Raw genomic sequence first — 113040 nt, 5'->3', positions numbered from 1 at the left:
GTCAACGGCACCGACGCCGACGACTGGACCTCCGCCGGTGTGGTCTCCGACGGTTCGTACGGGGTGCCGGAGGGTCTGATCTCCTCGTTCCCGGTCACCGCGAAGAACGGGAAGTTCGAGATCGTCCAGGGCCTGGACATCAACGAGTTCTCGCGGTCCCGCATTGACGCGTCGGTGAAGGAGCTCGAGGACGAGCGCGACGCCGTGCGGAACCTCGGCCTGATCTGACGCGCCCCGGCCCGATCTGACGCACCCGGGCCTGATCTGACGCGCACCGGCCCGCCCCGGCGCGGTTGTTTCCGAAGGGTCACATTCCGGTATTCACTCCGGAGTGTGACCCTTCGGCCATGCACTGTAATCGCGGGCCATCTTCCCCTACCGTGGAGGCAGTTGCTACGGCCTCGGGGGGAAACATGGCCAATACGCGCGGTGATCATTCTTCTGCCGGTGCTGATTCTTCTGGTGGTGCTGGTCCTTCTGCCGGTGCTGGTCCTTTGGTAGGGGGTCACTCCGCTCGTCTGCCGCGGTCGCGGGCGGAGCCGCCACCGCCCGTCCCTTCTTCGCGTACTGCCGCTGACGCCTCTCCTCACGCCACCAGCGAGGCCACCCGGCTGTTATGCGCGGGCGCCTATCTGGACGACGACTTCCGGGACGCGGTCGTGGACGAGCTGTATGTCCACGAGGAGCGCGCCGTGGCGCCCTCACTGGGCATCGACGCGGTCCGGGTGCTGGCGCACGCGCTGCGCGCGCGCCGTCTGGAGGCGTGCTGGACCGCGCTGCTGGTGTCCTTATGGGTGCTGGACTTCCTGCTGGCCCAGGGCTTCTTCTATCTCTTCCTGCTCTCCTGCGCGCTGCTCCTGCTGGCAGCCTGGGCCAGGGGCGGCGCCATGGGCGCCTTCCGTGCCGACTACCCCGGAGCCGACCGGGTCACCCTCACCCGGCGGCGGGCGGCCGCGGTGCTGCGGGCGCTGGGCTGTCTGACCCTGCTGTCCTATGTGTTCTCCGCCCTGACGCAGGCGCTCACGGACGGGCAGTCCGATCCGGGCGTGTTGCAGGACCTCGCACCGATCCTGATCACCGGGGCGGACACCACGGCTGCCTGGTTCGCGCTGGTGATCCCGGCCGCGATGGCCGCCGCGGTCGCCCTGCACCGTGAGCATGTGGCCCGGGTGCTGGCCACCGACTTGGAGCCGGAGACCTTCGCCGACCCCGCCGCGGACCCCGCGGAGCGGTTCGAGGGCGGGCGCTTCCAGCGGGTGCGGGCCCTGATCCGCCGTGAGCAGTACTCACCGGTGATCCTCTACCACGATCGGCACCCCTTCCTCGGCGCGGGCACCGCCCATGACACCTGGACCCTCGCCGTGGAGCTGCGGCCGCGCGAGGGCGGCGATCCGGTGCCGCTGGACAACCGCGTGATCCTGGAGCGGATCCGACCGCTGGTCGAGAAGTTGCGCACTCCGTCCGCCCAGGGCATCTCCTTCGTCCAGGGCACCGCCCCCGCGCAGGGCGCCGTCCCCGCGCAGGGCACCGCTCGCGCCGTCGCCGAGAGCCGTGACCGGCTGCGCGGCCTGGAGCTCGACGAATGCGTCTTCCTCAAGGTCACCGGATTACGGAGCCGCTCCTTCGTGCCGTACGGCGAGGCGGACTTCGCACGGGAGCGGGCGGAGGCCGTCGAGGAGGGCGGTGAGATCCGTCGGCACTTCCTGCGGATCCGCGTCGGCGCATGGCGGGAAGAGGTCGTCATCACGGTCTTCGTGCGGGTGCATACGCAGGGCGGCATGCTGATGCTGGAGTTTGCCCCGCATGTGCTGCGCCCGATCCGCCCGGACTTCCGGGCGGTCGACCGGCTCTCCGACTCCCACCGCCGCGGCGGGCTGCCGGGCAAGGCGATCTGGGCGCTGGGGCGGATGCCCACGGCGGCGGGCCGGGCGATCATCTATGCCTTCCGCTCGGCCGCCTTCCTCTGGCGGATGTACGCGGGGGGCTATGAGGCGGCCATCCCCGACGGACCCTGGGTATCGGTGCGGGAGTTGGGCAGCGACGCCGGCGCATCGCTCTTCCAGGAGATGGATGTCAGCCGCTATCTGAAGAGCGTCGAGGACCGGGTGGCCAACGGCGTGCGAAGGGCGCTCGACGAAGCCGGCTGGGAGACCGGTGAGTTCGAGCAGAAGGTCATCAATGTGAGCGGCGGCGGAGTCTTCATCGAGTCCGCGGAGCACAGCGCCTTCGGCTTCGGTGACCACAACACCATCAGCAACACCACCGGGAGCAATGGAGCGGGAGGCGGCCATGGCGATGGCTGACACGGAGGACGGTAGCGACATGGGCGGCGGCGCGGACCACGCGGCGGACGCGGGCGGTGGCGGCACGACCCCGGCGGCGGGCGGCGGGAGCACGTTCGGAAACATCCGGTTCGGCAAGGTGCAGGGCAGCGCCATCGGCTTCGGCGACCACAACCACATCGTGAACGGACGTCAGGCCGAGGCCCCCTGTGACCCCGCCTATCAGGAGCTGCTGGAGGCCGTTCGCCGGCTTGCCGAGGATCTGCGGCGGGTGGTCCCGAGCCCGGAGGTCGGCGCGCTCTCCGACGAGCTGGACCGGACCGAGGACGAGATCCAGCGCACCGGCCGGGCCGGGGCCGGCCGACTGGCCCGGATCCGGGTGATGTTGCAGGACGCGAGCGCCAGTGTCGGCATGCTCGCCTCGGGCGTCGCCGTCGGACAGGCGGTCGGCGCGCTGTTGGGCGGGTGAGATGAGCACGCCGGGCGGCGAGGGGGGCCGTCGATGGGACGAGGAGGCCCAGCGTTGGGTGGGAGCGGGCGCGGAGCCGCCGGCCCCGGGCCGAAGACCACCCAATCCGCATCTGGGCACGGTGCTGCTGGCGGTGCTCGCCGTGGTGCTGGTCGGCGGGATCGGTATCGGTGCCTGGAAGCTGGTGTCGGGCGGCGGGGACGACAACCCCCGGGCGGACGGCGGTTCGCCCTCGGCCTCGTCCTGGCCGCCGTCGGCCGAGCAGCCTTCGGCGTCGTCGGGGCCGTACACGGAGCCGACCTCGGCACCGCCCTCGGTGTCCGAGGACAGCACCCAGGGGCCGCCGGCGGGCTATGTGCGCACCACCGACCCGGAGGGGTTCCGGCTGGATGTGCCCACGGGCTGGCAGCGGGTCAAGCGCGACACCGGGGTGTTCTACGAGTCGTCCGACGGTGGCAGCCTGATCCAGGTCTTCGCGCTGACCGAGCCCGACATCACGCCGTACGAGGCGCTGCGCCAAGCCGAGACGGGGCTCAAGAAGAACCCCGGCTACAAGCGGTACGACCTCAAGCGGCTCGGGCCCGGCGATGACGCGGACGCGGAGCTGGAGTACGGCTACCGCAGCGCCAAGTACGGCCCGCGCCGGATACTCGACCGGGCCTTCACCGGCCCGGACCGGGTGCAGTACGCGGTGCTGGTCGCGGGTCCGGCCGACGACTGGCCGAAGCAGCGGGAGCGGCAGGGCATCGTGCTGGCGTCCTTCTGCCCCACGGCCTACTGCCCGGCCACCTGACCGGCGCCCGGCCACCTGACCGGCGGCCGGGCGACGGATCCGTATCGGTGCGGTGACAGGGGGTGGGGCGGCCCCCGAACCGGGTACATCGATGTGGGCCGACACGGCTTATCCGCATATGGGAGCAGAGATCCATCATCGGGGGGCATAGATGAGCATGCACAACGGGGGAGCGCCGGGGCAGGACGCCAGGCGGGTGCTACGGGCGCTGGCGGTGACGATCTTCCTGGTCGCGGGGATCGCGTTCTCCGGATGGGTGGCCTTCGGGGGCGACGGCACCTCCCGGAATCAGGCGGGTCCGCTGCCCTGGGACCGGGAGAGCCCCACGGCCACGCCGAGCGGGGACGCCTCCCAGCCGAGCGATCTCTACCCCTCGCCCGGCCCCGAGACCAGCGGGCCGACCGATCTCCCGACCGATCTCCCCACGGCCCCTCCGACCGGAGCGCCCTCCGGGTCCCCGTCCGCGACGCCGTTCGGCACCCCGTCCTCACCCTCCCTGACGGGCGCCGCCCCGCCCGCGGGCTACAGCACCCAGGCCGACCCGGCCGGGTACCACCTCGCGGTCCCGGACGGCTGGCGGCGGACGGCCGAGGGCCCCAGCGTCTACTACACCTCGCCCGACGACAGCACCGTGATCCAGATCTTTGAGCTGCACGGCCCCGAGTCGACGCCGTACGAGTCCGCCCAGGAGGCCGAGCGGATCGCCTCCACCCACCGTGACTACGAGCAGATCGCCCTCACCCGGCTGGGCTCGGCCGCCATGGACCCGGTCCAGCTGGAGTACACCTACGAGTCCAAGAGCGACGGCCACCGCCGGATGCTCGATCGCCGCTTCGCCGCCCCCAACGGCACCATGTACGCGGTGCTGGTGAACGGCCCCTCCGGGGCCGGGGACCGGGTGGAGGAGCGGAAGGTCCACCAGACGGCGGTGGACACCTTCTGCCCGACCGACTACTGCACCGCGTCGTGATCACACCCCGGCCCCGTTGTGACCCGAACCACTTCTTGACCGCACGGCCTCTTGACACACAGGCCGATCATGAGCCGAGGGGCCGGTTCCGCCTTCGGATCACGTGAGCCGGCCCACTTTCTCTTGCGAATCGCGCATAGCTTCCCGCCTTCCGGTTAGGGGTCCATGTTGCTGGCTTGGACCAGTGGCACAGCACGCGGAACCGGAAGGCAGAAATCACGTGGCGGCAGTCGAGACCATTCATGTGGACGGGGTGTGGCGGGCAGCCGCGTCCGGGGCGCAGCGGGAGGTCCTCGACCCCGCGGACGCCAAGACCCTCGCCGTCGTCGCGGAGGGTGGTGCCGAGGACACCGACGCGGCGATCGCTGCCGCGCGTCGCGCCTTCGACCAGGGCCCCTGGCCCGGGACGCCGGTGGCCGAGCGGGCGGCGCTGCTGCGCCGCGTCGCCGACCTGCTCCAGCGCGACCGCGAGGCGATCGCGCTCATCGAGAGCCGTGACACCGGCAAGACCCTGGAGGAGGGCCGGGTCGACGTCGACGACGTGACCAATGCCTTCCGCTACTTCGCCGATCTGGTCGCGGGCGAGCCGGCCGGGCGCGTGGTCGACGCGGGCACCCCCGATGTGCACAGCGTCGTGGTCCATGAGCCGGTCGGCGTCTGCGCGATGATCACCCCCTGGAACTATCCGCTGCTCCAGGCCAGCTGGAAGGTCGCCCCGGCGCTGGCCGCCGGGAACACCTTTGTGATCAAGCCGAGCGAAGTGACTCCGCTGTCCACCGTCCATCTGGTGAAGCTGCTGGCCGAGGCCGGACTGCCGGCCGGGGTGGCCAATGTGGTCACCGGCGCGGGCGACCCCGTGGGCGCCCGGCTGTCCGAGCACCCCGATGTGGATCTGGTCTCCTTCACCGGTGGCCTGGTCAGCGGCACCAAGGTCGCGCAGGCCGCCGCGCCGACGGTCAAGAAGGTCGCGCTGGAGCTCGGCGGCAAGAACCCCAATGTGGTCTTCGCCGATGCCTGCGCCACCGCCGAGGGCTTTGACACCGCCGTCGACCAGGCCCTGAACGCCGCCTTCATCCACAGCGGCCAGGTCTGCTCGGCCGGTGCCCGGCTGATCATCGAGGAGTCGGTGCGCGAGCGGTTCGTGGCCGAGCTCGCCCGCCGGGCGGAGAAGATCAAGCTGGGCCGCGGCACCGAGGACGGTGTCGAATGCGGTCCGCTGGTCTCGGCTCAGCAGCTGGACAAGACCGAGGCGTATGTGGCGTCCGCCCTCGAGGAGGGCGCGTTGCTGCGTTGCGGTGGCAAGCAGCCGGAGCCCAACGAGGTCCGCCCGGCCACCGGGTACTTCTACCTCCCGACCGTGCTCGACCAGTGCCACCGCGAGATGCGGGTGGTACGGGAGGAAACGTTTGGGCCGATTCTGACGGTCGAGTCCTTCCAAACCGAGGACGAGGCAGTCACACTCGCCAATGACACGGAGTACGGACTGGCCGGCGCCGTCTGGTCCGCCGACACCGCCCGGGCGCGGCGCGTCGCCGCCCGGCTGCGGCACGGCACCGTGTGGATCAACGACTACCACCCCTACCTTCCGCAGGCCGAATGGGGCGGTTTCGGAAAGTCCGGGGTCGGGCGCGAGCTCGGTCCCGCGGGCCTTGCCGAATACCGCGAGACCAAGCACGTCTACGAGAACCTGCGACCGAGCCCGGTGCGCTGGTTCGCCGGCTGACCCCCCGCCGCCGGCCCCGCCCGGGGCACGGCGGGGCCCGGACTCGTCCCCCGGGGCCCGGACCCGGCCGCGCCCGATCGCGGCGACCGGCGGCGAGCAGCCCGTAGGCACGTAAGGCACCCGGCAACACCCCCACCCCCAGGGGCGGCAGCAGCCCCCGGCCCGCACCGGCGCGAGCCATTTGGGTAAGACCGCGAGGAGTAACCCCACATGTCCGTACCTGTCGCATACGACTACGTCGTGATCGGCGGCGGCACCGCAGGCTCGGTGATCGCTTCCCGGCTCACCGAGGACCCGGACATCCGTGTCGCCGTCATCGAGGGCGGACCGTCGGATGTCGACCGGCCTGACGTGCTCACCCTGCGCCGCTGGCTCGGCCTCCTCGGCGGCGACTTGGACTACGACTACCCCACCACCGAGCAGCCACGCGGAAATTCGCATATCCGGCACAGCCGGGCGCGGGTGCTCGGAGGGTGCTCCTCGCACAACACCCTGATCTCCTTCAAGCCGCTGCCCGGTGACTGGGACGAGTGGGCCGAGGCCGGCGCCGAGGGCTGGGACGCGGAGTCCATGGACCCGTACTTCCAGCGGCTGCGCAACAACATCGTCCCGGTGGACGAGAAGGACCGGAACCCGATCGCGCGGGACTTCGTCGACGCCGCCCAGGCCGCCGCCGGGGTGCCGAGGGTCGAGGGGTTCAACAAGAAGCCGTTCCACGAGGGCGTCGGCTTCTTCGACCTCGCGTACCACCCGGAGAACAACAAGCGCTCCTCGGCGTCGGTCGCCTATCTGCACCCGTTCCTGGACCGGCCCAACCTCCATCTGATGCTGGAGACCTGGGCGTACAAGCTGGAGCTGGACGGCACCGGCCGGGTCACCGGCGTGCACGTGCGCGCCAAGGACGGCGAGGAGATCCTGGTCCGGGCCGAGACCGAGGTCCTGGTCTGCGCGGGCGCCGTGGACACCCCGAGGCTGCTGATGCACTCCGGTATCGGGCCCAAGGCCGATCTGGAGGCGCTGGGCATTCCCGCCGTCCACGATCTGCCGGGCGTCGGCGAGAACCTGCTCGACCACCCCGAGTCGGTCATCGTATGGGAGACGGACGGCCCGATTCCGGACAACTCCGCGATGGACTCCGACGCGGGGCTGTTCATCCGGCGCGACCCCGAATCCCGGGGCCCGGACTTGATGTTCCACTTCTACCAAATCCCGTTCACCGACAATCCGGAGCGGCTGGGCTACGAAAAGCCCGAGCACGGCGTGTCGATGACCCCCAACATCCCCAAGCCGCGCAGCCGCGGCCGGCTCTACCTCACCAGCGCCGACCCGTCCGTCAAGCCCGCCCTCGACTTCCGGTACTTCACGGACGAGGAGGACTACGACGGCCGCACGCTGGTCGACGGCATCCGTGTCGCGCGTGAGATCGCCAAGACCGAACCGCTGGCGAGCTGGCTCAAGCGCGAGGTGTGCCCGGGCCCGGAGATCACCTCGGACGAGGAGATCAGCGAGTACGCCCGCAAGGTCGCGCACACCGTGTACCACCCGGCGGGCACCTGTCGTATGGGTGCCACGTCGGACGAACTCGCCGTGGTCGGCCCCGATCTGCGGATCCGGGGCCTGAACGGCGTCCGTATCGCCGACGCGTCCGTCTTCCCGACGATGCCGGCCGTGAACCCGATGATCGGAGTCCTGATGGTGGGCGAGAAGTGCGCTGAGCTGCTGTTCGAGGAGCGCGATCGGGACCGGCACAGGCCCGATGACCGAGCCGCGACGCATCAGCCGGGAGGTGAGGCGTGATGGCTACGACCGTGGTCCCCGAGACGCCCGACACCCCCAAGAACCCCGAGACCGGCGAGCGCACCCCGGTGTTCTCGGTCCGCGACCTGTGGAAGGTCTTCGGCCCCAAGGCCGACCGGATCCCCGGCTCCGCCGAGGCGAAGCTGTCCGCCGGTGAGCTGCGTGCCCGCACCGGCTGCACCGCCGCCGTCCGCGAGGTCTCCTTCGACGTCCAGCCGGGCGAGGTGTTCGTGGTCATGGGGCTGTCCGGCTCCGGCAAGTCCACCCTCGTCCGCTGCCTCACCCGGCTGATAGAGCCCACCTCCGGCACTCTGAAGATCGACGGCGAGGACGTCCTGGCCATGGACAAGGCCCGGCTGCGCGATCTGCGCCGGCACCGCGCCGCCATGGTCTTCCAGCACTTCGGGCTGCTGCCGCACCGCTCCGTCCTGGACAACGTCGCCTACGGGCTGGAGATCCAGGGCATGGGCAAGGCCGAGCGCCGGGCCAAGGCCGCCGAGGTGGTGGAGAAGGTCGGCCTCACCGGCCTCGAGCGCCGCCGCCCCGGCCAGCTCTCCGGCGGTCAGCAGCAGCGGGTGGGCCTGGCCCGGGCGCTCGCCGTCGACCCCGAGGTGCTGCTCTTCGACGAGCCGTTCAGCGCGCTCGACCCGCTGATCCGCCGCGATATGCAGGAGGAGGTCATCCGGCTGCACCACGAGGAGGGCCGGACGATGGTCTTCATCACCCATGACCTCAGCGAGGCGCTGCGCCTCGGTGACCGCATCATGCTGATGCGCGACGGCGGGATCGTGCAGCTGGGCACCCCGGAGGAGATCGTCGGCTCCCCGGCGGACGACTACGTACGGGACTTCGTCCGCGATGTGCCGCGGGAGCAGGTGCTGACCGTGCGCCGCGCCATGCGCCCCGCGACCTCCGACGAGCAGGACGGCGGGCCCGCGCTGGCCCCGGGCACCACGGTCGCCGACGCGATCGAGGCCGTGGCCCGCACCGGCGGCCCCGCGCGCGTCGTGGACGGCGGCCGCTGCCTGGGCGTCGTCGACCACGCCTGTCTGCTGAGCGTCGTAGCGGGCCTGGACGGCAAGGAGGTGGCCGCGGCATGAGCCCCACCTCGACCCTCTCTCCGCCGGGCCGCACCGGGGGGCGCGTATGAGTGCCACCGCCACCCGGCCCTCCACCGACCCCGCCACCGAACCGGCGGCCACCGGTACGGCGGCCCACGAGACGCGCCCGACCCTGCTGAGCGCCGTCGTGCACAGCCGCGCCGCGCGCAAGCTGGCGGTGCTCGTGGTGATCGCCGCCGTGCTGGTGCCCCTCGCCCACGCCAAGTGGGCGAGCGGCAGCTGGCCGCACGCACTGACCGTCGATGTGTCCGGACCGCTCGGCGATGCCAGCGACTGGATCCTCGACAACCGCGACAGTCACTGGATCTTCCTCTACTTCTTCGGCCACATCAGCAACGTCATCATCATCGGCGTCCGCACCGTCTACGTCGCCCTGCTCGCCCTCGGCTGGGCCGGTGTCACCGCCGGCCTGACCTTGCTCGCCTGGCGGCTGGCCGGGGTGCGGATCGCGGTGACGACCCTGGTGTCCTTCGCCGTCTGTGGACTGCTGGGCATGTGGGTGCCGACGATGCAGACGCTCGCGCTGATGGTGATCGCCGTCACCGCCTCCGTCGTCATCGGCGGACTGCTGGGCCTGGCCGGCGGCCTCTCGGAATGGGCGTTCCGGGTGCAAAGGCCGGTGCTCGACACCATGCAGGTGCTGCCCGCGTTCGCGTATCTGCTGCCCGTTGTGATGATCTTCGGCAACGGCGTGCCCGGCGCGGTGCTGGCCACTGTGATCTACGCGGCTCCGCCCATGGCCCGGCTCACCGCCCTCGGTCTGCGCGGCGCGGACGCCGGGGTGCTGGAGGCCGTGACCTCGCTGGGCGCCACCTGGCGGCAGCGGCTGCTGTCCGCCCGGCTGCCGCTGGCCCGCAAGGAGCTGCTGCTGGGCGTCAACCAGACGATCATGATGGCGCTGTCCATGGCCGTGATCGCGTCCGTGATCGGCGGCGGTGGTCTCGGTGACCGCGTCTACCAGGCGCTGTCCAGTGTGGACGTCGGCAAGGCGCTCGCCGCGGGACTCCCGATCGTGCTCCTCGCCATCGTGATGGACCGCACCATCGGGTCGGCGGGCGAGCGGATCGGCCAGCCCCCGGCCGAGGGCGGGCCCCGGCTGCTGCGCGGCTGGCCCGCGTGGGCGGGGGCCGCGGTGATCACCGCGGTGATCACCGTCGTCGGACGGCTGACCGGCTCCCAGACCTGGCCGACCGGCTGGACCGTCGCCATCGAGGAGCCCGTCAACCAGTTCAAGGAGTGGATGGTCGACCACCTCTACACCGGAGTGCCCGTCGTCGGCGGCACCGCCGAATGGGCCGCGGACTACGTCAAGTGGATCCTCGACCCGCTGCGTGAGGGGCTCCAGGGCCTCCCGTGGTACGCGGCGCTGCTGATCGTCGCGGCGCTGGCCTGGCTGATCGGCACCTGGGCCACCGCCCTGACCGCCACCGCCGCCATGGCCGCGATCGGTGTGCTCGGGGTGTGGGAGCCGTCCATGGACACCCTCTCCCAGGTGCTGGCGGCCGTCTTCGTCACGCTGGTGCTCGGTTTCGCGATCGGTATCTGGGCCGCGCGCAGCACCCGGCTGGAGCGGATGATGCGACCGGTGCTGGACATGTTCCAGACCATGCCGCAGTTCGTGTATCTGATCCCGGTGGTCGCGCTGTTCGGTGTCGGCCGCGCCCCGGCGGCGGCCGCGGCCATCGTCTACGCGCTGCCCGCCGTCATCCGCATCACCACCCAGGGGCTGCGGAACGTGGATCCGGCGGCGCTGGAGTCGGCGCGTTCGCTCGGCGCCACCCAGGGGCAGCAGTTGCGCCAGGTCCAGTTGCCGCTGGCCCGTCCGGCGCTGCTGCTGGCCGTCAACCAGGGCGTGGTGCTGGTGCTGGCCGTGGTCGTCATCGGCGGTCTGGTCGGTTCGGGCGCGCTCGGCTACGACGTGCTGTTCGGCCTGGCGCAGGGTGATCTGGCGACCGGTCTGGTCGCCGGCGCGGCGATCGTCTGCCTGGGGCTGATGCTCGACCGGGTGACCCAGCCGACCTCGCGCCGCGAGAAGAAGGGGGCCTGAGATGGCTACGGCCCGTAATACGCATCGACGCCGGCGGCTGCTGATGGCCGCCGCCGGGGTCACGGCCCTGCTCACCGCGACCGGCTGCGGCGCGGCGGACATGACCAAACAGTCCTCGCCGTACGCCAATGTGGGCGGGGCGAAGAGCGTCACGCTCTCCGTCCAGTCGTGGGTGGGCGCCCAGTCCAATGTCGCGGTCGCCCAGTATCTGCTGGAGCACGAACTGGGCTATCGCGTCGATACCGTCCAGGTGGACGAGATTCCGGCGTGGGACGCGCTCAGCCAGGGCCGGGTGGACGCGATCCTGGAGGACTGGGGCCACCCCGAACAGGAGCAGCGCTACGTCAAGGACAAGAAGCTGATCGTGCCGGGCGGCGGGCTCGGCGTCACCGGCCATATCGGCTGGTGGGTGCCGAAGTACTTCGCCGAGAAACATCCGGACGTCCTGAACTGGAAGAACCTCAACAAGTACGCGAAGACCTTCAAGACCGCGGAGAGCGGCGGCAAGGGCCAGCTGCTGGACGGTTCACCGTCGTATGTCACCAATGACAAGGCGCTGGTGAAGAACCTGAAGCTGAACTACCAGATCGTCTTCTCGGGTTCGGAGGCGGCGCAGATCACCCAGATCAAGCAGTTCGCCAAGGCGAAGAAGCCGTTCCTGTCGTACTGGTACGAGCCGCAGTGGCTGTTCAACCAGGTGCCGATGGTCGAGGTCAAGCTGCCCAAGTACACGGACAAGTGCGCTGCTGAGGGCACCAAGGACCCCGAGTCCATCGACTGCGCCTACCCGACCACACCGCTCCAGAAGTACCTGAACGCGGACTTCTCGAAGGAGGGCGGCAAGGCCGCGGCATTCCTGAAGAAGTTCCACTGGACCAAGAAGGACCAGAACGAGGTGTCCGAGCTGATCGCCTCGAAGGGGATGTCGGCGCAGGACGCCGCGAAGAAGTGGGTCGAGGCGCATCCGGACGTCTGGAAGAAGTGGCTGCCCTGAGCCCTGTCGAGGGTGAGGCCGAGCGGTTCGGGGAGCGTCAGCGGCTCCCCGAACCCCGCTCGGTGCTTACGGCTTGTAGGCGCCGGGGGCCATGCGGGTGGTCACACCGATGCGGTTCCAGGCGTTGATGGTGAAGATCAGGGCGATGAGCTGGGCCAGCTCACGCTCCTCGAAGTGCTTGGCGGCGCGCTCGTAGACCTCGTCCGGGACGAAGCCGTCGGTCAGGACGGTGACGGCCTCGGTCAGGGCGAGGGCGGCCCGCTCCTTCTCGGTGTAGAGGTCGCCGCCCTCCTCCCAGGCGTTGAGCAGGTACAGGCGGTCCTCGGACTCGCCCGCCGCGCGGGCGTCCTTGGTGTGCATGTCGATGCAGAAGGCGCAGTGGTTGAGCTGTGAGGCACGGACCTTGACCAGATCGGCCAGCGTCGGGTCGACGCCCTTTCTGGCGGCCGCGTCCAGGGTGACCATGGCCTTGTAGACCTCGGGGGCGGCCTTGGCGAACTGCATCCGGGGGCCGTGTGCGTGAGATGTACCGGTCGTCATGGCTCCACGCTAGAGGCCGGGCGGCCCAGGGGTATGGTCCATTTCCATGGCGGATTCATGGGCCACTCCGAGAGGCGAACCCGGACGGCGGACAGACGGCCCCGGACAGCGGGCGGGCGGTCCCGGCCGACGGACAGACGGCCCCGGGCAGCGGGCGGACGGCCCCGGGCAGCGGGCGGACGGTCCGGCCGGGCCGGGGACCGACCTCCATCTGGATCTGCCGCGGGGCGGCGGGACCGGGGTGCGGGACGCGCTCATCCGGGCCCTGCGCGACGCCGTCCGCGGCGGGCGGCTCGCCCCGGGCACCCGGCTGCCCTCCTCCCGCTCCCTCGCCGCCGACCTCGGCATCGCCCGGAACACCGTGGCCGACGCCTATGGGGAACTGGTGGCCGAGGGCTGGCTGACGGCCCGGCAGGGCTCGGGCACCCGGGTCGCCCGGCGCGTCGTGCCGCCGGAGCCCGCGCCGCCGCGCACACCGCCGCCCGCCGCCGTGGCCGCCACCCGGCCCGCCTACGATCTGCGGGCCGGGCAGCCCGATGTCTCGGCCTTCCCCAGGTCCGCCTGGCTCTCCGCGGCCCGGCGCGCCCTGACCGCCGCGCCGAACGAGGCCTTCGGCTACGGCGACCCCGCCGGACGGCCCGAGCTGCGGCGGGTCCTGGCCGACTATCTGGCGCGCGCCCGCGGGGTGCGGGCCGCGCCCGAACGGATCGTGGTCTGCGCCGGGTTCGTCCAGGGGCTGGCCCTGCTCAGCAGGGTGCGGGCGAAGGCCGGACACCGTGAGGTGGGCGTGGAGTCCTACGGGCTCGACGTGCACTGGAACGTGATGCGCGGGGCCGGGCTGCGCACCGTGCCGCTGGCGGTCGATCAGCAGGGCGTGCGGACGGCGGAGCTGGACCGGTCGGCCGGGCTGCGGACCGTTCTGCTCACCCCGGCGCATCAGTTCCCCACCGGGGTTTCGCTGCACCCCGACCGGCGCGCCGCCGTGGTCGACTGGGCGTCGCGGGTGGGCGGGCTGATCCTGGAGGACGACTACGACGGGGAGTTCCGCTATGACCGTCACCCGGTCGGGGCACTCCAGGGGCTCGACCCCGAGCATGTGGTCTATCTGGGCACCGCCAGCAAGAGCCTGGCGCCCGCGCTGCGGCTCGCGTGGATGGTGGTGCCGGACCATCTGCTGGACGACGTCCTGGCGGTCAAGGGAACGGGGGAGTGGCAGTCGGGCGCGCTGGATCAGCTGACGCTCGCGGAGTTCATCGACTCCGGTGCGTACGACCGCCATGTGCGCGGTATGCGGATGCGCTACCGGCGGCGCCGCGACCAGTTGGTGGCGGCGCTCGCCGAACGCGCCCCGCGGGTGCGGGTCACGGGCATCGCGGCGGGGCTGCACGCTGTGCTCCAACTGCCGCCGGGTACCGAGCGGTCCGTGGTGCAGGGCGCGGCCTGGCAGAGCCTCGCTCTGGATGGGCTGTCCCGCTACCGCTACCGCTACCGCTATCGCGAGCAGCGGCAGCCGGACGAGCCCGGACCGGATCCGGACGGGCAGCCGGACGGGCAGCCGGACGCGCTGGTCTTCGCCTATGGCGCCCCGCCCGACCACGCCTTCACGGGCGCCCTGGAGGCACTGTGCCGGGTGCTGCCATGAAGGCCACACCGCCGTTGGCCTAAGGTGGGCGGTCGCGGTCCCGGGGGCCCGGGGAGAGGACGCCCGGGCGGGACGACTGCCTCGGAGGAGCTGACGGCCCCGGGGGAGAGGAACGGGGAGACGGGGATGGAACGGAAGACGACGCGGCGGCTGCGGTCGAGCACCGTGATACTGGGCGGTATGGGCGCGCTGGCGGCGGCGCTCACCTCCTGTGGTTCGGAACCGGACAAGCGCTGTGTGGACCGGAACAGCTATGACGCGGTGAACGGCTATCGGGTCGTCGACTCCAGCGCCTGCAAGGGCTCTTCGTCCACCACGGGCGGCAAGGGCAAGAAGAGCCGGGGCACATCGGGCGTCGACGGCGAGTGGTACTACGACTCCGACGTCAGCGGCCGGTGGGCGGACTACGGCACCTTCGACAAGAGCAAGGCGGCCGACCGGGGCGGCTTCGGCTGCTCGGGCTCCAGCGGCGGCTGAGCGGACCGGCCCACGATGAAGCGCCACACCATCGACCCCCGCCCCGACTGGCAGTCCACGGTGGAGGAGCAGGGGGTCATCTATCCGCTGACCCGCTACCCGGACGGCTCGCTGCGCCCCTACTGGGACGAGAGCGCCTACTACGCCTTCTCGCTGCCCGAGGTCGAGGCGCTGGAGGAGGTCGTCGAGGAGCTGCACCGGATGTCGCTGGCGGCGGCCGCCCATATCGTCGAGACCGGCCGCTTCGCCGACCTCGGCATCGACGATCCACGGCTGGCCGGGCTGATCGCCGAGTCCTGGCACCGCAGGGCCGAACAGCCCAGCGTCTACGGCAGGTTCGATCTGCGCTACGACGGTGAGTCGGGCCCGGCGAAGCTGCTGGAGTACAACGCCGACACACCCACCTCGCTGGTGGAGGCGGCCAGCGCCCAGTGGTTCTGGATGGAGGACCGCTTCCCCGGCGCCGACCAGTGGAACTCCCTCCATGAACGGCTGGTGGACGCCTGGCGCACCCAGGCGGCGCTGCTGCCGCCGGGGACGCCCCTGTACTTCGCCCATTCGGCCGGGGACGAGCTGGGCGAGGACCTGATGACGGTGGCCTACCTCCGGGAGACGGCCGAGCAGGCCGGGCTGAGCACCGAGGCGATCTCCATGGAGGACATCGGCTGGGAACGGCTGTCGGGCCGCTTCGTGGACAAGCGGTTCCGCTTCATCCGGAGCTGCTTCAAGCTCTACCCCTGGGAGTGGCTGGCCACCGACCGGTTCGGTCCGCATGTGCTGGACACGCTGGACAACGGGGGCGGCACCGGATCCACCCTGTGGATCGAACCGGCCTGGAAGATGCTGCTGTCCAACAAGGCGCTGCTGGCCGTGTTGTGGGAGCTCTTCCCGGGCCACCCTCATCTGCTGCCCGCCTACCTCGACGGCCCCCGGGAACTGGCCCGCACCACCGGCTATGTGGCCAAACCGCTGCTGGGCCGCGAGGGCGCGGGGGTCACCGTGCATCCGCCGGGCGAGGAGCCCGTCGTACGTGACGAGCCGTGCTGCTACCAGGAACTGGCGCCGCTGCCCGACTTCGACGGCAACCGCGTGGTGCTCGGCGCCTGGGTGGTCGAGGGCGAGTCGGCGGGGCTCGGCATCCGCGAGTCGGCCGGGCTGGTGACGGATGAGTACGCGCGCTTCATTCCCCATGTGATCCTCTGAGCCGCGCGGGGTCACGGAGCTGCACGGGGCCGCCGTGCCGTACGCGCTCACTCGGCCAGCACCGCCCTCAGCTGATCCAGCCCCCACTCCAGATCCTCCTCGCTGATCACCAGGGGCGGGGCGATCCGGATCGTGGCGCCATGGGTGTCCTTGACCAGCACTCCGCGGTCCATCAGCCGCTCGGAGATCTGCCGCCCGGTGCCCCGCGACGGATCGATGTCCACCCCCGCCCACAGCCCCCGGCCGCGCACCTCCTGGACCCCCTTTCCCCGCAGCAGCCCCAGCTCCCGGTGGAGCAGCTCGCCCAGCGCGGCCGAATGCCGCTGGAACTCCCCGGTCCGCACCATGGCGATGACCTCCAGGGCGACCGCGCAGGCGAGCGGGGAGCCGCCGAACGTCGAGCCGTGCTCCCCGGGGCGGTGCACCCCGAGGACCTCGCGGGAGGACACCACCGCCGACACCGGCACCACCCCGCCGCCCAGCGCCTTGCCCAGCACATAGGCGTCGGGGACCACGCCCTCGTGCTCGCAGGCGAAGGTGGTGCCGGTCCGGCCGAGGCCCGACTGGATCTCATCGGCGATGAACAGCACATTCCGCTCCCGGGTCAGCTCCCGGACCCCGGCCAGATAGCCGGGCGGCGGCACCACCACCCCCGCCTCGCCCTGGATCGGCTCCAGCAGCACGGCGACCGTCTCCTCGGGCGCGGTGTCGAGCGCCGCCGCCATCGCCGCCAGATCCCCGTACGGCACGATCGAGAACCCCGGGGTGAAGGGGCCGTGGTCGGCACGGGCCTCGGGATCGGTGGAGAAGCTGATGAGGGTGGTCGTCCGGCCGTGGAAGTTGTTCCCGGCGGCGATGATCCTGGCCCGGCCGTCCGGGACGCCCTTGATCCGATAGCCCCATTTGCGGGCGGTCTTGACGGCCGTCTCCACCGCCTCCGCGCCCGTGTTCATGGGCAGCACCATCTCCATGCCGCACAGCTCGGCCAGCTCGGAGCAGAAGGCGCCGAAGCGGTCGTGGTGGAAGGCGCGCGAGGTGAGGGTGACCCGGTCCAGCTGGGCCTTGGCGGCCTCGATCAGCCGGTGGTTGCGATGCCCGAAGTTGAGCGCCGAGTATCCGGCGAGGAGATCGAGATAGCGGCGGCCCTCGACATCGGTCATCCAGGCGCCCTCGGCGGACGCGACGACGACCGGCAGCGGGTGGTAGTTGTGCGCGCCGTGGGCCTCGGCGGCGGCGATGGCCCGCTCCGCGGAGCGTCCCGGTCCCATCTTGTCCTCCTTGTCTCACTAGCTAGAGTGGGGGTGCGCATCGTGACTGGCGAGCCGAGCGTGGAACCGACCACGAGGAAGCGATGCGCGGCCACAGCGCCACGAGGTGCCGCCCGCCTGGGCACCCCGGGACACGACCGGACCGTCACCGATCGCCCCGGAGGACTCGATGAGCCTGCCCCTGTCCCATCCCGCCCTTCTCGCCGCCGACCCCGAACTGGCCTCCCTCGTCGGCTCCGAGGAGCTGTTGCAGTCCGAGACCCTGCGCCTGATCCCGAGCGAGAACTATGTCTCCGCCGCCGTCCTGGAAGCCTCCGGGACGGTGCTCCAGAACAAGTACAGCGAGGGCTACGCGGGCCGCCGCTACTACGAGGGCCAGCAGGTCATCGACCAGGTGGAGACCCTGGCGATCAACCGGGCCAAGGCCGTCTTCGGCGCCGAGCACGCCAATGTCCAGCCCTACTCCGGCTCGCCCGCCAACCTCGCGGTCTATCTGGCCTTCGCCAAGCCCGGTGACACCGTGATGGGCATGTCACTGCCCATGGGCGGCCATCTCACCCATGGCTGGGGCGTCTCCGCCACCGGCGCCTGGTTCCGCGGCGTCCAGTACGGGGTGCGGCAGGACACCGGCGCGATCGACTTCGACCAGGTGCGCGAGCTGGCCCGCACGGAGCGGCCCAAGCTGATCTTCTGCGGTGGCACGGCGGTGCCCCGCACGATCGACTTCGCCGCCTTCGCGGAGATCGCCCGCGAGGTGGACGCGGTGCTCGTGGCCGATATCGCGCATATCGCCGGTCTGATCGCGGGCGGCGCCCATCCCTCGCCCGTCCCGTACGCCGATGTCATCTCCACCACCACCCATAAGACGCTCCGGGGTCCGCGCGGCGCGATGCTGATGTCGCGGGAGACCCATGCCAAGGCCATCGACAAGGCCGTCTTCCCCGGGCTCCAGGGCGGTCCGCACAACCAGACCACCGCCGCCATCGCGGTGGCCCTGCACGAGGCCGCCCAGCCCGCCTTCCGTGACTACGCCCAGGCTGTGGTCGCCAACGCCAAGGCGCTCGCCGAGGAACTGCTCGCCCGCGGCTTCGAGCTGGTCTCCGGCGGCACCGACAACCATCTGATCCTGATGGACCTGACGCCCAAGGAGGTGCCGGGCAAGGTCGCGGCCAAGGCCCTGGACCAGGCCGGGATCGTGGTGAACTACAACACCGTCCCGTACGACCCGCGCAAGCCCTTCGACCCCTCCGGTATCCGGATCGGCACCCCCTCCCTCACCTCGCGCGGTCTGTCCACCGAGCACATGCCCGCCGTGGCCGACTGGATCGACCGCGGGGTGACCGCCGCGGGGAGCGGTGACGAGGGCGCCCTCACCAAGATCAGGGCCGAGGTGTCCGAGCTGATGGCGGCCTACCCGGCGCCCGGTCTGCCGACCGGCTGACCCCCGGCGCGGGGCCCTGCCCGGCCTCCAGGCCGGGCAGCGGCCGCCACCACTGCTCCTCCCGGATCCGGTCGTCGTCGGCCACCGGCACCGGCAGGCCCACGATCCGGGCCAGCACCCGCTCGACCAGCGTCTCCCCGCCCCCCGGCGGGACACCGCCCTCCGATGCCCCCGGGGGCGCGCCGCCCTCCGGCTCCATGCCGTCCTCCGGCCCCACGCCGCCCGCCTGTGACACGCCGCGCCGCGACGGTCCGCCGGACGGCGGTATCCCCGGCCCCCGTCCGAGCGCCCGCAGCTCTCCGGGCAGCCCTTCCTCGGCCATCTCCGTCGCCTCCCCACTCCATCCCATCGGCCGTCTCCCTCTCGCTCTCCGGCGTCTCCGACGGCCCCAGCAGCAGCTCCAGCCGTCTCAGGGCGCGGCTCAGCCGCGATTTCACCGTGCCGCGAGGCCAGCCCAGCGCCTCCGCGGTCTCCCCCTCGTCCAGATCCAGCAGATAGCGGTGGACCACCACCCGCCGCTGTGGCTCGCTCAGCTCCTCCAGCGCGGCCAGCAGCCGCGCCCGCCGCTCGCCCGCCAGCGCCACGGCCGCCGGATCGGCCGACTCCGGTATCACCGGCTCGGCCCCGGCCAGCAGCGCCCCCTCCCGGTCCGCCGCCGTCCGTCTCCGGCGCGCCGAGCGCACCGCGTTACTCGTCTCATGGGCGACGATCCGCAGCAGCCAGGGGCGGAACGCCGCCTCGCTCTGGAACCGCCCGAGCGCGAGATACGCCTTCACAAAGGCGTCCTGCACCACATCCTCGGCATCCGCGCCCGCCCCGAGCAGCCGGGCGGTGCGGTGCGCGATCGGCGCATGGGCCCGCACCAGCTCGGCATACGCCTCGGCGTCGCCGGTCCGGACCCGCGCGATGATCTGTGCTTCACCAGTCCTCACACATCTCATACACCGGCGGACGGAGTCTGGTTCCACACCTGAGAGAATGGGTGCCATGGCCCTCGATCGTCCCCGTGCGCTCTCCGGTATCCAGCCCACCGCAGGTTCCTTCCACCTCGGCAACTACCTCGGCGCGATCCGGCAGTACGTCGCGTTGCAGGAGACCCACGACGCGTTCTACACCGTGGTGGACCTGCACGCGATCACCGTGCCGCAGGATCCGGCGGAGCTGCGCGCCAACAGCCGGCTCGCCGCAGCCCAGCTGCTCGCCTCCGGTCTGGACCCGGACCGCTGCACGCTCTTCATCCAGAGCCATGTGCCCGAGCACGCCCAGCTCGGCTGGGTGATGAACTGTCTCACCGGCTTCGGCGAGGCGTCCCGGATGACGCAGTTCAAGGACAAGTCGGCCAAGCACGGCGCCGACCGGGCCACCGTCGGCCTCTTCACCTACCCGATCCTCCAGGTCGCGGACATCCTGCTCTACCAGGCCAACCACGTCCCCGTCGGCGAGGACCAGCGCCAGCACATCGAGCTCACCCGCGATCTGGCCGACCGCTTCAACGGCCGCTTCGGCGAGATCTTCACCGTCCCCGAGCCGTATATCGTCAAGGAGACGGGCAAGATCTACGACCTCCAGGACCCGACGATCAAGATGAGCAAGTCGGCGTCCACACCGAAGGGCATCGTCAGCCTCCTCGACGAGCCCAAGGCCTCGGCGAAGAAGATCAAGAGCGCGGTGACCGACCTCGAGACGGAGATCCGCTTCGACGAGGAGAAGAAGCCGGGCGTCAGCAATCTGCTGACCATCTACTCGACCCTGACCGGCACCGCCATCGCGGAGTTGGAGCGCCGTTACGAGGGCAAGGGCTACGGCGCGCTCAAGACCGACCTCGCCGAGGTGCTGGTCGAGTGGGTCACCCCGTTCCGCGAGCGGACGCAGGAATACCTGGGCGACCCGGCGACGTTGGACGGAATCCTGGCCAAGGGCGCGGACAAGGCCCGAGCCGTCGCCGCCGAAACACTGGCCGCCACCTACGACAAGGTGGGCTTCCTGCCCGCGGCGCGCTGAGCGCCACGCCGAGCACCGTGCGCACCACCCGGTGAGCACGGCGCGCCCCGCGCACGTATTCATACGGACCCGCTTCATATGGACCCGCGCGGACAGCGGAACACACCGGTCCGGCCCCCTGGCCAGGGGGCCTTTGGACGGGTGTGCCGAAGGACCGAGGAATCTAGCCGCGAGGGCGGCGCAGCCGCCACACTGACACGGGTGCAGCGGCCAGAACCCAGCAGCCCGGGAGGGCCAGGAGGGAGAACGCAGTGGGGACCGTAACGCTCGGCGTTTCGATCGCGGTCCCGGAGCCGTACGGCAGCTTCCTCCAGGAGCGGCGCGCGGGCTTCGGGGACCCGGCCGCCCATGGCATCCCCACGCATGTGACCCTCCTGCCGCCGACCGAGGTCGACGTCTCGGCGCTGCCCGCCGTGGAGGACCATCTGGCGCGGGTCGCGGCCGAGGGGCGGCCGTTCCCGATGCGGCTGGAGGGCACCGGCACCTTCCGGCCGCTCTCGCCGGTGGTCTTCGTCAGGATCGTCGAGGGCGCGGAGGAGTGCGCGGTGCTCCAGGAGCGGATCCGGGCGGAGTCCGGGCCGTGCGCGCGTGAGCTCCAGTTCCCGTACCACCCGCATGTCACGGTCGCGCACGGCATCGACGAGGAGGCCATGGACCGGGCGTTCGCGGAGCTCAAGGACTACGAGGCCGCCTGGACGATCACCGGCTTCGCGCTGTACGAGCAGGGGGCGGACGGGGTCTGGCGGCTGGACCGCGAATATCCCTTCGGGGCGGATGAACAGCCGGGCGGTGTGCCGCCCGTGGTGCCCCGTCAGGTGGATCTCTCGCGCCCGGCGGCGCCCTCTCGTTAGCCGAGCGGCAGCCGGGAGACGGCGCGGGGCAGCAGGCGGCGTGCCGCCGTCACCAGCCGCAGCGCGCCCGGCGCCCAGACGACCCCGGCGCGCCGCCGAAGCCCCTCCTCGATGGCCTTCGCGACCGCCTGGGGTGAGGTGGCAAGCGGTGCGGGCCGCAGCCCGGCCGTGAGCTTCGTACGGACGAAGCCGGGGCGTACGACCATCACATGGACGCCCGTGCCGCGCAGCGCGTCCCCCAGCCCCCGGGCGAACGCGTCGAGCCCGGCCTTGGCGGAGGAGTGGACGAAGTCGGTGCGGCGGACCCGTCCGGCGGCGGCCGAGGTGAGCACCACCAGTGAGCCATGGCCCTGGCGGCGCATGGCGTTGGCGCAGATCAGGGCCGCGGAGACGGCGCCGGTGTAGTTGGTCCGGGCGATCCGGACCGCCGCCTGGGGATCGGTCTCGTCCCGCGCCTGGCCGCCCAGGACGCCGAAGGCCAGCAGCACCAGGTCGATGTCGCCCTCGGCGAAGACCTTGCCGAGCGTCACCTCGTGGGCCTCGGGGGCGAGCGCGTCGAAGGGCACCGTAAGGGTGTCGGCACCGAGGTCCCGCAGCTGCCGCGCGGCCGACTCCAGGGCGGGCGAGGGACGGCCGGCCAGCCAGACCGTACGGGCGCGCCGGGTGATCAGGCGGCGGACGGTCGCCAGGGCGATCTCGGAGGTGCCGCCCAGGACGAGCAGCGACTGCGGGGAACCGACGACGTCCTTCATGGAGGGAACTTATCCCCCCGATCCGGGGCATATGGAGTGATCGTGCGCCCGTATGTCCGCCCTCACCGAAAAGAGTGATGAGGGGAGCGCCGGTCCGGGGAACCCGGATATTCATACCGCGCGCCCGGCGCGCCGAGGAGTGACAACGCGCAGAAGGGTAATTGCTGATCATGGAATCGTTGACCCGGCTGCCTGTCGTCGGCCCCGCCCTGGCCTGGCTGATGCACACCCACGCCTGGCGCACCTACGAACGGCTCGACCGCGTCCACTGGACCCGGCTCGCCGCCGCGATCACGTTCACCAGCTTCATCGCCTTCTTCCCGCTCATCGCCGTCGGGGCGGCGATCGGCGCGGCGACGCTCAGCCGGTCGCAGATGGCGCAGCTCCAGAAGAAGCTCGCCCAGCAGATCCCCGGTATCTCCGGCCAGCTCGACCTGGGCGCACTCGTCCAGAACGCCGGCACGATCGGGGTCGTCGCGGGCGCCCTGCTGCTGTTCACCGGCATCAGCTGGGTGGGCTCGCTGCGCGAGTGCCTGCGCGCCGTATGGGAGCTGGAGGAGGACCCCGGCAATCCGCTGGTGCGCAAGGTCAAGGACGCGTACGTGCTGGTCGGGCTGGGCGGGGTGGCGCTCGTCTCGTTCGCCGTGTCCGCCCTGGCCGCCACCGCCGTGGGCCGGGTCGCCCGGCTCATCGGCATCCCCGAGAACGGGGTCGGCGGCTGGCTGCTGCGGATCGCCGCGTTCCTCATCGCCGTCGGCGCCGACTTCCTGCTGCTGTGCTACGTGCTGACCTGGCTCCCCGACGTGGAGCCGCCCCGCCGCACGGTCGCGGTCGCCGCGCTCATCGGGGCGATCGGCTTCGAACTGCTCAAGCTGCTGCTCAGCAGCTATCTGAAGGATGTCGCCGCCAAGAGCATGTACGGGGCGTTCGGGGTGCCCATCGCGCTGCTGCTGTGGATCAACTTCACCGCGAAACTCACGCTGTACTGCGCCGCCTGGACCGCCACCCCGCCCGCCGCCCAGGCCGGGCACGAGGAGGAGTGGGCGGCCGAGGCGGACAAGGCCCAGCCGTCCGAGCCCGAGGAGCCGTCCGGGCCGTCCGAACCGTCCGGGCCGCCCGAGCCGTCCGGGCCGTCCGGGCCGTCGGGGCGGCCCGAGCCGGAGGTCGAAAAGCACCGCGCCGGCAGGCCGGAAGGCCCGCCGGCGGCGGCGTGACAACGGACGGCGACGACCGTAAGGCGGCCACGGCGGCCGTAAGGCCGTAAGGCGCTACGGCGACCGTAAGGCGGCCACGGCGGCCGTAAGGCCGTAAGGCGCTACGGCGACCGTAAGGCGGCCACGGCGGCCGTAAGGGCTTCGCTCAGTCGCGCGAGCGGCGGCGCACCAGCTCCGGGAGCGGCCAGCGGCGGTGCACCCCGAAGGCCACCGCGCCCAGCAGCGCCAGGGAGCCGCCCGTGATGCCCATCGCGGTCCACATGCCGCCGGAGCCTCCGTTGTCCGTCGAGACGGACGCCTGGGCGTGCTCATGGCCGTCCTCGCCACCGGCCGAGGAGTGGTTCGCGCCCGCCGCGCCCGGTCGGACGAGGGTGCCGACCGGGTTCACCGAGCCCGACGCCTTGAACCCCCAGTCGAAGAGCTTCGCGGTCTCCTTGTAGACCTCGTTCGGCTGCTTCTCCTGCGGGTTCATGACGGTGACCAGCAGCACCCGGTTACCGCGCTGGGCGACCCCGGTGAAGGTGGCGCCCGCGTTCGTGGTGTTGCCGTTCTTGACCCCGGCGATGCCCTTGTAGGGCTCGACGCCGAGGCCGGTCAGCAGCCGGTTGGTGTTCTGGATGCCGAAGCTCGAGCGGGTCTTCTTGCCCTTCTTGTCCTTCTGGAACACACCGGGGAACTGCGCGGTCGCCGTCGAGCAGTACTCCCGGAAATCCGCCTTCTGAAGCCCCGAGCGGGCGAACAGGGTCAGGTCGTACGCGCTGCTGACCTGGCCCTTCTCGTCGTAGCCATCCGGGGTGACCACATGGGTGTCCCGGGCGTTCAGGTGCTTCGCGTGTGCCTGCATCTCCCTTACGGTCGCCGGGACCCCGCCGTTCATGGCCGACAGCACATGGACCGCGTCGTTGCCCGAGCGCAGGAAGACGCCGAGCCACAGGTCGTGGACCGAGTAGGTGTAGTTCTCCTTGACCCCGACCAGGCTGCTGCCCTCGCCCATGCCCTCCAGGTCGGACAGCTGCACCTTGTGGGTCTTCGTCTTCGGCATCTTCGGCAGCAGCGTGTCCGCGAACAGCATCTTCAGCGTGGACGCGGGCGGCAGCTGCCAGTGGGCGTTGTGCGAGGCGAGCACATCGCCCGACTCGGCGTCGGCCACCAGCCACGACTTCCCACTGAGCCCCTTGGGCAGCGCGGGCGCGCCCGGCTTCGGGTCCATCTGGGTGCCGGGGCGGCCGAGCCGCTTCCCGCCCACCGTGGACATGTGCGCGGGCGGCTTGACCGCGTCGGTGGAGCCGCCCGGCTGGTCGGCGGCGTGCGCCGGAGCGGCGGCGAGCGGACCGCACAGCAGGAGGGCGGCGGCGGTGGCGGCCAGCGGGGCCACGGCGCGGCGGGCGGGGGGTCGGCTCTTGCCGGAGATCTTGTCGGTACTCTCGCCGGTGCTCTTACGGGTGCTGCGTCGGACGTGAGTGCTGGTGAAGGAAGGTGTGGGCACGGAGGTGAACGTACCTGGCGTCGCTGAGGAGAGCGACAGCAGCGCCGACGTATTGACGGCAGACCCCCGCGTGGAGGTATGGGAGGCCTTGCCCATACTGGAGACCATGAAGCTCAGCCGCCCCGTGTCCTGGTTCCTGCTCGCCTTCGGGGTCTGGAGCTGGGTCATCTGGTTCACCTTTGTCAAAAATTTGTGGAAGGACGCCAGCGGACTCGCCTTCGACGACTCCGGTGACCCCACCGCGTACTTTTGGGTGCATCTGCTGCTCGCGATCACCTCGTTTCTCTTGGGGACGGCGATCGGGGTGATCGGGTTGCGTGGTGTGCGCGCCCTGCGCCGGAACGACGCCTCCGAGTAACCGTTTCGGGCAGCCGTGGCAGGCAGCCGTGGCAGGTAGTCGCGTAGTGGCTAGGGGAGGGGACCGGGGATGGTCGTGCTCTACGTCCTGATCGCACTGGTCGTCGTCGGTCTGCTGACCGGCGTCCACTGGTACGTATGGCGGCGGCTCGTCCGCGATACGACGGCGCGCGCGGGGTGGGCGCGCCGTACGGGCACGGCGGCGGCCTTCGCGCTGCCACTGATCAGCGTCGGCGCGCTGATCGCGGGCCGCGCGGGCGCGCCCTTCCCCCTCCAGCGCGCCCTCGCCTGGCCGGGCTACCTCTGGCTCGCGCTGCTCCTGTACCTGACCCTGGCCCTGCTGGTTGGCGAGGCGGTGCGGCCCTTGCTGCGCGCCTGGCTGGGGCGTAACGAGCCCGCTGATGTGCGGTTGACCGACGTTCCGGCCCCGGCCGTGGGCGGGTTGGTCGGCGTTGCGGCGGTGCCCGAGGGTGGGGGTGGGGTGGTGTGCGACGGCGCGGGCGCCGCTGTCGTGAGTGAGGCCGAGGTCGTCGTCGACGGGGCAGCCAAGACCGCTACGGACGCCGCCAAGGGCGGCGCCGCGGACCCCGCTCCCGCGTCCTCCTCTCGCCGTCTCTTCGTCGCGCGGGCCGTCGCCGTCGGGGCCACCGCCGTGGCGGCCGGGACGGTGGGGTACGGGGCGTACACCGTGTTGCGCGGGCCGCGGGTCAAGCGGATCACCGTGCCGCTCGCCAAGCTGCCGCGCCGGGCGCACGGCTTCCGGATCGCCGTCGTCAGCGATATCCACCTCGGGCCGATCCTGGGCCGTGACCACACCCGGCGGGTGGTCGAGGCGGTCAACCGCACCAACCCCGACCTCGTCGCCGTCGTCGGCGACCTCGTGGACGGCAGCGTGGCCGACCTCGGCTCGGCGGCCGAGCCGTTGCGCGGGCTGAGCGCCCGCCACGGCAGCTACTTCGTCACCGGCAACCACGAGTACTACTCGGGCGCGGCCGAATGGGTGGACCACGTCCGCGAGCTGGGCCTGCGGCCCCTGGAGAACGAGCGCACCGAGCTGCCCGGCTTCGATCTCGCCGGGGTGAACGACGTCGCGGGCGAGAGCGAGGGCCACGGCCCCGACTTCGGTAAGGCGCTCGGCGACCGCGACCGCTCACGTGCCTCCGTGCTGCTCGCCCATCAGCCGGTGGTGATCCACGACGCAGTGAAGGCGGGCGTGGATCTCCAGCTCTCCGGCCACACCCACGGCGGTCAGCTGTGGCCCGGCAACTATGTGGCCGAGCTCGCCAACCCGACCGCCGCCGGGCTCGACCGGTACGGCGACACCCAGCTCTATGTGACCCGCGGCGCGGGCGCCTGGGGCCCGCCGGTACGGGTCGGGGCGCCCCCGGACGTCACCGTCGTGGAGCTCGCCTCGACCCGCGCCTGAGCGACCGCCGTCACCTCAGCCCGCCGTCACCTCAGCCTGCCCCGAGTCGGCCTGCCCCGAGTCGGCCTGCCCCGAGTCGGCCTGCCCCGAGTCGGCCTGCCCCGAGTCGGCCCGCCCCGCGTCAGCGGGAGTTGGCGGCGGACCGCTGCGCCCCCGCCGGACCCGGGCCGGTGGTGACCAGGGTGGCCACGGGACGGCCGGGTGCGGCCGCCGGTGCCTCGGCGTCCACCCGCGCCACCGCGAGCGGGGCCTGGTCGGCAGCCCGCCCCGCACCCCGCGCCGCCGCCAGCACCGCCCGCCGGTGCGGCAGCGTCGCGTTGCGGATGCCCGAGAGGCGGTCGTGCGGGGCCAGCCGGTCCGGGTGGCGCAGCGTCTTCCGTACGCACACCGCCGTCAGCGTGAACCCGGCCATCACCGTCAGCAGTTGAACGGGGCTCAGCGCCATGAGAATCGCCGCCGCGCCCTGCGTGCCCGAGTCGCGGGCGCTGGCGTACAGGCGGGCCGGATACGGCTCGTCCAGCAGGGTCAGCACCGCCAGGAACAGCCCCGCCAGGAACGGCATCACCAGCGCCCCGAGCAGCAGCGCGCGCAGGGCCAGCCGCCAGGCCACCAGCGGGCCGCCGTCGTCCGCCACCAGCTTCAGCAGCAACAGCCGCTTTCCGGGGGTCGCCCCCGTCGCCAGCGGCAGCAGCACGAACCAGGCCACGAAGATTCCCACCAGCATCCCCGTCGGGGCCGACCCGCCCCGGTAGACCACGGCGGTGATGAACACCGAGACGACGACATATCCGGCCACATCCACGACCAGCGCCGTCAGCCGCCGCCCGAACGGAACCGGCCGCGCCGCCAGCGCCCGCCCGTCCAGCGTCTCCAGCGTCGGCAGCATCCGCGCGACCGGCCCGGCCAGCAGCCAGCCGGCCATCGCCCCGGCCGTGTTGACGATCAGGTCGTCCACGTCGAAGAGCCGGTACGGGCAGCTGTAGAGACCCCACACCCCGGTCCACTGCGTCAGCTCGAAGGAGAGCGAGACCGCGAAGCCGATCGCGGCGGTGGCGGGCAGCGAGCGCCGGAAGTGATAGCGCAGGAAGACACCGAGCGGCAGGAGCAGCAGCAGGTTGAAGACGGTTCCGGCGACGGCGGGGTTCTGGAGGACCAGCGCGTTGAGCCCGACCTTGTGGTCCGCTTCCTTCCAGATGTCTCTGAAGGTGTTCCCGGGCATCCACTGCGGATGGGCCACCATCGCGAACCGCCGGCACATATCGGGGGTCTGCTTCGGCAGCGGCACGATCGTCATGCAGAGGGCCGTGAGCGAGTAGTAGAGGAAGCCGTACAGCGACAGGGCCCGGCCCCGGGACATCACGCCGTGGCGGCGGTACAGGGCGACGGCTGTCGGCAGCAACAGTAAGAGCGCCAGCAGAGGGAAGAGCGCGGCAGCGGTCTTGATCGGGAGAACGTAGGCGGTGGCCATGAGCACGACTATACGCGATGTGTATACCCACTGTGCATAGTTCCTCAGCACCCACCGAAACGACGAAGCCGACACGGCGAAGGCCGGAATGACAAAGGCCGGAATGACGAAGGCCGGAATGACAAAGGCCGGAATGACGAAGGCCGGAACGACGAAGGCCGGAACGACGAAGGCCGGAACGACGAAGGCCCCGCCCCCGGAAACCCGGGAAGCGGGGCCCTCGCCCGTAGCCTTCCTAGAAGCGCCGCGTGATCAGCGCGCGCTTCACCTCCTGGATGGCCTTCGTGACCTCGATCCCTCGCGGGCACGCCTCCGTGCAGTTGAAGGTCGTACGGCAGCGCCAGACGCCGTCCTTGTCGTTCAGGACCTCCAGCCGCTGCTCACCGCCCTCGTCACGCGAGTCGAAGATGAAGCGGTGCGCGTTGACGATCGCCGCCGGGCCGAAGTACTGGCCGTCATTCCAGAACACCGGGCACGACGAGGTGCACGCGGCGCACAGGATGCACTTGGTGGTGTCGTCGAACCGCTCGCGGTCCTCCGCGGACTGGAGCCGCTCACGCGTCGGCTCGTTGCCCGTCGTGATCAGGAAGGGCATCACATCGCGGTACGCCTGGAAGAACGGCTCCATGTCCACGATCAGGTCCTTGAGGACCGCGAGCCCCTTGATCGGCTCGACAGTGATGGGCTTCTCCGGGCTGATGTCCTTGATCAGCGTCTTGCAGGCCAGCCGGTTGCGGCCGTTGATCCGCATCGCGTCGGACCCGCAGATGCCGTGGGCGCAGGAGCGGCGGAAGGTCAGGGTGCCGTCCAGCTCCCACTTGATCTTGTGGAGGCCGTCGAGGACGCGCTCCTTCGGATCCAGGTCGATCTGGAAGTCCTCCCAGACCGCCTGGTCCGAGACCTCCGGGTTGAAGCGCCGGATCCGGAAGGTGACGGTGATCAGGTGCGAGGCGGTGGCGGCGGCCGCCTCGGGGGCCTGGTCGGACTTCTCAAGCGTGGGGGTGCTCATCAGTACTTACGCTCCATCGGCTGGTAGCGGGTCTGCACGACCGGCTTGTAGTCGAGGCGGATGGACTCGGAGCCGTCCGCGCCCACCTCTCGGTACGCCATGGTGTGCCGCATGAAGTTGACGTCGTCGCGGTTCGGGTAGTCCTCGCGGTAGTGGCCGCCGCGCGACTCCTTGCGGGCCAGGGCGGAGATGGCCATGACCTCGGCGAGGTCGAGCAGGTTGCCCAGCTCGATGGCCTCCAGCAGATCGGTGTTGAACCGCTTGCCCTTGTCCTGGACGCTCACGTTCTTGAAGCGCTCGCGCAGGTGGCCGATCTCCTCGACGGCCTCCTTGAGTGTCTGCTCGGTGCGGAAGACCATGACGTTCTTGTCCATGGTCTCCTGGAGCGCCTTGCGGACCTCGGTGACCCGCTCGGTGCCGGTCGCGTCGCGCAGGTTCTCGACCTGGGCCTGGACGAATCCGGCCGGGTCCTCCGGGAGCTCGACGAAGTCGGCCGTGGCGGAGTACTCCGCGGCGGCGATGCCCGCCCGGCGGCCGAAGACGTTGATGTCGAGCAGCGAGTTGGTGCCCAGGCGGTTGGCGCCGTGCACCGAGACGCAGGCGACCTCGCCGGCCGCGTACAGACCGGGCACGACGGTGTCGTTGTCCGCCAGCACCTCGCCCTGGACGTTGGTCGGGATGCCGCCCATCGTGTAGTGCGCGGTGGGCTGGATCGGGATCGGGTCCGTGTACGGCTCGATGCCGAGGTAGGTCCGCGCGAACTCGGTGATGTCGGGCAGCTTGGCGTCCAGCTGCTCCGGCGGCAGGTGGGTGAGGTCCAGGTAGACGTGGTCGCCCTCGGGGCCGCAGCCGCGGCCCTCACGGATCTCGGTGTAGATCGACCGCGAGACGACGTCGCGCGAGGCGAGGTCCTTCATGACCGGCGCGTACTTCTCCATGAAGCGCTCGCCGTCCTTGTTGCGGAGGATGCCGCCCTCACCGCGGGCGCCCTCCGTCAGCAGGATGCCCATGCGCCAGATGCCGGTCGGGTGGAACTGGAAGAACTCCATGTCCTCCAGCGGCAGCCCGCGCCGGTAGGCGACCGCCTGGCCGTCACCGGTGAGGGTGTGGGCGTTGGAGGTCACCTTGAAGAACTTGCCGCAGCCGCCCGAGGCGAAGACGACGGCCTTCGCGTGGAAGACGTGCAGCTCGCCGGTGGCCAGCTCGTACGCCACCACACCGGCGGTGCGCTTGACCCCGTCGACCTCGGTCATCAGGAGGTCCAGGACGTAGAACTCGTTGTAGAACTCCACGCCCTCCTTGACGCAGTTCTGGTACAGCGTCTGGAGGATCATGTGGCCGGTGCGGTCCGAGGCGTAGCAGGACCTGCGGACCGGGGCCTCGCCGTGGTTGCGGCTGTGGCCGCCGAAGCGGCGCTGGTCGATGGTGCCGTTCGGGGTCCGGTTGAACGGCAGGCCCATCTTCTCGAGGTCCAGGACCGAGTCGATGGCCTCCTTCGCCAGGATCTCGGCGGCGTCCTGGTCGACCAGGTAGTCACCGCCCTTGATCGTGTCGAAGGTGTGCCACTCCCAGTTGTCCTCCTCGACGTTGGCGAGGGCGGCGGCCATGCCGCCCTGCGCGGCGCCGGTGTGGGACCGGGTCGGATAGAGCTTGGTGAGCACCGCGGTGCGGCTGCGCTTGGTCGACTCGATGGCCGCGCGCATCCCGGCCCCGCCGGCGCCGACGATGACGGTGTCGTACTTGTGGATCTTCATGAGTGGATACCTCAGCCCCGGGGCCTAGCGGATGTTCGGGTCGAAGGTGAAGATCACCAGAGTGCCGAGCACGATGGTGAATCCCGCCGCCGTGTAGAGCAGCGCCTTCAGCCACAGGCGGGTGTTGTCCCGCTCCGCGTAGTCGTTGATGATCGTGCGCAGGCCGTTCGCGCCGTGCAGCGTGGCGAGCCAGAGCATGATCAGATCCCATGCCTGCCAGAACGGCGAGGCCCAGCGGCCGGCCACGAAGGCGAAGCCGATCTTGGTGACACCGCCGTCCAGCACCAGCTGGATCAGCAGATGGCCCAGGACCAGGACGACCAGCAGGACGCCGGACAGGCGCATGAAGAGCCAGCCGTACATCTCGAAGTTCGTCCGGGTCGCCCTGGGCGTCTTACGGGTGCGGGCCCGCGGCGGCTCGATGACCGGGGCCGGGTGATCCACGTCGTACGCGCTGACCGCGTCGCTCGCGGGGGTGGTGGTCTCGGCGGACATGTGCGTCAGCTCCCGAACAGTTCGCGCAGCGTGTGCTGGAGGACCGGGTAGAAGGCACCGGCCATCAGCACGACCCAGATACCGACGACGCCCCAGAGCATCTGACGCTGGTACCTCGCGCCCTTGGACCAGAAGTCGACGGCGATGACGCGAAGGCCGTTGAGGGCGTGAAACAGGATGGCGGCCACCAGGCCGTACTCCATCAGGTTCACGACGGGATTCTTGTACGTGGCGACCACGTCGTCGTACGCCTCGGGCGAGACGCGGACCAGCGAGGTGTCCAGCACATGTACGAACAGGAAGAAGAAGATGAGGACGCCGGTGACTCGGTGAGCCACCCAGGACCACATGCCTTCCCGGCCGCGGTACAGCGTTCCAGCCGGCACGGAAAAACCCTCCGGAAGCGGGATTGGGGCCTGCCGGCTTCGGGGTCGGTCGGGCCCGGCCGGGTACGGTCCACCGGCCCTGGCCATCGTACCGACGTGTTGTCGGAGGGTTCCTCCGGGGGGCTCAAGTGTGATCGATCAAGCACGGACGGGCGATCATGCGATCCGGAACCCGGGCACTTCCGGCGAACGGGATCGATTTCCGGTCAGCCGGACCAGTCTGCCGCGGGCGATGCGCCGCAGCTCCTCGGCGGTGTTGTCCCGCTCCCGTTCCTGCTCGTTGCCCAGCCGGTCCCGGATCCCGGTCAGCAGCCGGTCCAGTCGCTCCTCGGGCCGCAGACCATCCAGACAGATGACGAAAACGTGACCGAATCGACGCTCGTACGCGTCGTGGGCGGCCTGGAGCGCGGTGTGCGCGGCCAGCGACCCCAGGCTGTCAGCGGGCGGCAGCTCATGGCCGACGACCGACTCGTCCGCGAGCGCCTCGTCCAGATCGGCGGGGGTGAGGTCATAGCTGGCCTCGTCCCCGGCGGCCAGCAGCGCCTCCAGATCCGGGTACGGGCGGTGGGCCGCGATCAGCCGGGCCCAGCGGCGGCTGCCGCAACAGGCGAGAAGCGCGGCCTCGGCCGCGTCGGCGGGGGCGGTGTTGAGCCGGTCGAGGCGGGAGGCGGCGGCGCGGGACCTGGACCTGGACAGCGTGGACTCCTCGGACACGCATGAGGCGCGCATGGGAACGGACGCCCGGGAGAAAGGGACCCGGGGGAGGCGTGGGACACATGGGCTGGGCGCGTGAGCAGTACACGCTAACGACGCGGGGAGGCGGGTGTGCCGGAGGGAACGCGATATCACCCGAACGGGGAGGTTTTATCGCATGCGGTGGACGGCATTCGGGGCGGAGGGCGTTTTTCGGCCATACGCGGCCGAACGCCCGAAGCGGGGAGGCCCGAGGAGGAGGTACACCGCCATGGGATTGCCGCTCAGAGCCACCAGGGCGACCTGTGTCCGCGGTCTCGTCGCGGGGGCCGTCGGCGCGCTCGTCCTGACCACCCTCGGCTGTCAGCAGACGGAGGGCGGGCAGGGTACGCCGGGCACCCGCTCGCCCGCGCGGCCCTCGGCGCACGCCACGACGGCCACCTCGGCGCGGTCCCCCTCGGCCGTCCCGCCGCACCGCACGGCGGCCGCCGCGCCGCCCCGCACCATCCCCTCCGTCCGCGACTTCACCCCGGCCTCGGGCCCCGGCTGGCGGCCCGGCGACGACAGCAGGGTGGTGGCCGATCTCGAGGGCCCGCTCGCCGACGAGGCCCGCCTGATCGCCGCGGAGCTGGGGCTGCGCACCACCTCAGGACCCGCCCGCCGCGGTGACCTCTGCCTGGGCCTCGCCCCGAAGGAGAGCGGCGGCCCGAAGGAGAGCGGCGGCGAGGCGTACACCCTGAAGGTCGCGGGCGGCCGCGCCCGGATCACCGGCCCCGCCGAGGCGGGCGTCTTCTACGGCACCCGTACCGTGAAACAGGCCCTTCGCTCCGGCGGCCGGCTCCCCGAGGGCGTGATCCACGACCGGCCCGGCCGCGACCAGCGCGGCCTCAACCTGGACATCGCGCGCAAGTTCTACTCGGTCGGGTGGATCGAGGCCCGGATGCGCGAGATGGCCGATCTCAAGCTCAACCAGCTGGCCCTGCACTTCTCGGACGACCAGGGCTTCCGCATCCAGAGCACCAGCCACCCCGAGATCGTCTCGACCCCGCACCTCACCAAGGACCAGGTCCGGCAGATCGTCGCGCTCGGGCAGCGGCTGCACATCACCGTCATCCCCGAGATCGACTCGCCGGGCCACCTCGGCGCCGTCATCCGCGCCCATCCGCAGCTCCAGCTGCGCAACGCGGGCGGCACCACCTTCCAGGGCTCGGTGGACATCTCCCATCCGGCCGCGGCCCGCATCGTCGACGACCTGATGCGCGAGTACGCCCCGCTCTTCCCCGGCCGCTGGTGGCACCTGGGCGCCGACGAGTACCTCGCGCTGACCGTCAAGGACCCCCAGGCGTCGTTCCCCAAGCTGGCGGCCGCCGCCAAGCGGGAATACGGCCCCAGCGCCCGGGTGCAGGATCTGGTCACCGGCTGGCTGAACGACCGAGCCCGGCTCGCGCGGCAGCTCGGCAAGCGGCCCAAGGCGTGGAACGACGGCTTCTTCGCGGGCGGCGTCGTCCAGCCCGCCAAGAACATCGAGGTCGAGTACTGGACGGGACGGCTGAAGGAGACGGCACGGCAGCCGGAGGAGTATCTGAAGGAGGGCCGCGAGGTGGTCAACCTGAACGACTCCTTCCTCTATTACGTGCTCGGCCGGCCCGGCGGCTTCACCTATCCGACCGGGGAACGCATTTACGAGAACTGGTCCCCGGCGGTGCTGCGCGGCTCCACGCCCGTCGCCGACAAGAGCCTGACCGGACCCGACCGGATCCTCGGCGCCCGCTTCGCGATCTGGGGCGACCGGCCCGAGGCCCAGACCCCCGCCCAGGTGGCCCAGGGCATCCGGCTGCCGCTCGCGGCGCTGGCGCAGCGGGTGTGGGACCCCGGGAAGCCGCCGCTGAGCTGGTCGGACTTCACCCGGCTCGCGGAGCGGCTGGGGGTCTGAGCGCGGAAACCTCGCGGGCTCGGAGAGCGCTGCGGGAGGGAGAAAAGAAGGACGGTCGGGGCCGCCACCCCCCACAGGAGAGGCCCCGACCGTCGATCAGGAGAGCCTGGAACAGGCTCGTACCCCTTACAGCGTCGCACGCCTCGATTACGTCACACCTCCCCTTGCGCGAAACCGGGGACTTCACCCCGTTGTCCGGGGCCTGATCCGCTCTGGACGGGACCGGTCGGATGCCCGTAACGTGCAGGTCCGCGCTCTGGGCGCGGTCAGAGGCTTATTTTCTCGCGTGGCCCGGAGCGGTCACGTTCCCAGGGGGACTCAAACGACCATGTATCCGTGTGGGAACTGCCGCGCTGTCGCCGTCGGCCCCGACGGGCGCTGTGCCGCATGCGGGACCTACCAGCAGCAGCTCCAGCAGCCGACCGGCCCCCCGCCGCAGCCGTCCGTCCCGCCGCAGAGCCCGCCGATGCCCGGCGGCTACGGCTACCCGGCCGCTCCGCCGATGGGCATGCCGACCGGCGGGGTCGATCTGCGGCGCGGTCTCTCCACCACGCTCGTCGTGCTGTTCGGGCTGGCGCTGCCCGCGCTCATCTTCCTCCTTGTGGCGCGATCCGGCCAGTACAGCGTGATCGGGGACATGCTGGACGCGGTCGAGGGCAAGTCGGTCTCCATCACCGAGGACGACCTCAACGACGCCGACGACATGTTCACCACGGCCCAGGTCATCTACTCGCTGCTCACCGTCGCGATCGCCGTGGTCTGGGCGATCTGGTTCCGCCGGCTGCGGCTGAACGCCGAGGTCTTCGCCCCCGGCCAGCACCGCTTCAGCAGCGGCTGGGCGGCCGGTTCATGGTTCACCCCGGTGGTCAACCTCTGGTTCCCCAAGCAGATCGCCAACGACATCTGGCGCGCCAGCTCCCCGCAGGGGCCGCAGGCCGTCAGTCGCGGGTTGCTCAACGGCTGGTGGGTCACCTGGATCGTGGCGCTGGTCACCAACGCGGTCGGCGGGATCCGGTACAACCTGCTGCGGGGCAAGGTGGAGGGCGACGACTACGCCCCTTCTCCCTCGGAGGCGAAGAGCGACATCGAGAGCCTGCACTCCATCCTGGCCTTCGACATGTTCGCCATCGTGATCTTCATGGCCGCGGCGGTCCTGGCGCTGCTGCTGGTCCGGCAGATCACCGCGATGCAGGAGCAGCGGGCCTCGCTGCCCCCGCAGATGGCGGGTCCGGCCGCGTACGGAATGCCGTCGCCTAACCCGTACGGCTCCCCGGCCCCCGGCTCCGGGCCGTATGGTGCCCCTCAGATGCCGCCGACCCCGCCGCCCGGCCAGCCCGGTCAGCAGTACCCGCCCTACGGGCAGGGCTAGCCCGCGGGTTACGCCGGAATCGACTGGACCACGGATTCTCCGAGTGGGGCAGGAAGAGAGCGTGCAGGGCGACGACGCGGAACTGACCGCCGCGGTGCTCGCGGCGCAAGAAGGGGACGAGACCGCCTTCCGGACCGTCTACCGGTCCGTGCACCCTCGCCTCCTCGGCTACGTACGCACGCTGGTCGGTGATGGCGACGCGGAGGACATCACCTCGGAAGCATGGCTGCAAATAGCCCGTGACCTGCAACGATTCAGCGGAGACGCGGACCGTTTCCGGGGCTGGGCGGCCCGGATAGCCCGCAATCGCGCGCTGGACCACATACGGATGCGCGGCCGCCGCCCGGCCATCGGCGGCGATGAGTCGGAGCTGGAGTTCCGGCCGTCCGACGCGGACACGGCCGGTGAGGCGATGGAGGCCATCGGCACCGGCAAGGCGCTCGGGCTGATCTCCCAGCTGCCGCAGGACCAGGCCGAGGCGGTGGTGCTCCGGGTGGTCCTCGGCCTCGACGCCAAGAGCGCGGCCGCGGTGCTGGGCAAGCGGCCCGGGGCGGTGCGCACCGCCGCCCACCGGGGTCTGCGGCGGCTCGCCGATCTGATCGGCCCCGCGGCCGGGGGCGATTCGGTGCTCGACGGGGTCCCGGGGCAACGTGAGTCACACGGCGGCGGCGCAACCAAGCCGGGTGCGGCGAAGTCTGCTGGTGTGACGGATTCACGCGCGCCAACGCAGAAGGACATGTGATGGCCGAAGACCACCGCTACAGCTGGCTGGATGACAGTGCCGCGGAGCGGTTGCTTCGCGGCGAACCGGTCGAGGGGCAGCCTGGAGCTCCCGACGGCCGGGGCGACCAGTCGTATGCCGACGCGGAACGGTTGGCGGCCGTGCTCAGCGCCGCCGCCGGCGCGGGCCGTACGGCGGTCCCCTCCGACGCGTCCGCGCTGCCCGGCGAGGAGGCGGCCGTGGCCGCCTTCCGGGCGGCCCGGGTCGAGGCGGGCGCCGGGGCCGGGGCGGGGTCCGTGGCGGGGGCGGAGCCCGTGGCCGGGGCGGTGTCCGTGGCCGAAATGGACATGGCCCGGCGGCCGCACCGGATCCGCCGGTTCAGAGAGAGACAGCCGCGGCTGCGGCGCCCGCTGCGCGCGGGCATGGTCGCGGTCGTGGCCGGATGCGCGCTCAGCGGATTCGCGGTGGCGGCAGCCGCGGGGGTACTGCCGACACCGTTCGGGCAGAGCGATCACACTCCGGGCCCCTCGGTGAGCATGCCGGACGGCGGTTCCGGCGGGGACTCCGCCCATCCGGAGATCTCCGAGGACGGCGGTACGACGACGCCTGATCCCAGTGGTTCGGGCGACAACGATGCCAGCGATGTGGGCTCGAACGGCGCCCAGGGCGGAACGGTTCCCTCCGACCCGGAGGGCGACGGCAAGGGCAAGAACGGTACGTCGAACGGCTCCTCGAAGGGGAAACCCGGCGTTCCGGAGTGGGCCCTGCGCGTCTGCCCGCGCTACCTGGACTCGGAGACGGGTGTGGGCGCGGGCCTCGACAAGAAGTCGCTGAAGAGGCTGACGAAGGCGGCGGGCGGCGCGTCCGCCATCCACGGCTACTGCACGCAGGCCCTGGCCGACGACGGTGCGGGCAGCACCCCGCGCAGCGACGAGAGCACGGGCAGCGGCGGCGACAGCGGTGGCACGGACAGCGGCAACGGCGGGAGCGGCAGCGGCGGCTCCGACGGCTCCGGTTCCGGGTCGGGCTCGGGCTCCGGCTCCGGTGACAGTGCCGGTACGGACAGCGGTGGCGATTCCGGCAGCGATCCGGGAAAAGGTGGCGGGGACGGCGACCCGGCCCCGCCGCCCCCTCCGCCGGACACCACCGACACGCCGACCGACGCCACCACCCCCACGACCGCCGCTGACCCCTTGAAGTCCACGGAGTCGCCGAAGTCCACGGAGTCGCCCGCTTCGGGCGGCCCGACGACCACCGCGGGAACGGGCGCCGACTGAGACTCCGGCACCCAGGTGTGACGTTTTTTTCAGCGGTGACGCTGAAAGAAACGGGCCGACTGGTCATCGGCCGCGCGGGAGCCGAGGTTCCCCCCGTACCGACGGCTCCGCGCATTCGGCGCGGGCAGAGCACGTTCCCCCGGCTCTGCCCGCGCCGCCCCTTTTTGCGCCTAAACCGGCGCCGCTTTCGCGGGCCGGGTGCTCGCCGTCGGGGTTGCTCAATTGATGGTTGCGGGCCTACTTGTAGACCACGACCTTGTCGCCGGCCTTCACCTTCTCGAAGAGGGCGGCGATCTTCTTCTTGTCCCGGACGTTCACACAGCCGTGTGAGGCGCCGCTGTAGCCGCGGGCGGCGAAGTCCGAGGAGTAGTGCACCGCCTGGCCGCCGCTGAAGAACATCGCGTACGGCATCGGCGTGTGATAGATCGTCGAGACATGGTCCCGGCTCTTGAAGTTGACCTGGAACAGCCCCTCCCGGGTCGGGGTGTACTCCGAGCCGAAGCGCACATCCATCGCCGACACCACCCGGCCGTTCACCATCCAGGCCAGGCTGCGGCTGGTCTTGCTGATGCACAGCACCCGGCCGGTCAGGCAGCGCGGATCGGGCTTGGCCAGCGGAAGGGTGGTCGGCGGGTAGAGCTCGTCGCGCGTGGGCGTCTTGGTCGCCGAGCGCAGTGAGGTCCAGGTGCGTTGGCTCACCGAGCCCGTGACCGCGAGGCCGTGGCCCCGCTGGTACGCGCTGACCGACGCCTGCGTGATCGTGCCGAAGTACCCCGTCGGGTTCCGGTGGAAGAGGCCGAGCGCGCGCAGCCGGGCCTGGAGCTCGCGCACCCGGTCCCCGCTGGTGCCGAAGGGGATCACCGGCGGGGCCACCCTCGGCGCGGTGCGCCGCGGCGCGGGAGGGGCCGTGGTGCGCGGCGGGCGCACCGCCACCCGCTTGGGCTTGGCCTTGTGGGTGTACGTGCGCCGCGGCCGGGGCGGCGTCTCGCGCGCGGGCGCGCTCGTACTGGCCCGGGCCTGGGGCCGGTCCTGCCCCCGGCCGTTCACGGTCGCCTCCCCCGGCCGGCACCCGGCGACCAGTGCCGCCGCCGTGGCCGTGGCCAGCGCGGTGCCGACCACCGCTGTCCGGTGCATCCGAACCCCTCCCCTGATCTTTTTGCTCTGAATGCTTCCCGGGGCTGCCGTGGGGCGAACATCGACGCATGCTGTGAACAAGGCCCCGTACCGGGAGAACGCCCGGTATCAGCCATCAGGAGGCGTGACTCATGGCGCGCGAGTCGGAGTCGGGATTCCCCGTCGAGCCGGTGTACGGGCCCGGCGCGCTCAGCGGCTGGGACCCGGCCGGGCGGCTGGGCGAGCCGGGGGAGTACCCCTTCACCCGCGGGGTCTATCCGACGATGTACACCGGCCGACCCTGGACCATGCGGCAGTACGCGGGGTTCGGCACCGCCGCCGAGTCCAACGCCCGCTACCGGCAGTTGATCGAGCACGGCACCACCGGTCTTTCGGTGGCCTTCGACCTGCCGACCCAGATGGGCTACGACTCCGACGCGCCCCTGGCGCACGGCGAGGTCGGCAAGGTGGGCGTGGCCATCGACTCGATCGAGGACATGCGGGTGCTGCTGGGCGGCATTCCGCTGGACCGGGTCTCGACCTCCATGACCATCAACGCGCCCGCGGCCCTGCTACTGCTCCTCCATCAACTCGTGGCCGAGGAGCAGGGCGTGTCCGGGGCGCGGCTGACCGGCACCATCCAGAACGACATCCTCAAGGAGTACATCGCCCGCGGCACCTACATCTTTCCGCCCGTCCCCTCGCTGCGGCTGGTCGCGGACACCTTCAAGTACTGCAAGGCCGAGCTGCCCAAGTGGAACACCATCTCGATCTCCGGCTACCACATGGCGGAGGCCGGGGCCTCGCCCGCGCAGGAGATCGCCTTCACCCTGGCCGACGGCATCGAGTACGTCCGTACGGCCGTCGCCGCGGGGATGGACATCGACGAATTCGCGCCCCGGCTCTCCTTCTTCTTCGTCTCCCGCACCACGCTGCTGGAGGAGGTCGCCAAGTTCCGGGCCGCGCGGCGGATCTGGGCGCGGGTGATGCGGGAGGAGTTCGGCGCCCGCGATCCGAAGTCCCAGATGCTGCGCTTCCACACTCAGACCGCGGGCGTCCAACTCACCGCCCAGCAGCCCGAGGTGAACCTCGTACGGGTGGCCGTCCAGGGCCTGGCCGCCGTCTTCGGCGGCACCCAGTCGCTGCACACCAACGCCTTCGACGAGGCCATCGCCCTCCCGACCGACACCTCGGCCCGGCTGGCCCTGCGCACCCAGCAGGTGCTGGCGCACGAGACCGATGTGACGGCCACCGTGGACCCCTTCGCGGGCTCTTACGCCGTGGAGTCGCTGACCGACGCCGTCGAGGAGGCGGCCGTCGATCTGATGCGGCGGGTCGAGGACCTGGGCGGTGCGGTGGCCGCCATCGAGCGGAACTTCCAGAAGGAGGAGATCGAGCGGAACGCCTACCGGATCGCCCGGGAGACGGACGCGGGTGAACGGGTCGTGGTGGGCCTGAATCGCTTCCAGCTGGCGGAGGAGGCGCCGTACGAACCGCTGCGGGTGGACCCCGAGATCGAGGCCCGGCAGCGCGACCGGCTCGCCCGGCTGCGCGCGGAACGCGACCGGGCGGCGGTGAGCGCGGCGCTGTCGTCCCTGCGGAAGGCCGCCGAGAGCGAGCCGGGCACGGCCAATGTGCTGTACCCGATGAAGGACGCGCTGGCGGCGCGGGCCACGGTGGGCGAGGTCTGTGACGCGCTGCGGGAGGTGTGGGGGGCGTACAAGCCGGTGGACGCGTTCTGAGTACTCCCCGGGCGTCGTACTCTCCGGGCGTCGCTCTGGGGCCGTTGTCGGAGGGCTGGGCGACACTGGACCCATGTCGTCGTCACCCCGCCGCACCTGCCCGGTCTGCACCCGAGAGATCGCGGTCGTCGGCGGGCGCTTCGCCCGCCATGACCCGCCGGGGCGGCGCTCCGCGTACGAGTTGATCTCCTGCCCCGGCTCGCGACGGATCGCGCCGCTGCTCACGACTCCGCCAAAGCTGTTCGGCGAGGAGGAACCCCCGACCCCGGGCCAGCAGGCCCTGTTCTAGGCCACGCCCAGCAGCCGCGAGGCGATCGTCACCCCAGGGCTGGAGGCCATCAGGGCCTCCATCAGCTGGTCGCCGGCCGCCTTGAGGGCCGTGTCGTCCATCGGGCCCAGCGCGTCCAGGACGAACATCGCCCGGGTGGTGTCATGCGTGAGCCGGGTGCGGGTGCACTGGCGCCAGTTCCAGCGGCGGCAGGTGGCGCCCGTGTCGTCCCGCCACACCACCTCGCCCGGTGCCGGGTGCTCGATCACGGGCTCGCCCCCGGCCGTCGTCTCGAAGGTCTCGTCGCCCTCGGCGCGCACCAGCCGGGCCGCGCCCACGTAGTGGTCGAGGTCCTCGCCGCCGAGCGGGATCACATGGCCGACCGAGATCGCGTTGTAGATGTCGGTCAGCCGGTCCACCCGGGGCAGCCCGGCGGACAGCCGGCGCAGCAGGGCCTCCGCGCTGGGCCGGGTGCGCTGCGGCTTCGCGCCGAAGGCGCGGAACGCCTCGCGCCAGGCGGCCAGATGCGGATGCTCCTCCACCGGCCCGTCCCCGAACCGCTCCCGCGCCGCCGACTCGGCGTCGGCCAGGAGCCGCTCGCTCAGCTCGTCGCTGGGCCCGGGAAGCAGCCCCTCGGCGGTGATGAGCAGCGCCCGGTAGTCGGGGCGCAGGGCGAGTACGGCGGGGTCGATGGTGGCGGATGTCAGCCAGGCCGCGGCGTCGAACGTCATGTGGTCCACTATGGCATACGGCGCGGTGCAGTGTGCTGTACGGCTTCGGGGACACATGACCACGCATACGTCCGGCTCCGGCCCGCGCCGCCGGACCCTGCCGGCCGCCACGGGCCGTCGGCCCGCTACCCGGAGGGGCGGTTCGTCGACTGAGCCCGGCGTCCGGGCCGGGGCCTAGAACAGCCCGAGCTGCGCGGTGAGCAAGGCGAGGACGACGACCAGCGACCAGCCGAGCAGATGCTCCAGCAGGTGGTCCTCGCCGTCGGAGGGGCCGCCGGTGCGGGTGTGGAGGCCGGTGCGGCGCGCCGCGATGTCGGTCATGCGGGTGTCCTCTGTGCTCAGCGATGATCGTGATGAACGTGATGGATGTGATGGACGTGATGAAAGGGGCCACCACCGTTGCCCAGGGTGCGTCGAGCGGCGACCTGGGGTAAAGGGGGAGTGGCCGAACTCACCCGAGGAGGTCCACGGTGACCAGCGTCATTCCCAAGGGTCTGGGCGAGCAGATCCGCGCCCTGGCCGGGGGCGAGGTGACCTCCCGTGCGCTGGTGGAGCAGTCGCTCCAGCGCATCGCCGAGACCCAGCCCACGCTCAACGCGTTCCGCCGCGTCCGCGCCGAGGCCGCCCTGCGGGAGGCCGCCGAGGCGGACCGGCGGCTGGCGTCGGGGGAGCGGCTGCCGCTGCTCGGCGTCCCGCTCGCGGTCAAGGACGACACGGACGTGGCGGGCGAGCCCACCGCCTTCGGCTGCTGTGGCGACTTCCCCGCCAAGGCCGAGGACGGCGAGGCGGTACGGCGGCTGAAGGCGGCCGGGGCCGTGATCGTCGGCAAGACCAACACCCCCGAACTGGGCCAGTGGCCGTTCACCGAGGGCCCCGCCTTCGGCGACACCCGCAACCCCTGGAGCCCGGAGCACACCCCCGGCGGCTCCTCCGGCGGCGGTGCGGCCGCCGTCGCCGCCGGTCTGGTCCCCGCCGCGCTCGGCTCGGACGGCGCGGGCTCGGTCCGCATCCCCGCCGCCTGGACGCATCTCATCGGCATCAAGCCCCAGCGCGGCCGGATCTCCACCTGGCCGGACATCGAGGCATTCAACGGCATCACCTGCAACGGCCCGCTGGCCCGTACGGTCGCCGACGCGGCGCTGCTGCTGCATGCCGCGACCGGCAACCACGAGGGGGAGCTGCACCGCCCGGAGCCTGTGGATGTGCTGTCCGCGGTGGGCCGCGACCCGGGGCGGCTGCGGATCGCCCTGTCGTTCAAGACGGCCTTCACCGGCACCCCGAAGAGGCTGGACCCGGTGGTGCGGGCCGCCGTCGTCCGGCTCGCCGAGCGGCTGGCGGCCCTCGGCCACGAGGTCGTGGAGGCCGATCCGCGCTACGGGCTCGTGGGCTTCTCCTTCCTGCCGCGCGCCACCGCCGGGCTCACCGAATGGTCCGGCCGGGTCCCCGATCCGCTGCTGCTGGACATCCGCACCCGCGGCGCCGTACGCAACGGCCGCCTGCTGGGCGGCGCCGCGCTGCGGTGGGCGCGGTCGTTCGAGGAGCCGCTGCGGCGCCAGGTCGGGGCGATCTTCGACCGCTTCGACGTGGTCCTCTCCCCGACGACGGCCACGCCGCCGCTGCGGATCGGCGCCATGGCCGGTCTGTCCGGGTGGCGTACGGATCGAGCCATGATCGCGGCGTGCCCGTACGCCTGGCCGTGGAACGTGCTGGGCTGGCCCGCGATGAACGTCCCCGCCGGGTTCGCCGACCCCGAGCGCGGCACGCTGCCGCTCGGCGCCCAGTTCCTCGGCCCGGCCAACAGCGAGCCCGTGCTCATCTCGCTGGCGGCCCAGCTCGAGGCCGACCAGCGGTGGTATGAGCGCTGGCCCCAGGTGTCCCGCCCCGGCCCACCGTGACCCTTCTCTCACACTTTTCAGACATACCCGCTTGAGAGAGAAGGCCAGGTCACGGCTACCTCCGGTAACGAGGAGGGCACTCCTCCGAGTGGTCACGGGCATGCGAACGCATCGCTACACTTCCGCCACATGGTGAAGAGGGTGACCGAAAAGCGTCGGCGAAGAAAACAAACCGGTCAGATATTCGTCAATGCCTCCGGTGGCCGGAGACAGCTCCTGGCGCTCGCGGCGCTGGCTGTCGGCTGTGCCTGCCTCGGTTATCTGCTGCTGCTCGTGGCCGCCCTGTCCGGAGTGGTGTGGCAGGGCGGCCAGGAGCCGCCGAAGACCGCCGAGCGGTCCACCAGCGGCAGCGCCCCGACCGGACGGCCCTGGCCCAGCTCATACACCTACGGCACCGCGGTGACCGCTCCCCATGCCGCCGACTCGCCGTCCGGGGGCGGCCCCTGGTGAGCCGGCACGCACACCGCCCCGAGCCGCGCGGCCACTGGCTGCTGCTGATCGTCGTCGTCTCCGCGGTCGCCGCCGCGCTGGTCTTCGATGGCTGGACCACCCACGAGGTCGCCTCCCAGCCCACGCGCAGTCCCTGTACGAGCCCGATCCCGAAGGCCGCCGACACCGGGAAACCGGTGGTGCGCATCTCCGGCGGCAGGGTGCAGACGTCCGGGATGCCGGCCCGCACCGTCGCCCTCACCTTCGACGGGGGACCCGACCCCGTATGGACCCCACGCCTGCTGGACCTGCTGCGCGCGCACCACGCGCACGCCACGTTCTTCCTCTCCGGCGCCCAGGTGGTCCGCCACCCCGAGCTGGTGCGACAGATCCGCGACGCGGGCCATGAGATCGGCTCGCTCACCTACACCGGCTCCGACCTGGGCGCGGCGTCCGCCGTACGCACCCGGCTGGAGCTGTCCCTGACCCAGACGGCGCTGGCGGGCAGCGCGGGGACCACCACCAAACTGCTGCGGCTGCCGCTCACCACCCAGGCCGACACGATGTGCGGCGGCGAGTGGACGGCCGCCCGGCGCGCCGCCGAGCAGGGGTATCTGCTGGTCGCGGCCGACCGGCCGGACCGGAAGCCGGAGCGGGGCGTCGTCCAGCAGTACAGCCAGACGGACAGCGCCTACAGCGAGATCAAGAAGCTCTTCCGGAACCCGAAGATCGAGAAGTACACGACGGTGTCCGAGGGGCTCGGCCAGGCCCCCGTCAACACCCCCGCCTCCACCGTCGGCGAGTTGCAGGGCAAGGCGCTGCTCCAGGTCCAGTCCATAGGGCACGGCTTCGTCCAGGCCATGACCTGGGTGCTCGGCATCGCGGGCACCCTGGCCCTGCTGCGGCTGGTGCTGATCGTCTTCTTCGCGCGGGCCCATGTCCGGCGCCTGCACCGCTTCCGGCCCGGTTCGCCCTGGTTGCGCGAGGTCAACGAGCCGGTGACGGTGCTCGTCCCCGCCTACAACGAGGAGGCGGGCATCGAGACCACCGTGCGGTCACTGCTCGCCTCCACCCACCGATGGCTTCAGATCATCGTGATCGACGACGGCTCGACCGACCAGACCGCGGACCTCGCCACCTGGATCGACGATCCTCGGGTCTCGGTGATCCGGCAGCCCAACGCGGGCAAGGCGGCCGCCCTCAACACCGGCCTGGTCCACGCGCAGTACGACATCGTGGTGATGGTCGACGCCGACACCGTCTTCGAACCGGAGGCCATCCACCAGCTCATCCAGCCGCTCGCCCACCCGGCCATCGGTGCGGTGAGCGGCAACACCAAGGTGGGCAACCGCCGTCGGATGCTGGGCAGGTGGCAGCATCTGGAGTACGTCTTCGGCTTCAACCTCGACCGCCGGATGTACGAGGTGCTGGAGTGCATGCCGACCGTGCCCGGCGCGATCGGCGCCTTCCGGCGGGACGCGCTGATGGGCGTCGGCGGGGTCAGCGAGGACACCCTCGCCGAGGACACCGACCTCACGATGGCGCTGTGGCGGGCCGGTTGGCGGGTGGTGTACGAGGAGTCCGCGATCGCCTGGACCGAGGTGCCCACCTCGCTGCGCCAGCTGTGGCGGCAGCGGTACCGCTGGTGCTACGGCACGCTCCAGGCCATGTGGAAGCACCGCCGCGCCCTCCGTGAGGTCGGCCCGGCCGGACGCTTCGCCCGCCGGGCGCTGCCCTACCTTTTCCTCTTCCAGGTGGTGCTGCCGCTGCTCGCCCCCGTCGTGGACGTCTTCGCCCTGTACGGCGTGGCGTTCGCCGATCCCGTGGAGTCGATCGGGGTGTGGCTCGTCTTCCTCGTGGTGCAGCTGTTCGGCGCCGCATACGCGTTGCGGCTGGACAACGAACGGCTGCGGGCGCTGTGGGCGATGCCCTTCCAGCTCGTCATCTACCGGCAGTTGATGTACCTCGTGATCATCCAGTCCGTGGTCAGCGCCCTGTTCGGCACGAGGCTGCGCTGGCACCGCATGCAGCGATCCGGCTCCGCCGGAGAGCAGCGGATCGTCGAACCGGCCGGGCGCCAGAGTCTGTCCAAGTGAGCGGGGGTTGGAGAAGCATGTCGAACCCATGGCCAAGTGAGGACTCGTGGCCGGGTAATGGCTCGTGGCCGGGCGAGAGCCGGTGGCCGGGCGAGAACGCATGGCCGGGCGGCGACCCGCAGCCGTTGGGGCAGGGTCACGAGCCTTTGACACCGCGCCACGAGCCGTTGACACCGCGCCATGAGCCGCTGACACCGCGCCACCGGATACCGCCGGACCCGTACCGGCCGCGTGACGAGGACGACGGCGCCGACGAGCCCGCCTCCGGCCGCCGGTGGCCCCGGCGGTTGCGGCGCACGGTGGTCGTCGTGCTCGCGGTGGTCGTGGTCGGAGCCGCCTCCACGTACGGCTGGGCCTGGTCCCAGCTGAACAACGACGTCGACCTGGCCAAGGTCGAGCACCGCCCCGCGCCGGGCAAGGGCACCAACTACCTCATCGTGGGCTCCGACAGCCGGGACGGCCTCTCCCAGGACGACAAGAAGAACCTCCACACCGGCTCCGCCGAGGGCCGCCGCACCGACTCGATGATGGTGCTGCACACCGGCGCCCACGGCGCCACGATGGTGAGCCTGCCGCGCGACTCCTGGGTGACCCTCCCGCCGTTCACCTACCCCATGACCGGCAAGCGCCCCGGACCGTCGAAGAACAAGCTCAACGCGGCGTTCTCGCTGGGCGGTCCCGAGCTGCTGGTGCGGACGATCGAGTACAACACCGGGCTGCGGATCGACCACTACGCGGAGATCGGCTTCGCGGGCTTCGTGAACGTCGTCAACTCCGTGGGCGGGGTCCGGATGTGCCTCGAGAGGCCCGTCAAGGACAAGAAGTCCGGCGCCGACCTGAGGGCAGGGTGCCAGACGCTGGACGGTCGCCAGGCCCTGGCCTTCGTCCGCCAGCGCCACCAGGAGGCCAACGGTGACCTCGGGCGCAGCCAGAACCAGCAGAAGTTCCTCGCGGCGCTGGCGAAGCGGGCCGCGCAGCCGGACCAGGTCTTCGTCCCGTGGAAGTCCCTGCCGACAGTCGGCGCGGGCCTGGACACGCTCATCGTGGACAAGGGGTCCGATCTACGGACGCTGATGTCGTTGTTCCAGGCGATGAAGCGTGTCGCGGGCGGCAGCGGCAACCGGCTGAGCGTTCCTGTGGCGCGTCGTGGGGTCGCGACGTCCAAGGGCGACGCGCTGACGTGGGACGAGGGGCGGGCGAAGCGGCTCTTTGAGCGGTTGCGGGACGATCGGCCGGTGGGTCATTCCCCTACCCGCCCCTCCCCGTAACTGGGGCTCCGCCCCAGACCCCGGCCCGGGGCTCCGCCCCAGACCCCGTGGGGCTCCGCCCCAGACCCCGTGGGGCTCCGCCCCAGACCCCGTGGGGCTCCGCCCCAGACCCCGTGGGGCTCCGCCCCAGACCCCGGGCCGGGGTTCCGCCTCAGGTCCCGGACCGGGGCTCCGCCCCAGACCCCGGGCCAGGGTTCCGCCTCAGGTCCCGGACCGGGGCTCCGCCCCAGACCTCGGACCGGGGTTCCGCTCCAGACCCCGGGCTGGGCTGGGGCCCGCCCAGGCCCCAGATCGGGGCTCCGCCTCGGGCACCGGGTTGGGGCTCGGCTCAGGCCCCGGGCTGGGCCCGCCTCAGATCCGGGGCCGGGGTTCCGCCTCAGGTCCCGGACCGGGGTTCCGCCTCAGGGCCCGGGGTCTGGGGCGGAGCCCCAGTTTCGGGAAGGGGCGGGGAGGGGATCAGCCCGCCGCAGGCGGCAAGGCGCGCCGAGCCCTTAGTTGTTGCTGGCGTACGTGAGGAACGCGGTCCAGGCGGTGGGGGTCACGGTGAGGTGCGGGCCGTTGGGGTTCTTGGAGTCGCGGATGTGGATGGTGGAGGGGGTTGGGGCGACCTCGACGCATTGCGGACCTTCGTTGCTGCTGTAGCTGCTCTTGGTCCAGGCGACCTCTATGCAGTCGTTGCTGTTGCTGGCGCTGTAGCTGCTCTTGATCCACTCATTGGGCTTGAGGGTCACGTCTCTCCCCGCAGTTTCTCGATGAAGGCCAGAGACTCACGCGGCGTGAGGGCCTGCGCTCGGATGATCCCATAACGCAGCTCAAGGATCTGGACCTCTTTGGGGTTGGAGATCACGCGGCTGGTGAGTGGCGCCTCCGAGTAGCCCACGGTCGTACCGTCCTTGAGCTTCAGCAGGCCCGACTCACCACCCATTCCCGCATGGTCCTCGCGGTTCGTCGGCATCACTTGGATTTCGACGTGTCGCAACTGGCCTAGTTCCAATAGGTGTTCGAGCTGGTGGCGCAGGACCATTTTGCCCCCGAGCGGGCGGCGCAGCGTCACCTCTTCCTGGACGAATGTCAGCGTAGTCGCCGGGCGCCGCCCGAAGATCTCCTGTCGGGCGATTCGTGCCGCCACGTGTTGCTCGACCTCGTCCTCGGAGTACGAGGGCCGTCGCATGTCGTACAAGGCACGGGCGTACTCGGGCGTCTGCAACAACCCATGCAAGTTGTGGTTGCCGTATCCGCCCAACTCGACGGCCTCGTCCTCCAACTTGGCCAGATCCCGAACCTTCTTCGGGTAACGAGCCTCCGCGACATCCTTCTTCATCGCGGCGATCTTGCCGCCCGCCTCCAGCACCCGATCCGCGTTGTCCAGGAACTCCGGGCTGGGGATGCGTCGCGCCCGTTCGACGGCCGAAACTTGCTCCTCGCCGTAACCGATCGCCGCCCCCAACTCCGCCTGCTTCAGCCCGGCCGCTTCCCGCCACAGCTTGATCTGACGGCCGACCGTCCTCAGGACCGCGCCGCTTTCCTCATCCTCCATACGGGTCCACCTCCCACCCGACACCGTCGGACAGGTCCGGACGATGGCCGGACAGTCACTGCACGTATCGGCGCCGCTACTTTTCAGCCTATTGGCGCGCGGCCACGCTGAGTGACGTGAAGCAACAAATCACTCGAACCGACACTTCCGTTTCGCACTACACGGTCCTGCTCTCGGCCACCCGCAAGGGCGCCCGCCTGGCACGACTCCTCGGGACGGAGCGCATTCGCTCATGGGGGCTGCCGCATGAGACGCCGGCGCTGATCATCGCCGAGCTGGCCGCGAACGCCGCGCTGCACGGTCGCGTACCGGGGCGGAACTTCCGGCTGACACTCACCGTCACCGGTCCCACGCTCCGTATCGAGGTGCGGGACGCCCGCGTCGAACGTATGCCGACCGTGCGCCCGGCCCCCGAGCCCGACGCGCCGCGCGAGTGCGGACACGGGCTGTTGCTGGTCGAGGAGTTGGCGGATCGCTGGGGCGTCGTACCCGAGCTGATCGGCAAGACGGTGTGGGCCGAGATCGGGACCTGAGTCGTCCCGCCTGTCATAGGTGGGTGTTTGACTCCCCGGATGGATCCTGAGGCTACGTTTTCCGCCCTGCACGGCTTCTGCGCCGAGCGACTCGGCGCCCCCTTGGCCGCGCGCCTCGTACGTCTCGCCCGGCCCGGTTTCGAGCTCACCGAAGCCGGGCCGGGCGAGGCGGCCGGGCACAGTCGATTCGGCGGCCGGGCGATGCTGGAACCGGGCACGCCGTGGCCCGACTGTGAGGGCGTACCGCTGAGCCTGCTCGCCGTCCTCGACACCGACGCCCTGGCGCCCTGGCTCGGTGGTCTGCTCCCCGCCGGGACGGGCCTGCTGAACTTCTTCGCGCTCGACTCCGAATCGGAGCGGTGCGATCCCGCCGCCCCTGAACTGTCGCTCAAGTTCGACCTCACCGACCCGCGCCTGGGGGCGGTCGTCCCGGCCCGTTCCGCCCACGCCATGGAGACGGACGCACCAGCCCGGTCGAGCGTCTTCGAGCCGGTCGCGTGGAAGGCGTCACCCGGGTTCGCCTTCCCCGACACCTGGGACCCGGCCTGGGACACGGTCGACTTGGGATCTGTGGTCGACGACATGCCCGTTTACGAGATCACCGATCTGCTCCCCGACTGGTCGGAGCAGCCGTACGCACTCCACGCCGAGGACATGGCCTTCGGCTGGCCGGTGTTCCCCACGGGATCCTCGCCGACGCTGCCGGACGACGAAGAGTCGAGCCGTTACCAGCACTTGCTCCAGTTGTCCGGGCAGGACGAGTGGTGGATCGGCGGCGACGGCGGCTGGATGCACTGGTCGATCCCCGCCGACGCACTGCGTGGTGGCGACTTCAGCCGGGCGATCCCGGCACCGGACATCTGGTGATGTCCTGGCCCACGAGGATGCCTCTGACAGGTTGACCGGGCCGCGGGGTTCACCAAGGGACGGTCTGGCCGAAGCGGTCCAGATACGCCAGGCCGGGCGTGCCCAGTCGGGAGAGCAGGACATCCACCAGCAAGGGGACGGTCTCCTCGATGGTGAACGGCGCGTCCGGACCACCCAGGGCGGTGCGTATCCAGCCCGGCGCCATGAGCACGAAGGCGCGCTGCGTCTCACCTTGCCGGGCCGCGAAGCTCCGCAGGAACATGTTCAGGGCTGCTTTGCTCCCTCGGTAGACCTCGCGGCCTCCGGTCGTGTTGTTCGTGATGCTGCCCTGCCCGGAGGACATCGCCCCGATGAGTCCCGCCGGGGACACCAGGTCTTCGAGGGCCTCGATGACGCGCATGGGGCTGAGCGCGTTGGTGACCATCACGTCGATGAAGTCGGCTGTCGCGACCGCGCCGACGGGCGTCTGCTCATTGTTGGTGGTGCCCGCGTTGACGAAGAGCATGTCGAGTCGACGGTGCGCCAGGCGTTCGTGCAGCGGGGGCAGCTGGCCGGGGTCGTTGATGTCGAGATGTTCGATGGTCATCCGCCCGTCGGCGTGGTCCGCGAGATCGTGCAGCGGCGTTCGGGCAGTGGTGTCGCGAACGGTGCCGACGACGTTCCAGCCCCTGTCGAGGAACTCCGCCGCCATCGCGTGGCCGAGGCCGCGCGAGGCCCCGACGATGAGGGCCGTCGAGGGGTGTTGTTCGGTGCCAGTCGATGACATCCAGCGTCAACTCCGTTCTTCGAGCGTTGTACTCCGTCAAGTGTTTCGCCCGCACCGCATCGCGGGCGAGCCACGAGCGCTCGTTTGTACGATTGCTGATATGGCAAGGGCGCTCATGACGGAATCCGCTTCGGTAGAGCCTGATGATGTACGAATCATTCGGGCGCTACAGATCGCTCCGCGGGCTTCGTTCGCCGCGATCGCGTCCGCCCTCGGCCTGACCGAGGGCGCCGTCAACCGTCGGTATCGCCGCCTGCGCGCCGACGGCGTCATCCGCGTGGCCGGTGTGGTCAACCCGGGCGCCCTGGGACAGAGCAGATGGCTGGTGAGACTGCGCTGCCGCCCTGGCAGTGTCGCGGCGATCGCCGACGCGCTCGCCAAGCGTGATGACGTCAACTGGGTGGCCCTGAGTGCGGCGGGCTGTGAGATCACCTGCGCGACGCAATCCCGGACGCCGGAACAGCGCGAGGACCTCCTGGGGCAGCGGCTTCCCCGCACCGCGGCGGTGATCGACATCAACGCCTTCGCCATGCTCCGCCAATTCCTCGGAGGCCGCGGCCACTACTGGTCCGCCCTGGAGGGCACACTGTCCCCGGAGGAGGAAGCGGCGTTGGGGAGTGGCGGGCCTCCCTTCACCGAGTGTCCGGTTGTCACTCGCGAGCCCCTGCGCCTCACCCCCGAGGACGAGAAGATGCTCGATGCGCTCGCCGCGGATGGCCGCGCCAGTCTCGTCGATCTCGCCACGGCCGCCGACCTCACTCCGGGGCGCGTCTCGCGACGCCTTGCTGTTCTGCTCCAGCACCGCGTCGTCCACATCGACGTCGAGATCGCGGCAGCGGCCTTGGGCTATCACGCTCGCGCGAACCTCTGGCTTCGCGTGCACCCGTCAGCGGTGAAGGGCGCGGGACGCACACTCGCGCAGGAACCCGAGGTCGCCTTCGTCGCAGCCATCTCCGGGCCCTGGAACATTCACGCCGTCGCACACTGCCGGGACCTCGACGAACTGTTCGAGTTCACTTCGGATCGCATTGGGTCCCTGACCGGACTTCAGGGCATGGAGGTCTCACCCGTGCTGAGGCACGTCAAGCAGGCCGGCACTCGGCTCTCCGACGATGGCCTCCTCAAGCCATGAGAGCTCGCGGCTCCCCGCTGGGATCGGAACCCCCCTCGGGCGGACTCAGGGCGCGGGCGGCCAGTTGCGCAGCGCCACCTCGGCCACCTGCTGGAGCTCCTCCTGTGTGGCACCGCTGGCCGCTTGGACGGCGATGCCGTTCGCCACGGTCATGAGGTAGCGGGCGAGCACTCCGGGGTCGGTGTCCGGTGGCAGATCGCCCTCGTCGACGGCCCGCCGGAACCGGTCGCGGAGGCGGGCCGTGCCCTCGTTGCGCCAGTCGATGAGGGCGTCGCGGGCGCTGCGTCCGGGGTCGCCGGCGGCGAGGGAGCCCTGGACGCCGAGGCAGCCGGCGGGACAGTCGGGGCGGGTGTTGGCCCGTACGGAGCCGTGGAGGAACGCGGTGGCCACCTCCCGGGCGGTCGTCTCCCGCATGGCCCGGTCCGCGTAGGCGGCGGGGCCCTCGGTGTAGCGCTCCAGGGCCTTGCGGAACAGCTCCTCCTTGTTGCCGAAGGCCGCGTACATGCTGGTGCGGGTGATGCCCATGGCGCGGGTCAGGTCGGTGAGGCTGGCGCCTTCGTAGCCCTGCTCCCAGAAGACCCGCATGGCGCGCTCGAGGGCCTCATCGGCGTCGAATCCCCTCGGTCGGCCGATCGGTGCCTGCTGCCGCGTCGTCATGCCGTCGAGCATACCTCCTCGGTACCGATCGGTTCAGAAGTGCGCTACGCTCGCTTTTGGTACCGATCGGTACCGAACTTTGAGGAGGTCATTGTCATGGGACAGCTTGAGGGCAAGACCGCCGTCATCACCGGCGGCGGCACCGGGATCGGCCTGGCCACCGCCGTACGGCTGGCGGCCGAGGGCGCGCACGTGTTCATCACCGGACGACGCAAGGCCGAGCTGGACGCGGCCGTCGAGGCCATCGGCCCGGCGGGGGCCACCGCGGTGGCGGGTGACGTCACCGACCCGGCCGACCTGGACCGGCTCTACGACGCGGTCCGCGCCCGGGGCCGGGGTCTGGACGTGGTCTTCGCGAACGCGGCGACGGCCGCCTTCGCGACGCTGGAGGAGGTCACCGAGGAGCACCTCGACCGGACCTTCGCCGTCAATGTGCACGGCACGGTGTTCACCGTGCAGAAGGCGCTGCCGCTGCTCAACGACGGCGCCTCGGTGATCCTGAACGCCTCCACCGCCGCCGACAACGGCACGGAGGCGTTCGGCGCGTACGCGGCGTCCAAGGCCGCGATCCGGTCCTTCGCGCGGACCTGGGCCAACGAGCTCAAAGGCCGTGGCATCCGGGTCAACGCGGTCTCGCCGGGCCCGGTCGAGACTCCGGCCATCACGGCCCTCGCCGGCGAGGACAAGGCGGCCGACTTCAAGGCACACCTCGCCACGACCACCGCGATCGGCCGGATGGGGCGCCCGGAGGAGGTCGCCGGGCTGGTGGCGTTCCTCGCCTCCGAGCAGAGCAGCTTCGTCCTCGGCGCCAACTTCTACGTCGACGGGGGTGAGAACCAGATCTGACCCGGGCGCGCACCGGCCGCCACCGGCGGCGCGGACCTCGCCGTCCCGCCGTCCCGCCGCCCTGCCGTCCTTACGGCGCCAGGATGTCCAGCTCTCGCAGCGCGCCCACGGTGATCTCCCGCGTGTGGCGCTCCGCCGCCTCCGCGTCGCCCGCGCGGACCGCCTCGGCCACGCGGACGTGGAGGGTGACCGCCTCCGGGTCGGGGTCGCTGAACATGACGCGGTGCTGGGTGCGGCCGGTGAGGACCTCCGCGACGACGTCGCCGAGGCGGGCGAACATCTCATTGCCCGAGGCGCGCAGGATCACGCGGTGGAAGGCCACGTCGTGGACCAGATAGGCGGGGAGCTGCTGGCCGCGCGACGTGGCCACCATGTTGAGCGCGTGCTCGGTGAGTTCGGCGCACTGCTCGGGCGTGGCGTGCTCGGCGGCCAGCCCGGCGGCGGCGGGCTCGATGGCCGAGCGCAGGGCGGTGAGGGAGCGGAGCTGGCGGGGGCGGTCGGGGCCGGCCAGGCGCCAGCGGATGACCTGGGGGTCGAAGACGTCCCACTCCTCGGTGGGGCGCACGGTCACCCCGACCCGGCGGCGGGACTCCACCAGGTGCATGGACTCCAGGACCCGCACCGCCTCCCGGACGACCGTGCGGGAGACGTCGTAGCGCCGCTCCAGTTCATCCGTGCGTAGCACCGTGCCGGGCGGGTAGTCGCCCGCCGTGATCGCGGGGCCGAGAGATTCCAGGACGCGGTCGTGCAGCCCCCGGCCCCTGGGCCTCTGACCACGGCCCTCGGGCCCCTGTTCGTCCATGCGCTCAGCCTACGCGGCCACCCATCCATCAAATAAGTATGACTTTTAAGTCACGGACTCTTGAATACGTCGTATCTGTGGGGTTGAGTGTCCGGCGGCGCCGAGGTCGAGGAAGACAGCGAGGTTTCACACAATGCACGCCCCCCAGGTTGTCGTGGTCATGGGAGTGTCCGGTACGGGCAAGACCACGGTCGGCCCCCTGCTGGCGGAGGAGCTCGGCGTCCCGTACGCCGAGGCCGACGACTTCCACCCGCCGGCCAACATCGCCAAGATGTCGGCCGGGACCCCGCTGGACGACGACGACCGACGCCCCTGGCTGGACGCCATCGGTGCCTGGGCCCACTCCCACGCCGAGGGCGGGGGAGTGGTGAGCTGCTCCGCGCTCAAGCGGATGTACCGCGACCGGCTGCGGTCCGCCGCCCCCGGCATCGTCTTCCTCCATCTGACCGGCGACCGCGAGCTGATCGCCGAGCGGATGAAGGAGCGCAAGGGCCACTTCTTCTCCGGGGACCTGCTCGACTCGCAGCTCGCCACGCTCGAACCGCTCCAGCCGGACGAGTACGGCGTCGCCGTGGACGTCTCCCCCGAACCCGATGCCATCACCGAGCGGGCCGCCGCCGAACTGCGGCGGCTCCAACATCAGTAACGCACGTGAGGAAACCCGCCGTGACCAGACTCAGCGCCGAGATGCTGGCAGCGGACACCGTCGACCCGATCACGTCGGCCGGTCACGCACAGCTCGGCATAGCCGTCCTCGTCGGCATAGCCGTTCTCGTCCTGCTCATCACCCAGACCAAGCTGCACGCGTTTCTGTCGCTGACGATCGGCTCACTGGCGCTCGGCGCCGTCGCGGGAGCCCCGCTCGACAAGGTCATCACCAGCTTCTCGGCCGGTCTCGGATCGACCGTCGCGGGCGTCGGCGTGCTGATCGCCCTCGGCGCGATCCTCGGCAAGCTGCTCGCCGACTCCGGCGGCGCGGACCAGATCGTCGACACGATCCTCGCCAGGGCCAGCAACCGGACGATGCCCTGGGCCATGGTGCTGATCGCGGGGATCATCGGGCTGCCGCTCTTCTTCGAGGTCGGCATGGTGCTGATGATCCCGGTGGTGCTGCTGGTCGCCAAGCGCGGCAACTTCTCCCTGATGCGGATCGGCATCCCGGCGCTCGCGGGCCTCTCCGTGATGCACGGCCTGGTGCCGCCGCACCCCGGCCCGCTCGCCGCGATCGACGCGGTCCACGCCGACCTGGGGATCACCCTGGCGCTCGGCGTCCTCATCGCCATCCCCACCGCGATCATCGCGGGCCCGGTCTTCTCGCGCGTCGCCGCCCGCTGGGTCGACGTCACCCCGCCGGACCGGCTGATGCCCACGCGTCCTTCGGAGGAGCTGGAGCGGCGTCCCGGGTTCGGGGTCACCGTGTTCACCGTGCTGCTGCCGGTCGTGCTGATGCTGATCAAGGCACTGGTCGACATCGTGGTGGACGACCCGGAGAACGGCGTCCAGCGCGTCGCCGACGTCATCGGCAACCCCCTGATCGCGCTGCTGGCGGCCGTGCTCGTGGGCATGTTCACGCTGGGCCGCCCCGCGGGCTTCACCCGGGACCGGCTCTCCTCCACCGTCGAGCACTCGCTCGCCCCGATCGCGGGCATGCTGCTGATCGTCGCCGCGGGCGGCGGCTTCAAGCAGACGCTGATCGACATCGGCGTCGGCAAGATGATCATGGACATCTCGGAGGACTGGAGCGTCTCGGCGCTGCTTCTCGCCTGGCTGATCGCGGTCGCCATCCGGCTGGCCACGGGCTCGGCGACGGTGGCCACGATCTCGGCCGCCGGGCTGATGACCCCGCTCGCCGCCGATATGTCCAGCACGCATGTGGCGCTGCTGGTGCTGTCCATCGGCGCCGGGTCGCTCTTCTTCAGCCATGTCAACGACGCGGGATTCTGGCTGGTCAAGGAGTACTTCGGGATGAGCGTCGGGCAGACGGTGCGGACCTGGTCGGTGATGGAGACGATCATCTCCGTCGTCGGGCTCGTCTTCGTCCTGCTGCTGTCACTGGTGATCTAGCGCTGAGCAGAGGCGTCTGAGCTGAGGCAACTGAGCAGAGGTAACTGAGCTGAGGTAGGGGTACGTACGCCATGACGACACATCCGCTCTTCGACATCGCGGGCCGCACCGCGCTGGTCACCGGCTCCAGCCGGGGCATCGGCCACGCCTTCGCGCGGGGTCTGGTGGAGGCCGGCTGCACGGTGGTGCTCAACGGGCGCGATCCGCGGGCCCTGGAGAAGGCCGCCGCCGAACTCGGCGGCATCGGCGGCGCCGACGGCGTTGGTGCGGGGGGCGCGGAGGTGCACACCGCCGCGTTCGACGTCACCGACGGCCCGGCCGTCGCCGCCGGTATCGCCGATGTCGAGGAGCGGGTGGGCCCGCTCGACATCCTGGTCAACAACGCCGGGATGCAGAACCGGGCGCCGCTGCTGGAGTTCACCGACGACGCCTGGCGGCAGATCCTGGACACCAACCTCACCAGCGCCTTCCTGGTGGGCCGCGAGGCCGCCCGACGGATGACCGCCCGCGGCCACGGCAAGATCGTCAACATCTGCTCCCTCCAGAGCGAGGTCGTCCGCCCCGGCATCGCGCCCTACGCGGCGACCAAGGGCGCGCTGAAGATGCTCACCAAGGGCATGTGCGCGGACTGGGGCCGGCACGGAATCCAGGTCAACGGGCTCGGACCCGGCTACATCGAGACCGAGCTGACCCGGCCGCTGGTCGAGGACGAGGAGTTCAGCGCCTGGGTGCGCGGGCGGACCCCGGCCGGACGCTGGGGCCGCACCGAGGACCTGATCGGGGCGCTGCTGTATCTCGCGTCCCCGGCGGCGGACTTCGTGAGCGGACAGGTGCTGTACGTAGACGGCGGCATGACGAGCGTGTTGTGAACGCCGGGACACCAGGTGAGCTTGAGGAGGCTGGGCGAATGGTGCTGGGCTGTGTGATCCACGGGCAGGGCGATCTGCGGGTCGAGGAACTCCCGGAGCCGGAACCGGCGCCCGGGCAGGCGCTCGTGGCGATCCGCTACGGCGGGATCTGCGGATCGGATCTCCACTACCACCGGCACGGTGGGGTGGGCGACTTCCGGCTCCAGGAGCCGATGGTGCTGGGGCACGAGGTCGTGGGCACGGTGGTGGCGTACGGCGAGGGCGCGACCGGGCCCGCGGTCGGCACCCCGGTCGCGGTGCATCCGGCCACGCCGTGCGAGGTGTGCCCCGAGTGCGCCGACGGCCGCGCCAACGTCTGCCGCGACACCCGCTACCTGGGCAGCGCCGCGCGCTTCCCCCACGTCCAGGGCGGCTTCGCCTCCCGTATCACCGTCCCGGCGGCCCAGTTGCGCGCCCTGCCCGACGGACTGGACCCGCGCCGGGCGGCGCTCGCCGAACCGCTGTCCGTCGCGCTGCACGCGGTGCGGCGGGCGGGCGTGGTGAAGGGCCGTCATGTGTTGGTCACCGGCGCCGGTCCGATTGGCTGCCTGACCATCGCGGCGGCCCGCGCGGCGGGCGCGGCGACCATCACAGCGACCGATCTGCTGCCCCGTGCCCTGGAGTTCGCGGCGGCGGCCGGAGCGACCGCGTGCGTACGGGCCGACGACCCGGACGACCCCAACTGGCCCTCGGCCGAGGTCGACGTCGCCATCGAGGCGTCGGGCGTGGCCGCCGGACTCGACACGTGCCTGAGGAGGGTGCGGCGCGGCGGGGTGGTGGTGCAACTGGGCATGCTGCCCCCGGGGCAGAGCCCGTTTGCCGGGAACGTACTGGTTGCCCGGGAGATCGAGCTGCGGGGCGCCTTGCGTTTCCACGCCGAGTTCGACGACGCGCTGCGGCTGCTGGCGGCTGAGCCGTCGTTCGACGCGCTGATCAGCGGGGTGCGGCCGGTGGGGGAGGCGGTGGAGGCGTTTGCCTTGGCGGCGGATCGTGGGCGGTCGTGCAAGGTGCTGTTGGACTTCGCGTAGCCGTCCGGACCGCACCGCCTGCGGCGGGCTGTCCCCTCCCCGCCCCTTCCCGTAACCAAGGGCTCCGCCCCTGGACCCCGGGGAGGGGCGAGGTGCTGGCTGTTGTGCGGTTGGCTCGCCAGCTGGGGTTCGGGGTAGCCCTCCAGTTCCGCTCTGCCTCTGGACCCGGGGAGGGTTGAGGTGCTGGCTGTTGTGCGGTTGGCTCGCCAGCTGGGGTTCGGGGTAGCCCCCCAGTTCCGCTCTGCCTCTGGACCCGGGGGGAAGAGACGAGCAGACCGTCGCTGCGGTCAGCTCACCGGCCCGGGCGACGCCCGCGCTACCCGCGACGCGGCCGGGGTCTGGGGCGGAGCCCCAGTTGAGGGAAGGGGCGGGGAGGGGACAGCCCGCCGCAGGCGTCACGATCGCCCAGCCGGGGCCGACCCTGGGCTCGCTCAGTGCGTGAGTAGGGGGCGTACCCGGGCGCCGGCCGCCGCCCAGCAGACGTAGCCGTCCGGGCGGATGAGGAAGAGGGCCGGGGCCGGGCCGTAGGCGGTGGTGAGGTGACCGTTCGGGTCCAGGAGGTCGGGGGACGGGCCGCCTGCCCGGATGGTACGGACGCATCCCGCCGTCCCCAGCGTCGGGGCCAGGCCCCCGAAGTCGGCGTCCGGCTCGGGCGGTGCCGCGTCGCCGAGGATCAGCAGGGTGAAGTGCGGGCCGCGCAGGACGTCGAAGAGCCGGACGGGCGTTCCGTCGGGCAGAGCGCACGGTGCGTCCGGTGCACGGTCACCGGCTCCGACTGGGCCCGGGTGGTGCCGGTCATCCCGGTCGTTCCGCTCGTCCCCGTCGTTCCGGTCAGCCTCGTCGTGCCGCTCGGCCCCGTCGTTTCGCTCGTCCACCGCCAGTGGGCCCTCCCGGTAGGACAGGCCCAGCTGGTGGACCTCGCTCGTGCGGCGCCGCCCCTCCGCGTCGCCCGCGCGGTGGGCGCGGTGGAGGCGGGTGCTGATGCCGAGGACGCCCGCCGCGATCGGCAGGCGTTCGGCCTCATAGCTGTCCAGCAGGGCCGGGTCCGCGCGGTGCCGCAGTACCTGGCCGAGCTTCCAACCCAGGTTGTACGCGTCCTGGACGCTGGTGTTGAGGCCCTGGCCGCCCGCCGGGGAGTGGATGTGGGCGGCGTCGCCGATCAGGAAGATCCGGTCCGCGCGGAAGCGGTCGGCCATCGCCGCGCGCGGGGTGAACGTCGAGGCCCACCGCACCTCGCGTACGTCGGACGCGGCCAGATGCGTGCGGTCGGCGATCAGTTGGCGGACCGCCTCGGCGGAGGTGTCGGGGACCGCGTCCGGGTCGTCGTACTGCGCGGCGACCTGGAACTGGTCGGTCCCGGGGAGCGGGCACAGCGCGATGGCGCCGCCCTTCGCGTCCTGCCATACGTGCCAGTGGTCGCGGCCCAGGCCCCGCTCCGCGCCGTCGATGACCGCGTCGCCGTCGATGGCCGTGTCGCCATCGATCAACGCATCGCCGTCGATCACCGTGTCGCCGTCGGCGACCGCGTCGTCATCGATCAACGCATCGCCACCGATCACCACGTCCGCGATCAGCGCCGGCGCCGGGTCGACCGTCTCGCCCGTCATGCCGATGCCGAGCCGCTTCCGGACGGTGCTGCGGCCACCGTCCGCCGCCACCAGGTACGCGGCGCGCGCGGTTCCGGCCGAGCCGTCGGCGTAGGCGAGACGCACGGTGACGCCGTCCGCGTCCTGCTCCAGGCCGGTGAGCTCGGTGCCGAACTCGACGCCGCCGCCCAGCTCGCGGAGACGCGCGTAAAGGATCTCCACCGTCCGCCACTGCGGCAGCATCCAGATCTCGTGGTACGGCCGGTCCGGCGCCGGATCGGTCCGCTCGATCATCTGGAACGTCCCGAGCGGCTGCCCGTCCCGCCAGCCCAGCATCGGCGGGTACGGGCCGCCCGCCTCCCGTACGGCGTCGCTCACGCCGAGGTCGTCGAAGACCTCCTGGGTGCGGGGCTGGAGCCCCTTGCCGCGCGAGCCCGGGAACAGCGCCTCTCCGCGTTCGACGACCCGGGCCCGCACCCCGCGCCGGGCCAGGTCGATGGCGAGAGTGAGGCCGGACGGACCGGCCCCGACGATCAGTACGTCGTTCAGCACGCCGCCCTTAACGTTGTTAAGTTCCATGTTCGAGAGCGTGCCCTTAACGGTGTTAAATTGTCAAGGGATCCCTCATGGGCAGGGAGAATGACCGGATGGCGACGACGCGACTCGACCAGACCCTCGTGGTGGACACCGCCCTGCGGCTGCTGAACGACGTGGGTCTCGAAGGGCTGACCCTGCGCCGCATCGCCAAGGAGCTGAACGTCCAGGCCCCCGCCCTGTACTGGCACTTCAAGAACAAGCAGGCGCTGCTCGACGCGATGAGCACCGCCATGTACCGGCGCATGTTCGAGGCGTACGGCGACCTCGGCGACGGCACCTGGCAGGAGCGGCTCGTCCACGTCCACCGCGCCCTGCGCGGGGCGCTGCTCGGCTACCGCGACGGCGCGAAGGTCTTCAGCGGCAGCCGGTTCACCGGCACCGACCACGCCGGGCCGCAGGAGGACCACCTGCGCGCCTTCGTCACGGCCGGCTTCACCCCGAGCGCCGCCGCCCGCGCCTCGTTCATCGCGTACAGCTTCACGCTCGGCTTCGTGATCGAGGAGCAGTCGGTCGAGCCCCGGCCGGGGGAGCGGACCCCCGGCTACGACGTCGCCGAGCGCGAGGAGCGCATGGCCGCCGAGGGGTATCCGCTGGCCGCGGCGGTGAGTTCGGATCTGTTCCAGGACTACGAGGCGCGCTTCGAGGAGGGGCTGCGTGCCATCGTGGCGGGCATCGAGGCGACCCTGGCCCCGGCGGCCTCGCGCCAGTAGTCGGCATATCGGGGCGCGTCACAAGCGCGCTGGATCGGGGCGCGTCACAACCGCGCTCGCGTGTCACAAGTGCGCTAGGTGGATCCCTAATTGTGACGTCCGGACTCATGGCAGGTCTGGACCAGTCGTGGCACCCTACCGGCGACAAAGCGTCGGACAACGTTGTCCGACGCTCTCGGGCACCTCCAACGGACTTGGAGCCGACCGCATGAGACGTGTCGCCACCTTATTCAGCGCCCTCACCCTCGCCACGCTCAGCTGGACCGCCGGAACCACCGCCCACGCCGCCACCCACGCCGCCACCTCCGCCCTGTCCCACCCCGCTCCCTCCGCCCAGGGGACCTCCGTCGCCACCGAGGAGCAGCGCGCCGCCGTCCGCTTCTGGACGGCGGAACGGCTGCGCACCGCCAAGGACGTCACCACCCTGCCCGCCGCCCGCACCGCGAAGCTCGCGGACCCCGCGCCGGCCGCGGGGGAGCGGGTGGCCGTGCCCCCGCTCCCGGGCCCCACCGCCCCCGTCTCCGCGCACTCGCCGCGGGCCACGTCCCCCACCGCCTGGACCGGCGGCGGCCTGATCAGCACCACGGCGGGCAAGGTCTTCTTCCAGAACGCCTCGGGCGGCACCTTCGCCTGCTCCGCCACCGTCGCCAACAGCGACAACAAGTCCGTCGTGCTCACCGCAGGCCACTGCACCGTGGACGCCGCCACCGGCACCGGCTACCGCAACTGGGTCTTCATCCCGGGCTACAACAACGGCAACCGCCCCTACGGCACCTTCGCCGCCCGCCGCCTCTTCTGGGACGCCCAGTACGTCTCCACCCGGGGCAACGCCAACTGGGACTACGCCTTCGCCGTGATGAACACGCTGAACGGCCGCACCCTGGCCGACACCGTGGGCGCGCAGGGCATCGCCTTCAACTCGCAGACCGGCCGCCATGTCCACTCCTTCGGCTACGGAGGCTCCGCCGCCGAGGGCAACGGCGAGCGGCTGAACCACTGCGAGGGCAACGAGTTCGCCGACGCGGGCCGCCCCGGCTCCACGATGTGGGGCATCGACTGCGTCCAGACCGGAGGGTCGAGCGGCGGCGGCTTCCTCGCCGACTTCTCCGGCGGCGCGGGCTATCTGATCGGCAACATCAGCGTCAGCGCGGGGACGAACGAATACCACCCGACGCTGGGCAACGCGGCCCTCGGCCTCTACCAGCAGGCGGGCTCCGCATAGCCCGCCACCCACCTCGCACGGCCCGCCCTCTCCGTCCCCGACCAGGAGGAGGGGGCGGGGCTCCGCGTCCTGCGCCTCGGCGCACAATGTGCCCATGACGAGGAGCGATGTATCACCCCGGGATACGCGGGACGCGGCCACCGCCCACGCGTGGGCCGCCCTCGGCGGCGACCTCGCGCTGCTGGAGCGGGTGACGTACCGCGCGGTGAGCGGCGGACTGCCCGCCCGGCTGCCCGTGGCCGAGCTGGCCCGCGCCACCGTGGGCGTCTGCTCGCTGGCCGCCGCCGAACTGGGCGCGCGGCGCTCCGGCGGGGCGGTTCCGGCGGTACGGGTCGACGAGGGTGCCGTCGCCACCGCGTTCGTCAGCGAACGGCACCTGCGGATCGACGGCCGTAAGCCCACCAACTTCGCCCCGCTGTCCGGCTTCTGGCGCGCGGCCGACGGGTGGGTCCGTACGCACGCCAACTACCCGCACCACCGGGGTCGGCTGCTCGCCGCCCTGGGCCTGTCCGGCGACAGCGGGCCGGACGAGCTCGCGGCGGCGCTCGCGGCCCGTCCCGCCCGCGCGATCCAGGAGACCGTTTACGCGGCGGGCGGGTTGGCGGTGGCCGTGGCGGAGCCGGGTGAGAGCGAGATCCCGCTGGGTGCGCTGCCGTTGGTCGAGTCCCGGCGGGTCGGGGATGCGGTCCCGCGCCGCCTCGGGGAGGCGCCCCAGCTGGCGAACGGCGTGCCCGCTGGTGGGGCGCTGTCCGCGAGCGGTGTGCTGCCGGCGGGCGCCGTGCCACCCGCGAGCGGTGTGCTGCCCGCGGGCGGCGTGCGCGTGCTCGATCTGACCCGGGTCATCGCCGGACCGGTGGCCACCCGCACCCTGGCCCTGCTCGGCGCCGATGTGCTGCGTATCGACTCACCCCGGCTGCCTGAGGATCCGGATGCCCACGCCGACACCGGTTTCGGCAAGCGCTCGGCCGCGCTCGACCTCGCCGTGCCCGAGGACCGCCGGACCTTCGAGGCGCTGCTCGCCGACGCCGATGTGGTGGTCACCGGCTACCGCCCCGGTGCGCTCGATCGCTTCGGGCTCGCCCCGGACGCGCTGCTGGAGCGCCATCCTGGGCTGGTCGTGGCCCAGTTGTGCGCATGGGGCTGGTCCGGGCCGTGGGCTGGGCGGCGCGGCTTCGACAGCCTGGTCCAGGCGGCCACGGGTATCGCCGCGATCGAGGCGAAGGGGGATGGCGACGGGCGCCCGGGGGTGCTGCCTGCGCAGGCGCTCGATCACGGCACTGGGTATTTGCTGGCGGGGGCGGTGTTGCGGGGGCTGACCGAGCGCCAGGACACCGGCGGCGGACGCCATCTGCGGCTCTCCCTTGCGGGTACGGCGTCGTGGCTGATCCATGGCATCGCTCCCGCCGCCGAGGTGGACGGCCCGGCCCATGACTCGGCGCCCTGGCTGGCCGAGACCGCCTCCGACCTGGGTGCGCTGCGGTACGCCCGCGCGCCGATCGCCACCCCGGCCGGCCCCCTCGACTGGGCCCGCCCACCCGGCCGTCTGGGCGCCGACGCCCCGCGCTGGCTCTGAGCCGAGCCCGGGTGGGGCGTGCGGGGTGTCCGGCGGATCTTTCCCCAGCCCCGCCCCTTCCCGCAACTGGGGCTCCGCCCCGGGCCCCGCTCCTCAATCGCCGGAGGGGCTGGATTGGCTCCCTGCCCCTTCCCGCAACTGGGGCTCCGCCCTCGGGCCTGCTCCTCAATCGCCGGAGGGGCTGGATTGGCTCCCTGCCCCTTCCCGCAACTGGGGCTCCGCCCTCGGGCCTGCTCCTCAATCGCCGGAGGGGCTGGATTGGCTCCCCGCTCCTTCCCGCAACTGGGGCTCCGCCCTCGGGCCTGCTCCTCAATCGCCGGAGGGGCTGGATTGGCTCCCCGCCCCTCGGGCCCCGGTCCGGGGTCTGGGGCGGAGCCCCAGTTGTGGGAAGGGGCGGGGAGGGGAACAGCCCGCCGCAGGCGGCACGATCCGTCGGGCACCGGGCCCCCAACGCCCGCCCGCCAGCGCAAATTCGGTTGCCGCCAAGACCTCCCCTGACGCTCCCCTCGCCGTGGAACGGCGGGACAGCGGGGGGGAGCCCTGAAGCCCTGAGCGCGTATGCGGCCCCTACAGCCGAGCCGTGCTCAGCGAGCGCTTGATCATCGGGGTGAACCGTTGCTCGACAAACCGGTACAGCAACCACGCCAGGCCCAGCATCACCAGCACCGTCAGCGCGAACGTCCCGTAGGAAGGGATGCCCAGCTTCTGGTGGAGCACCCAGACGACCACCCAGCCCAGATGCTCATGGATCAGGTAGAACGGGTAGGTCAGGGCGCCCGCCACGGTCAGCCAGCGCCAGTTCGCCCAGTTCAGCTTGCCCAGCGCGATCAGCGTGACCGCCACATAGCCGAAGGCGACCACGGCGATGATGCCGGTGGCCGACCGGTAGGAGAAGGCGTCCATGTTGGCCGGGTGCCACAGCTCGCGGATCGCGTAGTGCTGGCCGATCAGGAAGCTGATCCCGATGATGCCCCAGGCCAGGGCGTCATGGCCGAAGCGGTGGAGCAGATAGATGCCCATGCCGCCGATGAAGTACGAGGAGTACTCCGGCATCAGGACCACGTCCAGCAGCGGCAGGTCCGACGCCTCGGCGAACGCCGAGCCCAGCGTCCAGACGGCGCAGAACAGCACCACGCGGTGCCGGGTCGCGCCCGGGAGCACCACGAACAGCGCGAAGAGGGCGTAGAAGCGCAGCTCCGCCCAGAGCGTCCAGCACACGCCCAGCACCCGGTCCACCCCGAGCGGCTGCTGGAGCATGGTGAGGTTGACCAGCGCGTCGCTGGGCGACACCGCCTTGTAGGCGACCCAGGGCAGTGCGAAGACGCCGGTCACCAGGATGATCGCGACCCAGTAGGCGGGGTAGAGGCGGGAGACGCGGGAGGCGAAGAACGAGCGCAGCGGCCGTCCCCATCCGCTCATGCAGATGACGAAGCCGCTGATGACGAAGAAGATCTGGACGCCCAGACAGCCGTAGGCGAAGTAGCTGGAGAGGGTGGGGAACTGGGCGCGGGGCGAGGAGCCCCACGCCTGGGTTATCTCACCGTCGCGCCCGCCGTAGTGGTACGCGGCCACCATCAGCGCGGCGAGCAGGCGCAGCCCGTCCAGCGCCCGCAGCCGCACCTGAGGACGGCCTCCGCCGCGCGCTGCCGCCTTGGCGGTGCGCTCGGCGGATCGCTCCAGGGCCATGTCGGGGGCGCGCGGCGGCGTCGGCGTGGGAGCCGTCGCCGCCGCGTTGGCTATCGGTCCGGCGTCCGGGTCGGATATCGGTCCGGCGTCCGAGTCCGCTATCGGTCCCGCGTCCGCGTCGGCTATCGGTCCCGCGTCGGCTATCGGCCCGGCGTCGGGGGTCGGCGGCGCGCTCATCCGGTGACCGTCCGCTTGAGGGCGGCCCGCTTCAGGGCCCGGGCCCGGCGCGCCACCTTGCGCACCGTCTCATTGCGCGGGATGAACGCCAGCTGCGAGGGCACCGCCCCGGGCAGGGCGAGCGCGGTCAGCCGGCGCTTCTTGAAGTAGCGCCAGGTGTTGTTGTCCAGGTGGGCGGCCAGATAGCGCTCGGTCGCGGGCCGCAGATCCGGGTAGATCTTGGCCTGCATACAGAAGCCGACCGCGGTGACCAGCCCGGTCAGCCGCTTGCCCGCCCGCTCGTCCACCGGCTGGGCGGCGGCCACCGCCTTGTGGTCCTCGAGGTCGGGCAGCAGCGCGTCCACGATCGTCACCGGCACGCGGTTGCTGTTCTGGTACGGGGTGAGCCGCTCCAGCAGCGTGTCGGTGCCGATCCGGGCCACCGGCAGCCCGTAGAAGACGTCGGCGGTGAGCAGCGCGGTGGAGAAGCAGCCGATGACCAGGGCCGGGCTCATCCGCTGGTACAGCACCTCGGCGAGGACCGGGGTGTCCATGACGGTCAGCTCCGCGCCCAGCTCGGCGGCCTTCTTCTCCAGCATCCGCGACCAGCGGGCCGGGGCGGTGGGGTGCGGCTTGAAGACGACGGTGCGATGGCCAAGGGCCACGGCGCCGCGCAGCATCCGCAGATGCAGCTCTTCCTCCTCCTGCGGGGAGAGGATGTCCAGCGCGGACAGGTACTGGCCGAGCAGCAGCGCCGGGCCGTTGCCGACCGCGATCCGCTCGCTGGCGGAGGCGACGCTGCGCGGGGCGGCCTCGGCCACCTCGCTGAGCACCTTGGTGAACACCTCGGTCGGCAGGATCTCCGGCTCGACGCCGAACTCGGTCAGCAGCAGCGGCCGCAGTCCGGGCACCAGGTCGAGGTGGAGCAGCCGGCGGATCCGGGTGCCGATCAGCGGGTCCAGCTTGTTGCGGGTCGGGCCGTAGCTCATCAGCCCGTCCGCGTAGACGTCGATGGGCGCGCCCTGGAACACATTGGCGACCGCCATCGCCGGGTTGACCTGGATGGACTCCAGGATCAGCTCGATCTTGTCGTCGCCGAGGTTCCACAGCAGCCGCAGATGGCGCTCCCACAGCGGGGCGTCGTCGACGCGCGGGGCCCAGCCGCCGGGGTGGAACGGCGAGATCGTCTCGTTCCAGGACAGCACCCGGTCGAAGCGGCCGCGCAGCCGCTCGAAGCCGGGCATCTCGTCCACCGGCGGGGTGGTCTCCGGGGTCGCGGCGTTGTTGCTGATCAGCAGCAGCCGGCGGTCGGCCGGGCCGACGCTGCCCGCGTCGATCGCGGCCGCGAGGGTCGCCGCCCCGTAGAGGGTCGAGGCGAGGAAGATCTGGGTGCGCTTGCGCTCCGCCAGGGGCTTGTAGGCGGACATCAGGCCGCCACCTCCGCCCCCGCGGACCGGCGCTTGACTCGCCGCAGTCGTGCGGCGCGCTCGTAGTCCATGGAATCCAGTGCGTCCTTCAATACGTCCTGGGGCATGCGTTTCATCGCCGCCGCCGACATGGAACGGAGTTTGCGTGCCACTTGTGGTTCGAATCTCTCGATGTTGCCGAGGTGGTGGGAAATGATCGCGCAATAGGTGCGGACGGCCTTCGGCAGCAGGGCGTCGGCGTCGCGGTCCCGCGCGGTTTCCTCGATCACCTGGTCGAATGCGCGAATGAAGTCCAGCTGCCGCACATCGCCGATCTGGGTGAGCGAGGAGGAGACCCCGCGCCGGTAGAACACCCCGGCCAGGCCGAGGACGGCGAAGCTGCGGGCCTCGCGGTGCAGCCGCCAGATCCAGGGCCGGTCCTCGGCGGTGCGCAGCCCGTGGGTGAAGTGCAGCAGCCCCTCGTCGACCAGGCGGCGGTGGTACATGCCCGCCCAGGCGTAGGGGTAGTCGACGGAGGTGGAGCGGTCGGCCGGGAGGATCACGTCCCGAGGGTTCATCACCTCATTGCGGCGGCCGTGCGGCACCCGGGTGATGGAGCGCGCCCGGGCGGTGCACTGGACATGGTCGGTGCGGACGAAGTCGCACCCCAAGTCCTCGATCGCCGCGAGCAGTTGGGCGTAGTAGCCGGGGGCCAGCCAGTCGTCGCCGTCGAGGAAGGCGATGTACTCCCCCGTGGCGTTGTCCAGGCCGGTGTTCCGCGCGGTGGCCAGCCCACCGTTCTTCTCATGCCGTACGTAGACGGCCCCCGGAAGGTCGCGTTCTGCCCGCTCCAGGATCTCCGGCGTCCCGTCGGTGGCACAGTCGTCGACGAGAATGAATTCGAAGTCCTCACGCGCGTTCGCGCGCAGACTTCTGAGCGTGTCGGGGGCATAGGTCTGCACGTTGTAGAACGGCACGATGACGGAGAGCTTAACCACGCGGGTGACGCTAGGTCGCCGGTCGGCATTCGTCTTGACCTAGGGTGTACGTAAAGGTGAACGAAGGACGTCGGAACGGTTAACCCGCCGCTCCAGCCAGCCGATTCTCCAATCGTCGATGTTCTGTTAACCCTTTGTTGCTCTTGCGTTGGGCCGTGAATCGACAACGCTTCCTAGCGTCTCCGATGTGTCCTCACGTACCAAATCCCCTGTGCGAGTCGCCGTGCTCGCCGACTCCGACACCCGGTGGAAATGGGGCGCGCTCACCGCGCATCGCCTCGTACCGGATGGGTCGGGTTCAGCCTCGGAGCGCCGCCTCGACGGCTTCCTGCTGCGCGGCCGCGCCACGCCGACCGCCCGGCAGCTCACCGAGGTCGGGGTGCGCGCCGACGCGATGCGCGAGGTCACGGGCGTGGAATTCGTACGGGCGATGGACCGTGAGCGCTATGACGTGATCGTCCTCTCCCTGGTCGGCGGCGCCGTCCAGGCCATGCTGCACGGACTGCGCCACGCCTGGGAGGGCGCCGAGCGCCGCCCCGTGGTCGTCACCGGCTATGTCGGGGTCGTCTACGAGAAGCTGGCCGACGGGCTGCTGCTGCGCCACGGCGCCGATGTGGTGCTGGCCAACTCGCGCCATGACGCCGAGCGCTTCCGTGACGTCTACCAGGGCGTCGGCGCCGACGCGGAGAGCGTCGTGGAGTGCGCGCTGCCCTTCCTCGGCGGCGACCGCTACGACGAGAAGGCGCGGCTGGGCCGGAAGTACCCCGGCGGCACCGTCGTCTTCGCCGTCCAGCCGTCCGTCCCGGACAACCGCGCCGACCGCACCTATCTGCTGCGCCGCGCGGTGGAGCACGCGCGCCGCCACCCGGACCGCGAGGTCGTGGTCAAGCTGCGCTCCAAGCCGGGCGAGCACACCACCCACATCGAGGAGCTTCCCTACCAGAAGCTGATCGCGAAGTTCGGCGACGATCTGCCCGCCAACTTCCGGCTCGCCTACGGCAACATGGGCGAGGTCCTGGACACCGCGGACCTGCTGGTCACGGTCAGCTCCACGGCCGCCCTGGAGTCGCTGCACCGCTCGATACCGACCGCCGTGCTCACCGACCTCGGGGTGCGGGAGACGCTCGGCAACCACCACTTCCTCGGCTCCGGCTGTCTGGCCTCCTGGGACCAGCTGGACGCCGGGCACCTGCCCGAGCCGGACGCCGAGTGGCTCGGCCGCCAGGGCGTGGCCGCCGACGGGCCGTACGAGACCTGGTTCGACGCCGCGCGGGAGCGGGTGGCCGAGCTGGCCGCCGCACCGGCCCTGCCGCCGCTCGACCCCTTCTACACCCCCGTCACCGCACCCGGCTATCTGCCCGGCCGGCTCGCCCGGTACGGCTTCGAGCCGGACGGCTCACCACGTCCCGGCGCCTCCGCCGAGGACGAGGCGCAGGTCTCCGCGTTGCGGCGGGTGGTGCGCAACACGATGCGGGAAGCGGCCCGCGGCGCCTATCGCCATGGCGTCCAGCGCGTGGCTCCCGTCATCCGGCGGATGGGGGAGCTGTGAGCGGCGACCCGCGCGCGAACCAAGAGGAGGCCGGGACGGCCTCGATCACCTCTGCAAACCCTGAAGGAGCCGCCATGACCGCCTCGAGCCCGTGTGTGCTCGCCGTGATCCCCGCCCGTGGCGGATCGAAGGGCGTCCCCGCGAAGAACCTCGCCGCCGTCGGCGGTGTGCCGCTGGTCGCCCGCGCGGTCATGGAGTGCCGGGCGAGCCGCCTGGTGACGGACGTGGTCGTCTCCACCGACGACACCGGCATCGCGGCCGCGGCGCGCGGGGCCGGCGCGGTGGTCATCCAGCGGCCCACCGACATCGCGGGGGACACCGCCACCAGCGAGGCCGCGGTGATCCACGCGATGGACGCCTACGAGGCGTCGCACGGCACCACCGTGGACGTGGTGCTCCTGGTGCAGTGCACCAGCCCCTTCATCATCAGCGAGGACATCGACGGGGTGGCCGCGGCGGTCGCCGAGAAGGGCGCCGACACCGCGCTGACCGTCGCCCCCTTCCACGGCTTCGTCTGGCGCGAGGGCGAGAACCCGCAAGACGACGGCGGCGACGGGGTCAACCACGACAAGTCGTACCGCCCGCGCCGCCAGGACCGGCCCCAGGACTTCCTGGAGACCGGCGCCGCCTACGCGATGGACGCGCGCGGCTTCCGCAAGGCCGGGCACCGCTTCTTCGGCCGCACCGACCTGGTGCGCACCGACCCCGCCCGGGTGCTGGAGATCGACGATCCGCACGATCTGGCCCGCGCCCGCGCGCTTGCCCCGCTGTTCGACGCCGAGCGGCCGGGCGCCCTCCCCACCCGCGACGACATCGACGCGGTGGTACTCGACTTCGACGGCACCCAGACCGACGACAGGGTGCTCGTCGACTCCGATGGACGCGAACTCGTGGCCGTGCACCGCGGCGACGGGCTCGGGATCGCCGCCCTGCGCCGCGCTGAGCTGGCGCTGCTGATCCTGTCCACCGAAAAGAACCCGGTCGTCGCCGCACGGGCCCGCAAACTCCAGGTCCCCGTGCTCCACGGCATCGACCGAAAAGATCTCGCACTGAAGCAGTGGTGCGAGGAGCAGGGCATCGCGCCGGAGCGCGTGCTCTACGTCGGCAACGACGTCAACGACCTCCCGTGCTTCGGCCTCGTCGGCTGGCCCGTGGCGGTCGCAGGTGCGCACGACGTCGTGCGCGGCGCTGCACGTGCGGTCACCTCCACCCCCGGAGGGGACGGCGCGATCCGCGAGATCGCCTCGTGGATTCTCGGAAAGGAACTGTCTTAAGTGAGCTCCAACTCTCGCCTCCGTACCCTCGGCGCGAAGACCGCCGGACCCGGCCACCCGGTCTATGTCACCGGTGAGATCGGCATCAACCACAACGGCGACCTGGAGAACGCGTTCAAGCTGATCGACGTCGCCGCCGAGGCCGGCTGTGACGCGGTCAAGTTCCAGAAGCGAACCCCGGAGATCTGCACCCCCCGCGACCAGTGGGACATCGAGCGCGACACCCCCTGGGGCCGGATGACCTACATCGACTACCGCCACCGCGTGGAGTTCGGCGAGGACGAGTACCGCGCCATCTCCGAGCACTGCGCCAAGCGCGGCATCGACTGGTTCGCCTCCCCGTGGGACACCGAGGCCGTCGCCTTCCTGGAGAAGTTCGACGTCCCGGCGCATAAGGTGGCCTCCGCCTCGCTGACCGACGACGAGCTGCTGCGCGCCCTGCGGGCGACCGGCCGCACGATCATCCTGTCGACGGGCATGTCCACCCCCAAGCAGATCCGCCACGCGGTGGAGGTGCTCGGCAGCGACAACATCCTGCTGTGCCACGCCACCTCCACGTACCCGGCCAAGGCCGAGGAGCTCAACCTGCGCGTGATCAACACGCTCCAGGCCGAGTACCCCAACGTGCCGATCGGCTACTCCGGCCACGAGACCGGTCTCCAGACCACCCTGGCCGCCGTGGCGCTCGGTGCCGCGTTCGTCGAGCGTCACATCACCCTCGACCGCGCCATGTGGGGCTCGGACCAGGCCGCCTCGGTCGAGCCGCAGGGCCTGACGCGCCTGGTGCGGGACATCCGCATCATCGAGGAGTCCCTCGGTGACGGCGTCAAGAAGGTCTACGAGAGCGAGCTCGGCCCGATGAAGAAGCTCCGCCGTGTCGCGGGCGTCGTCGCCGAGTCCGAGTCCGAGTCCGCCGACCGCGAGCCCGCCGCGGTCTGAGGCACTCTGCCGTGAATCCACCGGCCGGTGAGCCCGGCCCTTGCCCGGAAGCGGCGGGCACCCCTGACTCGTCGGGGGCTGCCCACCGCTTCCGGGCCCTGCCTTTGGACGGTGCGATGGTCTCCGCTGCCCCCTCTGCCTCTCCGGCCACGCTCGCCTTCGTCGAGAGCCCGGTTCAGCTGCTGAACGTGCTGGAGTGGGCGTACGCCGACGCCCAGCGCGCCGCGGGCCCCGGGGCCACGGCGCCCCAGGACCTCACCGTGGTGGTGCTCTCCCCGCACGATCCGATGACCCGCGGCCAGCTGCGCCGGATGGCCGAGCTGACGCGGGACGAGGGCTTCGCCGTGCGCTGGGAGGACGCCCGCGGCGGGGCCGGCGCGCCGATCAAGACCATCGGCGGACTGCGCGGACCGCTGCGCCGGGCCGGGCGGATCGTGATAGGCGATCCGTTCTCCCGCTATGTCCAGCTGCTGCTGACCCTCACCCGGGCCAAGGACCTGGTCGTGGTGGACGACGGCACGGCCACCATGGAGTTCATCTCCCAGCTGGCCAAGGGCGAGCCCCTGGTGCGCTGGCACCGGCGCGGCAGCAAGGGGCCGCGCGACATGGTGTTCGCGCCGGTCTCCGCCACCGCGCGCCGTCGGCTCACCCCGGGCACCAAGCGCCGGGTCGAGGTCTTCAGCTCGATGCCGGTGGAGCCGCCCGCCGGGGTCACCATCACCGCCAACGACTTCGCCTGGACCCGCGCCCGGTTCGGCCCGCCCCGGCTCACCGGCGGCACCGACCTGGTGGGCACATCCCTGGTCGAGACGGGCGTGGTGGACCTGGAGCGCTATCTGGAAGCGGTCGGCTCGCTGGCCCGCACCCATGGCGCCACCCGCTACTTCGCGCACCGCCGGGAGAGCGCCGAGAAGCTGCACCGGGTCTCGGCCGAGGTGGGCCTGGAGATCGTACGGCCCGATCTGCCGCTCGAGCTGATAGCCCGCCGCGGCCCCATCGGCCACACGATCGTGAGCTTCCCCTCGACCGTGGTGCACACCCTGCCGCTCGCGCTCGTGGGCACCGGCGTCCAGGTCGCGGTCTGCGATGTGGACCCCGCCTGGCTGACCAGGGACGCCTCCCCGCGCGCCCAGGGCTTCCTGTCCGGGGTCACCGGGACGGCGCGCGATGTGCGCCGGCTGGGCTCGGGGCCGCAGGCGGGGTCACCCCCGCCGAGGGACGCGGCCCCGCCCAGGGACTCGGTCCCGCAGCGGGACGCGGCCCCGCCCGCGAACCCGGGACCGCCCGCGGCACCGGTCGCGGCGTCCTGAGAGCGATCGCGCGGCGTCCTGAGGCGTCTCAGGTTCTGAGCTCGTCGCCCGTACGGCCGTGTGGCGCATCTCACCCGCGGCCGACCGGGAAATTGGGTGTTATACCCCCTGACTAGGAAGATCATGCAGCGGGGCGGGTACTTTTGCGTACCCGAACAGATTGAATTTTTGTTGATCGACATTCGGCGGACCCACCTGGCGTTCTACGCTTCTTCAGGTGAAGCAATTGATGTCCCTCGATGCGACCGATGTCACACCCACCGACGCGCCCGCGCTGCCCGGCACGCTCCCCGACGAGCTGCGTGCCGAACTCATCGCCTTCCGGCGCGACTTGCATATGCACCCCGAGCTCGGCAACTGCGAGTTCCGCACCACCGCCGCGATCAAGGCGCGGCTGGAGCAGGCGGGACTCGAGCCTCGGGTGCTGCCCTCCGGTACCGGTCTCATCTGTGACATCGGCCCGCGCGACGGCGTAGCGCCCCTGCTGGCGCTGCGCGCGGACATCGACGGGCTGCCCATCCCCGACACCAAGACGGTGGACTACCGCTCGACCGTCGCCGACCGCGCCCACGCCTGCGGCCACGATGTGCACACCACCGTCGTGCTCGGCGCCGGTCTGGTCCTGGCCGAGCTGGCCCGCGAGGGGCGGCTGGCGCGCCCGGTGCGGCTGCTGTTCCAGCCCGCCGAGGAGGTGCTGCCCGGCGGCGCGGCCGACGCGATCGAGGCGGGCGTGCTGGACGGCGTCGGCCGGATCCTGGCGCTGCACTGCGACCCGAAGGTCGAGGTGGGCCGGATCGGGCTGCGGGTCGGGCCGATCACCTCGGCCTGCGACCGGCTGGAGGTCTCGCTGGACGGGCCGGGCGGCCACACCGCGCGCCCCCATCTGACCACCGACCTGGTGACCGCCGTCGCCAAGGTGATCACCGAGGTGCCCGCGCTGCTGGCCCGCCGGGTGGACGCCCGCTCGGGTCTGGCCGTCACCTGGGGCCGGGTGGAGTCGGGCCACGCCTGCAATGTGATCCCGCAGCACGCCGAGCTGTCCGCCACGGTCCGCTGCCTGGACCTGCCCGCCTGGCGGGAGGCACCGGACCTAATCCATGCCGCGGTGGACGAGATCGCCACCCTGCACCGCGCCAAGTCGGAGATCAACTACATCCGCGGCGTCCCGCCGGTGGTCAACGAGGCGAGCTCCGTCGAACTGCTGCGGGACGCGATGATCGCCCGCCGGGGCGCGGACGCGGTCGAGGGCACCGAGCAGTCCCTGGGCGGCGAGGACTTCTCCTGGTACCTGGAGCGGGTGCCCGGCGCGATGGCCCGCCTCGGCGTCCGCAAGGTCGGCGACACCACCCGGCGCGACCTCCACGCGGGCGACTTCGACGTGGACGAGGGCGCGATCGCGGTGGGCGTGGAGCTGTTCACGGCCGCCGTGCTGCTGGACCGGAACGCGTAGCGCCGACCGGCCGGAACGCGTAGACCCGAAACGGCCTGAACGCGTAGATCCGGCGGTCGCGGCGCCGTGCGCTCCCCTTGGCGCGCGGCGCGATCACCCCTTCGTCACCGCCGGTACCGCTCGCGGACACGAGAGGTTCGCGACGATCCGATAACGGCTTCCGAGGGGGCCTTTATCTGGCATCTACGCGCGTTACGATGCGGCGGAGCCAGCGCCGCAAGGGGCGCTTCGAGATCATCAGAGGGGACCCTCGTGCGCCGGGTATCCACGATAGCTGTCGCGGGCATTGCCACCGCGGCTCTCGCATTTTCCGTCACCGCGTGTGGCAGCAGTTCCGAAGAGGGAAGCAAGGACGCCGGCGTCGGCCTGGCCTACGACGTGGGCGGCCGCGGCGACCACTCCTTCAACGACTCCGCCGCCAAGGGCTATGACAAGGCCCTGAAGGACTTCGACGTCAAGGGCAAGGAGCTGACGGCGAAGGACGGCGACACGGACGCCGACCGCTACGACAAGCTGGCGAGCCTCGCCGAGGCGGGCTACAACCCCGTCGTGGGCGTCGGCTACGCGTGGACCCCCTCGCTCACCAAGGCCGCCAAGAAGTACAAGGACACCGACTTCGCCATCGTCGACTCGGTCGTCGACGCCAAGAACGTGGCCAGCCTGGTCTCCGCCGAGCACGAGGGCTCCTACCTCGCCGGCGTGGCGGCGGGGCTGAAGACCAAGTCCAACAAGGTCGGCTTCATCGGCGGCACCGACAGCGCGCTGATCAAGAAGTTCGCGGGCGGCTTCCAGCAGGGCCTGAAGGACACCAACCCCAAGGCGTCCCTGGACGTCCAGTGGGTGCAGGTCGGTTCGCCCAAGGGCTTCGGCATGCCGGACCGCGGCAAGGACATCGCCGAGGGCATGCTCTCCAACAAGGTCGACGTGATCTTCTCCGCGGCCGGTGGCTCCGGCGCGGGCGCCATCGAGGCGACCGCGGGCAAGAAGGGCACCTGGTCGATCGGCGTCGACGGCGACCAGTACTACGACAAGGGCCTGGCCCAGTACAAGAACGCGATCCTGACCTCCATGGTCAAGACCGTGGACGGTTCGGTCTACGACTTCATCAAGAGCGTCGTGAAGGACAAGAAGCCCGAGAGCGGCGTCCAGACCTACGACCTCAAGCGCGGCGGCGTCTCCCTCTCCTACTCCGGCGGCTTCATCAACGACATCAAGCCGAAGATCGAGGCGGCCAAGAAGAAGATCATCGACGGTCAGATCAAGGTCCAGGACACCTACAAGGACTGACCCCTCGCGCCACGGACCCGCGACGAGACCCCCGGGCATCCGCCCCGGGTCCGCCCGGGTCCGTGGCGTACCCCGGCCGGTCCGGCCCCCGGCCAGCCCCACCCCCTCCGCCCCTCAGGAGTGCGCCATCAAAGCCGCCAGCCCACCCAAGGGCGCTCCCGCCGGTGCCGTCACCGACGTCGCCGTAGAACTCCACGGAATCACCAAGCGGTTCCCCGGAGTCGTCGCCAACCACGACATCGACATCACCGTGCGCCGCGGCACCGTGCACGCCCTCGTGGGCGAGAACGGCGCGGGCAAGTCGACCCTGATGAAGATCCTCTACGGGATGCAGCGCCCGGACGAGGGCACCATCGCGATCGACGGCGAGACGGTGGAACTGCACTCCCCGGCGGACGCCATATCCCGCGGCGTGGGCATGGTGCACCAGCACTTCATGCTCGCCGACAACTTCACCGTGCTGGAGAACGTGGTCCTCGGCGCCGAGAAGCTGCACGGCATCGCGGGCAAGGCGCGGGCCCGGATCAAGGAGATCTCCGACGCCTACGGTCTTGGCGTCCGCCCCGATGTCCTCGTCGAGGACCTGGGCGTGGCGGACCGTCAGCGGGTGGAGATCCTCAAGGTCCTCTACCGGGGCGCCCGGACGCTGATCCTCGACGAGCCGACCGCCGTGCTCGTCCCGCAGGAGGTCGACGCGCTCTTCGACAACCTCCGCGAGCTCAAGTCCGAGGGCCTGACGGTGCTGTTCATCTCGCACAAGCTGGGCGAGGTGCTGTCCGTGGCCGATGACATCACCGTCATCCGGCGCGGCACCACGGTCGCCTCCGTCGTACCGTCCGAGACCAACCCCCGGCAGCTGGCCGAGCTGATGGTCGGCAGCGAGCTGCCCTCGCCCGAGACCCGCGAATCCACCGTCACCGACACCGACATGCTCGTCGTGGACGGGCTGCGGCTGACCGCCACCGATGTGGACGGGGTCGAGCGGGCCGTGCTCGACGACATCGACCTCACCATCCGCAAGGGCGAAGTCCTCGGCATCGCCGGTGTGGAGGGCAACGGCCAGGCCGAACTGGTCGAGGCCATCATGGGCATGCGCGACCCCGACGCCGGCACGATCACCCTGGACGGCGCCGACATCTCCCACGCGCCCACCCGCAAGCGGCGCGAGGACGGCATCGGCTACATCCCCGAGGACCGCCACCGGCACGGGCTGCTGCTGGAGGCGCCGCTGTGGGAGAACCGCATCCTCGGCCATGTCACCGAGGAGCCCAACAGCAAGGCCGGGCTGCTGAACCCGGCCGCCGCCCGGCGCGACACCGAGCGGATCGTCGCCGCGTACGACGTGCGTACGCCGGGGATCGAGGTCACCGCGGCCTCGCTGTCCGGCGGCAACCAGCAGAAGCTGATCGTCGGCCGGGAGATGAGCCACCACCCCAAGCTGCTGATCGCCGCGCACCCCACCCGGGGTGTGGACGTGGGCGCCCAGGCGCAGATCTGGGACCAGATCCGCGCCGCGCGCCGGGACGGCCTGGCCGTGCTGCTGATCTCGGCCGACCTGGACGAGCTGATCGGCCTGTCCGACACCCTGCGGGTGATGTACCGCGGCCGGCTGGTCGCCGACGCCGACCCCGCCACGATCACCCCGGAGGAGCTGGGCTCGGCCATGACCGGCGCCGCCTCCGGCCATCTGGAGGGCCCGGCGGACGACGGGACCGAGGCCGCCCCTGGCAACGAGGCCGAGGCCGGAACCGCGACCGGGGGAGAGGACCGATGAAGAAGCTGGACAAGGAGCGGGTGCTGCTCGCGGTCGCGGCCCCGGTGCTGGCGCTCGCCGCCGCGTTCGTGGTGACCGCGCTGGTGCTGCTGGCGACCGGCAAGGAGCCGTTCAACGCCTTCGGCATCATGTTCGACTACGGCGTGAAGGCCGACAGCCAGGTCTACATCCTCAACAAGGCGACCACGTACTACCTGGCGGGGCTCGCGGTGGCCATCGGCTTCCGGATGAACCTCTTCAACATCGGCGTCGACGGCCAGTACCGGCTCGCCGCCTTCTTCGCCGCCGTCGTCGGCGGGGCGCTGAAGCTCCCCGGGCTGGTGCAGATCCCGCTGATCCTGCTGGTCGGCATGCTCGTCGGCGCCATGTGGGCGTCCATCGCCGGTCTGCTGAAGGTCTACCGGGGCGTCAGCGAGGTGATCAGCACCATCATGCTGAACTCCCTCTCGGGCATCGTCATCAGCTATCTGCTGGTGGACGGCCGGCTGGCCGACCTGGACAAGCAGACCAACATCGTGGCCACCGACCCGCTGCCGTCCTCCAGCCACTTCTTCACCATCCCGGCGGGCGGCGACCTCGACCCCATCTGGGGCTTCATCGTGGTCGCGGCGCTCGCGGGCGCCGGCTTCTGGTTCCTGCTCGGCCGCACCCGGTTCGGCTTCGACCTGCGCGCGGTGGGCCGCTCCGAGTCCGCCGCCCAGGCCAGCGGCGTGAACGTCAAGCGCATGGTGCTCACCAGCATGCTGCTCTCGGGCGCGATGGCCGGTCTGATCGGCATGCCGACCCTGCTCAACGACACCCACCAGTTCACCTCCGACTTCCCCACCGGCATCGGCTTCACCGGTATCGCCATCGCGCTGCTCGGCCGCAACAACCCGGTCGGCATCGGCCTGGCCGCCGTGCTGTGGGGCTTCCTCGAGCGCGGCGCCAACCGCCTGGAGTTCGAGGGGTACGACAAGGAGATCGTCGGCGTGATGCAGGGCGTGATCGTCCTGTGTGTCGTCATCGCGTACGAACTGGTGCGCCGCTACGGGCTCAAGCGCCAGCAGCAGAGGGTGGGCGCGGAGCTCGCCGCCCAGGCCAGGGCCGACAAGGGTACGGACAAGCAGGAGACGGAGGTGCCGGCATGAGTGCCACGGTGACCACCACCAAGAGCACGAGCACGCCGGGCAAGGGGAACGGGCCCGCCTCCCGGATGTCCCTGGGCAAGGTGCTGCTGATCGTCGCCGGGGCGCTGGTCGCGCTGTCGGTGCTGCGGGCGCTCGTCGACGCCGCCCAGCAGGCGGACTTCGACCGCGTCACCTCCGCCGGGCAGATCGGTGCCGCGCTCTCCATGGCCGTGCCCATCGGCCTCGCGGGCCTCGGCGGGCTGTGGTCCGAGCGGGCCGGTGTGGTCAACATCGGCCTCGAGGGCATGATGATCCTCGGCACCTTCTTCGGCGCCTGGGCCGGCTACCAGAGCAACCCCTGGGTGGGGGTGCTCGCGGGCGTCCTCGGCGGCGCGGTCGGCGGGCTGATCCACGCGGTGGCCACCGTCACCTTCGGGGTGGACCACATCATCTCCGGTGTGGCGATGAACATCCTCGCCCTCGGCGCCACCACCTATCTGGCCAAGCGCTGGTTCGAGCCGCTGGCCGACATCGGCGGCTCCCCGAAGAACTCCCCGCAGGTCGACCCCATCCAGTCGTTCACCGTCCCCGGACTGTCCGACTGGCTCGCCGACCTGGAGAACCACCACTGGTTCCTGGTCTCGGACGTCGCGGGCATCCTCGGCGGCCTGGTCACCGACATCTCGGCGCTGACCGTCGTCTCCGTCCTGCTGGTCGTGGGCAGCTTCTTCGCCCTGTGGCGCACCTCGTTCGGACTGCGGCTGCGGTCCTGCGGTGAGAACCCCACGGCGGCCGAGTCCCTCGGCGTCAACGTCTACCTCTACAAGTACGCGGCCGTGGTGATCTCCGGCGGCCTCGCCGGGCTCGGCGGCGTCTTCCTCGCCCTCGTCCGCTCGCACATCTACAACGAGGGCCAGACCGGCGGCCGCGGCTACATCGGCCTCGCCGCCATGCTCTTCGGCAACTGGCGGCCGGGCGGGCTCGCGATGGGCGCCGGTCTCTTCGGCTACTCCGACGCGCTCCAGCTGCGCAACGGCGGGGCGACCGTGCACGCCCTGCTGCTCCTGGTCGCGCTCGGCCTCGCCGCGCTGGCGGCCTGGCGGATTGTCCGCAAGAGTTATGTCGCGGGCGCGGTGTCCGGCGCCGCGGCCGTCGCGCTGCTGCTGTGGTACGCCCTGACCGACACGGTCCCCAACGACCTGGTCAGCGCCACGCCGTACATCGTGACCCTGCTGGTCATGGGGCTCGCCTCACAGCGGCTGCGAATGCCCAAGGCGAACAACAGGCCCTACCGGAAGGGACAGGGCACATGAGCACTTCCGCCGCCGCGGCCCCCGACTGGGAGTCGCTGCGGGTACAGGCCCGGGACGCCATGTCCCGGGCCTACGCCCCCTACTCCGGCTTCCCGGTGGGCGCCGCCGCGCTCGTCGACGACGGCCGCACGGTCAGCGGCTGCAATGTGGAGAACGCCGCGTACGGCGTCGCATTGTGCGCCGAATGCGGTCTGGTCTCCTCCCTCGTCGCCTCCGGCGGCGGCCGCCTCACCGCCTTCACCTGCTGCGACCGCGAGGGCACCGTGCTGATGCCCTGCGGCCGCTGCCGTCAGCTGCTGTGGGAGCACGGCGGCCCGGAGCTCCAGGTGGACACCGCCACGGGCATCCGCCCGCTCGCCGAACTCCTCCCGGACGCCTTCGGCCCCGCCGACCTGCGCCGCGCCGCGGCCCACGGCTGACGCCCGCGCCGCCTCGGCCCGGCCGGTCGGCCCGCTGAATCGGCCCGCGCCGCCTCGGCCCCCTGAACACGAAAGGCCCCGTACAGCCCTCATGGACGCCATCTCCGTCATCCGCGCCAAGCGCGACGGCACCCGCCTCACCGACGCCCAGATCGACTGGATCATCGACGCCTACACGCGCGGCGAGGTGGCGGACGAGCAGATGTCCGCGCTCGCGATGGCGATCTTCCTCAACGGCATGGACCGGGCCGAGATCGCCCGCTGGACCGCCGCGATGATCGCGTCCGGTGACCGGATGGACTTCTCCTCCCTGCCCCGCCCGACCTCCGACAAGCACTCCACCGGCGGCGTCGGCGACAAGATCACCCTGCCGCTCGCCCCCCTCGTGGCCGCCTGCGGAGCCGCCGTACCGCAGCTCTCCGGCCGGGGCCTGGGCCACACCGGCGGCACCCTGGACAAGCTGGAGTCCATCCCCGGCTGGCGCGCCCAGCTGACCAACGCCGACATGCTGGCCGTCCTCCGCGACGTCGGCTCGGTCATCTGCGCGGCGGGCGAGGGGCTGGCCCGGGCCGACAAGAAGCTGTACGCGCTGCGCGATGTCACCGGCACGGTCGAGTCGATCCCGCTCATCGCCTCCTCGATCATGTCCAAGAAGATCGCCGAGGGCACGGGCTCCCTGGTGCTGGACGTCAAGGTGGGCTCCGGCGCCTTCATGAAGGACATCGACTCCGCGCGCGAGCTGGCCACCACGATGGTCGGCCTCGGCAACGACCACGGCGTCCGTACGACCGCCCTGCTCACCGACATGTCCACCCCGCTCGGCCGCACGGCGGGCAACGCGCTCGAGGTCCGCGAGTCCGTGGAGGTCCTGGCGGGCGGCGGCCCGGCCGACGTCGTCGAGCTCACCCTGGCCCTGGCCCGCGAGATGCTGGACGCGGCGGGCCTGAAGGACGCCGACCCCGCCAAGGCCCTGGCCGACGGCTCCGCGATGGACCACTGGCGCCGCATGATCGCCGCCCAGGGCGGCGACCCGGACGCCCCGCTCCCGGTGGCCCGCGAACACCACGTCCTCCACGCCGAGTCGACCGGCGTCCTCACCCGCCTCGACGCCTACGCGGTGGGCCTGGCCGCCTGGCGCCTGGGCGCGGGCCGCGCCCGCAAGGAGGACCCGGTACAGGCGGGCGCGGGCATAGAACTCCACGCCAAACCGGGCGACCACATCACCGCCGGCCAGCCCCTCCTCACCCTCCACACCGACACCCCGTCGGCCTTCCCCTACGCCCTGGAAGCCCTGGCCGACGCGATCGACTACGCCCCCGCGAACACGGAATTCACCACGAACCCGATCGTGCTGGAGCGCATCGCCTGACCCGGGCGTCCTGCGCTCGCGACCGGCCTACGGCAGCAGTTGGCCCCGGCGGCTCAGCAGGAACTTCTTGAAGGCCGCCACCGGGGGTGTGTCGGGGTGGCCGTCCAGCCAGGCGACGCCGATCTCGCGGACGGCGCGCGGGGCGGTGACGGTCAGCTCGGCCACGCCGGGGCGGGGGACCGCCGGGGGTGGGAGGAGGGCCACGCCGAGGCCCGCGGCGACCAGGCCGCGGAGGGTCTCCGCCTCCTCGCCCTCGAAGGCGATCCGCGGGGTGAAGCCCGCCTCGGCGCACAGCGCGTCCGTGATGCGCCGCAGCCCGTAGCCCGGCTCCAGGGTGACGAACAGCTCCGAGGCGGCCTCGGCCAGCCGGACCCGGCGGCGTCCGGCCAGCCGGTGGTCGTCGGGGACCACCAGGCGCAGCCGCTGTTCGTCCAGGCGGCGGGCGACCAGGTCGGGGGCGTCCGGGACCGGGGAGGTCAGACACAGGTCGAGGCCGCCCGCGCGCATCCGCTCGATCATCGCCTCGCCGTAGTTCTGGACCAGTTGGAAGCGCACCCGCGGATGGTCCACCCGGAAGCTCCGGATCAGACCGGGCACGGTCTCGGTCCCCAGCGTGTGCAGGAAGCCGAACGAGACCAGGCCCGCCCCGGGGTCGGCGTCGGCCCGTACGGACTCGGCGGCGCGGTCGACCTCGGCGAGGGCCCGTTCGACCGAGCGCAGGAAGGTCCGTCCGGCCGGGGTGAGCGCCACCGTACGGCCCCGGCGGGCGAAGAGCGAGACGCCCAGGTCCTCCTCCAGCCGGACCATCGCCCGGCTGAGCGTGGACTGGGGCACCCCCAGCTCCTGCGCGGCGCGGGTCACATGCTCATGGCGGGCGACGGCGGCGAACTGGGCGAGGCGCGGGGTGAGCGCGGCGGCCCAGGACTCCGCCTCGACATCTGCTGTCACCGGAATGTCGTTTTCGTAACTGATGCGTGACACGGGCGGCCCTGACCTTTACTCATGCGGCAGTGGATTGATTATCGCCATTCCGTGCATTGGACGCATCAACCGTGGATACGTACGGTCGAACCATGCCTCCTGCTGATACCAGGGCGTCCACCGGGAACCACCGCGTGGACGCCTCCGCTTCGATGTCCCCGAACCCGAACCACTCCGAGTCCGAGCGGATGGGCCCGGGCCACCCCGGCTACCTCCGGATGCGGCTCGCCCTCTTCACCGCCGGACTCGCCACCTTCGCCCTGCTCTACTCGACCCAGGCGCTGCTGCCCGCGATCTCCGACGATCTGCGGGTCCAGGCGGACCAGGCCAGCTGGAGCGTCTCCGCGGCCACGTTCGGGCTCGCGCTCGCGGTGGTGCCGCTGAGCGCGCTGTCCGAGCGGTTCGGCCGACGCGCCATGATGACCGTCTCGCTCACGGTCGCGGTCGTCCTCGCCCTGCTGGTGCCCTTCGCACCGGACCTGGGCTGGCTGATCGGGCTGCGCGCGGTCCAGGGCGCGGCGCTGGCCGGGATCCCGGCCTCCGCGATGGCGTACCTCTCGGAGGAGGTCCACCCGAAGGCGCTGATCGGCGCGATCGGGCTGTTCGTGGCCGGTAACAGCGTCGGCGGGATGAGCGGCCGGATCGTCACCGGCTGGGTGGCGGACGCCTGGGGCTGGCGGGCCGCGCTCGCCGCGGTCGGCGTGATGGCGCTGCTGTGCGCGGCGACCTTCCGGCTGCTGCTGCCCAAGGCCCGGCACTTCACCCCGGCCTCGGTGAGCCCGCGGGCGCTGGCCCGCACCCTCGCCGGGCACCTCTCCGATCCGCTGCTGTGCCGGCTGTACGCGATCGGCGCGCTGTTCATGACGGTCTTCGGCGGCGTCTACACGGTCATCGGCTACCGCCTGGTGGCCGAGCCCTTCGGGCTCTCCCAGAGCCTGATCGGCTCGATCTTCCTGATCTACCTGGTCGGCACGGTCTCCTCGGCGGCCACCGGCAAGCTGGTCGGCCGGCTCGGGCGGCGCGGCGCGCTGTACGTGGCGGTGTCCACGACGGCCGCCGGGCTGCTGCTGTCCCTGCTGAACTCGATCCCGGCGGTGCTGGCCGGTCTGGTCCTGATCACCGCGGGCTTCTTCGCGGGCCACGCGGCGGCGTCCTCGGCGGTGAGCCGTACGGCCAAGACCGGCCGCGCGCAGGCCGCGGCGCTCTACCAGGCGTCGTACTACATCGGCAGCAGCCTCGGCGGCGCGCTGGGCGCGCTCGCCTTCCACGCGGCGGGGTGGGCCGGCACGGTCACCATGGGCCTGGTGGCGGTCGGCGGCGCGGCATCGATCACGGTGTACGCGACCCGAAAGGCCCGCGCCGAACGCCGCCAGCTGTGCGGAGTGCCCGCGTAGTGCCCCGACCCGCCGTCGATCGTCTGCGGCGCCGTCGTGGCCGGTCGCGCCCACGCGGCGGAGCCGCACATCGACACAGCCCCGCGCCCCTTCAGGGCGCCTGCGATCTGCTGAGGCCGACCCCCTGAACCCGAAGGGGCCGCCCTGCCACTGTCCGGCGGGCGGCCCCTTCGCCCGTGTGGGGCCCGGTTCGTGGACAGCCGGGAGGCACCCCAGTCGCTTGACGAATTAGTTGCGCCAGATCAAGCGTTTTTTGGAGGGGTACCCGGAGGGACCCGCAGTCCGGCGGGACCCCGGCCATCGAGCACGGAAGCCGCCCCGGCGCCTACACCCACCGGCCCGGCGCCCGGCGGCGAGGCCCGCGCCCCCCACACCCTGCCCCGCTGCTCAAAGGCGCCGAAGGCGCGAGACCAAAGCCGCACCCGGCAACGGACACGGACCCCGACACGCCAGGCGCCCCCACAGCCAAGCGCTCAGCGCCCCAGATTCGCCCCGAAGCCCGCCGCCAGCGGCATCCGCAGGCCCAGCGGCGGCGGAGCCGCCAGGGCGTCGGCCACCGGACGGGAGAAGCCGGAGTGGAAGAGGGAGCCGAGGAGGAAGTCCGCGGCCAGCGCCTGCACCTCGGAGCGGTGCTGATGCAGCCCGTGTCCATCGGTGTGCACCTCGAAGCGGCACACATCGCGGTTCGCCTTCTTGGCCCGCTCCGCCAGCCGGTAGGACAGTTCGGGGTCGGTGCGCTCGTCATTCGTGCCGTGGGCGATCAGCACCTGCCGTCCCACCAGCTGCTTCACCGGCTCGGGTTCGAGCACCTCGTCCGGCGCCGGAAGCCAGGGCGCCAGCGCCACCACCGAGGCGACGGCCTCGTGCCCGGCGGCGCGCAGGGCGGCGCGCCCGCCCATGCCGTGGCCCACGAGGCAGACCGGCACGTCGCCGTAGCGCCGCACCACCTCCTCCACCGCCCAGGTGGCGTCGGACGCGGCATCCGCGGCCGCCCCGTTCCAGCCCCGGCACCGGTAGTGGACGACATGGGCGGCCAGCCCCTCCTCCCGGCCCGCCCGGACCAGCCGCCGGGCCAGCGGCAGCGTGGCGGCCACCGAGAGTCTGGACGGCCGTCTGGTCCCACTGGGCTCCCCCTCGGGGAGCAGCAGCACCACACCATGTACGGTCGTTCGCGCGGCGGCCGCGCCCATCGGCCGCCCCAGCCGTGCGCCCCGCTCGGGCAACGCTTGCTGAGCCATGGCAGAAACGATCGCAGAAGGACTGGTGTACTCCACTACCCGTGCGGGTCACTGTTCCGTATCTATCCCTCACGTTCTACGCGCGTAGGGGCTACGCTGCCCAGATGACGAGCGAGCACACCCATGAGCCCACCCCCGAACAGATCCGCCGCGCCCCCAAGGTGCTGCTGCACGACCACCTCGACGGTGGGCTGCGCCCGGGCACCATCGTCGACCTCGCGAGGGAGACCGGGTACGCCGCGCTCCCGGAGACCGAGCCCGACAAGCTGGGCATCTGGTTCCGCGAGGCGGCGGACTCCGGGTCGCTTGAGCGCTATCTGGAGACGTTCTCCCACACCGTCGGCGTGATGCAGACCCGCGACGCGCTCGTCAGGGTCGCCGCCGAATGCGCCGAGGACCTCGCCGAGGACGGCGTCGTCTACGCCGAGATCCGCTACGCCCCCGAGCAGCACCTGGAGGGCGGGCTGACCCTGGAGCAGGTCGTCGAGGCGGTCAACGAGGGCTTCCGCGAGGGTGAGCGCCGGGCCTGGGAGAACGGCCACCGCATCCGCGTCGGCGCGCTGCTGACCGCGATGCGCCACGCGGCCCGCGCCCTGGAGATCGCCGAACTCGCCAACCGCTACCGCGACCTGGGCGTGGTCGGCTTCGACATCGCGGGCGCCGAGGCCGGGTTCCCGCCCACCCGCCACCTGGACGCCTTCGAGTATCTGAAGCGGGAGAACAACCACTTCACGATCCACGCGGGCGAGGCGTTCGGCCTGCCCTCCATCTGGCAGGCGCTCCAGTGGTGCGGCGCCGACCGGCTGGGCCACGGCGTCCGCATCATCGACGACATCGAGGTCGGGGACGACGGCTCCCTCACCCTCGGCCGCCTCGCCTCGTACGTCCGCGACAAGCGCATCCCGCTGGAGCTGTGCCCGACCTCCAACCTCCAGACCGGCGCGGCCAGTTCGTACGCCGAGCACCCCATCGGGCTGCTCCGCCGGCTGCATTTCCGCGCCACCGTGAATACGGATAATCGTCTGATGAGCGGGACGAGCATGAGCGCGGAATTCCAGCATCTTGTATCAACGTTCCATTACACGCTCGACGACATGCAATGGTTCACGGTCAATGCGATGAAATCGGCCTTCATTCCTTTTGACGAACGTCTGGCGATGATCAGTGACGTGATCAAGCCCGGATACGCCGAGCTCAAGTCCGAATGGCTGTTCCGCAATGTGGCCTCCGCATCGGCTGTGACCAGGGACTCCGCACCCGAGAGCAGCTGAGCGGGCGAAGCTGGCACACGACCCGAGCGGGGTAACGGAGGCCGTTTTCGGTGTTTGCGGGCAGCCGAAATCCATGGCTACGTTTCCGTATCGGTCAAGCCCCCGTCTCAAGGACAGATTTCTGATGAAGCAGGGAACCCTCAAGACTCTCGGTGTCATTGCCCTCGGTGCCGCCGCCGTCGTCGCCGGAGGCAGCGCCGCGTCCGCGGCACCGGTCCCCGGTGGCTCCGCGGGCCGTGTCGCCGCCCCGGGGCAGCCCACCGCCGGCCAGCCCGCCGCCCCCCAGGCCAAGCCCGCCCAGGGCATGCTGAGCCAGCTCCCGCTGGGCAGCCTCGGCCTCGTCAAGCTCGGCTGAACCTCGCCTGGGCACACGGCCGGGCCGCACATCCCGAACGGGGTGTGCGGCCCGGCCATTTCCGTAGGGGTCCGTATGCGGGGCAATGCCGCAGTACGTATGCGGGGTCACCCCGCGCCGTCGGCGCGACGGGTCACCACGCCTCGCGGTAGGCGTCCTCCGCCGGAAGCAGGAACCACAGCGCGATATAGAGCAGGAACTGCGGCCCCGGCAGCAGACACGAGACCACGAAGAGCACCCGCACCGTCGTCGGGGTGGTCCCGAAGCGCCGGGCGAGACCGGCGCAGACACCGGCGATCTTCTTGTCGTGGCGGGGGCGGACCAGCGGTGCGGCCATGATGGGCACTCCTCGTCGTCGGGTGGCTCGGGAAGAGCTGGTTCCCGATGTCCTCAACGCTATGTCCGCGACCCGGAGGAGACGTCGCTCCACGGTGCGATGCCGACCCTGGGAATCGTCGGGGTCGGGGCCTGGGCGCCGTCGTTCCGGGGGAGGGGAGCCGCCCGGCCCCGGTCGGCCCGGCGGCGGAGCCGGGCCCGTACGGCGGGCACCACCAGGACATGCGCGAGGGCGACCCCGACCGTGTTCAGCAGCACCGCGTCCACGTTCATGATCTGCCCGGTCACCTCGCTGCGCAGCAGCGCGAATCCCATGGCCACCATCGCCCCGGTGAAGGCCGTACGGACCAGCGAGGCCAGCGGATACGCCTCCACCCGGCCCCCGGCCAGCGGCAGCAGCACTCCCAGCGGCGCGAGCAGCAGCAGCCCGCCTCCGATGGAACGGGCGGCCGACCAGGGGCTGAGCGCCAGATCGGCGCGGATGGTGGCCAGTGGTTCGAGGGTGGACGCGGACACCCAGGGGACGTTCACCGGTCGCAGGGTCAGCCAGCAGACGAACGAGAGGTGGGCCACGAGGAGCACGAAGCCCGCGACGCGGTAGCGGAAGGCGGCCCTGCGGCCGAAAGGACCCTGCACGAAAATCAGGACGCGGCACGCGGGGGTCGCGGTTCCGCACCCACCCCGCTGGTCAGCACCTTGTTACCGACAAGTCGCCGACCTGGGACGGGCCGGTACCAACAGGTGACGAATCAGGACACCGGGAGCCGGAATGCAAACGGGCTTTGGGAGTTCAGGACACCAGGACCCCGGAATTGACCGCGATCATCGGATTGCGGCGCATCTCCTCGGTGCACTGGTACGCCTTGAGCGGATCCCGCTGGCTGTCCGGACCGCCGAGCACCACCTTGCCGTCGTCCCCGGCCACCGTGGTGTCCGCGAAGGTGCAGACGATCTGGGCGAGCGCCAGCGACTGGATCTCCTCCGGCGGCCGGTTCAGCCGCAGCGCGCTGTCCGGGTCGCCCTTGGCCGGACCGGAGATCTCCACCCAGTCCTCGACCGCCGTGGAGAACCCGGCCGACACCTCGGCCCCCGTCGGCGGCAGCCGCAGCTGCTCCAGCAGCGCCCGGGCGACCCGCACCGGCTCGTGGGCCGTCTTCTCGTCGCCCTGCCGGGTGGTCCGGCTCACCGACAGGATCCGCGAGGAGCACAGCAGATAGATCCGTACGGAGACCCTGCCCATCCCCTCGGCCGCCCGCTCCGACTCCGGCGCCCGGCAGGACGCCCGCGAGGGCGCGGCCCCGGCGTCCACCGGCACCGAGGTGCCCCGTATCCCGCACCCGGCCGCCAGCAGCGTGACCGCGCCGGTCAGCAGGAGGACGGCCGACCGGGTCCAGCGCGCGCTCATGGCCTGCCCTCCTCGTCCCGGCCCGTGCCCGTGCCGGTGCTCTTGCCCGTGCCCTTGGCCCCGCCGCCGTCGCGCTCGCCCCCGGCGGAGCCGTCGCGCCGGCTCCCCGCGGAGCCGTCGCGGTCGCGCTCGTCCTCGGCCTCGTCGGAGGCGATCCGGGAGGCGTCCATCGGCAGCCGCAGGGTAAAGACCGCCCCGCCCTCCGGCGAGTTCGCGGCGCTGATGTCGCCGCCGTGGATATGCGCGTTCTCCATCGCGATCGACAGCCCGAGCCCGCTGCCCTCCGAGCGGGGGCGGGACGCGCTCGCCTTGTAGAAGCGATCGAAGACATGCGGCAGCACATCCTCGGGGATGCCAGGACCGTGGTCCCGGACCTTGATCAGCAGCTCATCGCCGTCGGTGCGCACCGAGACCCGTACCGGCGAGCCGCCGTGCTTGAGCGCGTTCCCGATCAGATTCGCCAGGATCACATCCAGCCGCCGGGGGTCCAGCCGGGCCACGATCCCGCGCGCCGCGTCCAGCTCCACCGCGTCCAGCCAGGCGCGGGCGTCGATGCACGCCGTCACCTGGTCGGCGACGTCGACATCGTCGAGCACCAGCCGGGCCGTGCCCGCGTCGAAGCGGGTCACCTCCATCAGGTTCTCCACCAGGTCGTTCAGCCGCCGGGTCTCGCTCACCACCAGCTGCACCGCCGGAGCGATCATCGGGTCGAGGGAGTCGGCCTCCTCCTCCAGCACCTCCGTGACGGCCGTGATCGCGGTGAGCGGGGTCCGCAGCTCATGCGACATGTCCGCGACGAAGCGCCGACTGGACGCCTCCCGCGCGGACAGCTCCGCCACCCGCTTCTGGAGCCGCTCCGCGGCCCGGTTGAAGGTGTGGGAGAGATTGGCCAGCTCATCGGAGCCGGAGACCTGGAGCCGGGTGTCGAGATGCCCCTCGCCCAGCCGGTGCGCCGCCTCCCCGAGCCGCTGCACCGGCCGCAGCACCGTGGCCGCGGCGGCCTGCGCCAGCAGCGCGGCGCCGATCAGCGCGAGCCCGGTGGCGATCCCCAGCGACCAGGCCAGGGAGTTCAGATCCTGGCGCTCGGTGTCCAGCGACTTGAGCATGTAGCCGGTCGGCCCGCCACCGTTCACCTTGGCCCCGCCGACCAGGTACGGGGTGCCGCCCAGCGTGATCCGCTGCCAGTAGAGGTGGTACGGGGCGGTGTTCCCCTTGCTCACCGGGCGCTTCTGGTCCACCGCGCGCCGCAGCGAGGAGGGCACCACATCGAGGGTGAACAGATCCTTGTCCGAGGCCGCCGGGCAGCTTCCGGCATCCTTCGTCCGGGTGATCAGCAGCACCTCGTACTTCTGGGTGTTGTCCGCCATACGGCCCGCCGCCTCCCGCAATTCGGCACAGGTGGGGACGGAGGGCAGCGGGTCGGTGTCGTCCTTCAGCGACTTGCGGAACTCGTCCAGCGCCGAGTCCTGGGTACGGGTCAGCACCGCGTCCCGGTTCAGCCAGTACGCGATGGCGGACGCGGACACGGCGGCGGTCAGCGCCACCAGGCCGAAGACCAGCATCAGCCGCAGCCGGAGGCTGAACCACCGCAAGAGCCCCGCGGCCCAGCCCCGGGCCCGACCGGGCTCATCGCTCACTGCGCTCAATTGCGTACTTCTCCGCCCCCGTGCGCGCGGCACATATTGCTCACTGTGGCGTGTCCAGCCGGTACCCGACCCCACGCACCGTACGGATCAGCGTCGGCGACGACGGTACGTCCTCCACCTTCGCGCGCAGCCGCTGTACGCATGCGTCGACCAGCCGCGAGTCGCCGAGGTAGTCGTGCTCCCACACCAGCCGCAACAGCTGCTGCCGGGACAGCGCCTGCCCAGGGCGGCGGCTGAGCTCCAGCAGAAGCCGCAGCTCGGTGGGGGTGAGCTGGAGATCCTCACCGTTCTTGGTGACCGTCATGGCCGCGCGGTCGATCAGCAGATTGCCGAAGGCCGCGGAGTCGTTGGCCTCCCGCTCCCCGCGCCGCAGCACCGCGCGGATCCGGGCGTCCAGCACCCGGCCCTGGACGGGTTTGACCACGTAGTCGTCGGCACCGGACTCCAGGCCGACCACGACGTCGATGTCATCGCTGCGCGCGGTCAGCAGGATGATCGGCAACTGGTCGGTACGGCGGATCCGGCGGCACACCTCGAAGCCGTCGATCCCGGGCAGCATCACATCGAGCACGATCAGATCCGGCCGCTGCTCACGCAGCAGTTTCAGGCCGTCCTCGCCCGTCGCCGCGGTCGCCACACGGTGGCCCTGGCGAGACAGCGAGAGTTCGAGGGCCGTGCGGATGGCGTCGTCGTCCTCGATCAGCAACAGGAAAGGCACGTTGGTCATTCTGGCCTACAAGGGGCCTGTAGTTCGACCGTCAGGGGTTTATCGGTCCGATCGCCTGTGACGAGCCTGTGACAGTCGACAGACACCCCCATGAAACTGGCCCGGCAAAGTCTTCTGTGCACCGGGCGGAACGACACCGGCCGGGGCAGCCAGAACCAGACCGACCAGGCTCCATCGACGGGGGGCGCGAAATGAGCACACTGCACTTCTCCACCACCAGCGCAGTTCGCACGCGCCTCCACGACGCCGGGCGGGGCAATGAGAAGTCCGGTGCCGTGAGCGGGCGGGGGTGCGCTCGCGGCGCCGGGCGTCAGCGGCCTCCTTACATGGTGGCCATTGACGCGATCACGGGGGACAAGGAGGCCGGCACCGGCCTCGGGGGGGACAACGGGGGACCGGGGGGCCACGGGGGAGGCTCGTACGGGGAGGCAGAGGGGGAGCGGCGCACCACGTCGGAGGCGGAGTTCACCGCCTATGTCCAGGAGCGCCGCGCCTCCCTGTACGCAACCGCCTACCACCTGACCGGTGACCGCTTCGAGGCCGAGGACCTGCTCCAGAGCGCGCTGTTCTCGACCTACCGGGCCTGGGACCGGATCAGTGACAAGGCGGCGGTCGGCGGCTATCTGCGCCGCACCATGACTAATCTGCACATCAGCGCCTGGCGTCGGCGCAAGCTCAACGAGTACCCGACGGAGGAGCTGCCGGAGACGGTGGGCGACCACGACGCGATGCGCGGCACCGAGCTGCGCACCGTGCTGTGGCAGGCCCTGGCCCGGCTCCCCGAGTTGCAGCGCACGATGCTGGTGCTGCGCTACTACGAGGGCCGGACGGATCCGGAGATCGCGGATATCCTGAACATCAGCGTCGGAACGGTCAAGAGCAGCATCTGGCGCTCGCTGCGCCGGCTGCGCGAGGACGAGACCCTCAGCTTCGGCCGTGACGAGGAGGAGTCCTTCGGCGAACTGGTCGCCTGACGGCGGCGGGGACGATCGAAGGCGGGGGAAAATCGGGGGATACGGGGGAAATGGGAGGGAGAAATCGGGGGAGCACGGGGGAAACAGGTGCGAGGCCGGACAGCCGAGGGGGGATGTCCGGCCTCGCACCTTTTTGGCGGCGTGGCCACGCGGTCATGCGGCCATGAGGTCATCCGGCCATGAGGTCTGCGGTTATACGGTCATGCGGTTATACGGACGCCTTCTGGCCGGGGGCGGGGATCCGCTCTCCCGCCGCCGCTATCCGGCCCAGAGCCACGCCCTTGCCGCACGCGTACGCGCCCAGTGCCGTCTGCCGGGCCACGATCCCGCGCTCCGCGCGCATCAGCCGCCAGCCGCGCCGCAGCAGATAGAGCGCGGGCTTACGGCCCTCCCGGAGGTCGCGCAGCAGCCTGCGCCGGAACGTGGTGGACGGGCGGCCGCGCAGACAGATCGCGTCCGCGAGCACCCCGAGGTCGGCACACCGCCCGACGATGTCGGCGGCGAAGATCCCTTCGGCGATGAGCAGCGGCGCCCACCCGATGTCCAGCGTCTCCTCGCCGACCCGGGCGCTGGTCGCGATGTCGTACAGCGGCACGGTGGTTCGTGACGTACGGCACAGCTCCTCGATGGCCGCGACGGCCGCGTCCGCGTCCCAGGACAGCGGCGAGTCCCAGTCGGCGCCCCCGCCGTCGGGGAGTTGGGGGAGCGTCGGGTCGCCGCTCTCCTTGTAGAAGTCGTCGAGGTTGAGCACGGGCAGCCCGGTGCGGGCCGCGAGGGAGGACTTGCCCGAACCCGAGGGGCCGGAGAGCAGGACGACACGGGCGGAAGGCGGTTGGCTGGTCACGGAACACCAGTGTGACGCATCCTTTCGCACGCGTGACCCCCGCGTAACCGTCAACCTAACCGGCGGCTCAATCACCCATGTGGCCCTGCCCCGCCGTCAGACGACCGCGCGCGGCCGTTCCGCCGCCGCCGTACGGGCCGGGCGGGTCCGGGGGCCGAAGACCGCCAGGACGAGGGCGCCCAGGAGCCAGGTGCCCGCGATGAAGTAGAAGACGCTCTGATAGCCGGTGCCGTGGTAGAGGGCCGCGATGATCAGCGGCCCCGCGGCGTTGGAGAGCCGGCCGAGTCCGTAGGAGACGCCCGTGCCCAGTGAGCGGCCCCGGGTGTCGAACAGCTCGGGGGAGTAGGCGTACCCCAGGGCCGTGTAGCCGCGTTCGAAGAGGTTCACCAGGAAACCGAAGACCACGATCAGGGCCGGGTTGAAGGTCAGTCCGTACAGCAGACCGCACAGCGAGATCACCGCGCCGAAGGCCACCAGGCACCATTTGCGTTCGAACCGGTCGGTGACCAGGGAGGCCAGGAACGAGCCGAGCGGCGCGCCCACGGTGGTGAGCGCCACGTAGAAGACCGACTTCTCGACGCTGAAGCCCTCCTTGGCCAGCAGGGTCGGCGCCCAGCTCGAGTAGCCGAAGAAGCCGATGGTCTGGGTCACCCACAGGACGGTGAGCAGCGCGGTCGGACCGAGGTACCGCTTCTTCAGCAGGAGGCGGGGCGACGCCTTGGCGGGCCGGGTCTCGTCGATCGGCGGCGCGGGCTCGGGGAGCGGGCCCTTCTCGGCGGCGACGCGGGCCTCGATCTGGCCGAGTACCGCCTCCGCCGCGTCGTACTCGCCCCGGCTCTCGTGCCAGCGGGGGGACTCCTTGAGGTGCCGGGTGAAGAGGACGAAGAGGAGGCCGAGCGAGCCCCACAGATAGACCAGCCGCCAGGACCAGTCGCTGAGCGGTACGACGGCGCTGGCGATGAGGTTGGTGGCCGGGGTACCGCAGATGCCGATGACGATGGCGTACGCCTGGAACTTGCCGCGTACGGCGGACGGGTACAGCTCGTTGACGTAGATCACCGCCACGACGGTCATCGCGGACAGCCCCGCCGAGGTCAGCACCCGGAAGACGCCCAGCGAGACGACGTCCCAGGAGAAGGCCGAGGCGAGCGAGCAGACCCCGAACCACAGCGTGGTCTGGATCAGCGCCTTCTTGCGGCCCCAGCGGTCGGCGAGGGTGCTCGCGACCACGGAGCCGATGAACATGCCGACGAATGACAGCGAGGTGACGTAGGCGATCTGGTCGACCGTGATGCCCCAGAGGTCGATGAGCTGGGGAGCGGTGGTGGCGAAGGTGTTGATGTCCGCGAACTCGAAGAAGTAGGCGAACGAGACGGCCAGCAAGGTGAGCTTGTGAAACCGGGAGATGGGGAGTCTGTCCAGCCGGTTCACCGCATTGGAGTGCTGCATGGGCGGCCCTTGTCGAAGAGGCGGGGAGGGGGACGGAGCGGGGGTTTCGGAGGCGTCGGAGGCGTCGGAGGCGCCGGGGGAGGCGGGGAAGCGGGATCAGGCGCCTTCGCCGGGCCAGTAGAGCCGCATGGGGTTGTCGACCAGCAGCTTCCGCCGCTGCTCGGGGGTGAGCGCCACCTGGGGCACGTAGTCGACCAGCAGCCCGTCGTCGGGCATATGGGCGGTGAGGTTGGGGTGCGGCCAATCCGTGCCCCACAGCACCCGGTCGGGGAACTCCTCGATCGCGCGGCGGGCGAAGGGCACCACATCGGCGTACGGGTGCGGCTCGGCGTTCAGGGCCGGGGGCCCGGTGACGCTGAGCCGCTCGGGGCAGGTCACCTTGACCCACACCTCATTGCGTTCGGCGAACCGCAGGAAGCGGGTGAAGTCCGGTCCGCCGACGGGTTCGGTCACATCGGGCCGACCCATGTGGTCCACGACGAGCGGGGTGGGCAGGGAGCTGAAGAAACGTTCCAGCTCGGGTAGGTCGGTGCCTTCGAAGTAGAGGACGACATGCCAGCCGAGCGGGGCGATCCGCCGGGCGACGGCGGCCAGCGCGTCCTGGGGCGCGGCGTCGGCCAGCCGCTTCAGGAAGGTGAAGCGCACCCCGCGCACCCCCGCCGCGTCCAGCCGGCACAGCTCGGCGTCGGTGACATCCGGGCGTACGGTCGCGATGCCGCGCGCCCGTCCGCCGGACGCCTGGACGGCGTCGACCATGGCGCTGTTGTCCGCGCCGTGACAGGTCGCCTGGACGATCACATTGCGGGCGACCCCGAGGTGGTCGCGGAGGGCGAAGAGGTCGTCCTTGCCGCCGTCGCAGGGCGTGTACTTCCGCTCGGGCGCGAAGGGGAACGCGGCCTGCGGGCCGAAGACATGGCAGTGGGTGTCGACGGTGCCCGGCGGGAGGGCGAAGGCGGGCCGGGACGGGGCGGGGTGCCAGTCCAGCCAGCCCGGGGTCTTGGGGGAGAGCGTGCTCATGAGGGCTCCTCTGGGCGGGTGGGTGGCGGGGCTGCGGTCGTCAGCGGGGGATGTGCGCGTCATCTCAGCGGCCCTGCTTCGTCAGCAGGGCGTCCAGACGCGGGTAGACGGTGCGGGCGTTGCGTTCGAAGACGCCGGTCAGGTCGTCCGGCGGCAGCCCGGCGGCCTCGGCGTAGCGGCGGGTGTCGTCGAAGTGCCGGCCGGTCCGGGGGTCGATGTCGCGGACCGCGCCGATCATCTCCGAGGCGAAGAGGATGTTCCGGGCCGGGATGACGTCGAAGAGCAGGTCGATACCGGGCTGGTGGTAGACGCAGGTGTCGAAGAAGACATTGCCCAGGACGTGCTCCTCCAGGGGCGGCTTGCCGAGCGCCATCGCCAGCCCGCGGAACCGGCCCCAGTGGTACGGAACGGCGCCGCCGCCATGCGGGATGATCAGCCGCAGGGTGGGGAAGTCGGCGAACAGATCGCCCTGTACGAGCTGCATGAACACCGTCGTATCGGCGTTGAGGTAGTGCGCCCCGGTGGTGTGGAAGGCGGGGTTCACGCTGGTGCTCACGTGCACCATCGCCGGAACGTCGTACTCCACCAGCTTTTCGTAGATCGGGTACCACGAGCGGTCCGTCAGCGGCGGGGCCGTCCAGTGGCCGCCCGAGGGGTCGGGGTTGAGGTTGACCGCGACGGCCCCGTACTCCTCCACGCAGCGGACGAGTTCGGGCACGCAGGTGGCCGGATCGACGCCCGGTGACTGCGGGAGCATCGCGGCGGGGGCGAAGCGCTCCGGGTACAGCGCGCTGACGCGGAAACAGAGCTCGTTGCAGAGCGCCGCCCACTCGGAGGAGGTGTGGAGATCGCCGATGTGGTGGGCCATGAAGGACGCCCGGGGCGAGAAGACCGTCAGGTCGATGCCGCGCTCGTCCATCAGCCGCAGCTGATTCGGCTCGATGCTCCGGCGCAGCTCGTCGTCGCCGATGCGGAGGTCGGTGCGGGTGGGGGTGCGGGCGGGGTCGGTGAGTCCGTCGATCTGCTGGGTGCGCCAGGCCTTCAGCGCGGGGGGCGCGGTGGTGTAGTGGCCGTGGCAGTCGATGATCATTCGGGGTTCCTTCGTGGCGTGCGGTTCCTCGCAACCTAACTGTCGATGAAATTGTTGACAATATGTGCGACGAAAAATGCCCCGTGAAGGAGGGCGGCGGGGGTGACGCCTGCGGCGGGCTGCTCCCCTCCCCCGCCCCTTCCCACAACTGGGGCTCCGCCCCAGCCCCCGGCTGGTGGTGGCTGGCCGCGGCGGCGGCCGGTTCGCCGGCCCGCCGGGGTCCAGGGGCGGGGCGGAACTGGGGCTCCGCCCTGGGTGCCGGTCGGGTCGCGGGGGGCGCGGTCTGCGCCCTGGTCGGTGGGGGCTGGTCGCGGTGGCGGTCGGTTCGTCGACTCGCCGGGGTCCAGGGGCGGAGCCCCTGGTTACGGGGAGGGGCGGGGAGGGGAAGGGTCCGCCGGTCTCGCCGCGGCAGCGCGGTAGGGGGTGCCCGGGGCTCCACCCCAGATCCGAGGGTCAGGGGCGGAGCCCTGCCACGCGGCGGAGCCGCATATCGACGCTGCGGGAAGGGGCGGGGGAGGGGAAAGGTCCGCCGGCCCCGCCGCGGCAGAGCGCTCGGGGGGCGCCGGGCACCTCGTAGGCGGGGCGTCCGGCGGGCAGCCCGGGGGCGGGGCGGTCGGGGCTAAGCAGGTCGGAGGAAGTCCGCTACGGTTCGGGCAGCGCCCCGAAGGGGCGCGGGGCTGTGTCGATGTGCGGCTCCGCCGCGTGGGCGCGACCAGCCACGACGGCGCCGCAGTCGGCCGACGACCCATCGCGACATTTCCAGCGGAGCGGTTAGGCGCCCATCGGGTGCCAGACCGTTTTTGTCTCCAGGAAGGTGAGGAGGCGGGCGGTGCCGGGGTCGGCCGGCCAGTCCACAGGTTGTGGGCGCAGGACGCGCTTGAGGTTGTCCGCGGCGGACTTTTCCAGCTCGGTCGCGAGTTCCGCATCCGCGCCCGCGAGGTCGATCGCGTTGACGTCCTGGTGCGCGGCGAGCGGGGCGGCGAGCTCCGCCGTGCGGCCGGACAGGACGTTGACCACGCCGCCGGGGAGGTCGGAGGTGGCCAGGACCTCGGCCAGGGAGAGGGCGGGCAGGGGGGCGGCCTCGGCGGCGACGACCACCGTCGTGTTCCCGGTGACGATCGCCGGGGCGATCACCGACACCAGGCCCAGGAACGACGAGTCCTGGGGCGCGAGGAGCGCGACCACGCCGGTCGGTTCGGGGGTGGACAGGTTGAAGTACGGCCCGGCCACGGGGTTGGCGGACCCGGCGATCTGAGCCGTCTTGTCGGACCAGCCCGCGTACCAGACCCAGCGGTCGATCGCCGCGTCGACCTGGAGGGCCGCCTTGGACTTCGACAGGCCCTCGGCGTCGGCGACCTCGCGGACGAACTGGCCGCGGCGGCTCTCCAGCATCTCGGCGACGCGGTAGAGGATCTGGCCCCGGTTGTAGGCGGTGGCACCCGACCAGCCGCCGAACGCCTTGCGCGCGGCGACGACCGCGTCCCGGGCGTCCTTGCGGGAGGCCAGCGGGGCGTTGGCCAGCCATGTGCCCTTTGCGTCGGTCACCTCGTACACCCGCCCGCTCTCCGAGCGTGGGAACTTGCCGCCCACGAACAGCTTGTACGTCTTCAGGACCGAGAGTCGTTCAGACATCGAGGTATGCCTCCAGGCCGTGGCGACCGCCTTCACGGCCGTATCCGGACTCCTTGTAGCCGCCGAACGGGGAGGCCGGGTCGAACTTGTTGAAGGTGTTGGACCACACCACACCCGCCCGGAGCTTGTTCGCCATCCACAGGATGCGCGAGCCCTTCTCCGTCCAGATGCCCGCCGACAGCCCGTACGGCGTGTTGTTGGCCTTGGCCACGGCTTCTTCGGGGGTGCGGAAGGTGAGCACCGAGAGCACCGGGCCGAAGATCTCCTCGCGGGCGATCCGGTGGGCCTGGGTGACGCCGGTGAAGAGGGTGGGCGCGAACCAGTAGCCGGAGCTGGGCAGTTCGCACCGCGGGGCCCAGCGCTCGGCGCCCTCGGCCTCGCCCGCGTCGGCCAGGGCGCGGATCCGGGCCAGCTGCTCGGCGGAGTTGATGGCGCCGATGTCGGTGTTCTTGTCCAGCGGATCGCCGACGCGCAGGGTGCTCATCCGGCGCTTGAGCGCGTCGAGCAGCTCGTCCTGGACGGACTCCTGGACCAGGAGGCGGGAGCCCGCGCAGCAGACATGGCCCTGGTTGAAGAAGATGCCGCCGACGATGCCCTCGACCGCCTGGTCGATGGGGGCGTCGTCGAAGACGATGTTCGCGGCCTTGCCCCCGAGTTCGAGGGTGACCTTCTTCCTCGTACCGGCCACCGTACGGGCGATGGCCTTGCCGACCTCGGTCGAGCCGGTGAAGGCCACCTTGTCGATGCCGGGGTGGGCGACCAGCTCGGCGCCGGTCGAGCCGTCGCCGGTGACGATGTTCACCACGCCCTTGGGCAGCCCCGCCTGACGGCAGATGTCCGCGAAGAACAGGGCGCTCAGCGGGGTCGTCTCGGCGGGCTTCAACACCACCGTGTTGCCGCAGGCCAGCGCCGGGGCGATCTTCCAGGCCAGCATCAGGAGGGGGAAGTTCCAGGGGATGATCTGGCCGGCGACGCCCAGGGGCTTCGGATCCGGCCCGTAGCCCGCGTACGCCAGCTTGTCGGCCCAGCCCGCGTAGTAGAAGAAGTGGGCCGCGACCAGGGGCAGATCGGCGTCGCGCGACTCACGGATCGGCTTGCCGTTGTCCAGCGACTCCAGGACGGCCAGCTCGCGGGAGCGCTCCTGGACGATCCGCGCGATGCGGAAGAGGTACTTGGCGCGCTCGGAGCCGGGGAGCGCGGACCAGGTCTCGAACGCCTTACGGGCGGCCTTGACGGCACGGTCCACGTCCTCGACGCCCGCCTGGGCGACCTCGGAGAGGACCTCCTCGGAGGAGGGGGACAGGGTCTTGAAGACCTTGCCGTCGCCCGCCTCGGCGAACTCCCCGTCGATGAACATGCCGTAGGACGGGGCGATGTCGACGACCGCGCGGGACTCGGGCGCGGGTGCGTACTCGAAAACTGGCATGGCGTATCAGTCCACCGTCACGTAGTCGGGACCGGAGTACCGGCCGGTGCTCAGCTTCTGGCGCTGCATGAGCAGATCGCCCAGCAGGCTGGAGGCCCCGAAGCGGAACCACTCCGGGGAAAGCCACTCGTCGCCCAGCGTCTCGTTGACCATCACCAGGTACTTGATCGCGTCCTTGGAGGTGCGGATGCCGCCCGCGGGTTTCACGCCCACCTGTACGCCGGTGGTGGCGCGGAAGTCGCGGACCGCCTCCAGCAGGACGAGGGTGACGGGCGGCGTCGCGTTGACGGCCACCTTGCCGGTGGAGGTCTTGATGAAGTCCGCGCCCGCGAGCATCGCCAGCCAGGAGGCGCGGCGGACGTTGTCGTACGTCTGGAGCTCACCGGTCTCGAAGATGACCTTGAGGTGGGCCGCGGTGCCGTCCTCGCGGGCGCACGCCTCCTTCACCTGCCGGATCTCCTCGAACACCTCGAGGTAGCGGCCGGAGAGGAAGGCGCCGCGGTCGATCACCATGTCGATCTCGTCCGCCCCGGCGGCGACCGCGTCCCGGGTGTCCGCCAGCTTGACCGGCAGCGAGGCCCGGCCGGAGGGGAAGGCGGTGGCGACGGCGGCCACATGGATTCCGCTGCCGGTCAGGGCCTCCTTGGCGGTGGCCACCATGTCGCCGTAGACGCAGATCGCGGCGACCTTCGGGGCGGTGCGGTCGGTGGGGTCGGGGTGGATCCCCTTGGCGCAGAGCGCCCGGACCTTGCCCGGGGTGTCGGCACCCTCGAGGGTCGTCAGGTCGATCATCGAGATCGCCAGGTCGATGGCGTACGCCTTCGCCGTGGTCTTGATCGAGCGGGTGCCGAGGGCCGCGGCACGGGCCTGTAGGCCGACCGCGTCGACGCCCGGCAGGCCGTGCAGGAAGCGGCGCAGTGCGCCGTCACTGGCGGTCACGTCCGCCATTGACGCGAGTCGCTCCGCGGCCTCTTTGCCGTATGCGGGAACTGTGGTGGGCATGGTCACCAGATGAGCATATCTACGCGCGTAGTCGGATGTCACCCCCGGGCCCGGAATCGACCGGCGGCCGAGGGCGGGCGACCCCGGGTCTCCCCTGGGCGCCCCCGTCCCCCGAGTGTGGTGCACAATCGGGCGCATGACGAGCCCGGACGACGACTCCAACCCCGCTGCCTCCAGCTCCGCTTCCTCCTCCGCCTCCTCCGATGCCGAGACCGAGACCTTCTCGGACCGGATCTACCGCTCCCCGAGCGGTATCGCGGGCGGAGTGCTGCTGCTCGGGCTCAGCGGCTGGCTGGGCATCGACGCGATGATCCGGGGCGAGGGCCGGACGCCGTGGCTGGCGCTGGCCGGGCTGCTCTTCGCGGTGCCGGTGGTGATCGCCTTCACGGTGCGCCCGGCGGTGTACGCGGGCCAGGACCGGCTGCTCGTCCGCAACCCGTTCCGTACGATCACGCTGCCCTGGGCCTCGGTCGAGGGGCTGCGCGCCGGGTACACCAGCGAGGTGCTCGCGGGCGGGGCCACCTACCAGCTGTGGGCGATCCCGGTCTCGCTGCGCCAGCGCAAGCGGTCCGCCCGGCAGCAGGCCAGGGCGGCCTCCGAGGACCCCTTCGGCAATACCTCCGCCCATGTCGCGGCGAACAAGCCCGACGAGGACCGCCGGGCCCCCTCCGACGCGGCCATCGGCGACCTGCGCGAGATGGCCGAGCTCAACGCCCAGCGCGGGGGCGCCCAGGGGGCGCCGGAGGTGCGCTGGGCGTTCGAGGTCATCGCTCCGACGCTGGCGGGCGCGGTGCTGTTGGGTGTCATGCTGGCGATCGGCTGAGAGCGGGCCGGCGGTTCAGCTACCTCAGCCGGATCTGAGCCCGCTCCGGCGCCGTCACCGATCGCCGTGGGCGACGGCGACGGGCTCGGCGGCCGATCCGCCCGCGCCCGCGTCCGCGGCTTCCGGGGGCTGGATTCCCGCCGCCACCGAAAGGTCCGTCTTCAGCGCGGCCAGCACGGTGTCCGCCGTGGCGCGGGCCGGGGTGAGGGAGTCGGCGGCGGGGACGTCGACGACCACCTCCAGGTAGCACTTCAGCTTCGGCTCGGTGCCGCTGGGCCGGACGACCACGCGGGCGCCGCGGACGTTCCCCTTCCCGGCGAGCTGATAGCGCAGGCCGTCCGTCGGGGGCAGGGTGTCCGTGCCCCGCGTCAGGTCCTCCGCCGAGGTCACGGCGAGCCCCGCGAGCTCGGTGGGCGGCTGTTCGCGCAGCCGCTTCATCGCGGTGCCGATCACGGAGAGGTCGGTGACCCGGACGGACAGCTGGTCGGTGGCGTGCAGCCCGTGGGCCACCGCGATGTCGTCCAGCAGATCGGCGAGGGTTCGGCCCTGCTCCTTGAGCTCGGACGTCAGCTCGGCCACGAGCAGCGCGGCCGTGATGCCGTCCTTGTCGCGTACGCCCTCCGGATCCACGCAGTAGCCGAGCGCCTCCTCGTACGCGTAGCGCAGCCCGTCCACCCGGGCCAGCCACTTGAAGCCGGTCAGCGTCTCGGCGTACGGCAGCCCCGCGTCCTCCGCGATCCGGGACAGGAGCGACGAGGAGACGATCGTGGTCGCGAACGCGCCGCGGGCGCGCTTGTGGACGAGATGGGTGGCGAGCAGCGCGCCGACCTCGTCCCCGCGCAGCATCCGCCAGCTCGCGGCGTCCGTGGGCGCCGTGGGGTTCGTGATCGTGGGCACGGCGACGGCGCAGCGATCGGCGTCCGGGTCATTGGCGATGATGATGTCCGGCGCGACCCTGCGGGCCGTCGCGAAGGCCAGGTCCATCGCCCCCGGCTCCTCCGGGTTGGGGAACGCGACGGTCGGGAACGCCGGATCGGGCTCGGCCTGCTCGGGCACGACCGCGGGCTCGGGGAACCCGGCGCGGGCGAACGCCGCGGTGAGGGTCTCCCGGCCGACGCCGTGCAGCGGGGTGTAGACGACGCGGGCGTTCCGGGGCGAACCCGCGGTGAGAACGGCGTCGGTCCGCGCGAGGTACGCCTCCAGGACGTCGTCGCCCAGCGTCTCCCAGCCGGTCTCGGGCCTGGGCACATCGTCCAGGCTGCGGATCGCCGCGATCTCGGCCGCGATCTCGGCGTCGGCGGGCGGCACGATCTGGGAGCCGTCGCCGAGGTAGACCTTGTAGCCGTTGTCGCGCGGCGGGTTGTGGCTCGCGGTGACCTCGACTCCGGCGATCGCGCCGAGGTGGCGGATGGCGAAGGCGAGGACGGGCGTGGGCAGGGGGCGGGGCAGTACGGCGGCCCGGAAGCCCGCGCCGGTCATGACGGCGGCGGTGTCGCGGGCGAACTCGGCACTCTTGTAGCGGGCGTCGTACCCGACGACGACGAGACCTCGCCCGTGCGGACCGTCCTGGTCGTAATGCGTGCGCAAATACGCGGCGAGCCCGGCGGCGGCCCGGATGACGACGGCGCGGTTCATCCGCATGGGCCCGGCCCCGAGCTCACCCCGGAGACCGGCGGTACCGAACTGCAACGTGCCGGAGAACCGCTCGGCGATCGCGTCGACGGCATCGTCCTGAAGCAGTTTCCCGAGCTCATCCCGCGTCTCGGGATCGGGATCCTCGGCAAGCCATGCGCGAGCCTGGGCGATGAGATCGGGCTCCGTGGCCATGGGGGGCCTCCTGGGGGGTGGTCGTATGGGTCGTGCGGTGTGCGGGTGCGAGGTTGCGGTGGTGGTTGCGGGTGCGGGTGCGGTGGTGGTTGCTGGGGTGCGCGGTGGGTCCGTGGTCGGGTCCGGGGACGGGGCCTCCGGGGCGGGGCTCTGGACCGTATATTTACGGCGCCATTGGCCGGGAACTTGCGTGGGCCGGGAATTGGCGCCACAAATACACGTAAGCGTCCAGAACCCCGCCCCTCCGACCCCGCCCCCTCCCGAGCGTCGGCGACCGCCCCCCCGGTGACACGATCCCCGGCTGGTTCCGGACCCGTCCGGGGCCGGGTGCGCCACCGTCCCTCGCACCTCGTCGGCATCCGTGCCCGGTCCGTGTCCGAACCCGTCCGGGTGTGCCCTGAGCCTCATCGGCGACCGTGCCCGCTAGGGCGAGCCACCGATGGCCTCGGCGGCGGGGAGTCACCGTCGGACGGTAGGGGCGGTGGGACTGCCACCCGGCGAGCCGGAGTCGGACCAGCGGCTCGTGCCACTCGCGGACAGCCGCGAGACGGCGGGAGGGGACGACGGTGGCGCCCACTCGTCCCGGATCTGGCCCCGGCGACCGCCGGAGTCGGAGAAGCGGCTTGGGGCCACCGGCGGGTGGGCGCTGATCCGGGCGGGCCGGAACCGGACCGGAGGCTGTGCCACCGGCGGGTAGCCGCGGGACGGCGGGAGGGGGTGGGGTCGGAGGGGTGGTGTCCTGGACGCTTACGTGTATTTGTGGCGCCAATTCCCGGCCCACGCAAGTTCCCGGCCAATGGCGCCGTAAATATACGGTCCAGGGCGCCGCCCCGGAGGCCCCGCCCCCGGCACCCACCACACAACCGACCGCGCACCCCGGCCCGTCCCGCGTCCCCGGTCCGCCCGTCCCACGTCCCCGCCACGCCCCGCCGCGCCCCGCGCCCCGCGCATCGCTGTTCAGTTAGCCAAGGGGTGAGTACCCGCGCAGGGCGCCGTGACGCCGCCTCCGCGGATCAGAGGCGGTCCAGGACCTGGGCCAGCAGGCTGCCCATGCGGGAAGCGGAGTCGCGGCCCGCCTGGAGGACCTCCTCGTGGTTGAGGGGCTCTCCCGTCATACCGGCCGCCAGGTTCGTCACCAGGGAGATCCCGAGCACCTCCGCGCCCGCCTCGCGCGCCGCGATGGCCTCCAGGGTCGTGGACATGCCCACCAGGTCGGCCCCTATCGTGCGGGCCATGTTGATCTCCGCAGGAGTCTCGTAGTGCGGCCCGGGGAACTGGGCGTAGACGCCCTCCTCCAGGGTCGGGTCGACCTGCTGGCACAGGGCGCGCAGCCGCGGCGAGTACAGGTCGGTGAGGTCGACGAAGTTGGCGCCCACGATCGGCGAGGTGGCCGTGAGGTTGATGTGGTCGCTGATCAGTACCGGCTGGCCGGGGCGCATGCCCTCGCGGAGGCCGCCGCAGCCGTTGGTGAGGATGATGGTCTTGCAGCCCGCGGCCACGGCGGTGCGTACGCCGTGTGCGACGGCGGCGACACCACGCCCCTCGTAGTAGTGCGTACGGCCGAGGAAGACCAGCGCCCGCTTGTCGTTGATCCGGTACGACCGGATCCGGCCCGCGTGGCCCGCGACGGCGGGCGGCGGGAAGCCGGGCAGCTCGGTGACGGGGAACTCGTGCTCGGGCGCCCCGAGTGCGTCGGTGGCGGGGACCCAGCCGGAGCCCAGGACCAGCGCGACGTCGTGGGTTTCCGCGCCGGTCAGCTCGCGCAGGCGGGTGGCGGCGGCGTCGGCGGCGGCGTGCGGATCGCCCTGGTTGTCCCAAGAAACTGATGCGTTCACGCGCACGAGGGTAGCCGGTAACTGCCTACGCGCGTAGACGGAGTCCGCCGAGATGTTCGGATCGTTGCATTGCCGCAAGGCTCACGGCCGGTTCCAGCAGGGTCGACTCACCCAAGGACCCGGCCGGGTCACGTTGCCCCGGACCCACCGGGCCAAGCGGGTCAACCGGAAACACCGGACTCAGCAGGGACGCTTCCGCAGCTCCATCACATAGTCGTGCGGCGCCCCCGCCGACTCCGCCGCGTCCGCGATCTCGCCCAGGTAGCGGGCCGAGGGCAGCCCGCCCTCGTAGCCGTTGAGGACGTAGAGCCAGGCGGCCTCGTCGCCGTCCAGCGTGTGGACGCGGATCCGCATCCGGCGGTAGATGTCGAGGCCGACGCCCTCCCAGCGGTCCATGGAGTCCTCGTCCATGGGCGCGATGTCGTAGAGGGCGACGAAGACCTGGGAGCGCGGGGCCTCCACGATCGTGGGGAGGGCGCCCTCCCAGCCCATCTGCTCGCCGCCGAAGGTGAGGCGCCAGCCGTTCAGCCAGCCCGTTCCGCGCAGCGGGGAGTGTGGTGCGCGGCGGGACATCAGCCGCGCGTCGAGGTTGCCGGCGTACGCGGCGTAGAGCGACATGGGTCTGAGGGTACGGGAGTGGGGTGGAACGGCCTCCGGGGTGGGAGCTTTGGCGGAAGGTTCGGCGAGAGGTTTCGTACGGCGGTCGCCCGCGCGAAGCCCCCCGGGCTGAAGGCATTCGAACCGGTGCGGGACAATGGAGCATGTGACTCGGATCGTGATCATTGGTGGCGGACCCGGCGGCTATGAGGCGGCGCTGGTCGCCGCGCAGCTCGGCGCGGAGGTGACCGTCGTCGACTGCGACGGTCTGGGCGGGGCGTCGGTGCTCACCGACTGCGTGCCGTCGAAGACGTTGATCGCCACCGCCGAGGTGATGACGACGTTCGACTCCTCCTACGAGGAGCTGGGGATCATCGTCGCCGACGACACCCCACCGCTGGAGCAGGCGGCCCGGGTGGTCGGCGTGGATCTGGGCAAGGTCAACCGCCGGGTGAAGCGGCTCGCGCTCGCCCAGTCGCACGACATCACGGCCTCGGTCACCCGGGCCGGCGGCCGGGTCATGCGCGGCCGCGCGCGGGTGGAGCCGCAGCAGTCGCTGGACGGCGCGCGGCGGGTGATCGTACGGGCCGCGGACGGCAGTGAGCAGACGCTGGTGGCGGACGCGGTGCTGCTGGCGACGGGCGCCCATCCGAGGGAGATCCCGGACGCGAAGCCGGACGGCGAGCGGATCCTGAACTGGACGCAGGTGTACGACCTGGACGAGCTCCCGCAGGAGCTGATCGTGGTCGGCTCCGGTGTCACGGGTGCGGAGTTCGCGGGTGCCTATCAGGCGCTGGGGTCGAAGGTCACGCTGGTCTCCAGCCGGGACCGGGTGCTGCCGGGCGAGGACCCGGACGCGGCCGCGGTGCTGGAGGACGTCTTCCGGCGCCGGGGGATGAACGTGATGTCCCGATCGCGGGCGCAGGCCGCCAAGCGGGTCGGGGACCGGGTGGAGGTCACGCTCTCGGACGGGCGGGTCATCTCGGGCACCCACTGTCTGATGGCGGTCGGCTCGATCCCGAACACGGCGGACATCGGCCTGGAGGAGGCCGGGGTCAAGCTCGCGGAGTCGGGGCACATCCTGACCGACAAGGTGTCCCGGACGAGCGCGCCGGGGATCTACGCGGCCGGTGACTGCACCGGCGTGCTGGCGCTGGCGTCGGTGGCGGCGATGCAGGGCCGGATCGCGATGTACCACTTCCTCGGGGACGCGGTGACCCCGCTGAACCTGAAGACGGTCTCGGCGAACGTCTTCACCGACCCCGAGATCGCCACGGTCGGCTACTCGCAGGCGGACGTGGACGGCGGGAAGATCGACGCCCGGGTGGTGAAGCTGCCGCTGCTGCGCAATCCGCGGGCGAAGATGCAGGGCATCCGGGACGGCTTCGTGAAGATCTTCTGCCGTCCGGGCACCGGTATCGTGGTCGGCGGTGTGGTGGTCGCGCCGCGGGCGAGCGAGCTGATCCACCCCATCTCGCTGGCGGTGGACAACAATCTGACGGTGGAGCAGATCGCCAAAGCCTTCACGGTCTACCCCTCGCTGTCCGGTTCGATCGCCGAGGTGGCCCGGCAGTTGCACACCCGGAAGACTCAGGAAGGGTCATAGACTCGGTCCTTATAGCACTTGGCGTCTTCATGGATGTCCAACTTCTGCTAATTGGTGCAAGCTGCTGAAAACAGACGGTCGTTGGCGTTACTGTCAGTTTCGTGTTCGCTGCAGAACGTCGCCAATTGATCCTTGAAATGGTGCGTGCGAACGGAGCGGTGTCGCTCCGGGAGCTCGCCCGCGTCGTCCAGACCTCCGAAGTGACCGTCCGGCGTGATGTGCGGGCACTGGAGGCAGAAGGACTGCTCGACCGTCGGCACGGCGGTGCGGTGCTGCCGGGCGGATTCACCAGGGAGTCCGGCTTCCCGCAGAAATCCCATCTAGCGACCGCGGAGAAGACGGCCATCGCCGATCTCGCGGCCGGTTTCGTCGAGGAGGGCGAGGCCGTCGTCGTCGGCGCCGGAACCACCACCCAGGAGCTGGCCCGCCGGCTCGCGCGGGTTCCGGGGCTGACCGTGGTCACCAATTCCCTGCTGGTCGCGCAGGCGTTGGCGCATGCCAACCGGGTCGAGGTCGTGATGACCGGCGGCACCCTGCGCGGCTCCAACTACGCCCTGGTCGGCAGCGGCGCCGAGCAGTCCCTCCAGGGGCTGCGGGTCTCGCGCGCCTTCCTGTCCGGCAGCGGGCTGACCGCCGAGCGCGGCCTGTCCACCTCCAACATGCTCTCGGCCAGCGTCGACCGGGCGCTGGTCCAGGCTGCGGCGGAGGTGGTCGTGCTCGCCGACCATACGAAGCTGGGCTCCGACACCATGTTCCAGACGGTGCCCACCGATGTGATCACCCGGCTGGTGACCGATGAGCCGCCCGCCCATGACGACCGTGCCCTGACCGAGCTCCAGGCCCTCGCGGACCAGGGGGTTCAGATCGCCGTGGCCGGGCCGGGCGCGGGGTCCGGCCCGGCCGGGAGTGGGGAGGGCGGCGGTTCGGCGGGGCGGCAGTCGGGGCGGCTTGGCCCGTCCCAGGGCCGTGGTGGCGGCGAGGAGGGGCTGCCGCTGCCGGGGCCGCGCCGGAACCACCCCCATGCGCAGGGTGGGCCCGGTTCCGCCCAGCTGCGTACGGCGGTGCCGTTGGCGGAGCAGCCGGGGCGGGTGGCGGATCTGGCGCCGCGCCGCCGCTAGCGGCTGGCCGTCGGGTCGTGACGCCTGCGGCGGGCTGCTCCCCTCCCCGCCCCTTCCCGAAACTGGGGCTCCGCCCCAGACCCCGCTCCTCAAGCGCCGGAGGGGCTGGAAGGTGGGGCTTCGTCCCAGGCCCCTGGGTCCAGGGGCGGAGCCCCTGCCGCGTGGCGGAGGCGCATAGCCGTGCCGCGGGACGGGGCGGGGAGGGGAAGGCGTGCGGTTCCGGCGTGTGGTTCGCCGGGCACCCGGTAGCCCCCGTAGCGAGTCGTCGCCGATGGGGGTTAGCGGGCCTTGAGGCCCGTGAAGGCCAGTGCCAGCAGTCGGTCGGCCAACTCCGGGTCGTCCGGCGACTGCTCCACGGCCAGTGCGATCGCGTTCGTGAGCTGCATCAGATCGGCGATGACCACATCGGACCGTACGGCACCGCTCTGCTGGGCGCGGGCGAGCAGTTCGCTGCCCGCCTCGCGCAGCGGCAGACCGCAGCCGCGGGACAGCTCCGAGGTCTCGTCGCTCGAGCACGCCATCAGGGCCTGGGACAGGCCGCGGTACGTGCTCGCGTGGTCCACGATCGCGCGCAGCCAGTCGATCATCGCCTGACACGGCCGCGGCGCCTGGGCCAGCTCCCGCGACCGCTCCAGCAGGGCGCATATCTCGCCCTGGAAGACCGCGCCCATCAGCGCGGTGCGGTTGGGGAAGTGGCGATAGAGCGTGCCGATGCCGACGCCCGCGCGGCGTGCGATGTCCTCCAGCGAAGCGTCGGTACCGTGCTGGGTGAAGGCCGTGCGCGCCTCGGCCAGCAGCCGCTCGTAGTTGCGGCGCGCGTCGGCGCGCATGGGGCGCGGTGGCGTCTGCGCCGTGGCTGTCTCGATCGCCATCGCGGTCCTCCCTGCCGTGCCTGCCCGTGAGTCAAGCATGCCATTTCGTGACCGGAGGCACGCCCTGGCCAGGCAACGCGGGTGCCGGAGGCGGCATCAAACAGGGCGACGGCACCGTGCGTTGCGGTGCGCCGGAGTGGAAGAACAATGGGACTGACCAGTCGATCACTCGAGTATGTGATGATCGCCCTCGCCGTGGTGTGCGCGGGGCTGACGCTCTGGCTGTGGCCGCGCTTCGCGGGCCGGGGCGTACGGGCCTGGGCGGGGCGGCTGGCCGCCCTCGCCGTGACCCAGTGCGCGATCGTGGCCGCCCTGGCCCTCGCGGTGAACAGCACCTTCCAGTTCTACGGGTCCTGGGGCGAACTGCTGGGCGAGGACGATGCGGCACCGGCGGCCCTGTCCCATGTGCAGGGCGGCGCCGCGGGGCCGGTCGGGGAGTCGGGCGGTCTGGTGCGGCCCGCCCCGCCGCAGGGGCTGAACACGGTGCACGGACTGCCGAGCGGGCCGCCCGCCGAGGCGGGCAAGGTCGAGTCGGTGCGGATCCTGGGCCGCCGCAGCCAGGTGGCCAACCCGGCGTATGTCTATCTGCCGCCGCAGTACTTCCAGCGCCAGTACGCCCGGCAGCGCTTCCCCGTGATCGTGGCGATCAGCGGCTATCCCGGCGGATCCTTCCTGCTCGCCCAGCATCTGCGGCTGCCGCAGACCGCGGGCGGGCTGATCCGCACCGGGGCGCTTCAGCCGGCGGTCATCGTGATGGTGCGGCCCACCATCGCCCCGCCCCGCGACACCGAGTGCGTGGACGTCCCCGGCGGCCCCCAGGCCGAGACCTACTTCGCCCGGGACCTGCCGGAGGCGCTGCGGGCGCACTACCGGATCGGCCATGACCCCAGCGCCTGGGGTGTGCTGGGCTATTCGTCCGGTGGCACCTGCGCCCTTCAGCTGACCCTGCGTCATCCCCGCGTCTACAGCGCGGCCGCGGCCCTGTCGCCCGACTACCGCGTGGTCAACGACCCCACCACCGGTGACCTCTTCGGCCGGGGCCCGGCGGGCGAGCGCAGGAAGCGGGAGCACGATGTGCTGTGGCGGCTGCGCCATCTGCCCCAGCCGCAGGTGTCGGTGCTGGTGGCCTCCAGCCGCCGGGGCGAGCCCGACTACGGCGCCACCCGCGACTTCCTGGCCGCGGTCCGGCCGCCGATGAGCGCGCAGTCGATCATCCTGGACCGGGGCAGCCACAACTTCCGCACCTGGCGCCGCGAGCTGCCCACCGCTCTGCGGTGGATGAACGGTCAGCTGACCTTCCCGCAGGACGTGGTGCACAGCCGCTGAGCGGGCCGTACGCGACGACGGCGGGCCCCGGCCGGATGATTCCGGCCGGGGCCCGCCGTCATGGGGTTTGTGGTGGGGAGGTCAGCCCTCGGCCTGCCCGTCAGTCCTCGATCTCCCCGTCAGTCCTCGATCTCTCCGTCAGTCCTTGATCTCGCAGATGACCGCGCCCGAGGTGAGGGAGGCGCCGACCTCGGCGGCCAGGCCCTTGACGGTGCCCGCGCGGTGGGCGTTGATGGGCTGCTCCATCTTCATGGCCTCCAGGACCACGACGAGGTCGCCCTCGGCCACGGTGTCACCCTCACCCACGGCGACCTTGACGATGGTGCCCTGCATCGGGGAGGCCAGGGCGTCGCCGGAGGCGGCGGAGCCGGACTTCTTGACCGCCTTGCGCTTCGGCTTCTTCGAGCCGCCCGCGGGGGCGGTGGCCACGCCCAGGGAGGCGGGCAGCGAGACCTCGAGCCGCTTGCCGCCGACCTCGACCACGACCGTCTCGCGGGCGGTGGGCTCCTCGGCCTCGTCCGCGCCGGTCGGGGTGAACGGGGCGATGGTGTTGTTGAACTCGGTCTCGATCCAGCGGGTGTGGATGGTGAACGGCTCGCTGGTGAACGCCGGGTCCTTCACCACCGCCTGGTGGAACGGGATCGCGGTGGCCATGCCTTCGACCTGGAACTCGGCCAGGGCGCGGGCCGCCCGCTGGAGGGCCTGCTTCCGCGTGGCGCCGGTGACGATCAGCTTGGCCAGCAGCGAGTCCCACGCGGGGCCGATGACGCTGCCGGACTCCACGCCCGCGTCCAGCCGGACACCGGGCCCGGCGGGCGGCACGAAGGAGGTCACCGTGCCCGGGGCGGGCAGGAAGTTCCGGCCCGGGTCCTCACCGTTGATCCGGAACTCGAAGGAGTGGCCGCGCACCTGCGGGTCGTCGTAGCCGATGGCCTCGCCGTCCGCGATACGGAACATCTCGCGGACCAGGTCGATGCCGGTGACCTCTTCGGTGACCGGGTGCTCCACCTGGAGCCGGGTGTTGACCTCCAGGAAGGAGATCGTGCCGTCGTTGCCGACGAGGAACTCGACGGTGCCCGCGCCGACGTACCCGGCCTCCTTGAGGATGGCCTTCGACGCCCGGTACAGCTCCGCGTTCTGCTCTTCCGTCAGGAACGGCGCGGGGGCCTCTTCGACGAGTTTCTGGTGGCGGCGCTGGAGGGAGCAGTCGCGGGTGGAGACGACGACCACGTTGCCGTGGGTGTCGGCCAGGCACTGGGTCTCCACGTGCCGGGGCTTGTCGAGGTAGCGCTCGACGAAGCATTCGCCGCGTCCGAAGGCGGCCACGGCCTCGCGGACGGCGGAGTCGTAGAGCTCGGGGACCTCTTCCATCGTGCGGGCGACCTTCAGACCGCGGCCGCCACCGCCGAAGGCGGCCTTGATGGCGATCGGGAGACCGTGCTCCTCGGCGAAGGCCACGACCTCCTCCGCCCCGGAGACGGGGTCGGGGGTCCCGGCGACCAGCGGGGCACCCGCGCGCTGGGCGATGTGCCTCGCCGCCACCTTGTCGCCCAGGTCGCGGATGGCGTGCGGCGGGGGGCCGATCCAGGTCAGGCCGGCGTCCAGGACGGCCTGGGCGAAGTCGGCGTTCTCGGAGAGGAATCCGTAGCCGGGGTGGACGGCGTCGGCGCCGGACTCGGCGGCCGCGGCCAGGACCTTGGCCTGGTCGAGATAGCTGGCCGCCGGGGTGTCACCACCCAGCGCATAGGCCTCGTCGGCCGCGCGCACATGCACAGCGTCCCGGTCCGGATCGGCGTATACGGCTACGCTCGCGATCCCGGCATCCCGGCAGGCACGGGCAACACGGACAGCGATCTCGCCACGGTTGGCGATGAGCACCTT

Annotated in this window: 100 protein-coding genes, 1 pseudogene and 1 riboswitch (1 of these 102 only partly in view); of the genes and pseudogenes, 59 read left to right on the top strand and 42 right to left on the bottom strand. The window is 71.5% G+C overall.

All coding sequences use genetic code 11. The features are described 5' to 3' along the window. The 10 genes from ACT2CW_RS00505 to ACT2CW_RS00460 form a co-directional block, all read left to right on the top strand. Positions 1-228 carry the end of a malate dehydrogenase gene (locus ACT2CW_RS00505; RefSeq protein WP_445515121.1) on the top strand. It extends 762 nt beyond the left edge of the window, so only the last 228 of its 990 coding nucleotides appear in the window; its start codon lies beyond the left edge, outside the window; its stop codon occupies positions 226-228. 185 nt (positions 229-413) lie between these two features. Beyond that, positions 414-2303 (top strand): hypothetical protein, encoded by a 1890-nt coding sequence (locus tag ACT2CW_RS00500; protein WP_445515120.1) that lies wholly within the window; start codon positions 414-416, stop codon positions 2301-2303. Further along, positions 2296-2751, top strand: a complete 456-nt coding sequence (locus ACT2CW_RS00495) for a hypothetical protein (protein WP_037953567.1) — start codon at positions 2296-2298, stop codon at positions 2749-2751. The genes ACT2CW_RS00500 and ACT2CW_RS00495 overlap by 8 nt, the downstream gene beginning before the upstream one ends. A 1-nt stretch (position 2752) precedes the next feature. Beyond that, positions 2753-3544 carry a hypothetical protein gene (locus tag ACT2CW_RS00490; RefSeq protein WP_445515119.1) on the top strand — a complete coding sequence of 264 codons (792 nt, stop codon included), beginning with the start codon at positions 2753-2755 and terminating at the stop codon, positions 3542-3544. A 151-nt stretch (positions 3545-3695) separates the two neighbouring features. Then, positions 3696-4514: a serine/arginine repetitive matrix protein 2 gene (locus ACT2CW_RS00485; RefSeq protein WP_445515118.1), complete on the top strand. Its 819-nt coding sequence runs from the start codon at positions 3696-3698 to the stop codon at positions 4512-4514. Between the two features lie 220 nt (positions 4515-4734). Beyond that, entirely contained in the window at positions 4735-6237 is a 1503-nt protein-coding gene (locus ACT2CW_RS00480) for an aldehyde dehydrogenase family protein (RefSeq protein ID WP_445515117.1), read from the top strand. 210 nt (positions 6238-6447) lie between these two features. Further along, a complete protein-coding gene (locus tag ACT2CW_RS00475; RefSeq protein WP_445515116.1) occupies positions 6448-8034 on the top strand; it encodes a GMC family oxidoreductase in 1587 nt (528 codons plus the stop codon). Further along, the gene (locus ACT2CW_RS00470; RefSeq protein ID WP_164436806.1) at positions 8034-9134 is read left to right on the top strand and encodes a quaternary amine ABC transporter ATP-binding protein; all 1101 of its coding nucleotides are present in this window, start codon (positions 8034-8036) and stop codon (positions 9132-9134) included. Before ACT2CW_RS00475 ends, ACT2CW_RS00470 begins: the two co-directional genes overlap by 1 nt. A gap of 46 nt (positions 9135-9180) precedes the next feature. Next, positions 9181-11202, top strand: coding sequence for an ABC transporter permease (locus ACT2CW_RS00465; protein WP_445515115.1), 2022 nt, complete (start codon positions 9181-9183; stop codon positions 11200-11202). Position 11203: 1 nt separating this feature from the next. Continuing rightward, positions 11204-12196 (top strand): ABC transporter substrate-binding protein, encoded by a 993-nt coding sequence (locus ACT2CW_RS00460; RefSeq protein WP_445515114.1) that lies wholly within the window; start codon positions 11204-11206, stop codon positions 12194-12196. A gap of 66 nt (positions 12197-12262) precedes the next feature. On the opposite strand, the gene ACT2CW_RS00455 is transcribed toward ACT2CW_RS00460, so the two are convergent. After that, positions 12263-12736, bottom strand: a complete 474-nt coding sequence (locus tag ACT2CW_RS00455) for a carboxymuconolactone decarboxylase family protein (RefSeq protein WP_445515113.1) — start codon at positions 12734-12736, stop codon at positions 12263-12265. Between the two features lie 46 nt (positions 12737-12782). Here ACT2CW_RS00455 and pdxR point away from each other — a divergent pair, with 46 nt between their 5' ends. The 3 genes from pdxR to ACT2CW_RS00440 all read left to right on the top strand — a co-directional run bounded on the left by pdxR (position 12783) and on the right by ACT2CW_RS00440 (position 16058). Then, complete coding sequence (gene pdxR / locus ACT2CW_RS00450) at positions 12783-14378, top strand: MocR-like pyridoxine biosynthesis transcription factor PdxR (RefSeq protein WP_445515112.1); 1596 nt, start codon at positions 12783-12785, stop codon at positions 14376-14378. A gap of 126 nt (positions 14379-14504) precedes the next feature. After that, complete coding sequence (locus tag ACT2CW_RS00445) at positions 14505-14855, top strand: hypothetical protein (RefSeq protein ID WP_138915188.1); 351 nt, start codon at positions 14505-14507, stop codon at positions 14853-14855. 15 nt (positions 14856-14870) lie between these two features. Then, positions 14871-16058, top strand: coding sequence for a glutathionylspermidine synthase family protein (locus ACT2CW_RS00440; RefSeq protein ID WP_445515111.1), 1188 nt, complete (start codon positions 14871-14873; stop codon positions 16056-16058). 47 nt (positions 16059-16105) lie between these two features. On the opposite strand, the gene rocD is transcribed toward ACT2CW_RS00440, so the two are convergent. Then, positions 16106-17326 carry an ornithine--oxo-acid transaminase gene (gene rocD, locus ACT2CW_RS00435; RefSeq protein ID WP_445515110.1) on the bottom strand — a complete coding sequence of 407 codons (1221 nt, stop codon included), beginning with the start codon at positions 17324-17326 and terminating at the stop codon, positions 16106-16108. Positions 17327-17358: 32 nt separating this feature from the next. Beyond that, positions 17359-17456: riboswitch (ZMP/ZTP riboswitch) on the top strand. Positions 17457-17495: 39 nt separating this feature from the next. On the opposite strand from rocD, the gene glyA reads away from it, so the two are divergent. Continuing rightward, on the top strand, positions 17496-18767 hold the full coding sequence (glyA, locus tag ACT2CW_RS00430) for a serine hydroxymethyltransferase (protein ID WP_164431210.1): 1272 nt from the start codon (positions 17496-17498) through the stop codon (positions 18765-18767). 356 nt (positions 18768-19123) lie between these two features. On the opposite strand, the pseudogene ACT2CW_RS00425 reads toward glyA, so the two are convergent. Next, a pseudogene (locus tag ACT2CW_RS00425) lies at positions 19124-19678 on the bottom strand (RNA polymerase sigma factor); the annotation flags it as partial. Positions 19679-19754: 76 nt separating this feature from the next. Here ACT2CW_RS00425 and trpS point away from each other — a divergent pair. Then, positions 19755-20768 carry a tryptophan--tRNA ligase gene (gene trpS / locus ACT2CW_RS00420; RefSeq protein ID WP_445515109.1) on the top strand — a complete coding sequence of 338 codons (1014 nt, stop codon included), beginning with the start codon at positions 19755-19757 and terminating at the stop codon, positions 20766-20768. Between the two features lie 251 nt (positions 20769-21019). After that, positions 21020-21619, top strand: a complete 600-nt coding sequence (locus ACT2CW_RS00415) for a 2'-5' RNA ligase family protein (RefSeq protein WP_164431206.1) — start codon at positions 21020-21022, stop codon at positions 21617-21619. Here the strand turns inward: ACT2CW_RS00415 and ACT2CW_RS00410 are convergent. Then, a complete protein-coding gene (locus ACT2CW_RS00410) occupies positions 21616-22371 on the bottom strand; it encodes an SDR family NAD(P)-dependent oxidoreductase (RefSeq protein ID WP_445515108.1) in 756 nt (251 codons plus the stop codon). The two genes, ACT2CW_RS00415 and ACT2CW_RS00410, sit on opposite strands and share 4 nt — an antisense overlap. A gap of 170 nt (positions 22372-22541) precedes the next feature. On the opposite strand from ACT2CW_RS00410, the gene ACT2CW_RS00405 reads away from it, so the two are divergent. Next, positions 22542-23585 (top strand): YihY/virulence factor BrkB family protein, encoded by a 1044-nt coding sequence (locus ACT2CW_RS00405; protein WP_445515107.1) that lies wholly within the window; start codon positions 22542-22544, stop codon positions 23583-23585. Between the two features lie 145 nt (positions 23586-23730). On the opposite strand, the gene ACT2CW_RS00400 is transcribed toward ACT2CW_RS00405, so the two are convergent. Beyond that, positions 23731-25167 carry a D-alanyl-D-alanine carboxypeptidase family protein gene (locus tag ACT2CW_RS00400; protein WP_445515106.1) on the bottom strand — a complete coding sequence of 479 codons (1437 nt, stop codon included), beginning with the start codon at positions 25165-25167 and terminating at the stop codon, positions 23731-23733. 10 nt (positions 25168-25177) lie between these two features. Here ACT2CW_RS00400 and ACT2CW_RS00395 point away from each other — a divergent pair, with 10 nt between their 5' ends. Both ACT2CW_RS00395 and ACT2CW_RS00390 read left to right on the top strand, forming a co-directional pair. Continuing rightward, complete coding sequence (locus ACT2CW_RS00395; protein ID WP_037953585.1) at positions 25178-25429, top strand: SCO4848 family membrane protein; 252 nt, start codon at positions 25178-25180, stop codon at positions 25427-25429. 69 nt (positions 25430-25498) lie between these two features. Continuing rightward, entirely contained in the window at positions 25499-26854 is a 1356-nt protein-coding gene (locus tag ACT2CW_RS00390) for a metallophosphoesterase (RefSeq protein ID WP_445515105.1), read from the top strand. A gap of 121 nt (positions 26855-26975) precedes the next feature. On the opposite strand, the gene ACT2CW_RS00385 is transcribed toward ACT2CW_RS00390, so the two are convergent. The 6 genes from ACT2CW_RS00385 to ACT2CW_RS00360 form a co-directional block, all read right to left on the bottom strand. Continuing rightward, positions 26976-28322: a VanZ family protein gene (locus ACT2CW_RS00385; protein WP_445515104.1), complete on the bottom strand. Its 1347-nt coding sequence runs from the start codon at positions 28320-28322 to the stop codon at positions 26976-26978. Positions 28323-28557: 235 nt separating this feature from the next. Continuing rightward, positions 28558-29331: a succinate dehydrogenase iron-sulfur subunit gene (locus tag ACT2CW_RS00380; RefSeq protein ID WP_182472485.1), complete on the bottom strand. Its 774-nt coding sequence runs from the start codon at positions 29329-29331 to the stop codon at positions 28558-28560. Beyond that, positions 29331-31085, bottom strand: coding sequence for a succinate dehydrogenase flavoprotein subunit (sdhA, locus tag ACT2CW_RS00375; RefSeq protein WP_164431193.1), 1755 nt, complete (start codon positions 31083-31085; stop codon positions 29331-29333). The genes ACT2CW_RS00380 and sdhA overlap by 1 nt, the downstream gene beginning before the upstream one ends. Positions 31086-31109: 24 nt before the next feature. Further along, complete coding sequence (locus tag ACT2CW_RS00370) at positions 31110-31580, bottom strand: succinate dehydrogenase hydrophobic membrane anchor subunit (RefSeq protein ID WP_037953443.1); 471 nt, start codon at positions 31578-31580, stop codon at positions 31110-31112. 5 nt (positions 31581-31585) lie between these two features. Next, on the bottom strand, positions 31586-31966 hold the full coding sequence (sdhC, locus tag ACT2CW_RS00365; protein ID WP_037953444.1) for a succinate dehydrogenase, cytochrome b556 subunit: 381 nt from the start codon (positions 31964-31966) through the stop codon (positions 31586-31588). A 156-nt stretch (positions 31967-32122) separates the two neighbouring features. Continuing rightward, the gene (locus ACT2CW_RS00360; protein WP_445515103.1) at positions 32123-32695 is read right to left on the bottom strand and encodes a 2-oxo-4-hydroxy-4-carboxy-5-ureidoimidazoline decarboxylase; all 573 of its coding nucleotides are present in this window, start codon (positions 32693-32695) and stop codon (positions 32123-32125) included. A 235-nt stretch (positions 32696-32930) separates the two neighbouring features. Here ACT2CW_RS00360 and ACT2CW_RS00355 point away from each other — a divergent pair, with 235 nt between their 5' ends. The 4 genes from ACT2CW_RS00355 (at position 32931) to ACT2CW_RS00340 (ending at position 37959) form a co-directional block, all read left to right on the top strand. Then, a complete protein-coding gene (locus tag ACT2CW_RS00355; protein WP_445515102.1) occupies positions 32931-34592 on the top strand; it encodes a beta-N-acetylhexosaminidase in 1662 nt (553 codons plus the stop codon). A gap of 328 nt (positions 34593-34920) precedes the next feature. Further along, complete coding sequence (locus ACT2CW_RS00350) at positions 34921-35961, top strand: DUF4328 domain-containing protein (protein ID WP_445515101.1); 1041 nt, start codon at positions 34921-34923, stop codon at positions 35959-35961. Positions 35962-36022: 61 nt separating this feature from the next. Continuing rightward, on the top strand, positions 36023-36703 hold the full coding sequence (locus ACT2CW_RS00345) for an RNA polymerase sigma factor (RefSeq protein WP_037953450.1): 681 nt from the start codon (positions 36023-36025) through the stop codon (positions 36701-36703). Further along, positions 36703-37959 (top strand): hypothetical protein, encoded by a 1257-nt coding sequence (locus ACT2CW_RS00340; protein ID WP_445515100.1) that lies wholly within the window; start codon positions 36703-36705, stop codon positions 37957-37959. The genes ACT2CW_RS00345 and ACT2CW_RS00340 overlap by 1 nt, the downstream gene beginning before the upstream one ends. Positions 37960-38196: 237 nt before the next feature. Here the strand turns inward: ACT2CW_RS00340 and ACT2CW_RS00335 are convergent, their stop codons facing one another. Beyond that, entirely contained in the window at positions 38197-39093 is an 897-nt protein-coding gene (locus ACT2CW_RS00335; protein WP_199335690.1) for a L,D-transpeptidase family protein, read from the bottom strand. Between the two features lie 131 nt (positions 39094-39224). Here ACT2CW_RS00335 and ACT2CW_RS00330 point away from each other — a divergent pair, with 131 nt between their 5' ends. Both ACT2CW_RS00330 and ACT2CW_RS00325 read left to right on the top strand, forming a co-directional pair. Next, positions 39225-40814: an acyl-CoA mutase large subunit family protein gene (locus ACT2CW_RS00330; RefSeq protein WP_445515099.1), complete on the top strand. Its 1590-nt coding sequence runs from the start codon at positions 39225-39227 to the stop codon at positions 40812-40814. Positions 40815-40887: 73 nt separating this feature from the next. Further along, positions 40888-41103: a hypothetical protein gene (locus tag ACT2CW_RS00325; protein ID WP_037953453.1), complete on the top strand. Its 216-nt coding sequence runs from the start codon at positions 40888-40890 to the stop codon at positions 41101-41103. Here the strand turns inward: ACT2CW_RS00325 and ACT2CW_RS00320 are convergent. Then, on the bottom strand, positions 41100-41813 hold the full coding sequence (locus ACT2CW_RS00320; RefSeq protein ID WP_445515098.1) for a B3/B4 domain-containing protein: 714 nt from the start codon (positions 41811-41813) through the stop codon (positions 41100-41102). The two genes, ACT2CW_RS00325 and ACT2CW_RS00320, sit on opposite strands and share 4 nt — an antisense overlap. A gap of 174 nt (positions 41814-41987) precedes the next feature. Next, complete coding sequence (locus tag ACT2CW_RS00315) at positions 41988-42134, bottom strand: SCO1431 family membrane protein (RefSeq protein WP_164431183.1); 147 nt, start codon at positions 42132-42134, stop codon at positions 41988-41990. A 149-nt stretch (positions 42135-42283) separates the two neighbouring features. On the opposite strand from ACT2CW_RS00315, the gene ACT2CW_RS00310 reads away from it, so the two are divergent. The 4 genes from ACT2CW_RS00310 to ACT2CW_RS00295 all read left to right on the top strand — a co-directional run bounded on the left by ACT2CW_RS00310 (position 42284) and on the right by ACT2CW_RS00295 (position 47501). After that, positions 42284-43708 (top strand): amidase, encoded by a 1425-nt coding sequence (locus tag ACT2CW_RS00310; protein WP_445515097.1) that lies wholly within the window; start codon positions 42284-42286, stop codon positions 43706-43708. A 141-nt stretch (positions 43709-43849) separates the two neighbouring features. Beyond that, positions 43850-44158, top strand: coding sequence for a hypothetical protein (locus ACT2CW_RS00305; RefSeq protein ID WP_445515096.1), 309 nt, complete (start codon positions 43850-43852; stop codon positions 44156-44158). Further along, positions 44152-46233 (top strand): bifunctional polysaccharide deacetylase/glycosyltransferase family 2 protein, encoded by a 2082-nt coding sequence (locus ACT2CW_RS00300; RefSeq protein ID WP_445515652.1) that lies wholly within the window; start codon positions 44152-44154, stop codon positions 46231-46233. Before ACT2CW_RS00305 ends, ACT2CW_RS00300 begins: the two co-directional genes overlap by 7 nt. Positions 46234-46379: 146 nt before the next feature. Then, positions 46380-47501 carry an LCP family protein gene (locus tag ACT2CW_RS00295; protein WP_445515095.1) on the top strand — a complete coding sequence of 374 codons (1122 nt, stop codon included), beginning with the start codon at positions 46380-46382 and terminating at the stop codon, positions 47499-47501. Between the two features lie 491 nt (positions 47502-47992). Here the strand turns inward: ACT2CW_RS00295 and ACT2CW_RS00290 are convergent, their stop codons facing one another. Together ACT2CW_RS00290 and ACT2CW_RS00285 are read right to left on the bottom strand one after the other, a co-directional pair. Next, positions 47993-48232, bottom strand: coding sequence for a DUF397 domain-containing protein (locus tag ACT2CW_RS00290; RefSeq protein WP_182472494.1), 240 nt, complete (start codon positions 48230-48232; stop codon positions 47993-47995). Beyond that, complete coding sequence (locus ACT2CW_RS00285; protein WP_164431172.1) at positions 48229-49038, bottom strand: helix-turn-helix domain-containing protein; 810 nt, start codon at positions 49036-49038, stop codon at positions 48229-48231. The genes ACT2CW_RS00290 and ACT2CW_RS00285 overlap by 4 nt, the downstream gene beginning before the upstream one ends. A gap of 116 nt (positions 49039-49154) precedes the next feature. Between ACT2CW_RS00285 and ACT2CW_RS00280 the strand changes: the two genes are divergently transcribed. Together ACT2CW_RS00280 and ACT2CW_RS00275 are read left to right on the top strand one after the other, a co-directional pair. After that, on the top strand, positions 49155-49571 hold the full coding sequence (locus ACT2CW_RS00280) for an ATP-binding protein (RefSeq protein WP_445515094.1): 417 nt from the start codon (positions 49155-49157) through the stop codon (positions 49569-49571). A gap of 39 nt (positions 49572-49610) precedes the next feature. Continuing rightward, a complete protein-coding gene (locus ACT2CW_RS00275; protein ID WP_445515093.1) occupies positions 49611-50438 on the top strand; it encodes a DUF1963 domain-containing protein in 828 nt (275 codons plus the stop codon). A gap of 49 nt (positions 50439-50487) precedes the next feature. Here ACT2CW_RS00275 and ACT2CW_RS00270 read toward each other — a convergent pair whose 3' ends face one another. Next, positions 50488-51204 carry an SDR family NAD(P)-dependent oxidoreductase gene (locus tag ACT2CW_RS00270; RefSeq protein ID WP_182472497.1) on the bottom strand — a complete coding sequence of 239 codons (717 nt, stop codon included), beginning with the start codon at positions 51202-51204 and terminating at the stop codon, positions 50488-50490. A gap of 100 nt (positions 51205-51304) precedes the next feature. Here ACT2CW_RS00270 and ACT2CW_RS00265 point away from each other — a divergent pair, with 100 nt between their 5' ends. Further along, positions 51305-52336 carry an Lrp/AsnC family transcriptional regulator gene (locus tag ACT2CW_RS00265; RefSeq protein WP_445515092.1) on the top strand — a complete coding sequence of 344 codons (1032 nt, stop codon included), beginning with the start codon at positions 51305-51307 and terminating at the stop codon, positions 52334-52336. Positions 52337-52381: 45 nt separating this feature from the next. On the opposite strand, the gene ACT2CW_RS00260 is transcribed toward ACT2CW_RS00265, so the two are convergent. After that, entirely contained in the window at positions 52382-52993 is a 612-nt protein-coding gene (locus ACT2CW_RS00260) for a TetR/AcrR family transcriptional regulator (protein ID WP_445515091.1), read from the bottom strand. Between the two features lie 96 nt (positions 52994-53089). On the opposite strand from ACT2CW_RS00260, the gene ACT2CW_RS00255 reads away from it, so the two are divergent. Next, complete coding sequence (locus ACT2CW_RS00255; RefSeq protein ID WP_164431163.1) at positions 53090-53839, top strand: SDR family NAD(P)-dependent oxidoreductase; 750 nt, start codon at positions 53090-53092, stop codon at positions 53837-53839. Between the two features lie 70 nt (positions 53840-53909). Here ACT2CW_RS00255 and ACT2CW_RS00250 read toward each other — a convergent pair whose 3' ends face one another. Then, positions 53910-54641, bottom strand: a complete 732-nt coding sequence (locus ACT2CW_RS00250) for a FadR/GntR family transcriptional regulator (protein WP_164431162.1) — start codon at positions 54639-54641, stop codon at positions 53910-53912. A gap of 133 nt (positions 54642-54774) precedes the next feature. Between ACT2CW_RS00250 and ACT2CW_RS00245 the strand changes: the two genes are divergently transcribed. The 4 genes from ACT2CW_RS00245 to ACT2CW_RS00230 all read left to right on the top strand — a co-directional run bounded on the left by ACT2CW_RS00245 (position 54775) and on the right by ACT2CW_RS00230 (position 58641). Beyond that, positions 54775-55287 (top strand): gluconokinase, encoded by a 513-nt coding sequence (locus ACT2CW_RS00245; RefSeq protein ID WP_445515090.1) that lies wholly within the window; start codon positions 54775-54777, stop codon positions 55285-55287. Positions 55288-55307: 20 nt separating this feature from the next. Beyond that, complete coding sequence (locus ACT2CW_RS00240) at positions 55308-56705, top strand: GntT/GntP/DsdX family permease (RefSeq protein WP_037953472.1); 1398 nt, start codon at positions 55308-55310, stop codon at positions 56703-56705. A gap of 71 nt (positions 56706-56776) precedes the next feature. Next, on the top strand, positions 56777-57574 hold the full coding sequence (locus ACT2CW_RS00235) for an SDR family oxidoreductase (protein ID WP_445515089.1): 798 nt from the start codon (positions 56777-56779) through the stop codon (positions 57572-57574). A 38-nt stretch (positions 57575-57612) separates the two neighbouring features. Then, positions 57613-58641, top strand: coding sequence for an L-idonate 5-dehydrogenase (locus tag ACT2CW_RS00230; protein ID WP_445515088.1), 1029 nt, complete (start codon positions 57613-57615; stop codon positions 58639-58641). Positions 58642-59072: 431 nt separating this feature from the next. Here ACT2CW_RS00230 and ACT2CW_RS00225 read toward each other — a convergent pair whose 3' ends face one another. Continuing rightward, positions 59073-60806 (bottom strand): FAD-dependent monooxygenase, encoded by a 1734-nt coding sequence (locus ACT2CW_RS00225; protein WP_445515087.1) that lies wholly within the window; start codon positions 60804-60806, stop codon positions 59073-59075. 68 nt (positions 60807-60874) lie between these two features. On the opposite strand from ACT2CW_RS00225, the gene ACT2CW_RS00220 reads away from it, so the two are divergent. The 3 genes from ACT2CW_RS00220 (at position 60875) to ACT2CW_RS00210 (ending at position 64329) form a co-directional block, all read left to right on the top strand. Then, positions 60875-61534 (top strand): TetR/AcrR family transcriptional regulator C-terminal domain-containing protein, encoded by a 660-nt coding sequence (locus tag ACT2CW_RS00220; protein ID WP_164431224.1) that lies wholly within the window; start codon positions 60875-60877, stop codon positions 61532-61534. A gap of 208 nt (positions 61535-61742) precedes the next feature. Then, positions 61743-62756: a trypsin-like serine peptidase gene (locus tag ACT2CW_RS00215; RefSeq protein WP_445515086.1), complete on the top strand. Its 1014-nt coding sequence runs from the start codon at positions 61743-61745 to the stop codon at positions 62754-62756. A 94-nt stretch (positions 62757-62850) separates the two neighbouring features. Next, positions 62851-64329: a CoA transferase gene (locus ACT2CW_RS00210; RefSeq protein WP_445515085.1), complete on the top strand. Its 1479-nt coding sequence runs from the start codon at positions 62851-62853 to the stop codon at positions 64327-64329. A 567-nt stretch (positions 64330-64896) separates the two neighbouring features. On the opposite strand, the gene ACT2CW_RS00205 is transcribed toward ACT2CW_RS00210, so the two are convergent. The 3 genes from ACT2CW_RS00205 to ACT2CW_RS00195 form a co-directional block, all read right to left on the bottom strand. Then, the gene (locus ACT2CW_RS00205; protein ID WP_445515651.1) at positions 64897-66015 is read right to left on the bottom strand and encodes an acyltransferase family protein; all 1119 of its coding nucleotides are present in this window, start codon (positions 66013-66015) and stop codon (positions 64897-64899) included. A 173-nt stretch (positions 66016-66188) separates the two neighbouring features. Further along, a complete protein-coding gene (locus ACT2CW_RS00200) occupies positions 66189-67598 on the bottom strand; it encodes a polysialyltransferase family glycosyltransferase (RefSeq protein ID WP_445515084.1) in 1410 nt (469 codons plus the stop codon). Further along, positions 67598-68575, bottom strand: a complete 978-nt coding sequence (locus ACT2CW_RS00195) for a glycosyltransferase family 2 protein (RefSeq protein ID WP_037953487.1) — start codon at positions 68573-68575, stop codon at positions 67598-67600. Before ACT2CW_RS00195 ends, ACT2CW_RS00200 begins: the two co-directional genes overlap by 1 nt. Positions 68576-68762: 187 nt before the next feature. Between ACT2CW_RS00195 and ACT2CW_RS00190 the strand changes: the two genes are divergently transcribed. The 11 genes from ACT2CW_RS00190 to ACT2CW_RS00140 all read left to right on the top strand — a co-directional run bounded on the left by ACT2CW_RS00190 (position 68763) and on the right by ACT2CW_RS00140 (position 82368). Beyond that, positions 68763-70124 (top strand): DUF6716 putative glycosyltransferase, encoded by a 1362-nt coding sequence (locus tag ACT2CW_RS00190; RefSeq protein WP_445515083.1) that lies wholly within the window; start codon positions 68763-68765, stop codon positions 70122-70124. Between the two features lie 74 nt (positions 70125-70198). After that, the gene (locus ACT2CW_RS00185; protein ID WP_414081650.1) at positions 70199-71398 is read left to right on the top strand and encodes a cytidylyltransferase domain-containing protein; all 1200 of its coding nucleotides are present in this window, start codon (positions 70199-70201) and stop codon (positions 71396-71398) included. Next, entirely contained in the window at positions 71399-72337 is a 939-nt protein-coding gene (locus ACT2CW_RS00180; RefSeq protein WP_086883669.1) for an N-acetylneuraminate synthase family protein, read from the top strand. A gap of 116 nt (positions 72338-72453) precedes the next feature. Continuing rightward, positions 72454-73647: a hypothetical protein gene (locus tag ACT2CW_RS00175; RefSeq protein WP_445515082.1), complete on the top strand. Its 1194-nt coding sequence runs from the start codon at positions 72454-72456 to the stop codon at positions 73645-73647. A 229-nt stretch (positions 73648-73876) separates the two neighbouring features. Next, entirely contained in the window at positions 73877-75097 is a 1221-nt protein-coding gene (locus tag ACT2CW_RS00170; RefSeq protein ID WP_445515650.1) for an amidohydrolase, read from the top strand. Between the two features lie 252 nt (positions 75098-75349). Then, positions 75350-76384 (top strand): BMP family lipoprotein, encoded by a 1035-nt coding sequence (locus tag ACT2CW_RS00165; RefSeq protein ID WP_164431140.1) that lies wholly within the window; start codon positions 75350-75352, stop codon positions 76382-76384. A 127-nt stretch (positions 76385-76511) separates the two neighbouring features. Further along, the gene (locus ACT2CW_RS00160) at positions 76512-78158 is read left to right on the top strand and encodes an ABC transporter ATP-binding protein (protein ID WP_445515649.1); all 1647 of its coding nucleotides are present in this window, start codon (positions 76512-76514) and stop codon (positions 78156-78158) included. Further along, on the top strand, positions 78155-79288 hold the full coding sequence (locus ACT2CW_RS00155; RefSeq protein ID WP_414081651.1) for an ABC transporter permease: 1134 nt from the start codon (positions 78155-78157) through the stop codon (positions 79286-79288). The genes ACT2CW_RS00160 and ACT2CW_RS00155 overlap by 4 nt, the downstream gene beginning before the upstream one ends. Further along, positions 79285-80580 carry an ABC transporter permease gene (locus tag ACT2CW_RS00150; protein ID WP_164431138.1) on the top strand — a complete coding sequence of 432 codons (1296 nt, stop codon included), beginning with the start codon at positions 79285-79287 and terminating at the stop codon, positions 80578-80580. The genes ACT2CW_RS00155 and ACT2CW_RS00150 overlap by 4 nt, the downstream gene beginning before the upstream one ends. Further along, on the top strand, positions 80577-80999 hold the full coding sequence (locus tag ACT2CW_RS00145) for a cytidine deaminase (protein WP_445515081.1): 423 nt from the start codon (positions 80577-80579) through the stop codon (positions 80997-80999). Before ACT2CW_RS00150 ends, ACT2CW_RS00145 begins: the two co-directional genes overlap by 4 nt. Before the next feature lie 91 nt (positions 81000-81090). Beyond that, positions 81091-82368, top strand: coding sequence for a thymidine phosphorylase (locus ACT2CW_RS00140; protein ID WP_445515080.1), 1278 nt, complete (start codon positions 81091-81093; stop codon positions 82366-82368). Between the two features lie 27 nt (positions 82369-82395). Here the strand turns inward: ACT2CW_RS00140 and ACT2CW_RS00135 are convergent, their stop codons facing one another. Then, on the bottom strand, positions 82396-83349 hold the full coding sequence (locus ACT2CW_RS00135) for a LysR family transcriptional regulator (protein ID WP_182472515.1): 954 nt from the start codon (positions 83347-83349) through the stop codon (positions 82396-82398). Positions 83350-83441: 92 nt separating this feature from the next. Here ACT2CW_RS00135 and ACT2CW_RS00130 point away from each other — a divergent pair, with 92 nt between their 5' ends. Continuing rightward, positions 83442-84743, top strand: coding sequence for an MFS transporter (locus ACT2CW_RS00130; RefSeq protein WP_445515079.1), 1302 nt, complete (start codon positions 83442-83444; stop codon positions 84741-84743). Positions 84744-85216: 473 nt separating this feature from the next. Here the strand turns inward: ACT2CW_RS00130 and ACT2CW_RS00125 are convergent, their stop codons facing one another. Continuing rightward, a complete protein-coding gene (locus tag ACT2CW_RS00125) occupies positions 85217-85981 on the bottom strand; it encodes an alpha/beta hydrolase (RefSeq protein ID WP_138915238.1) in 765 nt (254 codons plus the stop codon). A 104-nt stretch (positions 85982-86085) separates the two neighbouring features. Between ACT2CW_RS00125 and ACT2CW_RS00120 the strand changes: the two genes are divergently transcribed. Both ACT2CW_RS00120 and ACT2CW_RS00115 read left to right on the top strand, forming a co-directional pair. After that, a complete protein-coding gene (locus tag ACT2CW_RS00120) occupies positions 86086-87252 on the top strand; it encodes an adenosine deaminase (RefSeq protein WP_414081657.1) in 1167 nt (388 codons plus the stop codon). A gap of 124 nt (positions 87253-87376) precedes the next feature. Then, a complete protein-coding gene (locus ACT2CW_RS00115; protein WP_445515078.1) occupies positions 87377-87607 on the top strand; it encodes an ATP-binding protein in 231 nt (76 codons plus the stop codon). Between the two features lie 133 nt (positions 87608-87740). Here the strand turns inward: ACT2CW_RS00115 and ACT2CW_RS00110 are convergent, their stop codons facing one another. The 5 genes from ACT2CW_RS00110 to afsQ1 all read right to left on the bottom strand — a co-directional run bounded on the left by ACT2CW_RS00110 (position 87741) and on the right by afsQ1 (position 91712). Then, positions 87741-87944 carry a PspC domain-containing protein gene (locus ACT2CW_RS00110; protein ID WP_445515077.1) on the bottom strand — a complete coding sequence of 68 codons (204 nt, stop codon included), beginning with the start codon at positions 87942-87944 and terminating at the stop codon, positions 87741-87743. A gap of 59 nt (positions 87945-88003) precedes the next feature. After that, positions 88004-88579 (bottom strand): VanZ family protein, encoded by a 576-nt coding sequence (locus tag ACT2CW_RS00105; protein ID WP_445515076.1) that lies wholly within the window; start codon positions 88577-88579, stop codon positions 88004-88006. Between the two features lie 154 nt (positions 88580-88733). Further along, complete coding sequence (locus ACT2CW_RS00100; protein WP_086880614.1) at positions 88734-89348, bottom strand: hypothetical protein; 615 nt, start codon at positions 89346-89348, stop codon at positions 88734-88736. Then, on the bottom strand, positions 89345-90910 hold the full coding sequence (locus ACT2CW_RS00095; protein WP_445515648.1) for a sensor histidine kinase: 1566 nt from the start codon (positions 90908-90910) through the stop codon (positions 89345-89347). The genes ACT2CW_RS00100 and ACT2CW_RS00095 overlap by 4 nt, the downstream gene beginning before the upstream one ends. Before the next feature lie 124 nt (positions 90911-91034). Further along, on the bottom strand, positions 91035-91712 hold the full coding sequence (afsQ1, locus tag ACT2CW_RS00090) for a two-component system response regulator AfsQ1 (protein ID WP_171072689.1): 678 nt from the start codon (positions 91710-91712) through the stop codon (positions 91035-91037). Between the two features lie 200 nt (positions 91713-91912). On the opposite strand from afsQ1, the gene ACT2CW_RS00085 reads away from it, so the two are divergent. After that, positions 91913-92695, top strand: a complete 783-nt coding sequence (locus tag ACT2CW_RS00085) for a SigE family RNA polymerase sigma factor (protein WP_164431122.1) — start codon at positions 91913-91915, stop codon at positions 92693-92695. Between the two features lie 208 nt (positions 92696-92903). Here ACT2CW_RS00085 and ACT2CW_RS00080 read toward each other — a convergent pair whose 3' ends face one another. From ACT2CW_RS00080 to deoC, 7 genes are all read right to left on the bottom strand, one after another. Continuing rightward, on the bottom strand, positions 92904-93539 hold the full coding sequence (locus ACT2CW_RS00080) for an ATP-binding protein (RefSeq protein ID WP_445515075.1): 636 nt from the start codon (positions 93537-93539) through the stop codon (positions 92904-92906). Between the two features lie 96 nt (positions 93540-93635). Further along, complete coding sequence (locus tag ACT2CW_RS00075) at positions 93636-94988, bottom strand: MFS transporter (RefSeq protein WP_445515074.1); 1353 nt, start codon at positions 94986-94988, stop codon at positions 93636-93638. A gap of 96 nt (positions 94989-95084) precedes the next feature. After that, a complete protein-coding gene (locus tag ACT2CW_RS00070; protein ID WP_445515073.1) occupies positions 95085-96005 on the bottom strand; it encodes an amidohydrolase family protein in 921 nt (306 codons plus the stop codon). A 64-nt stretch (positions 96006-96069) separates the two neighbouring features. Further along, positions 96070-97095: an amidohydrolase family protein gene (locus tag ACT2CW_RS00065; protein WP_445515072.1), complete on the bottom strand. Its 1026-nt coding sequence runs from the start codon at positions 97093-97095 to the stop codon at positions 96070-96072. A gap of 771 nt (positions 97096-97866) precedes the next feature. Further along, complete coding sequence (locus tag ACT2CW_RS00060) at positions 97867-98727, bottom strand: aldehyde dehydrogenase family protein (RefSeq protein WP_445515071.1); 861 nt, start codon at positions 98725-98727, stop codon at positions 97867-97869. Continuing rightward, positions 98720-100153, bottom strand: a complete 1434-nt coding sequence (locus tag ACT2CW_RS00055; RefSeq protein ID WP_445515070.1) for an aldehyde dehydrogenase family protein — start codon at positions 100151-100153, stop codon at positions 98720-98722. Before ACT2CW_RS00055 ends, ACT2CW_RS00060 begins: the two co-directional genes overlap by 8 nt. 6 nt (positions 100154-100159) lie before the next feature. Continuing rightward, complete coding sequence (deoC, locus tag ACT2CW_RS00050; RefSeq protein ID WP_445515069.1) at positions 100160-101155, bottom strand: deoxyribose-phosphate aldolase; 996 nt, start codon at positions 101153-101155, stop codon at positions 100160-100162. 136 nt (positions 101156-101291) lie between these two features. Between deoC and ACT2CW_RS00045 the strand changes: the two genes are divergently transcribed. Further along, positions 101292-101978, top strand: a complete 687-nt coding sequence (locus ACT2CW_RS00045) for a PH domain-containing protein (RefSeq protein WP_445515068.1) — start codon at positions 101292-101294, stop codon at positions 101976-101978. A gap of 54 nt (positions 101979-102032) precedes the next feature. On the opposite strand, the gene ACT2CW_RS00040 is transcribed toward ACT2CW_RS00045, so the two are convergent. The 3 genes from ACT2CW_RS00040 to ACT2CW_RS00030 all read right to left on the bottom strand — a co-directional run bounded on the left by ACT2CW_RS00040 (position 102033) and on the right by ACT2CW_RS00030 (position 106258). Next, positions 102033-103805: a phospho-sugar mutase gene (locus ACT2CW_RS00040; protein WP_445515067.1), complete on the bottom strand. Its 1773-nt coding sequence runs from the start codon at positions 103803-103805 to the stop codon at positions 102033-102035. A 1013-nt stretch (positions 103806-104818) separates the two neighbouring features. Continuing rightward, the gene (locus tag ACT2CW_RS00035) at positions 104819-105646 is read right to left on the bottom strand and encodes a purine-nucleoside phosphorylase (RefSeq protein WP_372455311.1); all 828 of its coding nucleotides are present in this window, start codon (positions 105644-105646) and stop codon (positions 104819-104821) included. Positions 105647-105820: 174 nt separating this feature from the next. Then, complete coding sequence (locus ACT2CW_RS00030; RefSeq protein ID WP_020870716.1) at positions 105821-106258, bottom strand: gamma-glutamylcyclotransferase; 438 nt, start codon at positions 106256-106258, stop codon at positions 105821-105823. 136 nt (positions 106259-106394) lie between these two features. Here ACT2CW_RS00030 and ACT2CW_RS00025 point away from each other — a divergent pair, with 136 nt between their 5' ends. After that, entirely contained in the window at positions 106395-107843 is a 1449-nt protein-coding gene (locus tag ACT2CW_RS00025) for an NAD(P)H-quinone dehydrogenase (protein WP_164431113.1), read from the top strand. Positions 107844-107980: 137 nt separating this feature from the next. Next, positions 107981-108961, top strand: a complete 981-nt coding sequence (locus tag ACT2CW_RS00020) for a DeoR/GlpR family DNA-binding transcription regulator (protein ID WP_445515066.1) — start codon at positions 107981-107983, stop codon at positions 108959-108961. A gap of 278 nt (positions 108962-109239) precedes the next feature. On the opposite strand, the gene ACT2CW_RS00015 is transcribed toward ACT2CW_RS00020, so the two are convergent. Continuing rightward, a complete protein-coding gene (locus tag ACT2CW_RS00015) occupies positions 109240-109833 on the bottom strand; it encodes a TetR/AcrR family transcriptional regulator (protein ID WP_164431110.1) in 594 nt (197 codons plus the stop codon). 147 nt (positions 109834-109980) lie between these two features. On the opposite strand from ACT2CW_RS00015, the gene ACT2CW_RS00010 reads away from it, so the two are divergent. Further along, positions 109981-111159 (top strand): alpha/beta hydrolase, encoded by a 1179-nt coding sequence (locus ACT2CW_RS00010; protein WP_445515065.1) that lies wholly within the window; start codon positions 109981-109983, stop codon positions 111157-111159. A gap of 138 nt (positions 111160-111297) precedes the next feature. On the opposite strand, the gene ACT2CW_RS00005 is transcribed toward ACT2CW_RS00010, so the two are convergent. Beyond that, positions 111298-113040, bottom strand: a 1743-nt coding sequence (locus ACT2CW_RS00005) for an acetyl/propionyl/methylcrotonyl-CoA carboxylase subunit alpha (RefSeq protein WP_445515064.1), incomplete at its 5' end; no start/stop codon positions are given.

The organism is Streptomyces sp. NEAU-174, from assembly GCF_052665095.1.
Note: the sequence above shows the minus strand (reverse complement) of the source record. Positions and strands in the feature narration are given on the sequence as shown.

What these genes read in the sequence shown, in the direction of transcription:
- ACT2CW_RS00330 (WP_445515099.1), top strand. Translation starts at nt 39,225, where the DNA reads ATGGCGCGCGAGTCGGAGTCGGGATTCCCCGTCGAGCCGGTGTACGGG.
- ACT2CW_RS00390 (WP_445515105.1), top strand. Translation starts at nt 25,499, where the DNA reads ATGGTCGTGCTCTACGTCCTGATCGCACTGGTCGTCGTCGGTCTGCTG.
- sdhA (WP_164431193.1), bottom strand. Translation starts at nt 31,085, where the DNA reads ATGAAGATCCACAAGTACGACACCGTCATCGTCGGCGCCGGCGGGGCC.
- ACT2CW_RS00185 (WP_414081650.1), top strand. Translation starts at nt 70,199, where the DNA reads ATGACCGCCTCGAGCCCGTGTGTGCTCGCCGTGATCCCCGCCCGTGGC.
- ACT2CW_RS00170 (WP_445515650.1), top strand. Translation starts at nt 73,877, where the DNA reads ATGTCCCTCGATGCGACCGATGTCACACCCACCGACGCGCCCGCGCTG.
- ACT2CW_RS00340 (WP_445515100.1), top strand. Translation starts at nt 36,703, where the DNA reads ATGGCCGAAGACCACCGCTACAGCTGGCTGGATGACAGTGCCGCGGAG.
- ACT2CW_RS00110 (WP_445515077.1), bottom strand. Translation starts at nt 87,944, where the DNA reads ATGGCCGCACCGCTGGTCCGCCCCCGCCACGACAAGAAGATCGCCGGT.
- ACT2CW_RS00270 (WP_182472497.1), bottom strand. Translation starts at nt 51,204, where the DNA reads ATGTCATCGACTGGCACCGAACAACACCCCTCGACGGCCCTCATCGTC.
- ACT2CW_RS00065 (WP_445515072.1), bottom strand. Translation starts at nt 97,095, where the DNA reads ATGATCATCGACTGCCACGGCCACTACACCACCGCGCCCCCCGCGCTG.
- ACT2CW_RS00495 (WP_037953567.1), top strand. Translation starts at nt 2,296, where the DNA reads ATGGCTGACACGGAGGACGGTAGCGACATGGGCGGCGGCGCGGACCAC.
- glyA (WP_164431210.1), top strand. Translation starts at nt 17,496, where the DNA reads ATGAGCCTGCCCCTGTCCCATCCCGCCCTTCTCGCCGCCGACCCCGAA.
- ACT2CW_RS00015 (WP_164431110.1), bottom strand. Translation starts at nt 109,833, where the DNA reads ATGGCGATCGAGACAGCCACGGCGCAGACGCCACCGCGCCCCATGCGC.
- ACT2CW_RS00275 (WP_445515093.1), top strand. Translation starts at nt 49,611, where the DNA reads ATGGATCCTGAGGCTACGTTTTCCGCCCTGCACGGCTTCTGCGCCGAG.
- ACT2CW_RS00125 (WP_138915238.1), bottom strand. Translation starts at nt 85,981, where the DNA reads ATGGCTCAGCAAGCGTTGCCCGAGCGGGGCGCACGGCTGGGGCGGCCG.
- ACT2CW_RS00115 (WP_445515078.1), top strand. Translation starts at nt 87,377, where the DNA reads ATGAAGCAGGGAACCCTCAAGACTCTCGGTGTCATTGCCCTCGGTGCC.
- ACT2CW_RS00265 (WP_445515092.1), top strand. Translation starts at nt 51,305, where the DNA reads ATGGCAAGGGCGCTCATGACGGAATCCGCTTCGGTAGAGCCTGATGAT.
- ACT2CW_RS00355 (WP_445515102.1), top strand. Translation starts at nt 32,931, where the DNA reads ATGGGATTGCCGCTCAGAGCCACCAGGGCGACCTGTGTCCGCGGTCTC.
- ACT2CW_RS00220 (WP_164431224.1), top strand. Translation starts at nt 60,875, where the DNA reads ATGGCGACGACGCGACTCGACCAGACCCTCGTGGTGGACACCGCCCTG.
- ACT2CW_RS00370 (WP_037953443.1), bottom strand. Translation starts at nt 31,580, where the DNA reads ATGTCCGCCGAGACCACCACCCCCGCGAGCGACGCGGTCAGCGCGTAC.
- ACT2CW_RS00130 (WP_445515079.1), top strand. Translation starts at nt 83,442, where the DNA reads ATGCCTCCTGCTGATACCAGGGCGTCCACCGGGAACCACCGCGTGGAC.
- ACT2CW_RS00285 (WP_164431172.1), bottom strand. Translation starts at nt 49,038, where the DNA reads ATGGAGGATGAGGAAAGCGGCGCGGTCCTGAGGACGGTCGGCCGTCAG.
- ACT2CW_RS00460 (WP_445515114.1), top strand. Translation starts at nt 11,204, where the DNA reads ATGGCTACGGCCCGTAATACGCATCGACGCCGGCGGCTGCTGATGGCC.
- ACT2CW_RS00010 (WP_445515065.1), top strand. Translation starts at nt 109,981, where the DNA reads ATGGGACTGACCAGTCGATCACTCGAGTATGTGATGATCGCCCTCGCC.
- ACT2CW_RS00350 (WP_445515101.1), top strand. Translation starts at nt 34,921, where the DNA reads ATGTATCCGTGTGGGAACTGCCGCGCTGTCGCCGTCGGCCCCGACGGG.
- ACT2CW_RS00030 (WP_020870716.1), bottom strand. Translation starts at nt 106,258, where the DNA reads ATGTCGCTCTACGCCGCGTACGCCGGCAACCTCGACGCGCGGCTGATG.
- ACT2CW_RS00225 (WP_445515087.1), bottom strand. Translation starts at nt 60,806, where the DNA reads ATGGAACTTAACAACGTTAAGGGCGGCGTGCTGAACGACGTACTGATC.
- ACT2CW_RS00060 (WP_445515071.1), bottom strand. Translation starts at nt 98,727, where the DNA reads ATGTCTGAACGACTCTCGGTCCTGAAGACGTACAAGCTGTTCGTGGGC.
- ACT2CW_RS00455 (WP_445515113.1), bottom strand. Translation starts at nt 12,736, where the DNA reads ATGACGACCGGTACATCTCACGCACACGGCCCCCGGATGCAGTTCGCC.
- ACT2CW_RS00020 (WP_445515066.1), top strand. Translation starts at nt 107,981, where the DNA reads ATGGTGCGTGCGAACGGAGCGGTGTCGCTCCGGGAGCTCGCCCGCGTC.
- trpS (WP_445515109.1), top strand. Translation starts at nt 19,755, where the DNA reads ATGGCCCTCGATCGTCCCCGTGCGCTCTCCGGTATCCAGCCCACCGCA.
- ACT2CW_RS00335 (WP_199335690.1), bottom strand. Translation starts at nt 39,093, where the DNA reads ATGCACCGGACAGCGGTGGTCGGCACCGCGCTGGCCACGGCCACGGCG.
- ACT2CW_RS00395 (WP_037953585.1), top strand. Translation starts at nt 25,178, where the DNA reads ATGAAGCTCAGCCGCCCCGTGTCCTGGTTCCTGCTCGCCTTCGGGGTC.
- ACT2CW_RS00120 (WP_414081657.1), top strand. Translation starts at nt 86,086, where the DNA reads ATGACGAGCGAGCACACCCATGAGCCCACCCCCGAACAGATCCGCCGC.
- ACT2CW_RS00040 (WP_445515067.1), bottom strand. Translation starts at nt 103,805, where the DNA reads ATGGCCACGGAGCCCGATCTCATCGCCCAGGCTCGCGCATGGCTTGCC.
- ACT2CW_RS00490 (WP_445515119.1), top strand. Translation starts at nt 2,753, where the DNA reads ATGAGCACGCCGGGCGGCGAGGGGGGCCGTCGATGGGACGAGGAGGCC.
- ACT2CW_RS00150 (WP_164431138.1), top strand. Translation starts at nt 79,285, where the DNA reads ATGAGTGCCACGGTGACCACCACCAAGAGCACGAGCACGCCGGGCAAG.
- ACT2CW_RS00500 (WP_445515120.1), top strand. Translation starts at nt 414, where the DNA reads ATGGCCAATACGCGCGGTGATCATTCTTCTGCCGGTGCTGATTCTTCT.
- ACT2CW_RS00465 (WP_445515115.1), top strand. Translation starts at nt 9,181, where the DNA reads ATGAGTGCCACCGCCACCCGGCCCTCCACCGACCCCGCCACCGAACCG.
- ACT2CW_RS00385 (WP_445515104.1), bottom strand. Translation starts at nt 28,322, where the DNA reads ATGGCCACCGCCTACGTTCTCCCGATCAAGACCGCTGCCGCGCTCTTC.
- ACT2CW_RS00055 (WP_445515070.1), bottom strand. Translation starts at nt 100,153, where the DNA reads ATGCCAGTTTTCGAGTACGCACCCGCGCCCGAGTCCCGCGCGGTCGTC.
- ACT2CW_RS00360 (WP_445515103.1), bottom strand. Translation starts at nt 32,695, where the DNA reads ATGCGCGCCTCATGCGTGTCCGAGGAGTCCACGCTGTCCAGGTCCAGG.
- ACT2CW_RS00210 (WP_445515085.1), top strand. Translation starts at nt 62,851, where the DNA reads ATGACGAGGAGCGATGTATCACCCCGGGATACGCGGGACGCGGCCACC.
- ACT2CW_RS00380 (WP_182472485.1), bottom strand. Translation starts at nt 29,331, where the DNA reads ATGAGCACCCCCACGCTTGAGAAGTCCGACCAGGCCCCCGAGGCGGCC.
- ACT2CW_RS00230 (WP_445515088.1), top strand. Translation starts at nt 57,613, where the DNA reads ATGGTGCTGGGCTGTGTGATCCACGGGCAGGGCGATCTGCGGGTCGAG.
- ACT2CW_RS00155 (WP_414081651.1), top strand. Translation starts at nt 78,155, where the DNA reads ATGAAGAAGCTGGACAAGGAGCGGGTGCTGCTCGCGGTCGCGGCCCCG.
- ACT2CW_RS00325 (WP_037953453.1), top strand. Translation starts at nt 40,888, where the DNA reads ATGTCGTCGTCACCCCGCCGCACCTGCCCGGTCTGCACCCGAGAGATC.
- ACT2CW_RS00205 (WP_445515651.1), bottom strand. Translation starts at nt 66,015, where the DNA reads ATGGCCCTGGAGCGATCCGCCGAGCGCACCGCCAAGGCGGCAGCGCGC.
- ACT2CW_RS00410 (WP_445515108.1), bottom strand. Translation starts at nt 22,371, where the DNA reads ATGAAGGACGTCGTCGGTTCCCCGCAGTCGCTGCTCGTCCTGGGCGGC.
- ACT2CW_RS00485 (WP_445515118.1), top strand. Translation starts at nt 3,696, where the DNA reads ATGAGCATGCACAACGGGGGAGCGCCGGGGCAGGACGCCAGGCGGGTG.
- ACT2CW_RS00075 (WP_445515074.1), bottom strand. Translation starts at nt 94,988, where the DNA reads ATGCAGCACTCCAATGCGGTGAACCGGCTGGACAGACTCCCCATCTCC.
- rocD (WP_445515110.1), bottom strand. Translation starts at nt 17,326, where the DNA reads ATGGGACCGGGACGCTCCGCGGAGCGGGCCATCGCCGCCGCCGAGGCC.
- ACT2CW_RS00250 (WP_164431162.1), bottom strand. Translation starts at nt 54,641, where the DNA reads ATGGACGAACAGGGGCCCGAGGGCCGTGGTCAGAGGCCCAGGGGCCGG.
- ACT2CW_RS00100 (WP_086880614.1), bottom strand. Translation starts at nt 89,348, where the DNA reads ATGAGCGCGCGCTGGACCCGGTCGGCCGTCCTCCTGCTGACCGGCGCG.
- ACT2CW_RS00260 (WP_445515091.1), bottom strand. Translation starts at nt 52,993, where the DNA reads ATGACGACGCGGCAGCAGGCACCGATCGGCCGACCGAGGGGATTCGAC.
- ACT2CW_RS00070 (WP_445515073.1), bottom strand. Translation starts at nt 96,005, where the DNA reads ATGAGCACGCTCTCCCCCAAGACCCCGGGCTGGCTGGACTGGCACCCC.
- ACT2CW_RS00470 (WP_164436806.1), top strand. Translation starts at nt 8,034, where the DNA reads ATGGCTACGACCGTGGTCCCCGAGACGCCCGACACCCCCAAGAACCCC.
- ACT2CW_RS00440 (WP_445515111.1), top strand. Translation starts at nt 14,871, where the DNA reads ATGAAGCGCCACACCATCGACCCCCGCCCCGACTGGCAGTCCACGGTG.
- ACT2CW_RS00245 (WP_445515090.1), top strand. Translation starts at nt 54,775, where the DNA reads ATGCACGCCCCCCAGGTTGTCGTGGTCATGGGAGTGTCCGGTACGGGC.
- ACT2CW_RS00045 (WP_445515068.1), top strand. Translation starts at nt 101,292, where the DNA reads ATGACGAGCCCGGACGACGACTCCAACCCCGCTGCCTCCAGCTCCGCT.
- ACT2CW_RS00475 (WP_445515116.1), top strand. Translation starts at nt 6,448, where the DNA reads ATGTCCGTACCTGTCGCATACGACTACGTCGTGATCGGCGGCGGCACC.
- ACT2CW_RS00140 (WP_445515080.1), top strand. Translation starts at nt 81,091, where the DNA reads ATGGACGCCATCTCCGTCATCCGCGCCAAGCGCGACGGCACCCGCCTC.
- ACT2CW_RS00400 (WP_445515106.1), bottom strand. Translation starts at nt 25,167, where the DNA reads ATGGGCAAGGCCTCCCATACCTCCACGCGGGGGTCTGCCGTCAATACG.
- pdxR (WP_445515112.1), top strand. Translation starts at nt 12,783, where the DNA reads ATGGCGGATTCATGGGCCACTCCGAGAGGCGAACCCGGACGGCGGACA.
- deoC (WP_445515069.1), bottom strand. Translation starts at nt 101,155, where the DNA reads ATGCCCACCACAGTTCCCGCATACGGCAAAGAGGCCGCGGAGCGACTC.
- ACT2CW_RS00095 (WP_445515648.1), bottom strand. Translation starts at nt 90,910, where the DNA reads ATGCTGGTCTTCGGCCTGGTGGCGCTGACCGCCGCCGTGTCCGCGTCC.
- ACT2CW_RS00235 (WP_445515089.1), top strand. Translation starts at nt 56,777, where the DNA reads ATGACGACACATCCGCTCTTCGACATCGCGGGCCGCACCGCGCTGGTC.
- ACT2CW_RS00175 (WP_445515082.1), top strand. Translation starts at nt 72,454, where the DNA reads ATGGTCTCCGCTGCCCCCTCTGCCTCTCCGGCCACGCTCGCCTTCGTC.
- ACT2CW_RS00025 (WP_164431113.1), top strand. Translation starts at nt 106,395, where the DNA reads ATGGAGCATGTGACTCGGATCGTGATCATTGGTGGCGGACCCGGCGGC.
- ACT2CW_RS00405 (WP_445515107.1), top strand. Translation starts at nt 22,542, where the DNA reads ATGGAATCGTTGACCCGGCTGCCTGTCGTCGGCCCCGCCCTGGCCTGG.
- ACT2CW_RS00315 (WP_164431183.1), bottom strand. Translation starts at nt 42,134, where the DNA reads ATGACCGACATCGCGGCGCGCCGCACCGGCCTCCACACCCGCACCGGC.
- ACT2CW_RS00200 (WP_445515084.1), bottom strand. Translation starts at nt 67,598, where the DNA reads ATGTCCGCCTACAAGCCCCTGGCGGAGCGCAAGCGCACCCAGATCTTC.
- ACT2CW_RS00085 (WP_164431122.1), top strand. Translation starts at nt 91,913, where the DNA reads ATGAGCACACTGCACTTCTCCACCACCAGCGCAGTTCGCACGCGCCTC.
- ACT2CW_RS00445 (WP_138915188.1), top strand. Translation starts at nt 14,505, where the DNA reads ATGGAACGGAAGACGACGCGGCGGCTGCGGTCGAGCACCGTGATACTG.
- ACT2CW_RS00320 (WP_445515098.1), bottom strand. Translation starts at nt 41,813, where the DNA reads ATGACGTTCGACGCCGCGGCCTGGCTGACATCCGCCACCATCGACCCC.
- ACT2CW_RS00145 (WP_445515081.1), top strand. Translation starts at nt 80,577, where the DNA reads ATGAGCACTTCCGCCGCCGCGGCCCCCGACTGGGAGTCGCTGCGGGTA.
- ACT2CW_RS00215 (WP_445515086.1), top strand. Translation starts at nt 61,743, where the DNA reads ATGAGACGTGTCGCCACCTTATTCAGCGCCCTCACCCTCGCCACGCTC.
- ACT2CW_RS00255 (WP_164431163.1), top strand. Translation starts at nt 53,090, where the DNA reads ATGGGACAGCTTGAGGGCAAGACCGCCGTCATCACCGGCGGCGGCACC.